Origin of the sequence: Prosthecobacter vanneervenii (assembly GCF_014203095.1) — a bacterium.
Classification (GTDB): domain Bacteria; phylum Verrucomicrobiota; class Verrucomicrobiia; order Verrucomicrobiales; family Verrucomicrobiaceae; genus Prosthecobacter; species Prosthecobacter vanneervenii.
This window is the reverse complement of sequence record NZ_JACHIG010000001.1, coordinates 1,143,905-1,259,247: the sequence shown is the minus strand read 5'-3', so window position 1 is coordinate 1,259,247 and position 115,343 is coordinate 1,143,905. Positions and strand designations below refer to the sequence as shown.

Annotated in this window: 67 protein-coding genes and 1 tRNA gene (2 of these 68 running past the window's edge); 39 read left to right on the top strand and 29 right to left on the bottom strand. The window is 61.8% G+C overall.

Annotated features, from left to right (window positions below):
* The 7 genes from HNQ65_RS04800 to HNQ65_RS04770 all read left to right on the top strand — a co-directional run.
* Positions 1-4,174: the 3' portion of a beta strand repeat-containing protein gene (locus HNQ65_RS04800; protein WP_184338330.1), read on the top strand. 1,592 nt of this gene lie to the left of the window's left edge; the window shows 4,174 of its 5,766 coding nt (coding positions 1,593-5,766); its start codon lies off the left edge, out of view; the stop codon is at positions 4,172-4,174.
* A complete protein-coding gene (gene vccA, locus HNQ65_RS04795) occupies positions 4,171-8,586 on the top strand; it encodes a Verru_Chthon cassette protein A (protein WP_184338329.1) in 4,416 nt (1,471 codons plus the stop codon). The genes HNQ65_RS04800 and vccA overlap by 4 nt, the downstream gene beginning before the upstream one ends.
* A gap of 35 nt (positions 8,587-8,621) precedes the next feature.
* A complete protein-coding gene (vccB, locus tag HNQ65_RS04790) occupies positions 8,622-9,116 on the top strand; it encodes a Verru_Chthon cassette protein B (RefSeq protein WP_184338328.1) in 495 nt (164 codons plus the stop codon).
* The gene (gene vccC, locus HNQ65_RS04785; protein ID WP_184338327.1) at positions 9,113-10,213 is read left to right on the top strand and encodes a Verru_Chthon cassette protein C; all 1,101 of its coding nucleotides are present in this window, start codon (positions 9,113-9,115) and stop codon (positions 10,211-10,213) included. The genes vccB and vccC overlap by 4 nt, the downstream gene beginning before the upstream one ends.
* Before the next feature lie 12 nt (positions 10,214-10,225).
* Complete coding sequence (vccD, locus tag HNQ65_RS04780) at positions 10,226-10,837, top strand: Verru_Chthon cassette protein D (protein ID WP_184338326.1); 612 nt, start codon at positions 10,226-10,228, stop codon at positions 10,835-10,837.
* A 90-nt stretch (positions 10,838-10,927) separates the two neighbouring features.
* A complete protein-coding gene (locus HNQ65_RS04775) occupies positions 10,928-12,202 on the top strand; it encodes a DUF1552 domain-containing protein (protein WP_184338325.1) in 1,275 nt (424 codons plus the stop codon).
* A 41-nt stretch (positions 12,203-12,243) separates the two neighbouring features.
* Positions 12,244-15,582, top strand: coding sequence for a DUF1592 domain-containing protein (locus tag HNQ65_RS04770; protein WP_184338324.1), 3,339 nt, complete (start codon positions 12,244-12,246; stop codon positions 15,580-15,582).
* Between the two features lie 188 nt (positions 15,583-15,770).
* Here HNQ65_RS04770 and HNQ65_RS04765 read toward each other — a convergent pair whose 3' ends face one another.
* Both HNQ65_RS04765 and HNQ65_RS04760 read right to left on the bottom strand, forming a co-directional pair.
* The gene (locus HNQ65_RS04765) at positions 15,771-17,150 is read right to left on the bottom strand and encodes a pectate lyase family protein (protein ID WP_184338323.1); all 1,380 of its coding nucleotides are present in this window, start codon (positions 17,148-17,150) and stop codon (positions 15,771-15,773) included.
* 158 nt (positions 17,151-17,308) lie between these two features.
* Positions 17,309-17,935: a hypothetical protein gene (locus HNQ65_RS04760; protein ID WP_184338322.1), complete on the bottom strand. Its 627-nt coding sequence runs from the start codon at positions 17,933-17,935 to the stop codon at positions 17,309-17,311.
* A gap of 195 nt (positions 17,936-18,130) precedes the next feature.
* Here HNQ65_RS04760 and HNQ65_RS04755 point away from each other — a divergent pair, with 195 nt between their 5' ends.
* On the top strand, positions 18,131-19,387 hold the full coding sequence (locus HNQ65_RS04755) for an NAD(P)/FAD-dependent oxidoreductase (RefSeq protein ID WP_184338321.1): 1,257 nt from the start codon (positions 18,131-18,133) through the stop codon (positions 19,385-19,387).
* A gap of 24 nt (positions 19,388-19,411) precedes the next feature.
* Here the strand turns inward: HNQ65_RS04755 and HNQ65_RS04750 are convergent, their stop codons facing one another.
* The 3 genes from HNQ65_RS04750 to HNQ65_RS04740 all read right to left on the bottom strand — a co-directional run bounded on the left by HNQ65_RS04750 (position 19,412) and on the right by HNQ65_RS04740 (position 22,751).
* On the bottom strand, positions 19,412-20,869 hold the full coding sequence (locus HNQ65_RS04750) for a CBM96 family carbohydrate-binding protein (RefSeq protein ID WP_184338320.1): 1,458 nt from the start codon (positions 20,867-20,869) through the stop codon (positions 19,412-19,414).
* The gene (locus HNQ65_RS04745) at positions 20,866-21,399 is read right to left on the bottom strand and encodes a sigma-70 family RNA polymerase sigma factor (protein ID WP_184338319.1); all 534 of its coding nucleotides are present in this window, start codon (positions 21,397-21,399) and stop codon (positions 20,866-20,868) included. The genes HNQ65_RS04750 and HNQ65_RS04745 overlap by 4 nt, the downstream gene beginning before the upstream one ends.
* A gap of 404 nt (positions 21,400-21,803) precedes the next feature.
* Positions 21,804-22,751, bottom strand: coding sequence for a TlpA family protein disulfide reductase (locus HNQ65_RS04740; RefSeq protein WP_184338318.1), 948 nt, complete (start codon positions 22,749-22,751; stop codon positions 21,804-21,806).
* 110 nt (positions 22,752-22,861) lie between these two features.
* Here HNQ65_RS04740 and HNQ65_RS04735 point away from each other — a divergent pair, with 110 nt between their 5' ends.
* On the top strand, positions 22,862-24,298 hold the full coding sequence (locus tag HNQ65_RS04735) for a 3-keto-disaccharide hydrolase (protein WP_184338317.1): 1,437 nt from the start codon (positions 22,862-22,864) through the stop codon (positions 24,296-24,298).
* A gap of 306 nt (positions 24,299-24,604) precedes the next feature.
* On the opposite strand, the gene HNQ65_RS04730 is transcribed toward HNQ65_RS04735, so the two are convergent.
* On the bottom strand, positions 24,605-25,147 hold the full coding sequence (locus HNQ65_RS04730; protein WP_184338316.1) for a DUF4303 domain-containing protein: 543 nt from the start codon (positions 25,145-25,147) through the stop codon (positions 24,605-24,607).
* Between the two features lie 121 nt (positions 25,148-25,268).
* Positions 25,269-27,221, bottom strand: a complete 1,953-nt coding sequence (locus HNQ65_RS04725) for a DNA topoisomerase IV subunit B (RefSeq protein WP_184338315.1) — start codon at positions 27,219-27,221, stop codon at positions 25,269-25,271.
* A 330-nt stretch (positions 27,222-27,551) separates the two neighbouring features.
* Here HNQ65_RS04725 and HNQ65_RS04720 point away from each other — a divergent pair, with 330 nt between their 5' ends.
* From HNQ65_RS04720 to HNQ65_RS04710, 3 genes are all read left to right on the top strand, one after another.
* Positions 27,552-28,211, top strand: a complete 660-nt coding sequence (locus tag HNQ65_RS04720; RefSeq protein WP_184338314.1) for a hypothetical protein — start codon at positions 27,552-27,554, stop codon at positions 28,209-28,211.
* Between the two features lie 95 nt (positions 28,212-28,306).
* Positions 28,307-29,629: a cytochrome c biogenesis protein ResB gene (locus HNQ65_RS26945; protein ID WP_184338313.1), complete on the top strand. Its 1,323-nt coding sequence runs from the start codon at positions 28,307-28,309 to the stop codon at positions 29,627-29,629.
* Positions 29,630-29,666: 37 nt separating this feature from the next.
* Positions 29,667-31,700 (top strand): cytochrome c biogenesis protein, encoded by a 2,034-nt coding sequence (locus tag HNQ65_RS04710; protein WP_184338312.1) that lies wholly within the window; start codon positions 29,667-29,669, stop codon positions 31,698-31,700.
* Positions 31,701-32,076: 376 nt separating this feature from the next.
* On the opposite strand, the gene HNQ65_RS04705 is transcribed toward HNQ65_RS04710, so the two are convergent.
* The 3 genes from HNQ65_RS04705 to HNQ65_RS04695 form a co-directional block, all read right to left on the bottom strand.
* Positions 32,077-32,667, bottom strand: coding sequence for an REP-associated tyrosine transposase (locus tag HNQ65_RS04705; RefSeq protein WP_184338311.1), 591 nt, complete (start codon positions 32,665-32,667; stop codon positions 32,077-32,079).
* A 453-nt stretch (positions 32,668-33,120) separates the two neighbouring features.
* Positions 33,121-34,371, bottom strand: a complete 1,251-nt coding sequence (locus HNQ65_RS04700; RefSeq protein WP_184338310.1) for a competence/damage-inducible protein A — start codon at positions 34,369-34,371, stop codon at positions 33,121-33,123.
* Positions 34,372-34,615: 244 nt separating this feature from the next.
* Complete coding sequence (locus tag HNQ65_RS04695) at positions 34,616-35,251, bottom strand: AAA family ATPase (protein WP_184338309.1); 636 nt, start codon at positions 35,249-35,251, stop codon at positions 34,616-34,618.
* Positions 35,252-35,357: 106 nt separating this feature from the next.
* Between HNQ65_RS04695 and HNQ65_RS04690 the strand changes: the two genes are divergently transcribed.
* The 3 genes from HNQ65_RS04690 (at position 35,358) to HNQ65_RS04680 (ending at position 62,253) form a co-directional block, all read left to right on the top strand.
* Positions 35,358-35,810, top strand: a complete 453-nt coding sequence (locus HNQ65_RS04690) for a c-type cytochrome domain-containing protein (RefSeq protein WP_184338308.1) — start codon at positions 35,358-35,360, stop codon at positions 35,808-35,810.
* Positions 35,811-35,883: 73 nt separating this feature from the next.
* Positions 35,884-37,257, top strand: coding sequence for an aspartate aminotransferase family protein (locus tag HNQ65_RS04685; protein ID WP_184338307.1), 1,374 nt, complete (start codon positions 35,884-35,886; stop codon positions 37,255-37,257).
* A 1,182-nt stretch (positions 37,258-38,439) separates the two neighbouring features.
* Positions 38,440-62,253: an autotransporter-associated beta strand repeat-containing protein gene (locus tag HNQ65_RS04680; RefSeq protein ID WP_184338306.1), complete on the top strand. Its 23,814-nt coding sequence runs from the start codon at positions 38,440-38,442 to the stop codon at positions 62,251-62,253.
* Positions 62,254-62,702: 449 nt separating this feature from the next.
* Here the strand turns inward: HNQ65_RS04680 and HNQ65_RS04675 are convergent, their stop codons facing one another.
* Positions 62,703-65,282 (bottom strand): O-antigen ligase family protein, encoded by a 2,580-nt coding sequence (locus HNQ65_RS04675; protein WP_184338305.1) that lies wholly within the window; start codon positions 65,280-65,282, stop codon positions 62,703-62,705.
* Positions 65,279-66,754, bottom strand: a complete 1,476-nt coding sequence (locus HNQ65_RS04670) for an MraY family glycosyltransferase (protein ID WP_184338304.1) — start codon at positions 66,752-66,754, stop codon at positions 65,279-65,281. Before HNQ65_RS04670 ends, HNQ65_RS04675 begins: the two co-directional genes overlap by 4 nt.
* Before the next feature lie 140 nt (positions 66,755-66,894).
* Here HNQ65_RS04670 and mnmE point away from each other — a divergent pair, with 140 nt between their 5' ends.
* Both mnmE and HNQ65_RS04660 read left to right on the top strand, forming a co-directional pair.
* On the top strand, positions 66,895-68,241 hold the full coding sequence (gene mnmE / locus HNQ65_RS04665; RefSeq protein ID WP_184338303.1) for a tRNA uridine-5-carboxymethylaminomethyl(34) synthesis GTPase MnmE: 1,347 nt from the start codon (positions 66,895-66,897) through the stop codon (positions 68,239-68,241).
* A gap of 52 nt (positions 68,242-68,293) precedes the next feature.
* Positions 68,294-69,178, top strand: a complete 885-nt coding sequence (locus tag HNQ65_RS04660; protein ID WP_221306030.1) for a TIM barrel protein — start codon at positions 68,294-68,296, stop codon at positions 69,176-69,178.
* A 171-nt stretch (positions 69,179-69,349) separates the two neighbouring features.
* Here HNQ65_RS04660 and rpmF read toward each other — a convergent pair whose 3' ends face one another.
* The 5 genes from rpmF to HNQ65_RS04635 all read right to left on the bottom strand — a co-directional run bounded on the left by rpmF (position 69,350) and on the right by HNQ65_RS04635 (position 71,953).
* On the bottom strand, positions 69,350-69,538 hold the full coding sequence (rpmF, locus tag HNQ65_RS04655; RefSeq protein ID WP_184338302.1) for a 50S ribosomal protein L32: 189 nt from the start codon (positions 69,536-69,538) through the stop codon (positions 69,350-69,352).
* Positions 69,539-69,567: 29 nt separating this feature from the next.
* Complete coding sequence (locus HNQ65_RS04650; protein WP_184338301.1) at positions 69,568-70,047, bottom strand: YceD family protein; 480 nt, start codon at positions 70,045-70,047, stop codon at positions 69,568-69,570.
* A gap of 41 nt (positions 70,048-70,088) precedes the next feature.
* Entirely contained in the window at positions 70,089-70,571 is a 483-nt protein-coding gene (gene coaD / locus HNQ65_RS04645; RefSeq protein ID WP_184338300.1) for a pantetheine-phosphate adenylyltransferase, read from the bottom strand.
* Positions 70,572-70,807: 236 nt separating this feature from the next.
* Positions 70,808-71,188, bottom strand: a complete 381-nt coding sequence (acpS, locus tag HNQ65_RS04640; protein WP_184338299.1) for a holo-ACP synthase — start codon at positions 71,186-71,188, stop codon at positions 70,808-70,810.
* A 9-nt stretch (positions 71,189-71,197) separates the two neighbouring features.
* The gene (locus tag HNQ65_RS04635) at positions 71,198-71,953 is read right to left on the bottom strand and encodes a pyridoxine 5'-phosphate synthase (RefSeq protein WP_184338298.1); all 756 of its coding nucleotides are present in this window, start codon (positions 71,951-71,953) and stop codon (positions 71,198-71,200) included.
* 163 nt (positions 71,954-72,116) lie between these two features.
* Between HNQ65_RS04635 and HNQ65_RS04630 the strand changes: the two genes are divergently transcribed.
* Together HNQ65_RS04630 and HNQ65_RS04625 are read left to right on the top strand one after the other, a co-directional pair.
* Positions 72,117-73,034 carry a hypothetical protein gene (locus tag HNQ65_RS04630; RefSeq protein WP_184338297.1) on the top strand — a complete coding sequence of 306 codons (918 nt, stop codon included), beginning with the start codon at positions 72,117-72,119 and terminating at the stop codon, positions 73,032-73,034.
* Positions 73,035-73,112: 78 nt separating this feature from the next.
* Positions 73,113-73,189 (top strand) — tRNA-Asp (locus HNQ65_RS04625).
* A 449-nt stretch (positions 73,190-73,638) separates the two neighbouring features.
* On the opposite strand, the gene HNQ65_RS04620 is transcribed toward HNQ65_RS04625, so the two are convergent.
* A complete protein-coding gene (locus tag HNQ65_RS04620; protein WP_184338296.1) occupies positions 73,639-75,492 on the bottom strand; it encodes a hypothetical protein in 1,854 nt (617 codons plus the stop codon).
* Between the two features lie 244 nt (positions 75,493-75,736).
* Here HNQ65_RS04620 and HNQ65_RS04615 point away from each other — a divergent pair, with 244 nt between their 5' ends.
* From HNQ65_RS04615 to HNQ65_RS04600, 4 genes are all read left to right on the top strand, one after another.
* Entirely contained in the window at positions 75,737-76,477 is a 741-nt protein-coding gene (locus HNQ65_RS04615; RefSeq protein WP_184338295.1) for an ABC transporter ATP-binding protein, read from the top strand.
* A 50-nt stretch (positions 76,478-76,527) separates the two neighbouring features.
* Positions 76,528-77,286, top strand: a complete 759-nt coding sequence (locus HNQ65_RS04610; protein ID WP_184338294.1) for an ABC transporter permease — start codon at positions 76,528-76,530, stop codon at positions 77,284-77,286.
* Positions 77,287-77,352: 66 nt separating this feature from the next.
* Positions 77,353-79,314 carry a GldG family protein gene (locus tag HNQ65_RS04605; RefSeq protein ID WP_184338293.1) on the top strand — a complete coding sequence of 654 codons (1,962 nt, stop codon included), beginning with the start codon at positions 77,353-77,355 and terminating at the stop codon, positions 79,312-79,314.
* Between the two features lie 44 nt (positions 79,315-79,358).
* A complete protein-coding gene (locus HNQ65_RS04600) occupies positions 79,359-80,852 on the top strand; it encodes a DUF4340 domain-containing protein (protein WP_184338292.1) in 1,494 nt (497 codons plus the stop codon).
* Positions 80,853-81,087: 235 nt separating this feature from the next.
* Here HNQ65_RS04600 and HNQ65_RS04595 read toward each other — a convergent pair whose 3' ends face one another.
* Positions 81,088-81,840, bottom strand: coding sequence for a pseudouridine synthase (locus tag HNQ65_RS04595; protein WP_184338291.1), 753 nt, complete (start codon positions 81,838-81,840; stop codon positions 81,088-81,090).
* The gene (locus HNQ65_RS04590) at positions 81,837-82,547 is read right to left on the bottom strand and encodes a M15 family metallopeptidase (protein WP_184338290.1); all 711 of its coding nucleotides are present in this window, start codon (positions 82,545-82,547) and stop codon (positions 81,837-81,839) included. Before HNQ65_RS04590 ends, HNQ65_RS04595 begins: the two co-directional genes overlap by 4 nt.
* Before the next feature lie 62 nt (positions 82,548-82,609).
* On the opposite strand from HNQ65_RS04590, the gene HNQ65_RS04585 reads away from it, so the two are divergent.
* Positions 82,610-83,773, top strand: a complete 1,164-nt coding sequence (locus HNQ65_RS04585; RefSeq protein WP_184338289.1) for a prepilin peptidase — start codon at positions 82,610-82,612, stop codon at positions 83,771-83,773.
* A gap of 615 nt (positions 83,774-84,388) precedes the next feature.
* On the top strand, positions 84,389-84,892 hold the full coding sequence (locus tag HNQ65_RS04580) for a hypothetical protein (protein ID WP_184338288.1): 504 nt from the start codon (positions 84,389-84,391) through the stop codon (positions 84,890-84,892).
* Between the two features lie 104 nt (positions 84,893-84,996).
* Here HNQ65_RS04580 and HNQ65_RS04575 read toward each other — a convergent pair whose 3' ends face one another.
* The 4 genes from HNQ65_RS04575 to HNQ65_RS04560 form a co-directional block, all read right to left on the bottom strand.
* Entirely contained in the window at positions 84,997-86,631 is a 1,635-nt protein-coding gene (locus HNQ65_RS04575) for an outer membrane protein assembly factor BamB family protein (RefSeq protein WP_184338287.1), read from the bottom strand.
* 41 nt (positions 86,632-86,672) lie between these two features.
* Positions 86,673-88,961 carry an outer membrane protein assembly factor BamB family protein gene (locus tag HNQ65_RS04570; protein WP_184338286.1) on the bottom strand — a complete coding sequence of 763 codons (2,289 nt, stop codon included), beginning with the start codon at positions 88,959-88,961 and terminating at the stop codon, positions 86,673-86,675.
* A gap of 307 nt (positions 88,962-89,268) precedes the next feature.
* Positions 89,269-89,841, bottom strand: coding sequence for a DUF4303 domain-containing protein (locus HNQ65_RS04565; RefSeq protein WP_184338285.1), 573 nt, complete (start codon positions 89,839-89,841; stop codon positions 89,269-89,271).
* Between the two features lie 66 nt (positions 89,842-89,907).
* Entirely contained in the window at positions 89,908-90,654 is a 747-nt protein-coding gene (locus HNQ65_RS04560) for a glycosyltransferase family 2 protein (RefSeq protein WP_184338284.1), read from the bottom strand.
* A 148-nt stretch (positions 90,655-90,802) separates the two neighbouring features.
* On the opposite strand from HNQ65_RS04560, the gene HNQ65_RS04555 reads away from it, so the two are divergent.
* The 9 genes from HNQ65_RS04555 (at position 90,803) to HNQ65_RS04515 (ending at position 102,613) form a co-directional block, all read left to right on the top strand.
* Positions 90,803-91,489: a PIG-L deacetylase family protein gene (locus HNQ65_RS04555; RefSeq protein ID WP_184338283.1), complete on the top strand. Its 687-nt coding sequence runs from the start codon at positions 90,803-90,805 to the stop codon at positions 91,487-91,489.
* On the top strand, positions 91,489-93,153 hold the full coding sequence (locus HNQ65_RS04550) for an ArnT family glycosyltransferase (RefSeq protein ID WP_184338282.1): 1,665 nt from the start codon (positions 91,489-91,491) through the stop codon (positions 93,151-93,153). Before HNQ65_RS04555 ends, HNQ65_RS04550 begins: the two co-directional genes overlap by 1 nt.
* 477 nt (positions 93,154-93,630) lie before the next feature.
* Positions 93,631-96,183, top strand: a complete 2,553-nt coding sequence (locus HNQ65_RS04545) for a bifunctional serine/threonine-protein kinase/formylglycine-generating enzyme family protein (RefSeq protein ID WP_184338281.1) — start codon at positions 93,631-93,633, stop codon at positions 96,181-96,183.
* 15 nt (positions 96,184-96,198) lie between these two features.
* Entirely contained in the window at positions 96,199-96,750 is a 552-nt protein-coding gene (locus tag HNQ65_RS04540) for an SMI1/KNR4 family protein (protein ID WP_184338280.1), read from the top strand.
* A 64-nt stretch (positions 96,751-96,814) separates the two neighbouring features.
* Positions 96,815-97,156, top strand: coding sequence for a hypothetical protein (locus HNQ65_RS04535; RefSeq protein WP_184338279.1), 342 nt, complete (start codon positions 96,815-96,817; stop codon positions 97,154-97,156).
* 1,204 nt (positions 97,157-98,360) lie between these two features.
* Entirely contained in the window at positions 98,361-98,708 is a 348-nt protein-coding gene (locus HNQ65_RS04530) for a helix-turn-helix domain-containing protein (RefSeq protein WP_184338278.1), read from the top strand.
* Positions 98,705-99,799, top strand: a complete 1,095-nt coding sequence (locus HNQ65_RS04525; protein ID WP_184338277.1) for a hypothetical protein — start codon at positions 98,705-98,707, stop codon at positions 99,797-99,799. Before HNQ65_RS04530 ends, HNQ65_RS04525 begins: the two co-directional genes overlap by 4 nt.
* Positions 99,796-101,841: a DUF3987 domain-containing protein gene (locus HNQ65_RS04520; protein WP_184338276.1), complete on the top strand. Its 2,046-nt coding sequence runs from the start codon at positions 99,796-99,798 to the stop codon at positions 101,839-101,841. The genes HNQ65_RS04525 and HNQ65_RS04520 overlap by 4 nt, the downstream gene beginning before the upstream one ends.
* Before the next feature lie 391 nt (positions 101,842-102,232).
* Positions 102,233-102,613: a hypothetical protein gene (locus HNQ65_RS04515; protein WP_221306029.1), complete on the top strand. Its 381-nt coding sequence runs from the start codon at positions 102,233-102,235 to the stop codon at positions 102,611-102,613.
* Between the two features lie 203 nt (positions 102,614-102,816).
* Here the strand turns inward: HNQ65_RS04515 and HNQ65_RS04510 are convergent, their stop codons facing one another.
* The 3 genes from HNQ65_RS04510 to HNQ65_RS04500 form a co-directional block, all read right to left on the bottom strand.
* A complete protein-coding gene (locus tag HNQ65_RS04510; RefSeq protein ID WP_184338274.1) occupies positions 102,817-103,749 on the bottom strand; it encodes a DUF4928 family protein in 933 nt (310 codons plus the stop codon).
* Positions 103,746-104,930, bottom strand: a complete 1,185-nt coding sequence (locus HNQ65_RS04505; protein WP_184338273.1) for a DNA cytosine methyltransferase — start codon at positions 104,928-104,930, stop codon at positions 103,746-103,748. The genes HNQ65_RS04510 and HNQ65_RS04505 overlap by 4 nt, the downstream gene beginning before the upstream one ends.
* Positions 104,931-105,064: 134 nt before the next feature.
* The gene (locus HNQ65_RS04500) at positions 105,065-106,588 is read right to left on the bottom strand and encodes an MFS transporter (RefSeq protein ID WP_184338272.1); all 1,524 of its coding nucleotides are present in this window, start codon (positions 106,586-106,588) and stop codon (positions 105,065-105,067) included.
* A gap of 305 nt (positions 106,589-106,893) precedes the next feature.
* Between HNQ65_RS04500 and HNQ65_RS04495 the strand changes: the two genes are divergently transcribed.
* The 3 genes from HNQ65_RS04495 (at position 106,894) to HNQ65_RS04485 (ending at position 110,013) form a co-directional block, all read left to right on the top strand.
* Entirely contained in the window at positions 106,894-108,972 is a 2,079-nt protein-coding gene (locus tag HNQ65_RS04495; RefSeq protein WP_184338271.1) for a penicillin-binding transpeptidase domain-containing protein, read from the top strand.
* Positions 108,973-109,015: 43 nt separating this feature from the next.
* Positions 109,016-109,441, top strand: a complete 426-nt coding sequence (locus HNQ65_RS04490; RefSeq protein ID WP_184338270.1) for a DUF6941 family protein — start codon at positions 109,016-109,018, stop codon at positions 109,439-109,441.
* A gap of 92 nt (positions 109,442-109,533) precedes the next feature.
* Positions 109,534-110,013: a hypothetical protein gene (locus tag HNQ65_RS04485; RefSeq protein ID WP_184338269.1), complete on the top strand. Its 480-nt coding sequence runs from the start codon at positions 109,534-109,536 to the stop codon at positions 110,011-110,013.
* Here HNQ65_RS04485 and HNQ65_RS04480 read toward each other — a convergent pair.
* Positions 109,979-111,799 carry an exosortase/archaeosortase family protein gene (locus tag HNQ65_RS04480; RefSeq protein WP_184338268.1) on the bottom strand — a complete coding sequence of 607 codons (1,821 nt, stop codon included), beginning with the start codon at positions 111,797-111,799 and terminating at the stop codon, positions 109,979-109,981. The two genes, HNQ65_RS04485 and HNQ65_RS04480, sit on opposite strands and share 35 nt — an antisense overlap.
* Before the next feature lie 89 nt (positions 111,800-111,888).
* Here HNQ65_RS04480 and HNQ65_RS04475 point away from each other — a divergent pair, with 89 nt between their 5' ends.
* Both HNQ65_RS04475 and glgA read left to right on the top strand, forming a co-directional pair.
* A complete protein-coding gene (locus HNQ65_RS04475) occupies positions 111,889-113,007 on the top strand; it encodes a hypothetical protein (RefSeq protein WP_184338267.1) in 1,119 nt (372 codons plus the stop codon).
* Between the two features lie 54 nt (positions 113,008-113,061).
* Positions 113,062-114,264 (top strand): glycogen synthase, encoded by a 1,203-nt coding sequence (gene glgA / locus HNQ65_RS04470; protein ID WP_184338266.1) that lies wholly within the window; start codon positions 113,062-113,064, stop codon positions 114,262-114,264.
* Positions 114,265-115,110: 846 nt separating this feature from the next.
* Here the strand turns inward: glgA and HNQ65_RS04465 are convergent.
* On the bottom strand, positions 115,111-115,343 hold the end of the coding sequence (locus tag HNQ65_RS04465; RefSeq protein WP_184338265.1) for an amidohydrolase family protein. Its footprint extends 697 nt past the window's final position; only the last 233 of its 930 coding nucleotides appear in the window; its start codon lies off the right edge, out of view — the gene reads right to left on this strand; its stop codon occupies positions 115,111-115,113.

Here is a 115,343-nt window from a genome sequence, read left to right as displayed (position 1 = left end):
CAGCAGCTTGAGCAATGGCATCGTGGGCGGTGCCGCCAGCATTTCCACCCTGACGCTGAACAACGCCGCCGCTGTCACCTGGGCGCAGGCCCTCGGCGGTGCAGGCACGAATGAGAACAACCTCGCGCTGATCAAAACCGGTGCCGGCACGCTGACTCTCTCTGGCACTTCGAACACCTTTGCGGGCAATGTGACCATCTCCGGCGGCACGCTCATCATCAAAACCAGCAGCGCCCTGGGTACAGCCAGCAAGACGGTGACGATCAGCGGCACCACTGCAGCGCCCAGCCTCAGGCTGGATGGCAGTGCAGGGGATCTCAGCCTCGCTGCCAGTCTGAGCTTCATCACCAGCAATGACGACGCCACCACTCCCGCCATTGCCAGCACTGCAGGCAACAACGTCATTGCTGGCGGCATCACCGTTGCCAGCGGCGGCTTTGGCACCGGGCAGACACGCATCTCCGTCAGTGCAGGATCGCTCACGGTGAATGGCGGCATCAAGGCGGATGCCGCTGCGGGGTCCGCACGCACCGTGATTCTCGACGGCGCTGCCAGCGGCACGGTCAACGGGCTCATCGCGGACAATGGCGGCGTGAAGCTGGGCGTGACCAAAGCTGGCACGGGTACCTGGACGCTCTCCGCCGCCAATACCTACAGCGGAGACACCATCCTCAGCGCGGGCGTGCTGAATCTCACCACCGCGCAGACTGGTGGCGGAGTCCTCAGCGTTGCGGATGGGGCCACGCTCGGGCTTTCGCTGGCGGCGGCAGGCCAGACCCTGCAGGCCTCCAGCATCACCCTTGGCTCATCCACCGGAGCCGTCTTGTCCTTGAGCCTGGGCAGCTTCAGCAATCCCACCGCGCCAGTGCTCGGCACCACCACCTTCACCACCGGCGGCCTCAGCACCATCAACATCAGTGGCACGGGGCTGAGCGTGGGAGTGTTTGACCTCATCCGTTACAGCGGCAGCATCGGCGGCTCCGGCTTTGCCGGGCTGGCGCTGGGCAGCACTCCGGCGCGCGTGACGGCTGCTCTGGTGAACAACACCGCTCTTTCCACCCTGCAGCTCAACATCACCGCCTTTGATGTGCCCAAATGGACCGGGGCCACCAGCAGCGACTGGGACATCAATGACGGCGCAGATCCCACCACCGGCAGCGGCACGGTGAACTGGAAGGAAACGACCAGCGGCAATGCCACGCGCTACCTCCAGTTTGTCTCGGTGGTGGACAGCGTGCGCTTTGATGACACGGCCACAGGCTCCACCAATGTCAACCTCACCACAACCCTCACGCCAAACTCCATCACGGTCAGCAACAACACGCTGGCCTATACCTTCAGCGGCGTGGGCAGCCTCAGCGGCAGCACCTCCATTCTCAAGCAGGGCAGTGGATCGCTGACCATCATCAACAGCGGCTTCAATGACTTCACCGGCACCACCACCATCGCCGCAGGCAGCCTGATCCTCGGAGATGGAGCCACGGCAGGCGTGGGCACCTACGGCAGCGGGGCCATCATCGACAACGGCACGCTCATCTTCAACCGCCCCGAGGACTTCAGCTTTGCCAATGTCATCAGCGGCTCAGGCAGCATCATCAAGCAGGGCGGGGGACTGGTGCTGCTCTCGGGAAACAATGCGGGCTTTACCGGCGGCATCACCATCAGCGCAGGCACGCTCAAGCTGGGCGGTGCCAGCGCCCTGGGAGACACGACTGGCGGCACTCAGGTGGCGGCGGGCGCGGCGCTGGATGTCACAGGCTTCAGCGGCATTCTCGAAAACATCCAGCTCAATGGCGGCACGCTCAAGACCACCAGCGGCACCGCCAGCAGGATCGACTCCGCGCTCGCTCTCAGCGGCGGTGGCACGGTGGATGCAGCCAGCGCCGCCACGCTGACTCTCACCGGCGGCATCAGCGGCACAGGCGGTCTGGTCAAAACAAGTGCTGGCACCCTCATCCTCACCGCAGACAGCAGCTATACTGGCGGCACGACCATCAGCGGCGGCACCTTGCAGATCGGAGCCAGCAGCGGAACGGGCACCACCGGCAGCCTGGGGAGTGGAGACATCACTCTCAATCCCACCAGCGGCAGCGCCACGCTCACCATCCTGCGCGCTGACTCCACACTGAACATCAGCGGCGTCATCAGCAGCAGCGGTGCGGGCACCAATGCCATCGTCATCGGCTCCGGCGGCACCAGCGGCATCGTGACCTTCAGCGGGGTGAACACCTTCACAGGAAATGTCACCATCACCGGCGGCGCGTTGCGCATCACCAACAGCAGCGCCCTCGGCATCGGGCCAAAGACGGTCAGCATTGGAAATGCCTCACGCCCGGCACTGCTCATCGACGGAACCAGCAGCGCCATCACGCTGGACAGCAGCATCAGCTTTGCCATCAGCAGCGATGGCAGCGTGGTCAATACCGCCTCCAATCCCGGGGCCATCGTCAGCGTCGCAGGCAACAACGTCATCAATGGCGCCATCGCCTTGGTCAACGGCGGTGGTGGCAATGGCAAGATCGTCTCCCAGTCCGGCACCTTGACGATCAATGGCGGCATCGACTCCACCGGAGCCACGGGCGTGCGCACTCTGCTCATCGGCGGGGCAGGGAATGGCATCATCAATGGCGTGATTGCCGATGCCTCCTTTGTCACCAGCCTGACCAAGGACGGCTCAGGCACCTGGACGCTGAATGCCGCCAACACCTTCAGCGGTGCCGTGGCGGTCAGCGCAGGCACGCTGAAGGTCGGCACCTTGGCTGCCGCTGCCACTGCCCAGCCTCTGGGCACTGCCACGAGCGCGGTCACTCTCGGCACCGCCACCACCTCCGGCACGCTGGAGTACACCGGGCTGACAGACGCCACCCTCGCACGAGGCATCACCGTGGGTGGTGTGGGCGGCGGCATCATCAAAAACAGCGGTGGTGCCGTGCTGACGCTCAGCGGCACGCTCACACGCGCCTCACGTCCGCTCACCCTCACGGGCGGGGAGATTCACGTGACCGGCCAGATCGCCGGTGCCTCTGCGGCGCTCAATATTGACAACGCCACCGTCGTCTTTTCGCAGACGTCCAACAACTACGCGGGCACCACCAATGTCTATAACGGCGGCGTCTTGAAAAACGGAGCCAGCGGCGTGCTGCCAGATGCCACCACGCTCACGCTGGGAGATGCCACGAGCAACAGCGCCGGCACCTATGATCTCAATGGCTACAATGAAACCATCGGCGGCCTCAGCAGCGCCGGCACCGGAGCTGCGGTCATCACCAATGGGGCCGCCTCCGGCACCTCCACGCTCACTGTCAGCAGTGCCGGAGTCTTCAATGGAGTGATCCAGGACGGCGCTGCCGCGCAGACCGCGCTGGTCAAGACCGGCACGGGCACCACGCTGACGCTCGGTGGTGCCGTCACCTACACTGGCAAGACCACCCTCAGTGGTGGCACGCTGGCCCTTGCTGGCAGCGCCAGCATCAATGCTTCCTCATGGGTTCAGGTGGACTCCGGTGCCACGCTCGATGTCTCGGGCGTCGCCGGAGGGTATTCCCAGAATGGAAGCACCGGCGTGCGCGCCATCAGCGGCACCGGCACTGTGGTTGGCTCCCTCGGGGTGGGTGGCGCCGTGACTCTCAGTGCCGGTGCCAGCTCTGATCCCACCAGCATCGCCACGGCTGGCGATGGCCTGGGCACGCTGACGGTCAATGGCGACCTCACACTCCTTGGCGGTGCCAGCACCCTGCTGCCGCGCGCGCTCTTCCAGATCGGCGCCGCCACTGGCAATACCAGCGACCCCACCGTGCCGGCAAACGTGCTCGCCTTTGGCAGCACCGCCTCCCCTAGCGTGGACCTCATCAATGTCACCGGCACGCTGCACCTGCATGCTGGTGGCGTGCTGGACATCTCCCTCAAAAACTACACACCCGTCTATGGCGATGTCTTCAATCTCCTCGACTGGAGCACGCTGGATGCCGGCGATTTCAATGTCGCCACAGACCTCGGCCTTCCGGCGCTCAGTGATACCACGCTGAGCTGGGGCACGGACCTCTTCACCACCGCAGGCGTGCTCTACATCACCGCCGCTGTGCCCGAGCCCTCGCGGGCGCTGCTTGTCCTCCTCAGCCTCACCGCGCTGGGCCTCCGCCGCCGTCGTTCCCTTTCAACCTCCGTTCTGCCATGAAATACCACGCTGTTTCATTCTCCAAGAGCCGCCAGGGCATGGCCCTGGTGGTGGTCGTGCTCATGCTCGCACTCATGCTCACCTTCATGGTCGCGGTTTTCTCCGTGTCTGACGCCGAGCTCAAAGGAGCCAGCCGCTACGCCAGCGGCCAGCAGGCGCGGCAGCTCGGAGACCTGGCGGTGGATGTGGCCATCTCGCAGCTGCGCAAAGGCACCACGCCAGCCACAGGCACCCAGGGCCGCGAGGTGTGGACTTCACAGCCGGGCATGATCCGCCAGTATCAGGCCTCGGGGGACCTCCTTGCTGCTTACAAGCTCTACTCCAGCTCCCAGATGGTCGTGCCCGGTGGCAAGGACGTGGAGAAGAAGCTCATCTCCGACGCACCTCCCGCCAACTGGCTGGATCTCAAGGCACGCTACGTCGATCTCAACCGCCCCGTGCACCGTGTGGCGGCAGACGGCACCACCTCGCTGCAGTTTCCCATCATTGATCCGCGTGCCATGACGGGGGGCACAGACACCGTGGGCGGCTTCTCCTACACCAGCAAGCTGGCAGACGGCACCACACTCTCCGGCGTGCAGACTACCGGTGGCGATTCCCAGCGCCTGCCCATGCCGGTGGAGTGGCTCTACATGCTCCAAGATGGCACGCTGGGCACGCTGGATGCGGACAACAAGTTTGTCGGTCCTGTGCCCGCCACTGCGGCCAATCCCATCGTGGGCCGCATCGCCTTCTGGGGAGACGATGAATCCACCAAGGTCAACATCAACACCGCCTCCGAGCCCACCGCCTGGGCCGTGCCCACCTTCTTCCATGAGGAAGACGCCGGCTATGCACGCTACCAGCCTGCCAATGGCGAGCTGCAGCGCTACCCCGGCCATCCTGCCACCACAGCTCTCAGCCCCATCCTTTTCCCCGGCAAGACCCTCACCAAGGAGGACAAAGACATCATCTACGGCCTGACACCCAAAATCGGCGTGGGCGGCAGCAACAGCGCCACCGTGCCCTACTCAGACTCCAATATGGCCCAGGTGCAGCTGGCCCAGTACCGCAAGGAGCGGCTTTACGACAATCTGGACGAGTACCTCTTCCAGCAGGACCGCACCTTCAACAAATACTGGCAGGACAGCGTCGGCAATGACAGCAGCAGCAACATATCGTTGCAGCGCGCCAACAGCATGCTGCAGCGCAAAGGCTTCTTCCTCACCGCCCACAGCCGTGCCCCGGAGCTGAATCTGCACGGACTGCCCAAGATCGCGCTCTGGCCCATCCATTACAAAAGCGTGCTCCAGTCTGGTGCGGACTACAGCTACAGCACCGCCTATGACCAGCTCGTGGCCTTCTGCTCCACGCTGCGCCAGCAGGGCGGCAAATCGGGTGGCCTGCGCAGATACATCTTCCAGCGTAAAAATGCCGACTCCACACAGGACATCAGCGGCATCACGGAAAACAAGGATCTGCTGAACTATCTGTACAATCTTCTGCAAAATCCGATGCCCGGCTTTGCGGCCAGCCCGGCGCAAAACTATCAGACCAAATATGGCGATGACCTGCGGCAGATCCTTGTCGAGATCTTTGACTACGTCCGCTCCACGAATCTGTACGACGGCAACATCTCTCAAAGTCTTCCCGGTGGGAACGTTACACAAAACTACCTGCTGGGCTACGCCACCGGCTCCACGCGAAATTTCAGCTTCAAGACCTTCACCGACTTCCGGCAGTCCGGAGATGCCGCCGCCGACGATCCAGACGCTAGTCCAACAGGCACCAAGGAGATGCTCGGGAATCCCGGACACGGCCAGGTCACGCCATCACAGTGGAATGCAGGCAGCAGTGTGTTTCAGGGGATCGGTCGCATCCCCACCATCACTGAAGTGGGGCTGCATTTCATCTGCGCCGCCGACAACACAGACGACCCCGACAACCCCTACGCCGAGACGTTTTCCAAAACCAACGTCCCTCTGGGCAAGCCCGGCGGCCGCACGGCTCTGGCACTGCCAGCCCCGGAGGGAAATGCCTTGCAGGCGCGCTGGTTTTCCAACTTCCCGCCCGTGCCTGTCCCCAATCCTTTCTTTGGCGAAAAAGCCGACACCAAGACCTGGCCCAAGACGGGCGGCTTCCCTTACGGTCCAGATGCCAATCATCCTGGCTATCAGCCTGCCAACTGGAATTTCCAGCTCGACAAAAGCACCGCTCTGCTGCCCGGCTTCCGCCGCATCCAGGCCCGTGTGCTGATGGAGTTCTTTGTGCCGGGCGCGGGCTACACGCTCATCGAGCCCGAGATCACCGTCGTGGTTTCCGGTCTCAGCAAATTCCTCGTCAATGGCAAGCAGCTCTTCCCCAACGACAGCGAGAGATTCTACACCGGACGCCGCGCCACCAACAATGGCAGCCAGCTCACCGGTGGCTACGGCACAGGGCTCAAAGGACTGCTGCGCGGACGCGAGGCCATTTCCCGCCCTCCCATGCCTGCGGACAACAACTGGGGCAACACTGAATGGATTATCAAACCCGGCACAGGATCTGACACCAGCACCTGCGTGCTCAACTACAACCTGCTCAGCAACTTTCTGGACATCAATGTGGGGCGTGGCGGCCTGGTCCCCATGGACATTTCAAAGGCAGATCTGACCATCCAGATCTACAGTGGGCACATCGGTCGCCTTCCCGTCTCCGGAGATACCGCTGCTACTCTGGTGCAGACTCTCAAGCCCAGCTTTCCAGCCAATACCGTGGCAGCTCCCACACTGGTGCGTCAGTTTAACAAGAATGTGGCCGTCACTGCCGACATCATTGACGCTCCTGCCTGGTGGACTTTTTACAGCCGCGGAGCCCTGGGCTTCAGCCTGAATAAAAACCAGGTCAATGCGATCAAGAATGACACGCTGAACAACTATTACAGCACGCTTGCCAAAGTCAGCGCCAACCCCCAGCGCGGCCGCATCTTTCGCGACAACCAGGATGTGCGCACAGGCAATGCAAAAACAGGTTTCAAGGCTGCACGCGGCGCTTTTTTCTTCGGCTTTGATGCAGAGGATTCCTCCCAGCGCTTCTACGCCCCGGAGAAATCCGCCTCCCTGGCACAGGCGGAGATCAATGAAGGCAGTGACGTGGTGCAGACTGTCTTGATCAAGCATGGGGACTACCGCCTGACCTCCGCCATGAGCGTGGTGGACGCCAGCCAGTGGGCGCCACACCGCTTCTACGGGCAGCGCAGGCTGGCGCACAGCTTTTCCAGCTTCGTCTCCGACCAGCTCCCGGGCTACGACTACGGCACTACATCAGACTATTCAGGCCGTCTTGTTTCTGGCGCCGACTATCCCGCCAGTCGTATTCCAGACCTGCCCTATACCAGTGATGCCAGCATCTCAGCGCAGAAGTACGGCGACTTTGACAACGGCCCCGGCCCGGCACGCGATGGCCCCTACATCAACAAGCCCGACGAGGGCAACCGCAACATCATCCCCAACAACAACGGCGTTCCTTACTTCAGTGAAGCCGGTCAGCAAACCACGCTGGACAACACCCTCTTCTCCCCCAACCGCCTCATCTCATCTCCCGTCATGCTGGGCTCACTGCCCACCGGCGTGATTTCTGGCAAACCCTGGCGTACGTTGCATTTCCGCCCGCAGCAGAACCACCCCGGCGGCCCGGCCAGGCTCGGCGGCATCGACCCGCCAGACCACCTCCTGCTGGAGTACTTCTGGATGCCCGTCGTGGAGCCCTATGCCATCAGCGAGCCCTTCTCCACTGCAGGCAAGATCAACCTCAACTACCAAATCCTGCCATTTACTAACATCCGACGTGCCAGCGGCCTGCACGCGCTCTTTGCCAGCGAGCGCATCCCTGCCGTCCCCACCAGCGATGCCGCCAGCTACAAGGTCTTTCCCAAATCCGGAGACCCGAGCACCTTCTGGTCCAGCGCCGATGGCAAGAAGTGGTATTACAAGATCGACCCCGAAAAGACGCTCGCCCAGTTTGAGTCCCGCTTCAAAACAGGGTCCGCCTTCCTCAGCCCCAGCGAGATCTGCGACATCCACCTCGTCCCCGACCAGGAAGTCAGTGACTGGACAGAGATGGAAACCTTCTGGAGCAAACGCCGCCTGACTGGAGACAACACCCGCGAGCGCCCCTATTCCCGCATCTACCCGCGCCTCACCACACGCTCAAACACCTACCGCGTGCACTACATCGCCCAGGTCATTCGCAAAGCGCGCTCCTCTCCGTCTGATGTCGTCACTCCAGCCGATAAATTTGAGAGCGAGCACCGGGGCTCCGCCGTGGTGGAGCGCTACCTCGACCCCGCGCAGGCAGACCTGCCGGACTTCACCACCGCCACCACCGGCTCAGACCTGAGCCTCGATAACTACTACCAGTTCCGCGTCATCGAAAAGCGCAAGTTTGGCAACTGATCCCTCCCCCACATTCATCCCCCCAAAAACATCCCATGAAAACCCCCAGCACCTCCCCACGCCTTGTTCCATCGCAGGGTTTCTCCCTGCCTGAAGTCACGCTCGCGCTCGGTATCGCTGCGTTCGGCATCACCACACTTCTAGGCCTGTTGCCGCATGGCCTGAACAACATCCGCAAGGCCGGAGACGTGGCCACTTCCAGCCGCATCACCCAGCAGATTCTCGGCAGGCTCGATCAATCCCAGGCCACCACCGTCAATGCGAAGCAGCGCTTCTACTTCAATGCCTATGCCATGCCGGTGGACCCCGCTGGCCGGAAGAAAGATGACATCGCCTACGTCGCTGAAGTGGCTCCCCTCGTGAGCGATCTGCGCCTGCCCGGCGTCAAAGACAGCAGTCAGAACGACGCCTTTCTCCGCAGGGTGACGGTGAAGCTCAAGCAGACACCGGCTGCCGACTACGTCTTTGATGACGCCAATCCCTCCAGCTACAAGCTGGTCTCCTACGTGGTGGCCAAAACCGGCAAATGAAAACGCGCCCTCATTCACGCAGAGGTGGCCGGGCCTTCACCCTGGTGGAGCTGCTGCTGGCCACCGTGCTGCTTTCCATGCTGCTGCTCGTCATGGTCGGCACCGTGGACACCGTGCGGCGCAGCACCACCACTGCCCGTGGCAAGACTCAGCAGTACCGCGAGGCGCGGCTGGCGTTTGATCTCATCACCAGCAGCCTCTCACGCGCCACGCTGAACACCTACTGGGACTACTACTACACCGACACCGCCTCCAACGCCGCCCCCACCAGCAGCGTCAAGCCGCCCAGCGCCTACGTGCGCCAGTCTGAGCTGCAGTTTCAGAGCGGCAAGGCCACCACGCTGATAGGAAAGAACGCCACACCAGCGACAAATCCAGGGCACGCCTTGTTCTTCCAGGCACCTCTCGGCCTCACCCAGGATCAGCGCACCCAGGGCAGTCTGCTGAACTCGCGTGGCTTTGCCATTCAATATGGAGATGATGCTGCCAACCGGCCCCCATTTCTCGCCGACTACTCCATCCCCCGGCGCTCACGCTACCGCCTCATCGAATACCGGCCGCCTGCTGAAAAGACCACCGATTCTCTCGGCAATCCCATCTACACCCATCCAGCCGACTGGTTCCGCCAGGACCTCGACAAGTCAGCGCGTGTCGTGGCTGAAAACATCATCCTCCTGGTCCTCTCACCGCAGGTGTCTGCAGACTCCGCCCGCGCCGCCGGAAAGCCTGCGCACTGGATCGCGCCCGGTTACACCTACAATTCGCTCGATCTGAACAATGCTACTCCGGACGTGGAGAATGTCACCGTCTCCAAAAGTGGAGAGGTGGTGCAGGGCACCCAGCATCTGCTGCCTCCCGTGGTCGTCGTCACTATGATCGCGCTGGATGAAGTCTCCGCCACGCGCTGGGCTGCGAGCTCGGGGGACAAGCCGGTCGATTTTCTCAATCAGGCCGGAGCCTCCTTTACCGATGCCGCCTCCTTTTCCACCGATCTCGACGCTGTGGAGGCATGGCTGAGAGCGCAGAAGCTGAATTTCGAAACCTTCACCGCCACCGTCATTTTGCGCAATGCCCGGTGGGACTCCCGCACCTTTTAATCTCCGCCGCCTATGCACACACGCCGCCACACCGCCGCCTTTACCCTCGTGGAGCTTCTCGTCGTTCTGGTCATCCTCGCCATCATCGTCGCTGTTTCCGCACCTTACATCTCGGGCATCGTCACCGCCTCACGCCTGCGCACGGCTTCAGATGCCGTTTACGCACGGCTGCTGGAGGCCCAGTCTCTGGCCACTCTTTTCAATGCAGACACCGAGCTGCGCATTTATGAGGCGGTGGATCTCATTGAGCCAGACAGCCCTCCCACACTGCGCAAGCTGCGGATCTTCACCGTCACTTCTCCGCAGGATGGTGCCGCCAGCGCCGCCGAGGTCTTTGAGCCCGCCGGTGCAGTGACCACGCTCGAAGACGGCATGGTGATCAGCAATGAGCGCACCTTGTCCTCCATCCTCGACCTCGGCTACCAGACTCATGGCAGCGACATCTATGGGCGCTACATCGCCCTGCGCTTCCATCCAGACGGCAGCACCCAGCTTCAAAATGGGAAGCCGTGGTTTCTCACGATCCAGGAAAACAAAGCCGTGCCGCCGGGGCAGAAGCTCAAAAACTTTATCACCGTGCAGATCGATCCCGCCTCCGGCAGCCTGCGCACCTTCCAGCCCTGAGGCGGTGCGTTCGCACTCCTCTGCATGCCATCCTGCATGCAGAGCAAAATGCGTTGAGAATTTCGCGGCAAAAGCGGCGTTTCCCTCGGCATGCAAAAACGCCGCCATTTTCTCCGCAGCACTGGAACACTCATCGCCCTGCCGGCGCTGGAGTCGCTCGGGTTTCGGGCCTTTGCGGCACCCAGGACCAGCACGCCGCCCAAGCGGATGGTGTTTCTCGGCTTTGGCTGGGGCGTGACGAATGAGACGTGGTTCCCCGATGTGAAGCAGACGGGCGCTGACTGGCAGCTCTCTCCCGGCCTGCAGCCGCTGGCACGCCACCAGAAGGACATCACCGTGGTGCAGGGCTGCTCCAACAAATTCAGCAATGAGGCACACTGGGGCAGCACCTTCTGGCTCACCGGGGCCAACCGCTATGCCGAGCCGGGGCAGAGCTTTCACAACAGCGTGAGCGCCGACCAGGTGGCCGCCGCACATCTGGGCGCGGACACACGCTTTGCCTCCATCCAGCTCAACTCCGCCGATGTGCCCAATTCCGGCCACGGCCCGGGGCTCTCGCTGGCGTGGGACATGCGTGGCAAGCCCCTCTCCGGGCTGGAGACGCCCGTGGCCGCCTTTCACCGCCTGTTTTCGGATGACACCACGCCGCTGAGCGAGCGCCAGGCCCAGCTGGCGCAGCAGCGCAGCGTGCTGGATGCCGTGCTGGACGATGCCAAGAGCGTGCAGAAGGGCCTGACCAAGACCGACACCGACAAGCTGGACGAGTACTTCCAAAGCATCCGTGACATCGAGGTGCGCCTGGGCAAAGACGAGCAGTGGCTCAGCGTGCCGAAGTCCAAGGCGCAGATCGCCGAGCCCAAGCCCGGGCTCGCGGGAAAGGAGGAGATCGAGATGATGTACGCGCTCATCGTGGCCGCGCTGCAGACGGACACCACGCGCGTGCTCACCTATCGCCAGCCAGTGGGTGCGCTGCTGCAGAGCCTGGGGCTCAAGGTGGCGCCGCACGACATGAGCCACTACACCACCGGCCCGCGCATGGAGGCCTCCCAAAAGCGCGATACCACGCAGAGCCAGCTTCTGGCAGGACTGATCGACAAGCTTAAAGCGGTGAAGGAAACCGACGGCAGCAGCCTCTTTGACCACACCTGCCTCGCCTACGGCAGCAACATCCGCTCCGTGCATTTCTTGGACAACTGCCCCACCGTCCTCACCGGCGGCGGCGCAGGCATCAAGCTCGGCCAGCACCTCGTCCTCTCCAAAGACACTCCGCTGGCCAACGTGTGGCTCACCCTCCTCCAAGGCATCGGCACCCAAGCCGAGCGGCATGGAGACAGCACGGGACCCATCTCCCAGCTCATGGCGTGAGGTTTTACCGCATGTTCGTTTTCACACCAGGGAATCTTGGAATGTCTGCCTTCCGTTTTTTTTCGCTCTTCTCTCTCGTTCTTTCTCTTTCCGCCTTTGCCGAAGCACCCCAGGCGCGGTTGGATGAGAAGCACCGCGCCTTTCTCAAGGACTACTGCATCGACTGCCATCGTGCTGGAAAGGAGAAGGGCAAGGTGCGGCTGGATGACATCGCCTTCACGCTGGACTCGGTGGCGCGGGCGGATCTGTGGCAGAAGGTGCTCAATCAGGTGAACTCCGGCGAGATGCCGCCGGAGGATGAAAAGCAGCCGGAGAAGCTGGCGAAAACCAACTTCCTTGAGGCGCTCTCCGACACCCTCGTGGCTGCGCGTCAGTCGCTCGGGGATGTGCATGGAAAGATCACCATGCGCCGCCTGAACCGTCGCGAATACAAGAACACCATCCGCGATCTCCTCGGCGTGGATCTGCGCGTCAACGAACTGCCTGCCGACGGCGGTGCGGGCAGCTTTGACACCGTGGGCTCGTCCCTCTTCATGTCGAGCGACCAGTTTGAGCAGTACCTCGCGCTGGGGCGTCAGGCGCTGGACGAGCACTTTGCGCGGTATGTCACGCCTGCTCCGGCTGTGCCACGCATCATGCACACCGAGGCGGAGGAAAAGAATGCCAGGATCGCGAAGGCGCTGGCAGCACGTCTGGATGACCGGCAGCGCTATGAGAAGTGGACGGCGGCCGTGGAGGTAGCGGCGCAGCGGCCGGAGAATGCGGAAATTCTGGAGAAGGTGCGCGCGGAGAAAAAGAACGACGCAGCACATCTCTACTCGCAGTGGCGGCGCATCAAAGGCGCGCCTGCACCCACGGACTTCGGCTTTGTGGACGAGGTGAATGCAGACCACGCGGGGCGTCGCGACTGGCTGCACTACGTGCCGCATCATCGCGCCTATGTGCAGCACCCGCAGACAAAGACGGGCGCGTTTCTCACCATCGAGGATGTCGCGGTCAATCCGTATCAGGCCTTCCGCATTCCGGGCGACTGGCCTGCCGGCGACTACGTGGTGCGTGTTCGCATCGCAGCCACGGGCGACACACCTGCCGCACGGCACTTTGTACAGTTTGGCTCGCAGCACGACTCGGGCGTGCGCGCGGTCATCAGCAGTCATCAGATCACGGGCATGATGGATAAGCCCCAGGTGCTGGAGATTCCGCTGAAGTTCTCTCAGGAGAACGGCCGCGGCTTTTTCTTCCAGGAGAAAGGCAGCTACGAATCGGAGAACGCGGCGCGGCAGGTCTTTGAAGAGGCCAGGAAGCGCAACGGCGTCGGGCCGGAGTTCGCGCTGTGGCTGGACTGGATCGAAGTGGAAGGCAAGGACGGCGCGCTCGCGGTTTCCGCGAAGAGTTTCAAAGAACATCGCGAAGTCGAAGAGCACGCAAACCGCATGGTAGGCGGCACTTACAACGGCTACTTCAAAGGCGGCTACGAGGCGGCGAAGAAATTTCTTGAAACGAAGCAGCCGCAGAAAGGCATCCCTGACGAGCCAGAGGCGAAGTTTCGCATCCGCAGCTTTGAGCAGCATGGCCCGAGTTTTGAGCGCTATCTCAAGGACCCGCTCACCAAGACCGGGGCTTATTTGTCGATCTACAACGTGCATCCCGAAGAAGTCATCACGCTGCCGCCTGACCAGCCCTCAGGCTGGCTCAAAACCAAGCACGAGATCGAAACTGTGCCGCCCGGCGAATACCTTCTGCGTTTCCGCATCGGTGTGGTGAAAGGCACGCCCGCCGCACGCCACTACGTGGAGCTGGGCAGCCGCATTGAAAAAGACGACTTCACTTTGTTGAAGACCTTTCAGATCACCGCCACCACCGACGCGCCGCAGACCATTGAGCTGCCCGTCAGCGTCACCGCACAGGGGCCGCGCACCTTTGTGCTGCGGGAAAAGCGCGATGTGAAGCTGGACCACGAAGTGTACGAGGCCGCACGCAAGGAAACCGGCGCAGGCCCGCCCTCCGCGCTGTGGATCGACTGGGTGGAGTGGGAGGGGCCCATGCTGCATGACACGAAGACCACTCCGGAGATCCCGCCTGTGCTTCTGGCCAATGACCAGGGCATGAGCGAGCACGATCACGCACGGGCCTGCATCGCCGCCTTTGCGCAGCGTGCCTTCCGTGGTCGTGCCCCCAGCGCAGGGTATCTGGACAAACTGTGCGCATTGTATCAGGCCCGCCGCAGGGCAGGGGACACGCAGCAGGCCGCGCTCAAGACCCCGCTGAGCGCCGTGCTGGCCTCGCCGCATTTTCTCTACCTCGTGGAGCCCGGGCAGGAGCAGAAAGCGCGCACGCTGGACGCCACCGAGCTGGCCACGCGCCTCTCCTACTTCCTCTGGAGCGCTCCGCCGGACGATGCGCTGCTGGCCCGCGCCCGCAGCGGCGATCTGTCAAAGCCCGAAGTCCTCGCGCAAGAAGTGGCACGCATGCTGGCCAGTCCGAAGGCGGATGCCTTTGTCAGCGGCTTTGTGCATCAGTGGCTCGGCATGGAGCGGCTGGACTTCTTCCAGTTCGACACCAGGCAGTTCCGCGACTTTGACGAAAGCGCCCGCGCCGCCGCTCGGCAGGAGGTGTACGAGACCTTTGCGCACCTGCTCCGAAACCACGGCAGCCTCTCCCGCCTGCTGAAGAGCGACGAGGTTTTTATCAATGGCCTGCTGGCCACCTACTACGGCATCGAAGGCGTGAGCGGTGATGCGTTTCAAAAAGTGAAGCTGCAGCCCGGATCGCCCCGCGGCGGGCTGCTCGGCATGGCGGCCATCCTGGCCATGGGCAGCAATGGAGAGCGCACCAGCCCCGTGGAGCGCGGTGCGTGGGTGCTGCGCAAGCTCCTGCACTCCCCGCCGCCGCCCGCACCGCCCAATGTGCCGCAGCTCACGCGGCTGGAGGGCAAAGTGCTCAGCACCCGCGAGCGCCTGCTGGCGCATCAGGAGGAGGCGCAGTGCCTGCAGTGCCACCGCAAGATCGACCCCATCGGCTTTGGTCTGGAAAACTTCAATGCCGCCGGCAAATGGCGCACCGAGGAGAGCCAGGAAAAGAAAGGTGTTGGCGGCAAAACCACCGTGCTCAAGACCTGGCCCATCGACCCCAGCGGCGCGTTTTACAACGGGCCATCCTTTGCAGACTACTTCCAGCTCCGCGACCTCATCGCCGCGCGCAGTGCAGACTTTGCCAAAGGCTATGCCGAGGCCCTGATCGAGTACGCGCTCGGCCGTCCCTGCGGCTTCACGGACGAGGCGCTCGTCTCACGCATCCTCTCCCGCGCCCAGGCGAAGGAGTATGACCTGGGCGAGTTCATCCGCGCGCTGGTCACCAGCCCCGAGTTTCAGCGCAAGTGAGCGTGCCCAGCTGCACCCTTAGTCGTGTGGTTGTGGAGTGAAGTGTGAGCGCAGCTACGGCTTCTAGAGAGCAGCGCGGCAACCGCATATCACCAAATGCTCGGAGTCAGCATCTTTGCGGCTCTTTTGGAGTTCTGCGGCATTTGCATGCCATCCAGCTCACACATGCTGCGGAGATGGGCGGCTGTCTACTTCCAGTGCAGTGGATCACCGGCCAGCTCGGCGAGGTACATCTCCAGATTGGTGTAGCCTTCCGCGCTCAGGGTGGTCTGGTTGCCATCTTTGGCGTTCTCCGGGTCCAGGCGGTGGCTTTTTTCCCAGGCGTCTGGCATGCCGTCGCCGTCTGTGTCCTGAGGGGCTGGCTGGGATTTGAGCACAGGCCATCCGCCCACTTGTTTGGGGCTGTCGATCTGGCGGTGGGTGCGGTCGCGGATTCCCTGCACTACGCGTTCGTCGGCGGCATCCCGCGCTTTGGATGCGCCCGCCCTGGCCAGCACGGAGTCATAGCAGGCGGTGGCGGATTCCGTCATGGGGATGTCCGCTGCGGCTACGGGAGAATCCTTCTGCACAAATTTCTCGCGTGGCACATCCGCCTTGTACTTGCCGCCGCGCGTGCCCCACTGCACGGCGCTGTAGTTGTCACGAATGTACGCTTCGTTGCCCTCAAAGAGGTTGCCGCTCATGTAGCCCACGGTGCAGTCCGGCTTTTCGGACTTGGGGGCCACGGGCAGGGTTTGGGGTTCCTTGTTGGGGCCGGGCCGCCAGTAGTTGTTCACGAGGCTGAACTGGCCGTGGCCAAGATTGCAGGGGCCGCTCCAGTTGTAGATGACGTTGTTGCGGAAATCAAAAATCGCCGTCGGGTTGAATGGCTCCGGCCCGCCGCCCAGCGTGGGGTGGCGGTCGCGGCTGCTGAAGAGCAGGTTGTGGTGCAGGCTCACGTTTCCCTGTGTCTTGCGGATGGACATGAGCATGGCATGCGGGCCCTTTTCATGCACCGAGTCATGCAGGGCTTCGCCGAGCAGGCACCACTGCAGGGTGAGGTCGGAGGCGAAGTACACATCCATCGTCCCATCCACACCCCAGGTGGCGGTCACGTGGTCCAGAATGGCGCGCTTGATTGGTTTTTTCGTTTCGCCGAGGTCGATGCAGTCTGCGGCTCCCTTGCGTTCATCTCCGAGCCGCACACGGATGAAGCGCAGCACGAGATCCGAGACATTGTAAAATTTCAGCGGTTGGTTTTTCAACGTGATTCCATCTCCAGGAGCCGTCTGCCCCGCGATGGTGAGGCCAGATTGGTTTTCAAGCCGCAACTCCTTCTGCAGTTCGATGGTGCCGCTGACGTCAAACACGATCGTGCGCGGGCCAGTCATGGTCTCCAATCCTTCACGCAGCGAGCCCTCGCCTGAGTCTGCGAGGTTTTTGACATGGTAAACATCTCCACCACGCCCGCCTTTGGCCAGTCGCCCATAACCCTCCGCTCCGGGAAAGGCGGTCAGCTCGGCAGCGCCAGCCTGGGCTGATGAGGAGATGAGCAAAATGACGGTGGAGAACAATGGAGTCAGTTTCATGCTTTGCTTCCGGAGAATGAGCGTAGCAGTGAACCCCGGGAGGGACGTTGAGTCAAGACAAGCTCAATCAACAGCATTCACGCCCGCAGCAAGGTGCCTGCTGCGCTGCTTTCAAAAAAGAGCCCGGCGTGCCGCCGCCCATCGCATGAGCGCGTGCATCAGGTGCCTGTCTGCGCGGGTGCTTCCGCAGCCTCCGCCTTCTCGATGTCCTCAAAAGACCGCCGCACTTTCTCGATCTGCCGGCGGTAGTGCTCGGCGTCTCCGTAGTCGAAGAAGAAGCGGTAGCGGCTGTGCATGGACTTCATGCGCAGCGCGTGCTTGATGGGGCACCAGTACTGCTCCGTGCGCGCGGCCACCTCCGAGGCGCAGGCCAGCACGCCGTTGGCGTAGCCGCAGTACTCGCAGTTAAACTTCTCCGCCCAGTTCAGGTAGGCCAGGTGGCGGCGGTCCAGCTTGATGTAGTCGCTGCGCTTCACCTTGGGGATGCCGTAGATGGGAAAGCAGATGGCCTGATACACCACCATGAACACATCCAGGAGGACGATGGGGATGATGCACGACCAGATGACTGGCGTGGTCAGCAGGATCATGAAGCGGGAGTCGCGGATGTAGCGGGTGAAGCGCTTGATGAGCCGCCGATGCTGCGCGCGCGCCTCCTTGGTGAAGCGCACCTTGCCCTGGCGCACCTCGTAGAAGAATTCCATCTCCTTCTTCTGCAGCTCCCGCAGGATGTCCTTTTCCAGCACCTGCATTTGCTGCAGCAGAGATTCGAGTTTTTCGTTCATGAGAAAAAGAATAGGGATGTTTCCGCCTTGGATTTACTCTCTTTTTGCGAGGATCTTGCGTGGGTGACCGGCTGCGCATGCTGGTTTCTGCGAAAAGACAGCGCAGCACGACATGAAAATATCGGATCTCAGGCTGGTCTGAGGTTGGAGTTTTTCTTGCGATCCGGACGGGGAAACACCATTCATTCCCGGATCATGAGCCAACAAACCTGGGATGTCATAGTCATTGGCGGCGGGCCTGCGGGAGCCACGGCGGCGGTCACGCTGCGGCAGGCGGGGCGCTCGGTGCTCGTGCTGGAAAAGTCCAAGTTTCCGCGCTTCCACATCGGCGAGTCCCTGCTGCCCTACAATCGCGAGATCTTTGACGACCTCGGCGTCTGGTCCAAGATCCAGTGCGCAGGCTTCATGGTGAAACGCGGCGCTCAGTTCTGGATGGGCAATGGCCGGCTGCACACGCGCCTCGATTTCTCGCGCGGCTCCTTCACCGAATTTCCCGAGTCCATCCAGGTGGAGCGCGCCAAATTTGACGACATCCTGCTGCGCCATGCGGAGTCCCTCGGCGCTGAGGTCGTGGAGCAGGCGCTGGTCACGGAGCACTGCGTCTCTCCGGATTGCGCCACGGTGAAGTACCGCACCGCCGACGGCACCGATCACGAGGCGCGCGCCGCCTTCCTCATGGATGCCAGCGGCCTGAGCAACTTCACCGCCAACCGCGAAAACCTGCGCGAGTACTATCCCGGGCACAAAAAGATCGCCATCTTTGGCCACTACAGCGGCGTGCAGATGCCGGTGGGAAATGAGAAGGGAGACATCCTCATCATCCGCCGTGAGAACTCCTGGTTCTGGATGATCCCGCTGGAGGATGACAAGACCAGCGTGGGCCTGGTGCTGGACCAGGCCGACTTCAAGGCGCTGAAGCAGGACCCGCAGCAGGTCTTTGACGATGCCGTGCTCAGCACCCCCGCCGTGCAGGACCGCATGATCAATGCAAAGGCCATCACGCAGGGCCATGTGCTCACTGATTTCTCCTACACCAACCGCAAGCTCGTCTCCCCCCGCCTCGTGCGTGTGGGAGATGCCTCCGGGTTCATCGACCCCATCTTTTCCAGCGGTGTCATGCTGGCCATGAAGAGCGCGCAGGATGGCGCGCGTGCCGTCAGTGCTGCCATCGCCTCCGGGCGTGCCATGACCTTTGCCTTGAAGCGCTACGAGTGGGGCACCCGCCGCCATGTGGGGCGCTTCTGGCAGTTCATCGAAAAATTCTACACCAAGCACTTTGCGCAGCTCTTCTTCCAGCCGAGCAACCGCTTCCGCGTGGTGTGCGCCATCAACTGCACCCTAGCCGGACGCACCCGCCCTTCCTTCGCCACCTGGTGGCGGCTGAAGTTCTTCTTCATCCTCGTGGCACTGCAAAAGCGCTTCAACCTGGCCAAGCCGATCAAGATCAGCTGAGGTCTATCCCGGAGCGCTCCCTCCTCACCGCAGCTTCACGCGCAGCATCGGCGCGGATCGCGTGCCGTTTTCCTTCGTCGCAAAGGCGTGCACGAGGCCGCTGTCCTGCGTCTCGTTCGTCTCGCGGCAGATGATAAGCGTGGCGATCTGATTGGTGTCGGCGCTGAGGAAATCGGCCAGGTCCTTGCCGCGCAGCTTGCGCGTGCCGCGGTTGATCCCTTGGGCGATCTCGAATTTACCCAGCAGCTTCACCTTCGCAGCCAGAGGCAGATTACGCTCCGGCTGCAGCGGATCATGCGCCGGGGCCTGCTGCCAGGTCAGGCCGCTCTCCTCCCACGCGTCCTGGCTTTCATCCAGCACGCCATACACGGCAAAGGTGCTGTCCGGCACAAAGCTGGCAAAGCCCAGCTCGCTGGGCTCGATGGTCAGCACCAGCTCGGCGTCCTCGATCTGGCGGCCGCTGAACTGGCTGAGGTCAAAGGCGATGTAGCCTTTGCGGTTCAGATCAGGCTTGGTGTCGCGGCTGTGCTTCACACGGAAGAAGGGGTGCGTGCCAAAGTCGTGCGGCGCTTTGTCAGAGGACTGGATGTAGCTGTCCTTGCCACGGCCAAAGGCGGTGGTGATGGCGCGCCAGCCGTCCCCGGCATCCATCACGATGGAGGGCTGCCAGCGGCTGGGCTCGGCATCATCGTCATCGCCGGCGGAGGGGTGCATCTGCTTCTGCGACCAGCCGTGGTCCACGCGCTGGCCTTTTTCGAGCTTCTTGGATTGGGCACCGGATTTGTCGTCCACCTCCACCAGGCCCTCCATGACCTGCACGAGGTACTTGCCATCCTCTCCGGCGCTGAGGCCAAACTTCGTGCCCCAGTCGATGACCTTGGCATCTTTGGTATCAATGCTGAAGCCCTTGGCCTGCGGCGGCACCTCGGCCACCAGCGTGCCACGGCGCAGCTTGCAGTTCATGCCGTCCATCACCTCCACGGTGGCAGGGGCCTCCAGCACCAGCTCCGCGCCGCTGTCAAAGCGGATGACGGCCAGGCCCTCCATGAGGTCCAGCATGCCGGGCTTGAGCCTTGCGCCCTCCACGGTGGGCAGGCTGCTGCCAGCCCACTGGCACTGCTGCGCACGCACCAGCGTGGCCACGGTGCCGTCCCGCAGCCCGGGCAGCCACACGAGGGCAAAGGTCACACAGGCCGCTGCTGCGGCCGTGATGCCGTACCGCCACCACGGCGTGCGCAGCGGGGCAGGGCGGGCTGGCTCGGCGTGCCCGGCATCGGGCGCAGGTGTGGCGCTCATGGCAGCATGCCAGGAATCATCAAAGCACAGCTCGGCGCGCTGGTGCAGGGCCTTGGCAAAAAAGGCGCGTGCTTCAGCATCGGCGCGCAGCTCGGCCTCCAGGGCGGTCACCTCGGCGGCGCTCAGCTTTTCATCGGCGTAGCGCTCGCACAGCTCCATCAGGCGAAATTCATCGGCGGGCTTCATGCTTCGGCACCTCCTTGCAGCTGGATTTCTTTTTCCACGCAGGTCATGAGGCTCATGCGGATGCGGCTCAGCGCGCGGTACACCGCGCCTGCCGTGCTGCGGATGCGCTCCGCCACGCCGTCGATCTCCAGGTCCTCGTAGTAGCGCAGGGTGATCAGCTGGCGGTGCGCGGCGGGCAGCTTGGCCACGCAGGCGCGCAGGGCCTCGCTGCGCAGGTCGCCGCTGTCGCTCAGCTTGCTCACCTCATCGTGCAGCAGCTCCAGCATGTCATCGCTCAGCGGGGTGGCCTCGCGCTTCTTCTGGCGGCGGTAGGTCAGCACCTGGTGAAAGGCCGTCTTGCGCGCCCAGGCCAGGAAATTCGTGCCGCTCTCAAACTGCTCAAAACTCCGCCACAGGATCATCTTCGTCTGCTGCAGGATGTCATCGGCATCATGCGGCACCGTCACGAGGCTGTACACATACACACCCAGCGCGCGGTCATGGCGCGTGAGCAGCTCGAGAAACTCCTGGGTGCGGTCGGGGGAGGACATGGCGTGGGCGTGAGGGCAGCGTAAAAGCCGAGTACACCTTCTACAGTCGCCTGCGGCAGGCATTTGGACAAAATATTTCCTGCTCGGCTCCTGCTCACAGCCCCAAGCTTAATCTCGACTTAAGCGCCACGACAAAAACGGCGAAAATGCCCGCTTGGAGAGCCATCGACCATCCCTTTTCATCTCCAGCAAGCTTGAGGCACACTTTCGACAAAGCGAACAAAATCAGAATTACCCACACGGGCATGCCAGAAGGCGGCGCTGCCTCTTTATTCGACATCACGGGTGGTATGCACAACAAGAGCGACAGCCCAAAGAGTATATGCCCTGCCAGATGTAGAACGGCACCTTTCATAAATTCGCAGGCTCAATGAGGCGGAGCATTCCCCAGCATTACCACCGCTTCACTGCGCCTTCACCGGCTCAATCGCCGGATCGATCTTCTTCAGCGCCACCCACAGCGCAGGGTCTTCGGGGTGGCCGTTGAAGAGCACCTTGCCATCGGGGGAGATCAGCACCATGCGGGGGATGCTCTCGATCTGCAGCTCCTTGGTAAAGGGGCGCTCTGGAGGCTCCACCAGCCAGGGCATGGGCATGCTGAGCTCATTGCGGAGGCGCTCGGCCGTGGATTCGGCGTTTTCGTCATCTTTGTTCACCGCCGCCACCACGATGCCGTGGGCGCTCAGCGTCTCGGCCTTGTGCTTCAGCGCGGGCATGAGCTGCATGCAGGGGCCGCACCAGGAGGCCCAGAAGTCCAGCAGCAGCGCCTTCTTGCCGCCCAGCACGTCATTCAGCGTGGTGGCCTCTCCACCCGAGGTGGTCAGTGGCAGCTTCAGGTCCACTTTCAGATTGGCCATCTCGTCGGCCAGGCGGTGCTTGGAGATGCTCTGCAGAAAGACCTGCCCCTGCTGTGGGTTCAGCCAAAGGGCCTCCAGGATGTGCTGCTTGAAGCCCGCCTCGTCCTGCGAGGATTCGGCCTTCATGGCCTTGATGTAGGAGATGAAGGAGCGCACCGCGTCCGCATTGGGCATGGCCGCCGCCGTGGCGGGGTCAAAGTTCTCCGCCAGGATCTCCACCTCGGGCAGGATCTTCACCAAAAAGTCCGTGTTCTGGGAGCGCAGTCCCCACACCAGCTTGGCCTCGATGATCTGCTGGCGCGGCACGCCGGACTTGTTGGCCTCCTTGGCCACCTCCAGCAGTTCCTTCTCGCTGATGCCCGCGGCAAAGAGGCGCTGGGCTTTGGCCTTGGCGGCAGTCACCGCCGCTTCAGCCTCGGCCTCGGCGCTGGGGGCTGACTGCGCACCGGCCAGGCCGCTGCTGCAGAGAAGGAGGACACAGATCGCAAATTTCATGATGCCAGAAGCGTCTCGATTTTTGTGCTCAATGTCGAGCGGAAAGTGACCTTCTGAACTCGGAGTGAAAGATGTCTGCGGGGCTGCGCGACTCCTGTAACTCATTACCCATGAAACACACACTGACCCTGTCCCTCCTTCTTGCCGCTGCCGCGCTCACGGGCTGCAAGGACCAGAACACCCCGCCTCCTGGTTTCACCGCCCTCTTCAACGGCAATGACCTCTCCGGCTGGTATGGCTGGGGCACCCAGGACCCCACCGACCTCGCGAAGATGACGCCCGAGGAACGTGCTGCGTACAAGAAGAAGTCCATCGAAGGCGGCCTCGTGGACGCCAAGGGCAATGACAAGGGCGACCACGTCAACGCCCACTGGAAAGTGGAAAAGGGCGAGCTCGTCAATGACGGCAAGGGCCTCTACCTCACCACCGACAAGGACTATGGCGACTTTGAGCTGCTGGTGGACTACAAGATGCTCCCCCTGGGAGACAGCGGCATCTACCTGCGCGGCATCCCCCAGGTGCAGATCTGGGACTACACCGAAGAGGCCAAGTTCAAGCTCGGCGCCGACAAAGGCTCTGGCGGTCTTTGGAACAACAAGAACGAAGAGGGCAAGTACCCCACCAAGCTCATGGACAAGCCCTTCGGCCAGTGGAACAGCTTCCGCATCAAGATGATCGGCGAGCGCGTGACCGTGACCTTGAACGGTGAAGTCGTGGTGAAAAACGCCGTGCTGGAAAACTTCTTTGCCAACCGCAAGGCCGGCTACCTGGCCTACGGCAAGAAAGACGCCAAGGCCGCAGACGCCCCCGCCGAGAAGGTCCCGAATGGCTTCTTCCCCGATCCCGCCTTTGCCAGAGGCCCCATCCAGCTCCAGACCCACGGCAGCGAGATCCGCTGGAAGAACGTCTATATCCGCGAGATCCCCGCTGAAGAAGCCAACAAAGAACTGGAAGCCGGCAGCGATGGCTTCAAGGAATACGTCAACGGCAAGGACCTCAGCAACTGGCAGGGTGCCGTGGACAGCTACGAAGTGGTGAACGGGGCCATCACCTGCAAGCCCGGCAAAGGCGGCGACCTCCTCATCAAGGATGAATTTGAAAACGGCACCATCCGCGTGGAGTTCAAGCTCCCCCCTGCTGGCAACAACGGCATCGCCCTCCGCACTCCCCTCGGCGGCCATTCCGCCTCTGATGGTCTGGAACTCCAGGTGATCGACAGCGACGGCTACAACGCCAAGCAGGCCGCCGCCGGCAAGAAAGGCCTGGAGCCCTACCAGTACCACGGCTCCCTCTACCACTGCGTGGGCGCCAAGCACGGCTACCTCCGCCCCGTGGGCGAGTGGAACTTCCAGGAAATCCAGGTCGATGGCCAGAAGATCAAAGTCATCCTCAATGGCACCAAGATCCTCGACGTGGACATCGCCACGCTCGACCGCAGCCAGATCCCCCACCCGCCGAAAGGTCTCGACCACACCAAGGGCTTCATCGGCTTCGCCGGCCACAGCGATCCCGTGGTGTTCCGCAGCTTCAAGGTGAAGACGAAGTAAGGCACGAGATCCCTGAGAGCTCAGTTTTCAAAACCCGCCGGATCGAGAGGTCTGGCGGGTTTTTTGTGGGAAAGTAGCGCGGGCAATCCTGCCCGCAAAGCAAGCGCTCTCCACGGGCAGGATTGCCCGTGCTACTCATCGCGTTGGTTGCAGAACATCTCCCGCGCCAACGGCGAGAAGGACTCAGCCCTGGGTTTGCCGCAAACACCACCACCCTCAAAAGGGCGCGCGCCAAAGGTGCGCGGGAGAGCGTGCTTCAATCCCAGACAAGCCTCTCACCACGATGTCACCCAATATCTTTGTACATCACAAAGGTTCCCATATGGGATCAGGCAGCCCAGACAAAATCTCGGGGTCGATGCTGGCTCTGACAAGCTGCGTAAATAGAGGGTCTGGCTCGCGAATCTCAAACAAGCCCATCACAAAATCATCAGGCAGTCTGGCGTCTGAGAAAACTCCCAGACGTGAACGTGCGCGGTGGGTAATGGCTCTGCACACTCTGGCTAAACATGCGTAATGCTCTTCAATCGTCTGGTCCCAGAAGGGGCGCTCCACGCCTTTGAGGGATTCCGTCAGAGTTGAGTAATAGGGTTGCATGGTTGCGACGGTGCTGTCGATGCAGGGCAACTGCCAATCTGCAGGCGACCACCGGAGTTCTGGCTCCATTTGAGCGGCCCGGCTTTCCGTATTCATGGCAAAGCACGGTGAGCCAAAAAGCGTGTAGTCTGTATAACACAACCACAGCGCCGCAGCATACCATCGTTCGTCCGGATGTTCACCCGCATGCCTCACGATGGCGGTTGATGCTGAATCCACCCAGACTGTTTCGATGTCATGCAGCAGGCTCATTGGGTGACGATTGGGGGCAAAGGGAATGAAAAAGAATCAGACAACATGGTGAAAGCGGACTGCTCTTGAGTCCGCTTTCACTTTCATAAAGTCTGCTCTGTCCGTTCAGCTTGTGCCCACCTCACGCCGCCTCAGCCAGCGCCTCGGTCTTCTCCGCTGTCTCCTTGAATTCCAGCTCCTGCTCGATGCGGAGATTCTCCACGATGTAGGCCTGACGCTCCGGCGTGTTTTTGCCCATGTAGAAGGAGAGCATCTCCTTCACGCTGCGGTGGTCGGAGGGCAGGGCGTTGCCGTCGGCGTCGGTTTCGTGGTCGCGGATTTTCACGGGCTCCAGACGCATGTGCGGGCCGATGAAGTGCTTGAACTCATCCGGGCTGATCTCTCCCAGACCCTTGAAGCGGGTGATCTCGGCGCTCTTGCCGCAGCGGTGGATGGCCCGCTGGCGCTCCTCGTCGCTGTAGCAGTAGTAGGTCTCCTTCTTGTTGCGCACGCGGAAGAGCGGCGTCTGCAGGATGTACAGGTGCCCCTTGCGCACCAGCTCGGGGAAGAACTGCAGGAAGTACGTGATCATCAGCAGGCGGATGTGCATGCCGTCCACGTCAGCATCGGTGGCCAGCACCACGCGGTTAAAGCGCAGCTCTTCCAGGTCCTCCTCGATCTGCAGCGCATTGGCCAGCAGATAAAACTCCTCGTTCTCATACACGATCTTGCGCGTGAGCCCGAAGCAGTTGAGCGGCTTGCCGCGTAGGCTGAAGACGGCCTGCGTCTCCACATCGCGGCTCTTGGTGATGCTGCCGGAGGCGCTGTCGCCTTCAGTGATGAAGAGGGTGCTTTCCTCGCGGCGCTTGTCCTTGGTGTCAAAGTGGATGCGGCAGTCGCGCAGCTTCTTGTTGTGCACCTTGGCCTTGCGGGCGTTTTCACGCGCGGCCTTCTGGATGCCGCTGATCTCCTTGCGCTCCTTTTCGTTGGAGTTGATCTTCTCCTGCAGCGCTTTGGCGATGTCCGCATGCTTGTGCAGGAAGTTGTCGAGCTGGGCGCTGATGACGCTGGTGACGTGCCCGCGCAGGTTGCGCCCGTTGGGCTCCATGTGGGTGGATCCCAGCTTGGTCTTGGTCTGCGACTCAAACACCGGCTCCTGCACCTTCACGCTGACGGCGGCGATGAGGCTGCCGCGCACGTCGGCGGGGTCGAACTGCTTTTTGTAAAACTCACGGCATTCCTGCACGATGGCCTCACGGAAGGCCGCCAGATGCGTGCCGCCCTGCGTGGTGTGCTGGCCGTTGACGAAGCTGTAGTACTCCTCGCCGTAGCCCGTGCCGTGGGTGAAGGCCACCTCCACGTCCTTGCCTTCCAGATGCACGATGGGGTACTGCGGCTCTTCGGTCAGCTTGGAGCGGATGAGGTCCATCAGGCCGTCCTTGGACTTGAACTTCTCCTCGCCCGCCGGGGTCTTGAGGAGCAGGGCCAAGCCGGGATTCAGCCAGGCGTAAAAGCGCAGCATCTCGCGCACAAAGTCCAGGCGGAAATGAGTGTCATCGGCAAAGCTCTCCGCATCGGCACGGAAGGCGATGCGGGTGCCGTTTGGCTCATCGCAGGGCTTGGGTTTGCCCATGTCATAGACCACGAGCCCCTTGCTGAATTCGATGGAGCGCGTCTGCTTCTCACGCACGGCCTGGATTTCGAAGAATTCGGAGAGGGCGTTCACCGCCTTGATGCCCACGCCATTGAGGCCGACGGATTTTTTGAATGCTTCGCTGTCGTACTTCGCACCCGTATTGATCTGCGCGGCGCACTCCATCAGCTTGCCAAGCGGAATGCCGCGCCCGTAGTCGCGCACGGTCACGGTCTGGTCCTCGGTGATGGTGATTTCGATGGAATTGCCAAAACCCATCACGTGTTCGTCGATGCAGTTGTCCAGCACCTCCTTCAGCAGCACGTAGATGCCGTCCTCCGGCAGCGATCCATCTCCCAGCTTGCCGATGTACATCCCCGGGCGCAGACGGATGTGCTCGCGCCAGTCGAGGGATTTGATGGAGTCTTCAGTGTAGTTGTGTGCAGGAGCTGGGGCGGCCATGGCGGAAGGGCAAAAATCGGAATTCTAATCCCTGAAATGACAGAGAGGGCGGGGGGTGTCAAGGGGGTGTACTGCTCATACGAGCAGCGAGAGGGCAGGGGAGGCCCGCTGGTGAAAGGGGAGCGGCAAAACTAAGATGATGCACGAATGAGAAAAAAGCACCGCCCAGAGGCTGCGGAGGGCAGATTCCTGAGGACGCGCAATGCCTCGCTATTGGTCATTTTCACGCCTGATGAATCTGCGCGCATTTTCGCGCCTCCTGCTGCGTATCTTCATGGCATTCACTTTGGATGCTGCTAAGCATGCCACCCCCTCATGCGTTTCACCACGATGACCAACCCCCCCCCGCTCTGCGCGCTGCTCGCGTGCAGCCTCCTCATCGCGTCCTGCAAGCCACCCCAGGACGTCGAAGCCATTTCCGAGTCCCGCGAGATCTCCAGCCACGCGCCGCAGCCTCATGCAGACATCGCCAGCGCCACGCGTTTCTTTGACGACGGCAAGGATGAAGAACCCGCACGCCGCCCGAGCTTCCGCGAGCTGCTGACCTGGACCATCCCCGCTGGCTGGAGCGAGGCCGCCACCCCGGACAACATGGGCATGCGCCTGCTGGACCTCCGCTTTGGCCCCAATCAGGAAGGCGAGTGCTACATCTCCCTCATGCCCGGCCCCGCAGGCGGCCTGGAGGCCAATGTGAACCGCTGGCGCACCCAGATGGGCCAGACGCCCTACACGGCCGAGGAGATCGAAAAGCTCCCCAAGAAACCCTTCTTCAACCGCGATGCCTCCTTTGTGGCCTTTGACGGCGACTTCAAAGGATTCGGTGCTACCGAGGCCAAGACCGGCTACCGCCTCCTCGGCCTCATCCACTCCGCCGATCAGGCCACTATCTTTGTGAAGCTCACCGGCCCCAAGGCCCTGGTGGAGCAAAACGCCGCCGCCTTCGACGCCTTCTGCCAGTCCATCAAACCGAATCTGCCCAAGCAGGAATGACGTAGCTCCCATGCCGGCCGCCGTGTGAGTCCCGCGCTCCAGTGGCCGCATTCGTCATTCTGATTCCGTCATTCGTTTCTTTTTCTCTTCCCGTCGTGTCCTCACCCTCCCAGCCTCCATCTCCTCTGGCGAAAGTCATCGCCTTCCTCTCCAGCTACGGCCTCGCCACCGCGGTGCTGCTCATGCTGCTGATCCTCACCTTCCTCGGCACGCTGGAGCAGGCGGAGCACGGACTCGTGGCCAGCCAGGCGCGCTACTTTGAGTCCGCTTTTATTGATCGCATCGACATCGGCGCATGCTGGCGCGCGCTGGCGCTGAATGCGTACAAGGACATCGGCAATGTGGAGCTGCCGCTCTACATCGTGCCCGGCGGCTACACGCTCATGGCGGTGCTGTTTGTGAACCTCCTCATCGGCGGCATCATCCGCATCCGCAAGTCTCCCAAGACCATCGGCGTCATCATCTCCCACTTCGCCATCCTCTTCATGATCGCCGCCGGCGCGGTGACGCACCACTTTGCCAAGGAGGGAAACATGACCCTGCGCGAAGGCGAGACGAAGGATGAGTTTGTCAGCTTCCACGACCGCGTCATCGAGATCGAAAAGCTGCAAAAGGACCCCAAGGCCAAACGCAGCGTGCTGGTGATCGACGAGTCCCGCTTCCGAGATGTCACCACGCCCGGCCAGGGCCGCACTTTCACACATGAGAGCCTGCCCTTTGATCTCGTGATCACCGGCTGGAAAAAGAACGCCCGCCCCAAGCGCGCCACCGAGCCCGGCCGCCGCGATGAAGTGGACGGCTACTACATCCAGGAGATCAGCAACCTCGACGAAACCGGTGCCGCCATGGCCGACGAGCAGCTCGCCAGCGCGTGCATCGCCATCGCCAAATCCAAAAGCGGCGGCCCTGTGCAGAACGGCATCCTGTGGGAAATGGCCGCCGCGCCGTGGACCGTCACCGCCGGAGAGGACAAATACCTCATCTCCCTCACGCACCGCACGTACAAACTGCCCTTTGCCGTGCGCCTGGACCATACCGAGGAGGAAAAGCACCCCGGCACCGAGCGCGCCCGCCGCTTCAGCAGCAATGTGACCAAGCTCTCCGACGGCCACGAGGAGAAGCGCCTCATCACCATGAACGAGCCTGTGCGCAGCCAGGGCTACGCCGTTTTCCAGAGCACCTTCAGCAGCGGCGAAAACGACGGCAGCGGCGGCGTGAAAAGCTCCGGCTTCATGATCGTGGAAAACCCCGCCGACCACTGGCCGCTGATCTCCTGCATCATCGTGGCCGAGGGGCTGCTGCTGCACTTTCTCATGATGCTGGCCCGCTTCATCAAGGTGAACCCCTGGTCCTTCTCGCTCGGCCTGATCGTCGTCTTCAATGCAGCCTTTGCGCTTGCCATGTGGAAGCTCCTTTAATCCAGCAAACCGCCCTCCGGCCCACGTATTTATCAGCATGAAAATCCTTCGCAATCTCCTGCTCGCGGCTGCCGCGCTCACCGGCCTGGCACCCGCCGCCGATCTGCCGCCACTGGATCTCTTCCGCGACAAGGAAGTCGTCGAGAGCTTTGCCTCCCTCCCCGTGCAGGAGTCCGGCCGCATCAAGCCCTTTGAAACTCTGGCCAGCTACCGCCTGCTGCGCTTCCGCGCCCGCCGCAGCCTCTGGCTGACCGACAGCGGAGAGATGGACGGCAAGCCGCTCACCGATCCCGCCACGCAGAAGCCCATCGTCAAAGAAGGCAACAAGCCCGTGAAACTCAGCGCCGTGGAGTGGATGCTCATGAGCTGGTTCCGCCCGGACATCGGCAAAACCGTGCCGCTTTTCAAGGTGGACAACTCCTCCGCCATCAGCGAGCTCGGCCTCACCGCCAAGGCCAAGCGCGACCAGTACAGCTTTGCGGAAGTGGAGCCTGCGCGTCAGCTCCTGATGCAGAAAATGGGCGAGTACCGTGGCATCCCCGCGCGCAAGCAGTCCCCTGAGCAGCGCATGATCGTGCAGCTCGCGGCCAACTTCCTCGACTACGAGATGATCCTCGGCCACTTCGACTTCATCCGCATTCCTTTCGGCGAAAAGCCCCAGGGCCTGCCCGCAGGCATCGCCCCGCCCATCCGCCTCTCCAAGAGCCTCAACACCTTTGTGGCCGCCATCCGCGACAACAACGGCCCGCCCATGCAGATCCCGTGGTTCCGTGACTTTGCCCGCGGTGCGCTCGGCGCCATGATGAGCGGCAATCCCGAGCAGCAGTTCCGCATCTTCCCGCCTGCGCCTGATGCCGGCAATGTCTGGGACGGCCCCGGCACCATGATCTTCACGGCCATCAATGGTGGCAAGGATGTGCCCGCCGCCGAGCTCAACTGGCTGGCGCAGTATGAGGATCTCTACCTCGCGCTGCCAGACGCCGCCAAATTCAAGACCGCCTCCAAATCCCTGCTGGAGAAAATCCAGGCCGCCGCCAAGCAGCGCGGTGAGGGCGGTTCCATCGCTCTGGAGCGCCATGCCACGCGGGCGGACTACTTCTTCTATGCGCAGTGGATCTTCCTCGTGGGCTTTGTAGCTGTGGCGCTCACGTGGGTCTCTCCCGGCTCGGGTTTTGAAAAAGGCTCACGCATTGCCGCTTGCCTGCTGCTCGGCACCGCCACCACGCTGGCCGTCACGGGCGTGGTCATCCGCTGCCTCATCATGCAGCGCCCGCCCATCACCACGCTGTATGAGACCATCCTTTTCATCGGTGCCTCCTGCGCGCTGCTCGGGCTCATCGCCGAGAGCATCACGCGCCGTGGCCTGGGCCTTCTCGTGGCTGCCATCAGCGGCACTGCGTGCATGTTCCTCTCCATCCAGTTTGAAGCCTCCGAAGCCACCGATACCCTGCAGCAGCTGCAGGCCGTGCTCATCACCAACTTCTGGCTGAGCACGCATGTGCCCATGATCAATCTCGGCTACGCCGCCTCCATGGTGGCTGCGCTGATTTCCATGATCTACTTCGTCCAGCGCCTTTTTGGCGTCTTCCGCACCGGGGCGGACGATGCACGCCTGCTCACGCGCGTGGCCTACGGCTTCATCTGCGCCGGGCTCTTCCTCTCGCTGGTGGGCACGGTGCTGGGCGGCATCTGGGCCAACTACAGCTGGGGCCGCTTCTGGGGCTGGGACCCCAAGGAAAACGGCGCGCTCATGATCGTGCTCATGAGCCTCGTCATCCTGCACGCCCGCCTCGGCGGCTACATCCGCGAGATCGGCCTGCACTGCTGCAATCTCATTCTCGGCTGCATCGTGGTCTTCTCGTGGTTCGGCGTGAATCAGCTCGGCGTGGGCCTGCACGCCTACGGCTTCACCGACGGCACCTGGCCCAAGATCTACGGCTACTGGCTCAGCCAGCTCCTCCTCCTCGGCTACGGCCTCTACCTCTCCCTGAGCGAGCGCCAGTCCAAAAAGCCCGACGCCGCCGCAGAAGCCGAAGCCGCGCCCGCTTTGAAAAAAGCGCAGGGCCATTGAGCTTCGCCGTGAGCCCATCGCTGGGCGTGCCGGTTCTTTACTGGGAGCGCCGGTTTTTAACCGGCTCTGGAAGCTCCGCCACATTCCCTCAAGCCACCTCAGGGCCACTCGCCCGGAGCCGATGAGGACATCGGCGCTCCCAGCAAAGAGCTCCGCCGTGAGCCCAGCGCTGGGCCTGCCGGTTCTTTACTGGGAGCGCCGGTTTTTAACCGGCCTCTGGGAAGCTCCGCCGCGAAGAGCGCACCGCATCTCTCCCTGCTGCATTCCCCACGCCACCTCAGGGCCTCTCGCCCGGAGCCGATGAGAACATCGGCGCTCCCAGCAAAGAGCTCCGCCGCATATCCAGCGCTGGGCCAGCATGCCGCTTCGCCTCCAATCAGCGTTCCCTTTTTCTACCCACACTGCTCCATCGCCAGTCACTCGCTTCCCCACACAGCCCCGCCTTCACCGGGTTTTGCTCGATGTATCTTGTCACGTTCGTCAAATGATCCGCATCGCGGATAAAGCGATCATGGTACTCACGCTGCCAGACTGTGCCGCTGCGTCCGAGATGGGCGTTGATCTGCTTGGCGGTCCATGTCTTCCAGGAATGCACGATTCCTCCCAGCGGCCATGCCACCTGAGTCTCAATCAAGACGTGTACATGATTCGGCATGATGCACCACGCCAGCAGCCGGTAGCGAGCCGCGTCAAAATGCAGCAGCGCATCTTCCACGATCTGCGCCAGTGAGTCTTCACGCAACCAGCAGGCACCGTGGCCTGCATCTATCCAAGCCTCGATCCTCCGTTTGGTTTCCACATCGCGAACGAGTTCAGACTCATGTGCCAGATCCTGCTGCCATTGCCGAAGCTTCTCGGCGGGCAGCGCATCAGCGAGTCGAAACGTGATCGCCTGGACGAGGCCCGGATGGTCAAAGTGAGGCAAATAATCCCGTGAATACCACTCACGATGGGCGGCCTGTGTCATGTCGTCACGAGTGGTTGCGCGTGACTGGCATTTCAACTCCCATCGTGCAGTGATCCGCAAAAAGCGTCGCCTGCTGAACTCTTTACTGGGAGCGCCGGTTTTTAACCGGCTCTGGAAGCTCCGCCGCAGAAGCCCGCACCGCATCTCTCGCCGCCACATTCCCTCACGCCGCCTCTGGACCGTTCGCCCAGAGCCGATGAGGACATCGGCGCTCCCAGCAAAGAGCTTCGCCGCGAGCCCAGCGCTGGGCCTGCCGGTTCTTTACTGGGAGCGCCGGTTTTTAACCGGCTCTGGGAAGCTCCGCCGCAGAAGCCCGCGCCGCATTCCTCCCAGCTCCTTTCCCCCACACCGCCTCAGGACCGTTCGCCCAGAACCGATGAGGACATCGGCGCTCCCAGCAAAGAGCTGCGCCACGCGTGTGACTCAAGGCCACGCCACAAATCACGCTCCCATTCAACGCACCCCAATCCCCAGCAGCCTTCTGCGCAGGAGATCGAGAGCCGCCTGGGAGGTCAGGAGTTTGAAGCGATCGCGCGATCCCGGGGAGAAGCGTTTGATAGCCCAGGTCTCGGCACCTTTCGAAGCCAGGGCGATCCACACGGTGCCCACCGGTTTCTCCGGCGTGCCACCCGTCGGTCCGGCGATGCCGGTGACAGACAGGGCATGATCGGCACCGCTGTTTTTCAGCGCGCCTTCAGCCATCGCGCGGGCCACTTCCTCGCTCACCGCTCCGTGCGTTTCGATCAGCTCCATCGGCACGCCGAGGTGCTGGTGCTTGGCTTCGTTGGCATAAGTCACCCAGCCGTGACCAAACACACGCGAGGCCCCGCTCACGTCCGTGATGCGGTTGGCGATGGTGCCGCCGGTGCAGGACTCGGCGGTGGAGAGCCACTGCCCACGCTCCGCCAGCAACTGCACCACCACTTCCTCGATGATGCGCCGGTCTTCGGAAACAATACAGTCGCCAAGCGCGCCGCGCACCACGTCCGCCGCGGCATCCACTGCGGCCTGCGGGCCTGCGAGACGCACGTCCACATCGCCATTGCGAATGCAGTAGCCGAGATCCAGGCCGGGAATGGCTTCGAGCTGCTTTTCCACCGCTTCCACGATGTCGGACTCGCCCACACCGGTGACCTTGAGATACAACACGCGGCGGGAAGCACCGTCCGGCAGCCACTGGCGCAGACGTGTCTCCACCTCGCTCTCCACCATCGGCTTCAGCTCGCGTGGTGGTCCGGGGAGGAGAAAGATGTGCGCATTCCAGCCCAGCGCTGCGCTCAGCTCGGCAGGGAAGTAGAGTCCAGGTGCGGTGCCAAAGGCATTGGGCAGCACCGAGGCACCGCGTGGCACCATGGCCTGACGCTGTGTGGCTGCGCTCACGGGTTTGCCGCGTTTGGCAAAGTAGGCCTCCAGGTGCTGCATCACACCGGCATCCAGCTCCATGTCCAGATTCAGCAGCGCGGCGGTGGACTCGCGTGTCAGGTCATCGTTCGTGGGGCCCAGCCCGCCGGACACCAGCACCACATCGGCTCGCTGCGCCGCCTCGGCGATGGCGGTGCGGATCACTGCTCCATCTGGCACGATCGTCTGCCGTGCCACCTGGACGCCCAGCGCCGCCAGCCTCTGGCCGATCCAGGCCGCGTTCGTGTTGATGGTGTCTCCCAGGAGGAGTTCGGTGCCGGTGTTGACGAGTTCGACGTTCATGCACCAGTCCTTACGCTTATGGAGGCGCTTGGATCAATGCTTCTTTCGTCGGCGGGGCAGGGGGGCTTCCGCTCTTTGCTGGGAGCGCCGTATCTTTGCTGGGAGCGCCGGTTTTTAACCGGCTCTGGGAAACTCCGCCGTAGAAGTCCGCTCTGTGTTCGCAGAAAGCCAACTTCGCTGATGAGAGCCCCCCGCCCGGAGTTGATGTGGATATCGGCGCTCCCAGCAAAGAGCTCCGCCATACCTACCTCTTCTTCTTCCTCTTCTCCTGGCACCCCAGCTCCGACACCATGCCATCCAGCACGGCGAGGCCGAAGGAGATCTTTTTAAAGAAGGAGGGATTGTGCGGCACCAGCATGAATTTCGGGTGCTGGCTCCACAGATCCCGCAGCTTGCGGTCCAGCTTTACCGCCTGCTCCAGCGACTCGTTGCGGATGGGGTTGCCGCCTTCGATGCTCATGTGCCCCACGGCGGCGCTTTCAAAGAAGATCACCGCATCATACCGCGCCAGCTCGCGCTCCAGCGTGCTGCCGATATCTTCAAAGAATCCCTCCGGACCGCTGGGCCAGTACGCTGCGCCGTCCACGGTGCCGCGATCGCACAGCAGGATCTGCTCCGGGTGCTGCGCCATCACCGCCTCCTCCAGATGGATCTGCACATGGTAGATGGCGCGCTGTGCTGCATGGATGGCTTCAGTCTGGCTCACGCGCGGGAAGCCGCCGCTGAAGACCATCGTGGCCGCTTCCGGCACCATCACCACCTCTTCTCCCATCTCGCGCCGGAAGAGATCGCCCGCCGTCGTCTTCCCGCCTCCCGGACCTCCGGTCAAAACAATGCGACAGTGGCCGTTGGAGTCGTGTTTGGATTTGCTGCGGGTCATTCGCCTAATTTCATCCGGCCAGCACGCGCGCGTCAAGCATGCGCACAACTTTGGCCAATCGCCGCATTGCATGCCTTCCGCGCTTTCGCTAGGCTCGCGTCATTCTATGATAAATCTCCCGCGTCTGGCCCTGTTCATCGCTGCAAGTCATCTCGTCGCCTGCACACACGCACCCATCCCAGCCGAAGGGCTCAGCGGGGCTGAGCGTGTGTACTTCATGTACTTCGACACCCAGGTGAAGCCCGTGCTGGAGCAGCACTGCCTGCAGTGCCACAGCGGGCGGCAGGCAGTGCCTGCGCTGAATCTTTCCAACAAAGCCGCGGCTTTCAGCAAAAATGCCGGCGGGCGTGATTACATCGTGCCAGGAAAACCTGACCGCAGCCTGCTCATCACCGCTGTGCAGCGTGGCGGCACGCACCCCAGGCTGATGCCCCGCACAGACATCAGTCTCACGGAAGATCAGATCGGCGCACTGCGCGAATGGATTGATGACGGCGCCTACTGGCCCGAGGGAAAAGAGGGGGAGCTGCGCGCTCAAAAAAGCGTCGAGAATCCCTGAGTGCACAAAAATATAGTCACTCGCCGCAAAGCGAGTAGCCGCTCCATGCGGCCTCGTCCATCATCATTTTGTCATGGGAAAAGAATACAGCATCACACCTCAGAACGTCCCGCACGTTGAAACCAAGCACCGCCGCATCTGCTCGCCGCTGCCGCATCCGGACTCCATCGCGACTCTGGAAAAACTCCGCCGCTGTGAACCTCTTTCCATGCGCGGCATGCCGCCCATCGTGTGGGACAAGGCCCAGGACATCTACATTTTCGACAAGTACGGCAACAAGTGGCTCGACTGGAGCAGCGGCGTGCTGGTGACGAATGCCGGCCATGCCGCCCCCGAGATTTGCAAGGCCATGATCGACCAGATCCAGAGCGGCCTCATTCACAATTACGTCTTCCCCAGTGAAGAACGTGCTGAAGCCGCTGAGATCATCGCCTCCGTTTCCCCTGAAGGATTGAAGAAAGTCTTCCTCCTCAGCTCCGGCAGCGAGGCCACCGAGTGCGCCATCAAGCTCAGCCGCGCCCATGGCATCAAAGTCGGCGGCAGGTCAAAGATCGGCATCATCGGCTTTACCCGCGGCTACCATGGCCGCACGCTCGCCAGCCAGCAGGCCGGCGGCATGGCTGGACTCAAGGCGTGGATCGTCAATGAAGACCCCGCCATCATGAACGCGCCCTTCCCGGACGGCTACTGGACGGAGGACACCAGCTTTGACACCTTCCTCAAGGCCATCGAAGACAAGGGATTCACTGGCGACAACATCGCGGGCGTCATCATGGAAAGCTATCAGGGAGTCGGCCCCGAATTCGCCCCCGTCGAGTACATCGAAAAACTCCGTGCCTGGTGCGACAAGTACAACGTCGTGCTCACCTTTGACGAAGTGCAGGCCGGCTTTGGCCGCACCGGCAAGTTCTGGGCCTTCGAGCACTACGGCGTCACGCCCGACCTCATCTGCTGCGGCAAGGGCATCAGCAGTGGCATGCCTCTCAGTGCCGTCATCGGCCGTGAGGCCATTATGGACCAGTTCCCCCCCGGCAGCATGACCAGCACCCACACTGGCAACCCCGTGTGCTGCGCCGCCGCCGTGGCCAACATCAAAAAGCTCCTCGACGAAGACCTGACCGGAAACGCCGCCCGCCTCGGCCCCATCCTCCTGGAGCGCTGCAAGGCCATCCAGAAGCGCCACCCGGACGTCGTTGGTCACGTCTCCAGCGCCGGACTCGTCGCCGGGCTGCAGATCACACTCCCGGGTAAAAAGGAGCCCAATCACGATCTCGCGCACCGCATCATCGAGATCTGCTACCAGCGCGGCCTGCTCCTCTTCGCCCCCGTGGGGGCATGGGGTCAGACCGTCAAGATCTGCCCACCGCTCACTGTCACCGAGGAGGCCCTCATCGAGGCCTGCGACGTGCTCGACGGCGCTGTGGACGATGCCGTGGCTGGAAAATAGGCAAACGCGGGAGAGAGAAACATCTCTGATCGCTCTCTTAAAAGGGGCCACCCAGCCGGTGGCCCCTTTTCATGAGCGCCTTTCTTCTTCGCTGTCTTTGAAATCAGGCACAGCTGAAAACGGGTCTCATCGGTGGGGGCCAGCATCCCATGCAGCATCCCATGCGGCCGGCCAGCGCTCTGGCGGAGCGGGATCTTCCGGATCGCTCACGCTTCCGCATCACCTTGCGCCCTCGAACATCCGTGAAAACGCGGCAGGCGGGGGGATCAAGATGATCTCCCTCAGCCGACTCGTGCCGCCACCTTCAAACCCATTGTTTAACATATCCTGTTATGAGACCGGTTCTCAAAAAAACGGTCCCGGTCCTGACGGCGGTGCTGTCGCATATCGACGCTTTTGTATAATGATCATAGACCTGGCTGGGGCCCGGCTGATACAAGAATAGGCTTGAGTGGTGGCGTATATTTACAGCCCTAGGAGTGGATGTATGACGATGGTGTAGCGCAGCATGCTACGCATGGATGTGATTTCGGCTTATTGGGTGTGCTGCCGACTCAAATGGAGGGAATGTTGGCTGAAAAGCCGTCTGCTGGCGCTGTGGATAGGCCATTCCATGGGTGGAAAAGATCCAAAAGTAGCGGGGGGAACCTTAGGTTTTGTTTTAAAATGATGGGGTCAAATTTGTTAATAAAGACGAAATATAAAGATACGGCGAAAGTTAAGCTGTTTCGGTGTGAATAGTGTTTGTTTTTTGTCAATAACTACCTTTGGCTAAAGCTGCATTTTTGCGCTTTCTGGGCTCCATTCACTAGGAGAATACTGCTTTTTGCCTCAATGCCGTCAATCTTTAGGTGGCTGAAGATTAGGGAAGTGGAGGGACGTCAAAATTATTTATCCAAAAGTGAAAAACTGTTGCCAAACGATTCCAAATTTCGTTAGCATGCAGGTTCCCCACTCCAGCCACCAAAAAAAGGAATTATGTCTAAGCATCTGCGTTCGCTTCGCCAGCACGTCGGCTCGTTGCCGATTCATATGCTACTGTCATGCCTGGTGGGACAGCCGATTCAGGCGGCTGCCGTGCTATCAGATGATGATAACGCCAGCTCTCTTTCTTGAGACACGGCCACGAACGATCCGAATTTTCATAATATCTCCCCCAACTGTTAGTCAAGCCAACCAGCAATGAAGAAATCCAGCCCTCTTTTTGACCGCCTGCGCCGTCACGTCACGCGTCCGGTCACACTTGTGTTGACTGTGCTGTTTCCTTTTTGGGCCGGGCAGGTCCAAGGAGCCACATTTTATTGGGATCCTGATGGCACTGCTGCCGGCAACAACGCTTCGACTGGCGCAGGCTTGGGAGGAACTGGCACCTGGAACACGACCAGTTCTTTTTGGTGGGATGGTGTTTCAACGGATGGTGCGTGGGCCAACGCCACTTCACCTACAGACACCGCTGTTTTTGCAGGTGCCGCTGGCACCGTCACGCTGGGTGCTCCCATCACCGTCGGCGGTCTGACTCTTAATGTCGGTGGTTATTCTCTCTCCGGCAGCACCCTGACGCTGACACCTTCCACCGGCCTCACCTCTCCAGTGATTGCCGTGAACAACAATGGCTTTGGAACCAACGGCACCACCATCTCGTCCACGATCGCGGGTACCTCTGGTTTCACCAAGACGGGTAACGGCACCTTGCGCCTCTCGGCTGACAACTCGGCCACCCTCTCCGGGGACGTAGCCATTAAAGGTGGTAATGTGGTCATCACCAATGCCAACCAGCTCGGCAGCCTCACTGGCAATGCCATCTCCGTCACCGGCATTGCCAATACCGGCAACCCCGGCTTTACGGGTGGCGCGCTCATCCTCCAAGGCACTGGCAATGGTGCGGGTGTCACCACCGGCAGTATCAGCCTGGGCCGCGAGGTCAGCATTTCTGGCCGTGGGCCGGGTGCGTCTAATTCCACGGGTTCCTTGGTGAGCATTGGCTACAATACGCTCGCGGGAGGCATCACCCTGGGCTCAGTTGCCACGGAAGCACGTGCCTGGGCCACGCACGGCGCCACGACGGTCAGCGGCACCGTAAACCTTGGCACCGGCAATGCCCAGCTATTCTACGGCAACGGCAACTGGATCATCTCCGGGCAGGTAACAGGGACCGAGGTTGCTAATGACCGCTTTGTCAAGACCGGCAACTTGGTCAGCACCACGATGTGGCTGCAAAATGCGAATAACAATTTTGCCCAGGCGGTGCGCATTGACAGTGGCACCGTGCGTGTGCAGACGGGCGGGGCGTTGGGGCAGAACACGGGCACCGGCCAGATCGACTTGAACAACGGCACCATCGAAATTCGAACGGATGCTGTGGCGGGTTTCGCGGGTCGCACAGCCAGGGTGCGCAATAATACCACCGGTACATTTTTCATCGATCATGACATCACCGGCAGTCTCAGCATTGGTTCCTCTCTGCAAAACCAGACGTTGGCGATGGGTGCGTTGATCCGTGACACGGGAGCGAATGCCGCAAACTTCACCATCAACGGGCGCAATGGTTACAATATCTCCTTTACCAGCGCCACACCCACAGCTGGCGATTACCGTGGCATCACAGTGACAAACAACTCCAGCGGCACTGTCACGCTCACCGGTGGCAATGTGTGGAATGCCAACGCTGGCACAGCGAGCACCTACACAGTAACAGGCGGCGGTGAAACAATTATCACGGGCGCGGTTGTTGCCAGTGGTTCGGCCAACGTGTTGACCAAGTCAGGCAGCGGAACTTTCACCCTCGGCTCTACAGCGGCCACCACCTCCACCTTTACTGGCAATGCCAATGCCAACGACGGTACTCTTGTCATCAGGAGCATCAATGCTCTCAATCCGACCTCCACGAGTGCGGGTCGTGTCGTCTTTGGCGGTGGGGCGTTGAGTTTCATCGGCGTAGAAGGCACAGGGGCGGGAGAAACATGGACAAACAAAATCGCTGACCTCAATAATGCGAACTCCTACATTCTGGCTGATCAGTCCGGCTCCGCTCCGACCGCGTTAATCCTGCCAAATAACTTTGCAGTGACCAACACTGCGGCGAAAACACTCAACCTCGGGGGCAGCGCTCCTGCATCCATAGTCAACCAAGTCAGCGGATTGATCACCAATGGGGTCAACCTGACCAACGTGCTGAAATTCGGCACTGATACATGGGAGATCGCAGCGCCTACGAACTATGGCACTTCAAGCACCATCAATCTTGCAGCCACTGGCGCGACAGCCAGCACTACCGTTACACTCGCTTCTGGCTCAACGGCGGGTTTGTTTGTCGGGCAGCCTATTTCGGGCGCAGGCATTTCGTTTGGTGCAACTATCACGCAAATTCTTGACGGGACGACCTTGATCCTGTCATCCAGCCGCGCAGCAAACACGGCTGCCGGAGCCGCTGCAATAGGAACTGCCAATGGCATCACCACCGCCCTGACCACCACGGCGGCCAGCACGGGCACCACCAATCCGGTGATTACGGTGGCCAGCACCGTGAACTTGGTTCCTGGCCAGAAGGTCACCAGCACCAACCTCCCGGCATCTCAGAACTGGTATATTCGTGACATTACCTCTGCCACCACCGTTACTCTCGTGAGCGGCACTGGGGCTAGCCTTGCGGCGGGTGCCGTGCTGAGTGGGGAAGTTATCACCCCTCAATTGAGCATCAACTTTGGTGGCAACCTCACCATCACCAACGGCATTTTCCGCGCCAACTCGGCCACCGCCACCAGCGATATCATCAACTCCACCAGCAACCTCATCTTCAACACCGACAGCGTGACCCTCATGGGCAACGCAGGCGGCACGTTCAATTACGTGGGCTTTGCCACTGGAAGCAGCACGGAAGTTCTGGGCCGCCTCGTTCCTACCGCTGGCCACGGCGTGATTTCGATCACCAACGGCACGGGAGCTGACACCCTGACCTTCCTGGACATCGGAACCCGTGGGGCGGGTGCCACGCTCGACTACCAGCCCGGCATCGGCACCATCAACTTTAACGGCACCGCCCCGGCCGGTACCAACGGCATCCAGAGTGGCTACGCCACATTCAACGGGCTGGACTGGGTCAGCAGCGGTGCTACTGTCAGCCAATACACCGGCTATACAGCTTGGTCAGGTTCCCTCGCGCCGACCAGCACTTTGAACTACTCCATCTCCGGTGCAGCCAGCACGACAGCAGTCGCCGCAACGGTCAACAGCCTGAAACTCACCGGTGGCGCAGCATTGACTTTGAATCAAAGCCTCAGCTTCTCCACCAATCCGGGCGGCATCTTGTTTGACAACTCCGCCGGCTCCGCCTCCATCACGGGTGCTTTTGCGCTCGGCACAGCGGCCCAGGAGTTGGTTGTTATCACCAATGGCTCATCGCCGGCGGTGGCACCCTCCTCGGGTGCTGCGCTCACCACGGGCAATGCCTTGAGCATTGGTTCTGCATCGTCCGGCACGACCATCAGCAGCGGCGCGGGTGCGCTCACCAAGGCGGGCACCGGCACGTTGATTCTTTTTGGCAACAACGCCTACACCGGCAACACCACCATCAATCAGGGGGCCATCCAGATGTCCGGTTCCACGGCCGCGCTCGGTGTGCTCTCCACGGCAGGCAATCAGACCGCGATCCGCCAGGGCGCTATTCTTGACATCAACGCGGCTGGTGCTTCGACTGCCCTTTACACAGGCGGCCCCAGCTACGCTCAGATCAGTATCGGTGCACTCACCGGTACAGGCCTCATCACCAATTCCGGCGCAGGTGCCAACACCCAGTCATCCATCTCCCTCGGCGGCACCGCCACGACGGGAACCACCACCTTCGGCGGCACGCTTCAGGACGGTGCGGGCAAGCTGAACGTCATCATCAACGGCACCAGCGCTCGCTCTCAGGCTATCCTTGGCGCGCAGTCTTATACGGGAGTCACTGTCATCAACACCGGCAACCTCGCCGTCACTCGTCTGGCAGATGGTGGCCTGGCCAGCGGTCTCGGCGCTTCCTCCAACGCGGCCTCCAATCTCATCTTCAACGGCGGAACGCTGACTTACACCGGTGCGGCCGCAGCCAGTGCCACTACGGGTGGCGGCATCTACCAGACCACCCAGTCCCCGTCCATCAGCACAGACCGCCTTTTCTCTCTCGCAGGCAACGCCACCATCCAGTCCTCCGGCACCTACGGCAACGAGTCCGCTGCGGCTGGCACCGGTGCCAACAACGCCAGCATCATCTGGAGCAACACAGGCGACATCGCCTTCGTCACCAACGGTGCCAAGACACTGACCCTCGGCGGCACATCCATCGGCGACAACATCTTCCGCCCCCGCATCACCAACAACACGCTGGATTCCACTGCCACCGCCTTGACCGTCAGCGGCGGTCTGTGGATTTTGAATCCTGCCGTGGCGAACACCTACACGGGCGTCACGACCATCAGCGGTGGTCAGCTTCGTGCGGTCGAAGGTGTGGGCGTTACTTCCACAAGCAATCTCACTTTGAGCGGCGGTGTTTATGAAGTGGCAGGCACCACTTTCGCCCGGACGTTGGGCACGGGTGCCGGTCAGGTGCAGCTGACGGCTGGAAACACCGGCTTTGCCGCAGGCACGACCAGCCGTCTGGTGGTGAATCTGAGCAGCGGCGCAGCCCTTACTTGGGGTTCGGGCAGTTTCAATCCTGCAACCTCTCTCGTCCTCGGTTCCTCCACCGCCCTCGGTGAAACGGAACTCACCAACGCCATCAACCTCGGCACGGCTGCGCGCACCGTCACGGTCAACAATAACGGCAACACAGGTGCCATGGTGACTGCGGGCATCCTCTCCGGCGTCATCAGTGGTGGCTCCGGCGGCACGCTGACCAAGGCAGGTGGTGGTGTCCTCATCCTTGGGAACGCCAACACCTACGTGGGCACCACCACGGTCACGTCCGGCAGCTTGGTGGTTTCCTCCATCGGAGGCGATGGTTCAGCCAGTTCTCTGGGCTCCGGCACCGGGACCTCGGGGACTTTCATTTTCAACCCCGGCGACTCTGACTTGAACCCTCTGATCTATGTTGGCTCAGGCGAAACAGCCAGCAGAAACCTCACCCTCCAGGCCAGCGCCAGTTTCACTACCAACCGAAACTTCCGCATCGACTCATCTGGTTCAGGCGCTCTCGTCTGGAACACCGGAACTTTCGCAAACACCACTCGTGGTGACACAGTCGCGCGTGTCGTCGTTCTGGACCTTCGCGGTTCGAACACCGACAACAATATGATGAACCTCGTGCTGACTGACAGCACCAATGCGACCTCCCCGAACCAGCTCTCAGTTGCCAAAAATGATGGCGGCACCTGGATTCTGAACCCGGCCTCCAGCAACACCTTCACTGGCGCTATTAGCGTCGGTGGTGGCAACTTGGGACTCACCTCCAACGGCATTGGCTCGGCCTCGGGCATCACCCTCAGCAATGCTGGCATCTTCGCCTATGGCGGCGCGCTGACGACAACGGCTCCCCTGACGCTGGCGAATAACTCAGCCGCCGTTTTTGCTGGCCGCAATGCCATAACCTTCAATGCGACCGTCACCAAGGCCGCTGGTGCCAACGACCAGACCATCAGCAACAACTTGGAAGTCGGCGCTCTGCTAACCTTCAGTGGCAACTACGTCAGCCTCGAAAACCCGACCGCAATCTCCACCCGCATTCTCAACATTCGCGGTTACGGCTCCACGGTCTGGAACGGAGTCATTGCCGACAACAGCAACGTCGCAACCTCGACCGGCACTGCTGGCTCACGCACGGCGCTGAACATCGCGATTGACCCCAATGCCAGCTTCACCCTGACGGGCTCCAGCGCAAATACCCACACTGGCGGGACGACGCTCTCAGACGGTATTCTTATCGTGGACAAGGTGGGTGCTTTTGGAGCGGCGGCCTTCGGTGGCACGGCTACCTTTGCTTTCAACGGCGGCACCCTGCGTGTTGGCCCGAACCTTGCCAACCTGACTGGTGGTAACGCCATTACAAACGCTGTCACCATTGGGGGTTCCCCACCCAAGGTGGACGGCAGCAAATCGATCGAGTTCAGCGGCGGCGTAGCGCTCGGAGCCAGCCGTACGCTGCAAAACGAAACCACCAGTGGTGCCCAGCTGATCATCTCGGGGACAGGCATCACTAACACGGCAGCCTCTACCCTGACCATCTTCGGTGCGGGCAATACCTTGATCAGTGGTGTATACAACGCAGGCACCGGGGCCAGCGGCCTCACCATGTCCGGCACAGGCACCACCACCCTGACCGCTGCCAACGTGGCCACCGGTACGCTCACCGCCAGCCGCGGCACCACCACTCTCAGCGGGGCCAGCGGTGCGTGGGGGGCTGGCAACATCGCCATCACTGCAGGTGGCACCCTGGTGATCGACAATGTCACTGGCGGCACCAACAACAATAACCGTCTCTTTGACACCGGCACCGTGACCACCACCGGTGGCACCCTCAACTTCATCGGCAACGGCACCACGGAAACCACGGGCGCTCTGACCGTGAACAGCATCGACATGGTCATTGACACCACTGGTTCTGCCGGTGCCAACACGCTGACCTTTGCCTCGGTGAACTTCGCCAACTCTGGTTCATCGTTGAACCTGGCGAAGGTCGGCAGCCTCGGCTCGAACAACAAGATTCTGTTTACTACCAGCACGGGACTCAATCTGAGCAACAACGTCGCGGCACGCGTGTTCCTCGGCGGCGCAGATTTCGCCACCTACAACGGCACCAATGGCATCGTAGCCTTCTCCGGTTACGCTGCCGGAACGGATATCAACACTGCCTTGGCCACCGATACGGTGAAGGTGACCAGCTCCTACACGGTGGATGACATCAGCGTCTCCAGAACGCTGAATGCGCTCTCCATCTCCGACACGACCGCCCGCAACATCGGTGTCCTGGGCGGAGCCGGGGATTTCACTCTCACCCTGACATCCGGCGGCATCATCGCCGATGGTAGTGGTCTCACCCACACCATCAGCGTCCCGCGCCTGAACCTCGGCGCTAATGCCTTTATTCAGACAACCACCGGCACCACGCTGGACATCACGGGTGCCATCACCTCCGCCAGCAGCGTAGCCAAAGCTCTGCCTGGCACCCTGCAGTTCTCTGCCAAGCAGTGGTACAACAGCACCACCAACGTCAACGAAGGCACTCTCATCCTGAATGCTGGCAACAACACTCTCTTCCCGGGGATTGCCGGGCTCAACATTGACAGCAACGCGACGGTCGACCTGAAAGGCAGCATCCAGTATGTGGGCAACCTCGGTTCTCCCGGGGTGCTGCCTGGCACGGGTGGCACCATCATCAGCAGCACCGGTGGAGGCCTGCTGGTGGCGGGCAGCGGAAACACCACCTGGGCCGGCACCATTAGCGGCACTGGCCTCAGCTTCGTCAGGACTGGGGGCAATACGACCACCACCCTCGAACAGGCACAGACCTACACCGGTAGCACGCTGGTGATGGGTGGTGTCCTCGCCCTGGAGAATGATGCCACTCTCCTCAATACCTCGGCCATCGATCTCAACTACGCTGCCCTGCAGCTCAACAACAACAACAGCCTTCAGACACAGAACAACAACCGCATCGGCGATACCATCCCGATCACGCTGCGCGGCGGTTCCATAACCTACACGGGTCGTCTGACTACGGCCGCCACGGAGACCTTCGGCGCTGTCACCTTGGCCCAAGGAGCCAACACCATCACCGCCAACACCGGCGGCGGCACCATCACCTCTGTGGACATCACATTTGCCAGCCTGACACGCAGTAACAACTCCACGGTCAACTTTACCGGCACCAACCTCGGTCAGCAGGGTAACAACTCCCGCATTCTGTTCACGACCCCCTTGGCCACGACCAATGGTGGAATGATCGGTGCATGGGCCATCGCCAACAGCTCAGACTACGCCGCTTACAATGCCGGCCAAGGCATCGGCGTCGTGGGCCAGGGCGGTTTCGTTGGTTATGACGGTTCCGCTGGCAGTGGCAATCTGTGGCAGATCCCGGCCGTGGCCGCCACCACCACCACCCTCGCGCCTGGTACTACCAATGCGGCCATCCTTCGCCTGGCCGGTGCGTTCACCAACGACATCGCCTTTACCAACGCTGGGGACATCCTGAACCTCGAACTCGGTGGCCTGCTGAGGAGCGATAATGCCGTCAACTCCACCATCGGCACCACAGCCATCCGCGGCGTGCTCACCAGCGGCATTGGCGAGCTCATCACCTACAACAACCAGAACACAATCACCATCAACTCGGTCATTCAGGGTGCCACCAAGCTGGTGAAGGACGGTGCTGGAACCCTCACCCTTACCGCTCCGAACACCTACAGCCTCGGCACCGTGGTCAACCGCGGTACGCTGAACATCAGCCCCACCACCGCGGGCGACGTCGTCATCCCTGGCGGCGGCTTTGTCATCAACGGCGGCGTTCAGGGCACGGGCACCACGGTCAACCTGAATACCAGCAACGCCATCGCGGCCTCCACGGATTTGACGATGAATGGCCGTGCCAGCCTCACTTTCGCTGCCAGCGTCAACCAGACTCTCAACAGCGTGACCTTGAACAACAACGGGGGTGATGCTGCTCCGACTCTGACTGTAACGGGGACCTTGACTCTTGGAAGCAGCAGTCCGGTTACCGCAACCTCGAGCAATGCCAACAGCACGGCCACCATTACCGGCGGCACTGTCGCCCTCACTTCGGCCAGTAACACCTTCAATATCGCCCCCATCGCCGTGGGTGCGCAGACTTACACCAGCATCCAGCCGACGCTTTCGATTGCTTCCATCATCACCGGCACCGGGTCTATTACCAAGACCGGAACCGGCCTGCTGCAACTGAGCGCCCAGAATGTGTTCAATGGCCTGACAGTCTCCAGCGGCGGCATCGTCGTCGGTGCCAGCAGCACGAACAGCACCGCCACCGTCGTTTCCGGTCCGCTCGGTATTGGTCCGGTGGCAATGGCTGCAGGAACCACGATGCTCACGGCGGGCAGCTTCAGCATCGGCAACGACATTTCCTTTGCCGGCAGTCCCACCTTTGACGCGACGGCGATCACCGCCTGGACGCTGACCCTCACCGGCAATCTCACGGGCGCAGGACTCAGCGGCGGTACGCCAACAATCAATGTCATCAACCCGGGCACCACCGTGGCGCTCCTTGGAAATCTGCCTGCAGCAAGCAGCTACACCAAGACCGGCCTCGGCACACTCATCTTCAATGCCACGAATTACACCGGCAATTTCAATGCGACTGCCCTTGGCAATTCGAACCTGGTCACGCTCATCCACGACGGTGACCGCACCGGCTCGGTCCAGACCCTTGCTCTAGGCAGCGTCATCTTTGATTCAGGAATCGTTCCTAGCATCACCTTGAACCGCGGCGGCTCGCTGCCATTCCCGACCGCGTCAAACAAGATTCTGGCACCGTCGAGCATCTCAAACCTGGGCCTCGGTCTCACGGTGACCACGAATTCGGGTTACGGGTTGCAGGTTTCAGACGCCATCGCCTTCACCGCCACGCCGACCTACAACGTAAGCGGAACGCAGGCATCGAATGTGACGCAGGGGCTTTACCTCACGGGTAACCTCACCGGCACGGGCTTCAACAAGACCGGCAGCGGCACCATGGTGATCGCCAATGCCACACCATCGAACAACACTTTCTCCGGCAACATCAACATCAACCAAGGCACGGTCGCCGTGAACGCCGATGCGCAGCTTGGCAACTCTGGCAACTTCATCGTGCTCAGCCCCACGACTGGCACCTCGGCTTTCCGTGCAACGGACAACATCACCACCAGCCGCGTGATCCAGCTTGCGAACACGGCGAACACACGCGCGATCGAAGTCACCAACGGCAAGACGCTTCAGCTGAACGCTGCCTTTGACCTTAACGGTGGCACAGGAGCGACTGCTTCGCTGAACAAGCAGGATCTGGGCACGCTTGTCATTAATGCCTCAAACTCTGGCTGGAGCGGTAACGTCAACATCGTTCAAGGTGCGATTCTCGTGAACAATCCGGCGCTGACCTCCCCCCTCGGCACCGGAACGATTTCCGTCTCACCGTCGGCTGGTGTCGTCGGTGCGGCGCTCCAGCTTGCCGGAGGCGTCACGGTCAATAACGCACTGAACCTGCAAGCCACCGCAAACACCCTCAGCGCAGGCATCAATTTCCAAGGCGTGCTGGACAACGTTTCCGACACGAACACTTACGCCGGCGGCATTGCGGTGCCGTTTGATTCTACAATCGGCGCTCGTGCAGGCAGTACTCTCAACATCACAGGCCTGATCACCGTCACCGGCACGCGCCGTCTGCAGTTCAACGCGGAAGGTGACATCAACGCTACCGGTGGCCAGTCAGGTGCCATGTTCGGCTTCGACAAATATGGCTCCGGCACGCTGACGATCACCACGGCATTGTTCGGTGGCACGATCACAACCGGTGGCGTGAAAGTGGAGAAGGGCACGCTTGTCTTGAGCGGCGCAGGCACGACGAACTCCAGCGGCGCGGTCAACATTGTTTACCAAGGTGCGACGATGCGCCTCGACAACAGTGGCACGAACACCAGCAACCGACTCACAGCCAGGGCGTTGACGCTGCAGGGAGGCACGTTCGATTTCATCGCCAACAACTCCACGGAAACGGCCGGTGCGTTTGTCGCCGACCAGGGCGCTAACACCATCAATAACGGCGGCACCGGCTCATCCGCGCTGACTTTCTCCACATTCGCCGGCAATGCAGGCGGCACGCTGAATGTCACCGGTACTTTTGGCACGGCGACCAACTTCTTGAAATTCACCACGGCTCCGACTCTCACTCCTGCCAACACCGGCATCTTAAACCGTGTGACGGTCAACGGCAACGAACTCGCCACCTACAGCGCCTCGCTCGGCGTGATTCCGTTCACCGGCTATGCCTCGGCGACAAACATCCTCAGCGCCACGGCCACACAAACGTTCAAGGCCACGTCCTCCACACTCAACTCTCTGACAGGCAACCAGACGCTGAATGCGCTCACCATCAATAACACGGCCGCAGTGGGCGGTCTTGGCGGTCTGAATCCCGCCACTTTGACACTGACCAGCGGCACGATCATGGCCAATGGCACCGGTGGTGCCTTCCTCAATACGCCGATTGTCTCACTCGGAGCCGAGGGGCTTGTTTACGTTCAAAGCGGCCAGTCGCTGACGGTGAACAGCGGCATGACCGGCACAGCAGGTCTGACCAAGAGTCTTCCCGGAACCCTCAACATCAATGCGCAGCAGTTCGTAAGCGGCACGACTTACATCAATTCGGGCTCGGTTGTGCTGACGAGCACCGGCATCACCAACCCGATGCTTTACAATCAGAGCCTGGCGGTGAACTTTGGCGGCACGCTCGATCTGAATGGCAACAACCAGTTTGTCGGCGGTCTCTCCAGCGCCTCGGCAGGCGGTGGCAACGGGATTTCAGGCGGCACGGTGACCAACAACGCCAGCAGCCAGGCCATCTTGACGGTCAATGGCAACACCAACTTCGCCGGTGTGATCTCCGGCAACATTTATCTCAACAAGACCGGCACGGGCGCGCTAAACCTTCAGAGCGCACAGACCTACACGGGACCGACGCTCATCACGGGAGGCACACTCACGCTCAATGACAACGGTGCGCTGCCGAACACCAGCCAGCCGATCTACATCAATTACGGCGGTCTTACGCTGGCAAACGGCAACCTGTATAACGTGAACAACAGGGTGAATGACTCGGCACCCATCACGATGGCTGGCGGCACGCTGAGCTATTCAGGTCGTCAGCAGCTCAACAGCACCGAAACCCTTGGTGCCATAACACTGACCGAAGGTTTTAACTTCATCAGTGCCGCCACTGGTGGCACCAATGTCAACTCGGCCATCCTCACCCTCGCCTCGCTGAGCAGGTCTGCGGGCTCCGCTGCCACACTGCGCTTCAACGGAAGCTCAAACTCCCTTGGGGCCATTGGCAGCACGCCGAACGTCCTCATCACCAGCGCGCCGACGCTCACAAACAACATCATTGGAGCTTGGGCCATCGTGGACCGCGAGTGGGCCAGCTATGACTCGACTTATGGCGTCGGTCAGCTCAACCAGAACGGTTTCGCCGGATACTCCGCCCTCGGCTTGCTGAGCAATCCAACTGCCACGGACAACGTCCGCTTCACTGCGGCGGGCACTACGACTTTGGTCGCGAACACAACGGTGAACACCCTCAACTTCGCATCCCAGACCGCGGCCACGGTGCTCAATCTCGGTGGCAACACTCTGACAGTGCAGGGCGGCGGCATCCTCTTTGCCCAGGCGACCGACAATGTGGATTTCTCCATCCTCAATGGCACCATCACCGGACCTTCGGGCGGCGGTGACCTCTATCTCACTCATGCCAACTATGGCGGAACGAACCGCACGGTCACTCTCAACGCTCCAATCGCGGATAATAGCGGGGCGATCCGGGTGATTTTCACCTCGGGACAGGTTGAGGCTGCTGGTGTGGGCAACACCATCATCAACTCCGTCAACACCTACACCGGCGGCACGGTCATCAACAGTGGCAACATTGTTCTCGGTGCAACCGGCCAGATGGGCACGGGCGGCCTCACGGTCAACCAGGCCATCTTCACCCAGACGGCGGGTGGCATCATCCCGAGCAGCAACACGCTTACTCTCGGCGGTGCCTCACTCGTCAATCTCGCGGGCAACAACACGCTGGCTGGAATCATTGTTAACAACCTGGGCGGCTCGGCGCCGACGGTGAACCCGACGGGTGTGCTCACCCTCACCGGAGGCATCTCCTCCACCTCCGTCAATGCCGGGAATGCCGCCGTCATCGGGACCGGCACGATTGATCTGAATGGTGCCGCAAGTTACTCGATCAATGTTGGTGCCACACTTGTAAATGGAGTGCAGGTGGCACCGTGGGGAGCTGACTTGACGATCAATTCCGCGATCCAGAACGGTGGCATCGTTAAGTCGGGCAACGGAATCCTCCAGCTCGGCAGCACGGCGAGCACCTTCACAGGTGGCGTGACCGTCAATTCCGGCGGGATCATCATCGGCGCGAGCAGCAGCCCAAGCACCTACAGCGGAATTCCCGGAACCGGCACTGTCGTGACAAACGGCCCGCTCGGCACCGGAACTTTGACCCTGGCCAACAACGTCTCGGTCGTCTCCACTGCAGCGAATGCCGTGGCCAATGCCCTCACCATTTTGGACAGCGCGAACTCGACCGGCCCCGGCAGCGGCACGGGCAGCACGATCTTTAACGGGACGAACAACATCACCTTCAATGGGGTCACAACGCTGCCCGAAACATGGAACGCCACGGTGACCGCACCCCAGATGACGGTCATCATCGCAGATGCGAGCCCGTCGGATTCCAGCGCGATCATCAACAAGTATGGCCTCGGTACTCTCAGTGTGGGCAATTTCGGGGGAACCCTCAATGCAGCGGGCGGTTTGATTTTCACCGCTGACGGAAACACCCTTGGGACAAACGAAAGCCTTTCGGTGGGTGCCAACCTCAACGTCACCAGCGATGTGTCGGTCACCGTCAACCGCTCAGGTTCAGCACCGCTTGCCCGCAACAAAAACATCCAGCAGGGCAATCTGACCAACAATGGCAGCATCCTCGCCGTGCAAAATCTGAACGGCTATGGTGTCGAGTTCACGGGCACCACGACACTCAGCGGCGCATCGCACATGTCGGTGGCCACAGCCACCGCCTCCAATGTGGTCCAGGGCCTCACTCTCAGCGGAGTGGTTTCGGATGTCGGCGGCTACACGCTCGTGAAATCCGGTGCAGGCACCCTCGCTCTGACCAACAGCGGAAATACATTTGGCGGCACAGGCGCTACCATCGACATTCTGAACGGTATCGTCGCGGTCAATTCCGACGGGGCTCTTGGCAATATCAACAACAGCATCACCCTTGATGTGGATGGAACAACGGGCGTCGGCCTCCGCGCTACCGGCACCTTCTCGACCGCTCGCAGCATCATCCTCAATGCGCTGAACAACGCCATGGAAGTCACTGCCGGGAACACGCTGACGCTCAACACGCCGTTCTCGCTCGCCGCTGGCACGGGTGTCACCTTCACCAAGAATGACAACGGCATTCTGGCCATCAACGCCAGCAACAGCACCTGGACGGGTGCGATCACGATCAATGCAGGTGCCATCCAGTTGCAGAACAGCAACGCACTTGGTTCCGGTGCGGTTACGATTTCACCTGCGGTTGGTGCCGCACTCCAGCTCGCTGGTGGTGTGACTTACTCCAATCCGATCACTTTTGGCGTCACTGGCATGACTGGCATCAACAGCGGCGGTGTGATCCAGGCGGTCAGCGGAACCAGCACTTTTGCCGGTCTCATCACCCAGACGTCTGGTAATTCGATCACCATCGGTGCCGACCCTTCGGCGACCTTGAATATCACGGGCGGCATCGCGACCGTGAACAGCACGACCTTTAACGTCGGTGCTGGCGGCACCATCAATCTTTCGACCGTCGCCTACGGCAATGGAGCAGCCACCGGAAACAACTTCATCAAGATCGGAGCTGGCAGCATGGTTGTCTCGGTTGCCAGCCCGGCAGCCAGCGCGTCGGCAATCGTTGTATCCGCAGGAACGCTGACCTTCAATGGTGCCGGCCTGATCGGCACGGGCACCACTGCGAACGCTCTCGTGGATGTGGGTGCGACTCTTACCCTCAACAACTCGGCCACGCTCACCGCCAACCGCCTCGGCGGCAGCGGACGCACGCTCCAGCTCCGCGGCGGCAATTTCAATCTTATCGGCAATGCCTCGAATACGACTGAAGCGCTTGGCGCGCCTACCTTCAGCCGTGGCTACAGTGTGGTGACCGTCACGGCCGACCCGGCCGGCCAGGCCAATCTCACTTTTGGTGCGGCGGCTAACAACGTGGCTCCGGCGCAGAATGCGACCACGGGACCTTCCGGTGCCTCCGTGCTCTTCCGTGGCAGCAGTCTCGGCTCGGCTGCCGGGGCGGGCGTTGCGACGATTGCCAACAGCACTGGTGGTTTTACCTTCAACGGCCAGACGGGTGCTGCGGGCACCGCGAACAAGGGCATCCTGCCCTGGGCACTGGTTGACACCACCGCCACGGGCAACGGCACTTCGTTTGCAACGGCAGACACGGGCACCGCAAACCTGCGTCCGCTCGCAGCTTCTGAATACAACACGGCGAACACCTTCACTGCCAGCAACAATATCAACCTGACCAGCGGCAGCACCAGCACCGGTGCGGCGACGCTGAACATCAACTCGCTGACGATGTCAGGCGGTTCCACTGCCACCATCGGATCGCTGCTCCAGTTGACCAGCAGCAGCGGCGGCATCCTGGTGACCAGTGGATCTTCCACCATCAGCGGTGGTGTCTTGAATCAGGTCAATACCTCATCTCCGTTCAACATCTGGACGCCCGGCACAGCCTCTCTCACCATCACCAGCCTTCTGACCGGTGGCAACGGCACTAGCAACGGTGCCATCAGCTTCGTCAAGGCCGGCGCTGGCACCTTGACCCTTAGCACGCCACAATCCTCGATCTCTGGTCTCACCACGGGGGTCAACAGCCTGTCGGGTCAGTTCGTGATCAACCAAGGTACCCTCGTGCTGAATGGTGGCAAAAACACCCTTCAAGCCAACAACTTCATCGCGATCAATGGTGGCACGCTCGACCTCAATGGTAACAGCCAGCAGGTTCTCGCACTCTTCACCGATGGCGCTGTCAATGGAGCGGGTGGCACGATCACGTCCAACACCGGCACTGGCAATCTGGTCATCAACCAGGACAATAACGCCCGCAACTGGGCCGGAGCCGTCACGGGCAGCGTGAACCTCACCCGTTCGGGCCAGAATACGCTGACCATCTACTCGCCGCAGACCTACACCGGCACCACGCTGCTCAACGGTGGCGCGATCACCCTGCGCGACAATGCTACTCTGGCTAACACCACCTCGATCGACATCAATTACGCGACTCTGACTGCGGACAACAACACGGGTACAATCGATCTGACCAACCGCATCAATGACGCAGCCGCCATCAATCTCCGCGGCGGCACCCTTGCCCTTCAAGGGCGTGCACTGGTGGCGTCTTCGGAGACGGTCGGCACAGTGACCTTGGCACAGAGCAACTCGTTTATCAGCTCTGTCGTGGGTGGCGGCACAGGCATCAACTCGTCCGATCTCATCATCGGCAACCTCGTGCGCACGACTGGCGGTGGCACGGTGAACTTCACTGCGGCAACCGGTGGCCAGATCGGTAGCAGCGCCCGCGTCATCCTCAACCAGATCAACGGAGTTTCCACCAGCACGGCCTTTGCCGGTCTGACCAACAATATCATCGGCGGCTGGGCAGTCATCGGCACCAGTGACTTTGCCACTTACGTCCCCGGGCTGGGCGTTGCTGCGCTGGGTACGGCAGGAGCTTTGCAGTATTCAAACACCACCTCTACGCCTACCACGATTGACGCCGCTGCGACGGCCGACAACATTAGCATTAACGTGGCGGTGACAGGCAACACCTTGACGGTGTCCAATAACAAGACGCTCAACAGCCTGCGCATCGGCAACATTGCGGCGCAGACGGTGAACATCGCTTCCGGCAGAACGCTTACCCTCAGCAGCGGCGGCCTGCTCTTCTTCAGCACGGCCAGCCAGACGATTGGCAGCGCTGTCAACCAAGGCAGCATCACCACCAGCGGCACGGAACTGTTCGTCTATGCTCAGGGAACGGGACCGCAGATCATCAACAGCGTGATCACTGGATCAAATGTGGCACTCGTGAAGAGCGGCTCCGGTCAGGTGAACATCGCCGGCACGAATACCTACGGTGGTGGCACGGTCGTCAATCAGGGCACTTTGAATGTGCTCGCCACCGGCACCATTCCGCTGGCCAGCACTCCTGCGAATGGTCTCGTGATCAACAATGCCACGGTGACATTGAATGCAGCTGGTTCGATCAACTCCGGCAACGTGGTCACACTCAATGGCGGTTCAGCATTGAACTTGTTTGGAAACAACACCGTGGCAGGTCTGGTATTCAACAACATTGGCGGCACCAGTAATCCAACGGTCACAACATACTCAACCGCATCCGCCACGGGTGCCGGTTCCACAGGGGTCCTGACGATCGGCAGCCAGGGTATTGTCTCCACATCTTCCAACGTAGGCACCATTGCTTTGATCGAGGGGCGTGTGGACTTTGGCAGCTCGCCAAACACGATCAGTGTTGGAACTATTGACGCCAACGGCACCAGCGACATCGCTCCGCTGCAACGCGCCTTCCTGCTCCGGGCCATCGTCGGCTCCTCCGGCGGCATCACCAAGAGTGGCAACGGCATCCTCCAGCTCGGTGCCCAAAACGTCTTCACCGGCAGCTTCAATGTGACCGCTGGAGGCATCCAGAACGGCGTGGCCAACGCAGGCTCGCGATTCTCCGCGCTCACCCTCGGTTCCGGCACCCGGTACGATTTGAACAATGCCAGCACGACCTGGGGTTCGCTTTCCGGCTCGGGCACGATTTTCAACTCCTCCGGAGCCCAAACGCTCACCGTGGGTTTTGACAACACCAGCACCGTGTTCTCAGGCCAGATTCAGCGCTTCAATGACGCCACGCTGAACGCGGTTGGCTTGCAGAAGATCGGCACCGGCACCCTTCGCATGACGGGGGCTCAGAGCGCCTCCACTGGATCCACCGGCACCGTTACCATCAGTGGCGGCAGATTGGTATTTGATGGCAGCGGCCAGTGGTTCACCGGCACGACAGCTCCGGCCTTTGCCGGAACGTTCACCGCCAATGAAGGCGGCACCCTCGCGCTCGACAACAGCACCACCAACATCAATAACCGTCTTGGCCTCAATGCCACAGGCACTCTCAACCTCAATGGCGGCTCGTTCTCCATCAGTGGCAGTGGCACGGCTTCCACGCCGACCACCGAGCAGATCACCGCGTTCAATATCACCAACGGTGGCGGTCGTGTCGATCTCACCGCCAACGCGAGCAACCCGCTCACACTCACGATTACCACGCTTAGCAGCCTGAACAGCCAGGGCTCGGCTGTCTTTACAGGCATTACCGGCGCGGCCAGCAGCAGCGGTGTTGCCAATTTGGTCATCACGACTCCAAACCTGAGCGGCAGTCAGGGTGGCGGTGCCAACGGCACAACCACCATGTCCATCCGCAGTGACTCGCTGGCCGATCCCACCGTCGGTGGAAACGGCGTAGGCTTCCTGGTCAAGGACAGCGTCACCAACAATTGGCGCGCGCTTGGTGTGGCCAGCAATGGTTCCGCTGCTCCTGCAGAATATCTGACCACCTCCAACACTGCGACGGCGCTTGCTTGGGGTGCCACCAACAACGTCGGCGTCTCCGGCTCGCAGTCGATCTTTGCGAACACCCCGGCCAACACGCTGACTTTCCTGGCCAATGGAACCATCCAGAGTGGTCTAAATGCCACGGCCTTTGGCAACTATGGACCCGGCGGCGGTTTGCTCACTATGAATCTTTCGAACGCCACCGCGCTCCTCGTGCAGGCTGGCTTCACAGCCAGCATCAATGTCGGCAACTTTGCCGCGACCACAGCTGGAACCACGCCCAACATCCACGTCGTCGCCGGAGCCACGTTAAACATCAACGGCGCCTTCAACATCGGCGGCACCGCAGGGCTGTTGAAATCCGACGGCGGTACGCTGAACTTGAACGGGCAGGCATATTTCACCGGCGGCAATACCACAGTGAACGATGGCACCCTGAACCTGAACTCCGGCTCTGATAATACCCTTGCCGTGGTTCCAGGGGCGACGACGCCTACGGTAAATGCCTTGAACGTCAATGGCACCACCGCCGTGGTGGACTTGAATGGCCGCAACCAGGCTGTGGGTGTGATCCAGGGGGTCAACCCACTTCCGGGAATGGCCGGCACCGTCAGGAACACCGGGGCCGCGGCCACCCTGACCTCCACCGGAGGTGGCACATTCAGTGGATCGATCACGGGCAACATTGCTTTCACCCGTGCGGGTAACAATACCACCTTGCTGACCAGCACAAACACCTACAATGGGGCCACGATCGTCCGTGGCGGTACTCTGCAGTTGCGTGATTCCGGCACGATCTCGAGCACGGCGGGCCTGACACTGAACTACGGCACGCTGAACTGGGACAACTACGGTCTCAACCCTTCGGCCACACCACCCACCCGTATCGCTGCGGCCAACCCTGTCACTCTCCAGGGTGGTACCTTCACCATCAACGGCGCAGGCTCCGTGGACACTGTGGTCACGCTTAGCTCTGTCACAGTGACCGGAGGCGGCAACACCATCAACACCTTGCCCTACATCAGCCAGGGCAGCACCGTCAGTCTTACCATCAGCAACTTGGTGCGCAACGCCAGCACCCGCAGCGGCGTGAACTTCAACGGCTTTACGACCAACAACTCCTCGGCTGGCTCCAACACGTTGGGCGGACAGGGCTTGAACACGAACAGCAATATCTTCCTCACCCAGCTCAACGGTACGGCCTTCTCCTCGGCAAACCTCGTCAACGGCATCATCGGCGGTTGGGCGGTTGCGGATGGCAGCACCTTCGCCACTTACTCGGACACCTTCGGTGTCGTCGCCATGGGCAACACCTACGGTGGCTTCTCATCGACCGCGTTCACCGGAACCGACATCAGCGCAGCCACGGTCGCCACGGGCAACTACAATGACGGCACCAGCCGAACCCTGACCACGGGCGTCAAGGCCGCGAACTCATGGCGCCTGGCTCCCGGTGCTGCCCAGACCATCACGCCTGTCTCGGGAACGTCATGGACTTTCGGCACCGGCATCATCACCAATGCCAACCAGAGCATCACGATTGGCGCGGTTGACGCGACGAACACCCTGTCGGGCACCGGAAGCGACCTGTATTTCTACATCAACCAGAACACGACCGTCATCAACGCTGCCATCACCGGCTCGTCGTCACTCATTTCCAACGGGGGTGCCACCTTGAGACTGAGCCCTCAATTTGCCTCCAACACCTACACAGGCGGCACCTTCATCAACGCGGGCACCACCAACCTGCAGGCGGCCGCAGGCTTGGTCGCCATCCCGGGAGACCTCACCATCAACAATGCCTCTGTGGTGCTGGGCAATGCGACCACCGGACAGATCGCCTCTAGCAGCAATATTAACATCAATGGCGGCGGTTCCTTGACTCTCTTCAACTACACCACCGGTGCCACGCAAACACTGGCGAGCGTCAACTTCAACAATCAGGGCGGCACCGCCAACCCGACCTTTGCCTTTGGCACTCCGACCACTTCCGCGAGCACCATCATTCTGACGGCGGCTAATGCGATCACTTCGACGAATGACAGCCTCGCCACCACGCCTGTATTCACGACTGGCGCGGGGACACTTACCAACTTGCAGCTTAGCAATGCCGCCCCTGTCATCACCACCTCGGGCCTCTCACCCAACAGTCTGAACATCCAGGTGGTCATCAGCAGCGCCGGAGGTGCCATCACAAAATCGGGTGCGGGTTCGCTGACCCTCAGTGGTGCCAACACCTTCACGAATGGCTTCAACTTGAACCAAGGCACCCTGATATTTGGCGCGGCCACCGCTGGCACTCCGCCAGCCATCACATCAGGCCCTGTCGGCACCGGCACGCTGACCATCGCTGGTGGTACCACCATCATGAGCGACGGCACGGTCCGCTCTATCGGTAACGCAACCACAATCAACGGTGATTTCACCGTCGGCGGCCTTGTTTCTGGCAACGGCGTGACGCTCACGGGGGCCATGAATCTCGGTGCGGCGATGCGCACCATCACGGTGCTCAGCCCGGCGGCAACGCTGTCCATCAACTCGGCGATCACGACCACAGTGGCATCCACCACCGGTCTTACCAAGGCGGGAGCGGGCATTCTTACGATCGGCGTCGCGCAGACTGACGCAGCTTTCGGCGGCACCGGCACCACGGCTGGCATCACCATCGCAGGCGGCATTCTGAAGAACGGCGTCGCCAACGCCATCGCCAACAGCAGCCTGATCACCATCAATGCTGGAGCCGGTTATGACCTGAACGGCTTCGGCCAGATCAGCAAACAGCTCACCGGCACGGGCTTCATCACCAATTCGGCCGCCTCGACACAGGTGCTCGTCATTGGTGGCACGGCGGCCACGGATTCCACAACGAATCTGAACAGCACTTTTGGAGGTGTCCTGACTGACAACAGTGTAGCCAATGCCTCCAGCAAATTGGCACTGACCAAATCGGGTATCGGCACCTTGACCCTCTCGGGTAACAACAACTACACAGGCAACACGCTCATCAACAACGGCACGCTGCAACTCGTGGGCAGCGGCAGCGCGACGCTCGGCGGCACAGCCGTCACGGTCGCTAGCGGCGCCACCTTGAACATTTCCGGCAACACCACGATTGGCAGCTCGACTGCTGGCAGCTTGACGGTCAACTCCGGCGCCACTCTCAGCCTTCTGGACTCGGCTGTGAATACGCTGACCCTGGCCAATGCAAGCGCGGGAACGAACCTGACTCTCAGTGTTGGCGGAGCCGCTTCGCTGCTGCTGGATGTCAATGCGGCCGGAAACACCACGGACCTCATTTCCGTGGGGCAGAAGCTCAACCTGAACTCCGGCGGCGCGACGGTGGGCCTCAACACCATCTCCGGTACCACGCTTGCCAACGGGACCTACAACTTGGTCACGTTCCTGGCCGGCTCGACATCCGCAGGAAGCTTCACCTTCGGCGCAGGCACCGGCAGCTTCACCTTTGGTGCTGGCGGCAACGTCGTCCAGATCGGCGGTGGCCGTAGCTACAACTTGACATGGAGCGGCGGCACCAGCACCGGACGCGCTGCCACCAGTGGCAACTTTGACGTCAGCGGCACGGGCACGACGGCCCTGCAGCTGAGTGTTATCTCCAATGCCACACCGACGGCAGCCTATTGGAGTGGTGCGCGCGGTGACGGAAGCTGGAGCACCATCCTCAATCCGAGCAACCAGACCAACTGGCTCAACGGCCCTGCCGGCACTGATCCGCTTCAGCTGCCAGGCTCGATCTCGACCGTTTACTTGACGGCAAACAGTGCCACCAACCTCAGCACCACACTGGACGGCAGCTTCTCCATCGCTGGCTTGGTCTTCACTGGCACCGGCACGGCCAATACCGCCGGCTCGACCATCGCGTCGGGTGCCGGGACAAACACACTGACCATCAATGCCTCCGGCATCACCGTCCAATCTGGCTCTGGTAACAATACGATTTCTGCGAGTGTCATCCTGGGGGCCAGCCAGACCTGGACGAACAATTCAAGCTCCAGCACTCTGACGGTTTCCGGTACGGTTAGTGGCAGCTCTAATCTCACGGTTGATGGTGCTGGCAGCACCACGATCAGCGGTGCCATCAACACAGGCACTGGTGGTGTCACGAAGAACGGAACGGGAACTCTCAACTTCACCGCTGTCAACACCTACACGGGTGCCACTGCGGTCAATTCTGGCATCCTCAACATCCAGAGTGCTGCCGCGCTCGGTTCGGCTGACGGCACGGCGGGCACCGGCACCACGGTGGCAAGCGGAGCCACCTTGCAGATCCAGGGCGGCATCACAGTTGGAAACGAGGCCACTACGATCAGTGGTCCGGGCGCTTCGGGTCAGAATGCTGCCATCGTCAACGTCGGCGGAATCAACAACTACGGTGGTCTGATTACCCTCGCCGCAGACTCCAGCATCTCCGCAGATGCCGGCACGCTGAACCTCACCAACACTGGCGCCATCACCGGATCAGGCTTCAACCTTACCCTGACAGGCTCTGGCAGTGGTTCCGTTGGCAGTGCCATTGCTACAGGCAGCGGTGGTTTGACGGTCAGCGGCGGCAGCACCTGGACACTGACAGGCACGAACACCTACACCGGAAACACCAGTGTGACGGGCGGCTCCACCTTGCAGCTTGGCAATGGTGGCAGCGCCGGTTCTTTGAGCGCCAGCAGCGCGATCAGCGTCGCAGCAAGTTCCACCTTTGTGGTCAATCAAAGCGGCACGGTCACCCAGGGCACGAACTTCAGCAGCAGTGCCATCACGGGAGCTGGTAACTTCACCAAGACCGGTTCCGGCACCACGATCCTCAATGCCGATAACACCTACACGGGTGCAACGACTGTCAGCGCGGGTACTCTCCAGGTTGGTGATGGAACCAGTGGTTCGATCAACAGCTCCGTGGGAGGCGTTTCCGTCGCCTCAGGCGCCACTCTCTCCGGCAGCGGCACCATCGCAGGCTCCACCATCATCGGCAGCGGCGCCTTCCTTGCCCCTGGAAACGGTGCTCCCGCCACCAGCAACCAGACGCTCACCTTCACCGCCGCCAGCACCTCCCTCACTGTTGCCAATGGCGGTCAGATCCAGCTCGGCCTGACCACCGCCGACTCGGTGGACAGCGGCTTCGTCGCATGGTTCAATGCCAACGGCGGCACCGCTGCCGACTATGTGGCCAGCCTCAATGGCGGCACCGGCACCATCGCCAACACCACCTGGAACAACGGCCACGATGGCAGCCACGACTTCATCTCCGCTTCCGGCACCATCCTGCTGGGCTCTTCCGCCGGCACAGACGCCCGCATCTACGTCTCTGCCAACAACCTCACCGGAGCCACCTACGGCAGCATCTTCAACCTCATCGACTGGTCCACCGCCAGCATCAAGGATGGCACCGCGCTCTCCGCCATGGGCTCCGGCAGCTTCAGTGTCACAGACAACCTCGTCCTCGACTCCATCGGCGCCGGTCTTACCTGGGACACCAGCCTCTTCAACAACTACGGCATTCTCGTTGTCGTGCCTGAGCCTGCCCGCATGATTCTCCTCATGTTCGGTCTGCTCGGCATCGCCATCCGCCGCCGTCGTCGTCGCAGCAGCATCTGATCTCCCGCGCAGCGAAGTCACTTCAGTTTCATTGGCACGGATTGGCGGAGAGGGATCGTCTCGATCCCTCACGCTCCCTCAAAGCACTGAATTCTCGTGGCTCCACAAAGCCGAACCTCCCGCATTATCCAGCGCCATCGCTCATCCACGATTCCGCGACAGATGGGGGCAAGATGATCCCCATCCGTCTCTGCGGCAAAGCTTCCGGCGCAGAGGGATCGTCCCGATCCCTAACGCTCCCGCACCGTCAAGCGCTCTCACGACTTCACAAAGCCGAACCTCCCGCATTATCCAGCGCCATCGCTCATCCACGATTCCGCGACAGATGGGGGACAAGATGATCCCCCTCCATCGCTGCGGCAAAGCCTCTGGCACAGAGGGATAGTCCCAATCCCTCACGCTTGCGCAACGCCCTGAATTGCGGAGAGCGATCGTCCCGATCCTGCGTGCTAGCGTTTCTGCATGGCCTCGCGCAGGTTTTCCCAGGCGCGGCGGTAGTCCTGCTTGGTCACATACAGGGCCCCGAGCTCCTGGCGCAAGTAGAGCGGGGCATTGGGTTGGGGCACCACTCGCTTCAGTGTGCGGATGGCTCCGTCCGTGTCTCCGTGGGCCTTTTGAGCCTGAAAGAGGTCGGTCGCGCGCCGGATGTCTGTCGGGTCATAGACCAGCGCACGCTCCAGGCTTGGGATGTCCATGTTCGCGTTGGAGCTGGCTCGCGGCACCGGGGTCAGGTAGGGCAGGGTGGTCTGGCAGGCGCGCTGAAACTCTGCATTCCTGGCATAATGCTCTGCCAGGATGCGCCAGCCGTCATCTCTCCACGCCGCGTTGCTTTCCAGCGCGGAGATCAGCGCCTTCTGGTCCCCTAGCTGATACCAGAGGGTGAAAAGATTTTCACGCTGCACCGGGTTGAGCAGCTTCAGGCCTTGCTGTGCGCCTTTCTCGCCGGGGGCATGTTCATTGAGCAGGCTCTGCAGGCAGGATTGGAATTCCGCCTTGTCCTGCACCGTGCGCAGAAATTCAAATTTCAGGTCCGACTTGGTGGCCAGGGACCACAGCGGCCCGCGCAGCACCGGATAGTGGTAGGAGTAGCCCAGCATCTGCCGGTAGTAGCCAAACTCTCCCGGCCCCATGTCCGGTGCACGGTTTAAAAACTCCCGCCAGCCCACCACCGCCAGCTGCGGATCATAGCCCAGCCAGAACACCCCCTCGGTATAGCACAGCATGGCATAGAGGGGCTCCAGGGCGCGGGAGCGGGAGAAGTCTTCCAGCGCCTTCTCCTTCGGCTGGCCCAGCTTCAGGCGCAGGCAGGCGCGCTCGTAGTAGTAGCGAAAATCCATCGGGGCCTTTTCGATCGCCTGGTCCATCAGCGGCAGCGCTCCGGCCGGAGAGCCGGAATCAGCCAGCTTGATCGCACGGTTGCGCAGGGCTTCTGCAGCGCTTTTTCCTGGCAGGAAAGGGTGCCCCAGGGCCACAGCCATCCATGCTGCTCCCAGCGGCAGCAGCAGCACGCCACACACGCGGAAGGCCGTGCGCTCCACCGGGCCTGCGGCTTCCTGCAGCCGGCGCGGGCGGATGGCTATCCCAGCCAGCAGCGCCATGACGAGGGCAAAAGCGTAGCCGTGATTGGGCACATCGCCCATCCCGTGCACCGCGCCCAGTCCAAAGACAATGGCCGCCGCATTCCTCAGCCTGCGGTCCTGCATGCCGGACTTGCGCTTCTTCTTTTTGCCAAACCACGGGCCGGTCGAAATCGCGATCCAGAACACCAGCAGCGCCCCGGGCAGCAGAGTCAGCAGGCCACCTTCCGTCAGCAGCCAGAGCATGTCGCTCTCCGGGTGCAAATATCGGAACCGTGTCGCCGGCAGGTGGGCATACTGCGGAAATACAGCGTCAAAATTCCCCATCCCCACTCCGATCCAGGGGGAATGCAGCGTCATCCTTAGAGACTCCGCATACACCGAGCCCCGGCCATGATCCGACGTGAAATCCTCCAGCCCCCGCGTGGAAAGGCGTTTGGACAGATTCCCCCCTGACATGACCAGAAGAGCCGCGATAATGAAAACCAGCGAGGTGGACACCGCCATCTTTTGGAAGAAGCCCCGCCGCATGGCGATCGTGCCCAACCACGTCGTCAAGCCCAGAAACACCAGGACCAGACCTGCCCGGGAGCTGTTCACATAGAGGCAGGCCGTCGGCGGCACCATCCCCAGCAGCGCAGGCATCCACAGCAGGGATTTGCGTTTGTGCGCGTCATAGGCGGAAGCCGCGCACAGCACGCAGGTCATCGCCGCCAGCGTGCTGGTGTGGTTGCGGTTGGCAAAGGGCCCGAAAGGCTCCCCCCACTCCTGCACATTCCGCGGCCACCACGGCACCGGCAGCCAGCCCATGCCATCCACGATGGACATCAGGCACAGCCCTGCGCCGCCAAAGGTCAGCGTCAGCATCATCGCTCGGCGCTGTACCTCGGAAAAGCCACGCGTCAGGCACCAGCCCAGCCACAGGCAGCAGGCGGCAAATAGGAACCACGCCTCCAGCGCCACACCGGCCTGCGGGGTCAGTGTTTTGGAGAGCTGCATACCCCAGTCCTGCACCATTGTGGCCCTCCAGGCATCCACGGGAAACCACGACTGCGGCAGGAAAACCAGCAGCGGAGCCAGCAGCGCGCACAGCAGCCCGGCCAGTGCCAGGCTGGGGAGGCGGCGCTTTGGCGCGAAGAGGATCATCACCACGGCCGCCATGAGCGTGATCAGGCCCTTGGCCCACGCTTCCTTGCCCCCACCGGCCAGACAGGCCAGGATGGGCACTGACGCAAACACATACCCCTTCCACGCCGGGCCCTCCACCTCGTAGCTGCGGTCGGAGCTGCTGGCGGAATCTTCCTCGGCGTCCGTTTCGTTGGCCGCGACAGGCTCGGGCATGGTCTCGTCCGCCACCAGCAGGGGGCTGCCAGCGGGCCCTGGTGCATCCTCTCCCACGAGCACAGGATGCCGTTTCACTGCTTCTGCTGGCGGGTCGGTTGCTTCTTTCATGCCGTGAGTGCGGTCGGGGGGAGAGGGGCTTCGGGTGTGGTGATGACCTCTGCACCTGAAGGCAGGAGCTGCCATTTTTCACGGCAGCGTTCCAGCGCAGGCAGCAGCACATCCAGGCGCAGATGCCATTCATTCAGGTCGGTATGGTCGTCGGTGCGGTGCACCGTGAATTTCGTCCCCCCGCTCAGGGACAGCAGCTCTGGCACGCTGTCCGCGCGTGCATGCAGGCTCAGTCCCATGCGCTTGAGCCCGTGTTTGAACAAAGTGTCAAAGCTCTGAAAATCATCACAGCGTTCCACTTCAAAATCCAGCACCCGGCCATACGCACGGAAAAACTCCCGCTGCCTCCGCCGCTCCATGGTGCGCACGAACTGCGCACGGAAGTTTGACCAGCTGCGCACGTATCCCAGGTACTTCGCCGCCCCCAGCGCCAGCAGAAACAAAAACGCGCCCACGATCGGCAGCGCCATCCCCTTCGTCATGAGGATGCTCATCCCCACGAGGCTCAGCACCACGCACACCGCATACATGGTGGCCAGCGCACCGCCTTTGGTGTAGCCCAGCAGGATCAGCCGGTGGTGGATGTGCTCCGCATCCGCATTGAAGATGGACACCCCGCGCACCGCCCGGCGCATGATGGCAAAGAAAGTGTCCAGGATCGGCACTCCCAGCGCCACAATGATCACCAGCAGCGCGCCGATGATCGACCCCTTGTTCGACGTGAAGAGGGACACCGAAGCGATGAAAAAGCCGATGAAGTACGCCCCGCCGTCTCCCAGGAAAATCTTGGCCGGAGGCAGATTGAAAATCAGGAAACCTCCCAGCGCACCCGCCATGGCCAGAGACACCACCAGCACATCCGGCTGCCCGCTGTAGTACCCCAGAAAGGCCAGCGTCAGGCACAGGAACAGGCCAAAACCACCCGCCAGCCCGTCCATGCCGTCGATCAGGTTCACAATGTTCGGGATGCTCACCAGCCACAGCAGCGTCAGCGGCAGGCTCCACCAGCCCAGATTGACAGCGCCTTCGCCAAAGGGATTGCTCAGGATGTCGATGGACACCCCCAGCGAGTAGAGGATCAGCGCCGTCCCGATCTGCCCCACCAGCTTCACCCTGGCGCCCAGGGGCTTCAGGTCATCCACAAACCCTACGCTGAAAATCAGCGCATTGCAGATCGCCACCGGCAGCCAGCGCGTCCAGCCCAGCCCGCCGATGTAGCCCGCCACCAGGCATGCCAGACCCACCGCCAGGAAAATCGGCGCGCCGCCCAGCCGTGGGATCGGCTTTGCATGCATCTTACGCCGTGTGTCCGGCTCATCCAGCCCGATCCGTCCGCCGCGCCAGATGATCCACCACACGCCCAGTGCCGAAACCACCAGCGCCCCCGCAAAGTAGCAGAGCATTTCCGTCATAGACACACTCCGTGGCACAAACGGTCCCATGGGAGTGTATTGGATGGCTGGCTCAAGCATACGCGGAGGGGGGCGATCAGGTTAGAAAATCATCGAGCATAAGCGTTTGCTTTTCGTGGAGCAAGACTTCTACGCCGAAGAACTCTTTTGTTGCATCTTCTGCGATCACCTCTTGAACTTCAGGCCGCGTTTCCCATCCCATGCTTCAAGACACCATCGCCGCCATCTCCACCTCGCTCGGCGAGGCCGCCATCAGCGTGGTGCGTGTCTCCGGCCCTCAGGCGCTGGACATGGCCCGGCGTGTGCTGAGGCTCCCCGCTCAGGTCGCACCGCGCCAGGCCTGCCTCGTCTCTGTGCTGGATGCCACAGGCGGCGTGCTCGACCACGGGCTCGCGCTCTATTTCAAAGGACCGGCCAGCTACACCGGGGAGGACGTCATCGAATTCCACGGGCACGGCGGCGTGCTCGTGACTCAGCGCGTGCTGGAGCGCTGGCTGGCCTGCGGAGCCCGCGCGGCGGAGCCGGGGGAGTTCACCCAGCGCGCCTTCTTGAACGGCAAGATGGATCTCACCCAGGCAGAGGCCGTCATGGACGTCATCCACGCCCAGAGCACGCTGGCCCTGCGTGCTGCCAATGAGCAGCTCGGCGGTGCCATCGGCCGCGCCGCCACGGCAATGCAGCAGCAGATCATCCCCGTGCTGGCCCACATTGAAGCCTTCATTGATTTCCCGGAAGAAGACATCTCTCCCGAGACCGGTGCCGACCTGCTCCGCCGCATCGACTCCGTGCTGGCCAGCGCACGCCAGCTCATCGCCACCTCCGCGCAGGGCCGCATCCTGCGCCACGGCGCACGCACCGTCATCTCCGGCGCACCCAATGTTGGAAAAAGCAGCCTGCTCAATCTCCTTCTAGGCTTTGAGCGTGCCATCGTCAGCCCCACCGCTGGCACTACCCGGGACACCATCGAGGAAATCATCCAGGTCCACGGCATTCCCCTCCGCCTGGTGGACACCGCCGGCCTGCGCGAGGCCGGAGACGACATCGAGCGTGTGGGCATCCAGCGCACCGAACGCGAGCTGGAGCGTGCCGACCTCGTCATTGAGGTGGTGGACGCCAGCCAGCCTCCGCCCGCTAGCCAGAGGCTCACGCTCTCTCCCGAGCTGGCCCGCCGCCGCATCCTCATCCTGAACAAGAGCGATCTCGGCCTCCACCCCGACTGGAGCAGCGAGCGCGCCGCCATCCCGCTCTCCTGCCTCGATGGCACCGGCGTCGAAGCGCTTCGGGACGCCATTCGTGCCGTCATCGCCACCGCCGGACCGCTCGCAGCAGATCACCCCATCGCCATCAATGCGCGCCATCAGGCCGCCTTTGAGCGCTGCGCCGAGCGCCTGCTCGCCGCCAAGGCCGCGCTGGAGCACCAGGAAGCCCCCGAATTCATCGCCCTGGAGATTCGCGAAGCCATGCAGGCGCTGGGAGACGTCATCGGCCAGGTGGATGTGGAGCGCATCCTCGACGTCATCTTTTCCACCTTCTGCATAGGAAAGTAGCGCGCCCGACGTTTTCCTCCTTCATTCCAACCTTAAACTTGAAACTTTGTCGATGAACCGCCGCCACTTTCTCACCACAGCACTTGCCGCCACCGCCGCCTCACGTGCGGGTGCCGTTTCCATCGACAAAGCTGCGGCAGACCCCGCCTACGTCATCAAAAACCACGGCATCAAGCACACCGTCATGGGCTGGTGCTTCAAGCCCATGGACACCGTCGTCCTGGCCAAGCACTGCAAGGACATCGGCCTCGTCGGCATGGAAGGCATCGACAAGAAATACTACCCAGACGTGAAGGCTCTCGGGCTGGACATCTCCCTCGTCTCAGGCCACGGCTTCGGCAACGGCCCCTGCAATCCCAAGTTCCGCGATGAAGTCATCGCCAAGCTCACCGAAGGCATCGACCTGGCCGCTGACGTCGGCTGCAAAAAAGTCATCACCTTCACCGGCATGAAGTTCGACGGCATGGACCGCGAAAAAGCCATCAAGGACTGCCTCGACACCTGGAAGGTCGTCCTCCCGCATGCGGAAAAGAAAGGCATCACCCTCGTGCTGGAGCATCTCAACTCCCGCGACAGCTCCCACCCCATGAAGGGCCACCCCGGCTACTTTGGCGATGATGTGGATTTTTGCGTCGATCTCATCAAGCAGATTGGCAGCCCCAACTTCAAGCTGCTCTTCGACATCTACCACGTCAGCATCATGAACGGAGACGTCATCCGCCGCCTCCGCATTCACAAGGACTACATCGGCCACATCCACACTGCAGGAAATCCCGGCCGCTGTGAGCTCGACGAGCACCAGGAGATCAATTACCCCGCCGTCATGCAGGCCCTGCTGGAGATCGGCTACCACGACTTCGTGGCCCACGAGTTCATTCCCACCTGGAGCGATCCCATCCTCGCCCTCCGCCACGCGGCGATGGTGTGTGATGTGTAGCTAAGGTGATGCAGGCACTCCTGCCTGCAAATCGAGCGTCCCCTTGGCACACTTTCCCAGGGGGCGCACGCTTAACTCATCTGCGTCCCGGGTTGGTGCGGAATTCGGATAACGAAAAAACCCCGCCAGGACGATACCCGGCGGGGTTGAAAATTCGAAACAGAGAGGGGATTAGCTTTCGCCAGCCACCTTGCTGATCACCTGACGGCCGCGGTAGTAGCCGCAGGAGGGGCAGGCCACGTGTCCCGGCACGGAGGTGCCGCACTCAGGGCAGCTCTTGAGGGTGGGCGCCTTCCAGCGGTTTGCGCCTTGACGCATGCGTTGGCGGCTCTTGGATTGTCTGCGCTTGGGATTGGCCATGTGAGTATGGGGGTGGGGTCTGTTCTAGTCTAGTTAAGCTTGTTCAATGCTTCCCACACACCCGGACCCGCGTTCTGAGGTTCATCGGGTGCTGTTTCGGGCACTTGCTGAAACCTGCCTTCGGCGGGACACTGACGAGGATGGACATTGCCAGCATCGCAGCGTGGGTAGCTCGGAAGGGTTAGCAGGATATCTTCACGAATCGTATCCGTCAAGTTGATCGTGGAGTCCTTTGCAATCTCCAGCTCCGACGCGTAGTGCGGCAGCTCCACCCGGTGCTCAAACCGCTCCAGGCAGGCCCCGCATTCCAGGCTGAAGGTAGCCTCCACCTGTCCTGTGATCAGCAGGTCGCTCCCGTCCCGCTCCAGGTGCAGCTCATACTTCAGCGGGGAAACCGCCTGAATGCTGTCCTTGGGGTCCAGGGCAAAGAAAGACGCTTTCTCCTGGCCGGAGATGTCCTTGCCGTCTGAGGGCAGGCTGCGCAGATCGATGGAAAAAGGATGGTGCATGACAATGAAAACGTCTGGGAAAAGGGCGCGGGGAGGAAAAATCAGTCCAGGTTAAACTTGGAGCGCAGCGCCGTCACCACATTCGGCGGCACAAACTGCTCGATGTGCCCGCCCAGGCGGCAGATCTCCTTCACCAGCCGGCTGCTGATGTAGGTGTACTCCTCCCGGGGCATGAGGAAGAGCGTCTCCAGATTCGGCTCCAGTTTGCGATTCATCAGCGCCAGCTGGAATTCAAACTCAAAGTCAGACACGGCGCGCAGACCGCGCACCAGCGCGCAGGCCTTGTGCTCACGCGCAAAATTCACCAGCAGCCCCTCAAAGGGCATCACCTCGATCCCTGGAATCTCCGCCGCCGCATTGCGGATCAGCTCCACACGCTCGTCCACGGTAAAGAGACTCTGCTTCGCATTATCCCGCGCCACGGCGATGATCAGCTTGTCAAAGATGCCCGCAGCACGCTGCAGCACATCCAGATGGCCGTTGGTGATGGGGTCAAAGCTGCCCGGATAAATCGCGCGTCGCATGTGGGGAGGTAAGGGGAGGGGGAGCAGTGTAGTGGCGAAGGAGGGGCTAGGAAAGGAATATTGCGGGAGAGAAGAAGGCAGGGGAATGACGAATGAGTAAATCCAAATGACGAATCAATGTCCAAGAACGAATGACGATGTCAGCCATGAGAGCCTTCCAAGAGGGGAGCGCTGCCTGCTCCGCGTTTCGGATTTTGGCATTCGTCCTTATTGAGTCATTCGGACTTACTCATTCGTCATTCCGCCTTCTCCATCAGCACCTGCGCCATCGCCAGGTCCTTCGTATGCGTCAGGCTCACCAGGCAGCCCGCCTGTCCGGCGTGTTGTTTCGCAGCGCCGTGCAGTACGATGCCGGGCTTGCCGCTGGCCTCCCGTACCACCTCGATGTCAGTCCAGTTCACCCCTTCCGCCCAGATGCCCGTGCCCAGCGCCTTCGCTACAGCCTCCTTCGCGGCAAAGCGGGCGGCGTAGTGCATGGCGGGCTCGGCACAGGCGTCACAGTAGGCGATTTCTCCTGCGGTAAAGGTACGCTCTTTGAAGCGCTGCCCATGCCGCTCCAGCATCTCGCGGATGCGGGACACTTCCACGAGATCGATGCCGATGCCGGTGACCTTCATAAGGGTAAATCAGCTCTTGTAGGAGGCCATTACCGCCAGCATCTCGCGCACCGCGCCATGCAGGCCGATGAAGACGGAGCGGGACACGATGTGGTGGCCGATGTTCAGCTCCGCCAGATGAGGCACCGCCCACAGGTCGGGCAGGTTTTGCGTGCTGAGTCCATGTCCTGCATTGATCTGCAGGCCCAGCGCGTGGCCCAGCTCTGCGGCGGCGCACAGGCGCTCCACCTCGGCGGCGCGTGCGGCGCCAAAGTGGTTGGCAAAGGTGCCCGTGTGCAGCTCGATCATTGCCGCGCCGATCTCCGCGCTGGCGCGCACCTGGTCCAGATCGGGGTCGATGAACATGCTCACGCGCGTGCCGTTGTCGCTCAGCGCCTTCACGGTGCTGCGCAGCGCCTCGCGCTGGCCCGCCACATCCAGACCACCCTCGGTCGTCACTTCCTCACGGTTTTCCGGCACCATGCACACAAAGTCCGGGCGCACCTGCAGCGCGATGTTCAGAATCTCCTGCGTGTTTCCCATCTCCAGGTTCAGCTTGGTGCGGATGCTCTTGCGCAACAGGTGTACGTCCGCATCCTGGATGTGGCGGCGGTCCGCCCGCAGATGCACGGTGATCGAGTGCGCCCCGGCCTCCTCCGCCACCTGGGCGGCCGCCAGCACGTAGGGCTCGGCATTGGGAGACTCCAGCATGGCACGGTAGCGCGCCTGGCGCAGGGTCACGACATGGTCAATATTGACTCCAAGAAGCAGGTTGGTTGGGGGCATTGGTGCTATTTAGCGCAGCCCCCGGCACCCGCAAGCCTCGGGTCAACACGTGTTTTGACGCAAAAAGAGCGGAAAAATGTAACTGCGCGCCCAAGAAATTGATGTACTCAATCGGTGGATCATCTATTAGCACGTGATCCTATGATTGTTTAGCCACACCCTCATGAAATCCCTCTTCTTCACCATCCTGATTCTCGGCGGAGCCTTCGCGGCCTATGACTACTTTGGAGCCCCTCCGGGCAAGAAAGTCATCTTCAAAAGCCTCAATGTCCCGGAAAGCAAAGGCCCCAAACTCGTGCTGGCCAATCCCAAATTTGACGACATGCCGGTGGAGAAAGCAGCCGTGCCGGAGACCGCCAAACCCAGCGTAGAGATGACCAAGCCTGCACAGAGTGCTCCTGCGCCCGCACCTGCCGCTGTCACCAAGCCTGCCTCTGATCCCCGCTTTCAGCCCATCGAGGCCCTGACCAGCAACTGGATGAAAATCCCCGCCTCTGCCTTCCCGCGCGAGGTGAAGCTGCTGCAGGACGCCATGTTCAAGATGAGCGTCGGTGGCAGCAAGGTGGCCGCAGGCGGAAAGGCCGTGGCCATCGGCGCAGACAATGGTGTGCTGACCCTGGCCCCCACCGCCACCTCTCCCGCACGTGCTCAGGTCCCCATCGACGGCACCGACCTCAAGGCCCAGCTCAATGAGTCCTATGAAAAGTGGAAGGTCGTTCGCGGCGAAGAGCTCAAAAAACTCGCCGCCAGCAAAGCACAGGCTCAGTCCGCCCCTGTAGCGGCCAATGCCGCAGGCATGGTGGATACTGATGGCAAGCCCCTGCGCGACTCCACCAGCGCCTACCCGCTGCTCGTCAATGCCATGAAGAGCGGCCAGGTCACTGAGATCAAGCCCGAGAACATCCTCCGCTGGTATGACCCGCAGCCTGCTCAGGTGCAGGGCAAGCAAGGCTGGGCTGTGAGGTTTGAGTGCAACGTGAAGACCATCTTCGGACTGCAGCCCGTTGAAGCTCAGGCCTTGGTGCTCGGTGGCAGAGTCATCGGCTGGTACTACACCGGCTCGGGTGAAGAAGTGCCGTGAAGTTTTTTTCGAACAAGTGAAGTTTCCATTTGCGAGTGAGAATGGAGCGCTTAGTATCGCGGCCCCCGAAACGGTAATGGAGCGGTAGTTCAGTTGGTTAGAACGCCAGCCTGTCACGTTGGAGGTCGCGGGTTCGAGCCCCGTCCGCTCCGCCATTTAGGGTTAAAATCAGGCCGCCTTGCACAACCTGCAGGCGGCCTTTTTCATGCCTTCGTTCAGCGTGTGATGGTGCGCTCACATGGACGACTATGATAAGCCGTTTGAGCGCACCCATCGGCCCAACGGCTACAGGAATTTGAAAAAATAATTCGCGTGCCCCAGCCGCTGAGGAGCGCGGACTTTAGTCCGCAGCAAGTCCTCATCCAAAGCCCCGCCATGTTGTCCTCCCCGCACCACAAACACGAGCGCTACGGCGGAGAGGGATCGTCCCTATCCCTCACGCTCCCGCAAAGACCAGCGTTTGCGCGTCTCCTCAGAGCCGAGCCTGCCGTTTCATCCAGCGCTCTCGCACATCCACAAACACACGCCCTGTGCGGGGATCAAGATAATCCCCTCCGTCTTTGGGGCGAAGCCTCTGGCGACGCTGTCTCGCCGCCCTCCGTTCTTACGGAGTGGCTTCGCTGTTCACCACGCTTTCGTAGCAGCGCTGTTCTTCGGGCAGCATGCGGGCCTGGGGCTTGATGTCTTTGATGACGCCCATGGCTTCGTTGTGAAAGCCGCCGCTGTTGGCGATGGCTGCAAACACGGCGCGCTGGCCTTCGGTGAGCGGGTTGAGGTCGATGTACTGCAGGTTTTGCACCGCCTGCTGCTTGTCGCGCAGCCTCCATTGGGCCAGGGCCACGATGAGCTTGCGCTGGTTGTCAGTGGGCTGGATTTTGAGCAGGGCGGAGGCGTTGCGCAGCGAGAGCTCGATGTTGCGCCCCGCCAGCACATTCACGTAGAGCTGCGTCTCGGCAAAGCTGGAGTTGTCCGGCCAGCGGGCATTGGCATCCTGACAGGCTTGAATGAGCGCTTCCGTGTCACGGTTGGCCGTGCAGGAATTGATCAGGCCCACAAAAGCGTCGCGCTCGATGACTGGCGGCGCGGAGGCCCGGCGCACGGCCTTGATGGCCTGCCGGTAGGCTTCTTCGGCGATGTCAAAGTGGCCCCGGTCCTCGCCATACTTCGCCAGTTGCAGCAGGGCAGGGTAGCGGCCGTTCATCTGGGCGGCGTCCTTGGCGGCGATCAGCTTGCTGCGCAGTTCCTCGGAGGGACGTTTCAGGATGTAGGCCAGGTGGGCTCGAAACATCGCCATGGTGGCCGGGTCCAGCACATTGGCCACCTTGGGGTCTTCCACCAGACGCTCCACATCGCTGTAGCGCTGCAGCATGGTCAGGGCGTTGAGGTAGTTTTCCAGCAGGCCTTGGTGTGTCTTGGCCTCGTCCTCCGGCAGCACTGTCAGCACCTGGCGGAATTCACCTTCCTCGACCAGCCAGCGGATGAAAGGCACGAGCTGGTCGCGCTTCTTGTTCTGGTACCTGACCGTGGCGGCCATCACGATCTCCTTTTTGCGCCGGGGATTGAGCAGCACCTCGCGCTTCAGCGCCGTCACATAGTGGCGTTCATCTCCCTTCGGGTGTTTTTTCAGGCGTTCGATCAGCCGTTCGGTGTCTTCCGGTGTCAGGGTGGGCAGGCTGTTGATGAATTCCAGCGTCTGCAGGCCCAGCGCATCGTCCTGTGCCGCCAGCTTCCAGAGCGTCTCCATGCCCTGGCCGGATTCGGTGGGATTGGTGGAGGTCACCTGCAGCTTGGCCAGGCGGAGCGCCCCTTCTTTGTCATCCGGATGGCTGTCCGTGTAGCTGTGCATCGCTGCGATCAGGGGCTTGTTCTGGTCGCTGCCGCCCCAGACCTCCTCTGCCAGCTTCATGAGGCTGTCGCTGGATTTCTGCTCGCGCATGATCTTGTCCAGCGCCAGGGCCGCGTCCTTGGGCTTGCCCAGGTTCATGAGGCACTTCACATGCAGCTGCTCGTCATTGGGGGTCAGCGACCCCATGTTTTTGAGCTTGTCATAGAAATAGAGCGCGGTGTCGCGCTTCATCATGGTGAAGTACTCAAAATTAAGCCGTATCGCGTCCTCGCTCTCCGGGGCGTTGGTGTAGGCCTCCTGGGCCTTCATCACCGCGTTCACCACCTGGCCGTTTTCCGCCATCTGCCGGGCCTCCTTCACCATGCTCTGCGCCCGCATGTCCTTGTACTTTTTCCGCATCGGGCGTGCAAAGAGCACCCCCACCGCCAGAAGGGCCAGACAGACGGTGATCGCCACCCCCGCCGCCACGTAGCGCGCCAGCGGCGACTGCCGGTCCCGATGGGCCACAGTCGGGGGTACCAGCCACTCCCAGGCCGTGATGAAGGGACGCCACAGCACAAAGGGTTTCTGGCTGGGATCCTTCGTGGGATCGATGTTTTGATTCCAAAGCATGAATTTTCGAGTCTGGGGGCGCAGATTGTAGGTGTTCCAGATGCGGCGTCACGTTGAAAATTTTTCCCGGGCAGGATTGTCACTTCCGCTTTTCTCCTCTGGCATCAGCCTGCCAAAATTATGTTGAAAAGATCGAGGTACCTCCTAAAACAGCCCACCGCGATTGAACGTCCGGAAGGTGCGAACAACCAGAAGCGCGCCTCCGTGCCGCTTCTAAGCCCCCCAACCAACTGCCCTCGACGTTATGATCCAAGTCAAGAACCTCATCAAAGTGTTCGGCACCAAAGTGGCTGTCGATGATGTCTCCTTCTCCGTGGAAAAAGGCGAAGTCCTAGGCTTCCTGGGGCCCAACGGCGCCGGCAAGTCCACCACCATGCGCATGGTCACCGGCTACTTCCGCCCCACCAGCGGCAGCGTGAAGCTCTGCGGTGTGGACATGGTCGAAGAGCCCGAGCTGGCCAAGCAGCGCCTCGGCTACCTCCCGGAAAACGCCCCCCTGTATTCGGACATGACCGTGGCCAGCTTCCTCGGCTTCTGCGCCGAGCTGCGCGGCATCCACGGCGCGGCACGCACCAAGGCCATCGACCGCGTGCTGGACCTGTGCTTCCTCGACAGCGTGCGCAATCAGAGCGTGGACACCCTTTCCAAAGGCTACCGCCACCGAACCTGCTTCGCCCAGAGCATCATCCACGACCCTGATGTGCTCATCCTCGACGAGCCCACCGACGGCCTGGACCCCAACCAGAAGCACGAAGTGCGCGGCATGATCAAGCGCATGGGCCAGGACAAGGCCATCATCTTCTCCACCCACATCCTGGAGGAAGTGGAGGCCGCCTGCTCCCGAGCCATCATCATTGATCGCGGCAAGATCGTCGCAGACGGTACTCCGGAAAGCCTCAAGAAGCTGGTGCCCGGCGCCGCCTCGCTGGACGAAGTCTTCCGCAAGATCACCAAGCCGGACACCGCGCAGAAAAAAGCCGCCTGATCCTGATTCTTCGAGAAACCCTTTCATCCGATTTCCCCCCAACCATCAACATGAGCAACCGAGATATCCAAAACACACTGGCCGTCTTCAAGCGGGAGTTCCTTGGCTACTTCAACTCTCCCGTCTTCTACGTCATTGTCGTCATCTTCCTGCTGGCTGCCAATGGCTTCACCTTCTTCTTCTCCCGCATCCTGGACTACGATGATGTGTCCCTGGCCACGCGCTTCTTTGTCTGGCACCCGTGGATCTACACCGTGCTGGCTCCCGCCGTGGGCATGCGCCTCTGGTCGGAAGAGCACCGCCTGGGCACCATCGAGCTGCTCATGACCATGCCCGTCTCTCCGTGGCAGGCCATTTTGGGCAAGTTCTTTGCCGCCGCTGGCGTCTGGCTCATCGGCCTGGGGCTCACGCTTCCCATCGTCATCACCATGTCGGTGCTGGGAGATCCGGACAACGGCCCCGTCATCAGCGGTTATGTGGCCAGCTACCTCTACGCCATGGCCTGCCTGGCCCTGACCTCCGCCGTCAGCGCCTTCACCCGCAGCCAGGTCGTCTGCTTCATCATCAGCGTCTCCCTCTGCCTCTTCATCGCCCTCATCGGAGATCCCAGCCTGACCCACACCGTGGTCAATGCCATGCCCTCCGGCCTGGAGTCCATCGTGCGCTTCATCTGCTACTTCAGCTTCATGGACCACTTCTTTGAGATGACCAAGGGCATCTTCGTCCTGCGGGACGTCCTCTACTTCGTCTCCGTCATTGTGGTGGCGCTGCTGGTGACAGATTTCGGCCTTCGCTCCAAGCGCGCGTGATGCACCTCTGAAGAACACACCCACTCAGCCTCTTCATATTCACCAACCCTTTTCTCTGACACAAACATGAGTGCTTCCAACAAGACTGCTACCGCGGGCATCACCGCACTGCTGGTCGTTGCCATCATCATCGCCCTCAATTTCCTCGTCGGCGGCGTCGGCTTTGGCAATCTCCGCCTCGACCTGACCGAGGACGGTCTCTACACCCTCTCCAAGGGCACCAAGAACATCATCGGCCACATCAGCGCCGATGAGCCGGTGACGATCAAGTTCTACGCAACCAATGACGACCGCGTCATGCCCAACCTGCTCAAGCCGCACGCCCGCTCCATCGAGGACCTGCTGCTGGAGTATGAAAAGCAGAGCGGCGGCAACATCACCCTCGAGGTCATCCACCCCAATCCGGACACTGACGAGGAAGAAAAAGCCAAGGACGACGAGATCCGTGGCATGCAGGTGAACCAGCAGGGAGACCAGATCTATCTCGGCCTCTCCGTGCAGTGCCTGGACCGCAAGGAAGTGCTGCCCTTCCTCAATCCGGAAGACGCCACCGCCTTTGAGTATGATGTCTCCCGCGCCATCGCCAAGGTCATCAAGCCCAAGAAGACCATCATCGGCCTCATGAGCCCCATGCCTGTCGGCGGCGTGCCTTCCATGCCCTTCCAGCAGCAGCGCGGCCCCGAGGCCTGGGCCATCATCCAGCAGCTCAAGGCGGACTATGAAGTGCGCGATGTCTCCATGACCACGGACAAGGTGGACTCCGACATCACCGTCCTTCTCATTATCCATCCGGCTACTTTCACGCAAAAGACCCAGTATGCCATCGACCAGTACCTCCTGGGCGGCGGCCACATCATCGCCTTTGTGGACCCCCACTGCCTCCTGGCCCAGGCCCTCAGCAGCCAGCCAAACCCCATGACCGGCCAGCCCGGCAACATGATCAACACCTCCTCCGACATGCCCGAGCTCTTCAAGGCCTGGGGGCTCACCTACCAAAAGGACATGGTCGTGGCTGACATGAACTACCGCGGCGTCTTCAATGGCCGCCCCAACCCCACCGCCCTGCAAATCCCCGCCAAGTCCATCAACCAGGACGAACGCGTCACCTCCGGCCTGCAGTCCTTCACCCTCATCAATGCAGGCTCCCTCGGCATTGAGGCCAAGGAAGGCCTCAATGTGGCCACGCTCGTCTCTTCCTCCGAGGTCTCCGACCTCATCGACACCGAGGCGGCTGAAAAGCTCCGCCGCGAGCCCATGGTCAACTTTACCCCCAGTGGCAAGAAGAAGATCCTCGGCGTGCACATCACCGGCAAGTTCAAGTCCGCCTTCCCCAATGGCAAGCCTGCCGACCCCATGCCCAAGGCTGAGAGCGGCGGTGCCCAGCAGGATGCTTCCGCGCCCGCCGCTGCCGGTGCCGCACCTGCTGCTCCAGCCGCAGCCAAGAAGGACGACGGCTCACTCAAAGAGTCCAAGACCAGCGAAAGCAATGTCATCGTCTTCACCGACGCTGACATGCTCTACGACGCCTTCTGCCTGCGCCAGGGAGACCTGGGCGTCGGTGCCATCACCAGCGGCGGCAACCTGCCCATGGTGCTCAATGCCGTCGAACTCTTCGCCGGTGGTGGAGACCTCATCCAGGTCCGCAACCGCAAGGCCCCCGTGCGCCCCTTCACTCTCTTCAAGGAAATGCGCGAGTCCGTGGAGGAGAAATACCGCCCGCAGCTCGTGAAGCTGGAAAAAGAGCGCCAGGACCTCGCTGAAAAGCTCAGCAAGGCACGCCCGCAGCTCGACCTCAAGAAAGGCACCCTCATCGTGGACCAGGGCACCATGAACAACATCAAGGAAATGGAAACCAACTCCAAGAAGATCGACAAGCAGGTCCGCGAGATCCGCAAGGAGATGAACAAGGAGGACGAGTTTACCAAGACCCTGATCAAGATCGGCAACGTCTTCATGGTGCCGCTCATCGTCGGCGTCGTGGGCCTCATCCTCGCCATGCAGCGCCGCGTCCGCACCGCCGCCGCCTGATCCTTCACCACCCCACGCATTTCATTCTCATCTGCTCATACGCCATGAAGAAGATCATCATCCTCCTGAGCGCTCTCGTCCTCATCCTGGGCTTTGCCTGGTTCAAGGGCAATGAGCGCAACTCCCGCCTGAACCGCAACCTGACCACCGTCAAGCTGCGCGAGCTTCTCTTCCCCACCTTTGATGTCAACGGCATCAAAAAAGTGCGCATCAAGGAGGAGAAGTCTGAAGTCACCCTCGTGGTGCAAAACGACACCTGGGTCGTGCAGGAGCGCAGCGGCTATCCCCTCGACAAGGAAAAGCTGCAGACCGCTCTGCTCAGCCTCAAGTATGAAAAGATCAAGGCCGGCCGCCGCATCGGCAAGGACTCCTGGGGCAAGATCAACCTCAACACCCCGGACGCCGGCTACGGCATCGGCACCGTTGTTGAGATGTATGATGACAAGGACCAGCTCAAGTACTCCCTCGTGCTCGGCGGCAAGGTCACCAGCTCCGGCGGCAGCTCCAACGACCAGATGAACATGTTTGGCGGCGGTGCCAACAGCAACCGCTTTGTCCGTGTCGTCGGCGAGGACACCATCTGGGAAATCGGCGAGCAGCTTCCTGACCTCGTCACCAAGCCTGACTCCTGGCTGGCCAAGGGCTTCTTCGACGTGCAGGGACTCCAGTCCGTGGAGGTCACGCTGCCCAAAGCTGAAGACTCCTGGAAAGCCACCCGTGCCGAGGAAAACGGCGACTTCACCCTCGCGGACGCCAAGCCCGGCGAGAAGCTCGATCCCGGCAAGGCCACGCTCGGCACGCTGCTCTCCGGTGCCGCCTTTATCGATGTGCTGCCCAAGGACAAGGCGGCTGCCGCCATGAAGGGGGCCACCAAGGCCCGGCTCCTCACCTTCAAGGGCTTCACCTATGACTTGGAGCTCGCCAAGCAGCCCGCCCCGGCTGGTGGCGGTGCGGACAAGTACTACGTCACCGTGAATGTCAGCGCCAGCTTCCCCAAGGTGCGCCCTGCTGAAAAGAACGAGAAGCCCGAGGAGAAAAAGGCCAGTGACGAGGCCTTCGCCGCCGAGATCAAGACCCTCGAAGAAAAGCTGGCCAACGAGAAGAGGCTCGCAGGCTGGGTTTTCGAAGTGGGCGAGTACACCGTCAGCACCCTCATGAAAAAGCGCTCTGAAATCCTCGCGGCCCCGTCGGATAAAAAGGACGATCCCGCCTCGAGTGGTGGCAAGCCAGCCGGCCTGCCTGACGTGAAAAAGATGGTCCCAGGCTTCCTGCCCGGCACCACCTCCTCCACACCCACCACCGTGACCACGCCACCGGTCTCCGTCACCACCCCGCCCACGCAGCTGCCCCAGGCCCCCAAGGTCGAGCTCAAGCCCGCCCCCGCTCCGGACGCCGTCCCGGGTGCGAAGCCCACCGAGCCCGCCAAGCCTGCCGCCGAGCCCGCCAAGGCTCCGGAACCGGCCAAGCCCGCTGAACCCGCCAAACCGGCTGCCGAGCCCGCCAAGCCCGCCAAGCCCGCCGCCGAACCTGCCAAGTAAGCCGACCGCTGTTTGCGATCTTCCCCCCTCACGGAGTGGTGCCCTGCATCACTCCGTTTTTTTATGTCAACGTGCGACGAAAGTCCGCGCCACAAAACTCCGGCGGAGAGGGATCGTCCCGATCCTTCACGCTCTCGCCAAGACCAGCGTTCTCGCATTGCCACACACACCGTGGGTTCACGTCCGGTGCCACCGCATCCTCCAACACCTCCGCACGCCGAAACAACACCTCTTTTCAGCAGCTGGCGATCTCAAACTCCTCCGGCAGCGGAGCCTCCCATGCTGAAGGAAAGCCTTCCACATTCAGTTCCAGCCTGGATGAATGCAGCGCCTGCCGGGGCAAAATCAGCCGCTGCTCCAGCGCCTCCGTCCACCCCGTCTCGATAAACTCCAGGTAGCAGCGGTCATCGCGGCCATACAGCTTGTCTCCCACGATGGGCAGGCCCAGGTGATGCAGATGCACGCGGATCTGGTGCATGCGTCCCGTTTCCGGCCGTGCCTCGATCAGCGCATGTTTCTCGCCCCTGCGCTCAAAACGCCGCAGCGTGCGGAAAGCGGTGAGGCAGGGCGTTCCTGCGGGGTGTACCCTCTGCTTCACCCAGATGTCGCTCGGCTGCACATCGCGCGCATTCAGGATGGGCGCGTCCAGCGTCAGCTCCTCCCACTCCGGCCAGCCGTGCACCAGCGCGGTGTAGGTCTTGTGGATGCGGCGCTCCTGCATGGCCATGCCAAACAGCCTCGCCAGCTCGTGGTTCTTCGCGATCAGCACCACGCCGCTCGTCTCGCGGTCCAGCCGGTTGATGATGGAAACCTGCCCGCCATTCGCGATCTCGTAGGAGAGCAGATCGCACACGCGGTGCCAGAGCGTGGGCGGCCCGTTGGGATCTCCGGGGTGGATCTGCAAAGGCGCAGGCTTGTTAACCACGATGTAGCCGTCCGCCTCGTCGAGGACGGTGAAGGTGGCGTTGTTCCGGATGCTCGCGGTCACGGGGCAGGGGTCATGAGGGGAAGGCCCAGCTTCTGTGCAAACACCACGGGCTGCGGATCGGTGATGTAGTCGGCGTCGTCAAAATGCCACCACTCCGACTCCAGCTGGGTAAAGCCCGCCTCCTTCATCGCCGCATTCAGGATCTGCAGATTTTGCCGCACCAGCGGATCGCTGCCCTGGTAGTGGATGCCTGCGTGGGCAAAGTCCTGGTCAAAGCCCGTGGGCATGCGCTGCAGCCGCCCTTTCGCATCCACCAGCGTCAGATCCACGGCGATCCCGCCGCAGTGCCGGCTCCAGCCGGAGTTGGGGGAAAGGTACATGCCTGTGCTGCCGGCGGCCTTGTGCAGCACCTCCTGCGCCTCGGGCGGGCGGTAGGCGTCCCAGATGCAGAGGCCGTAGCCCTGCGCCCGCAGCAGCTCCTGCGCTTTTTTGAGCTTTGCCGCCGTCTCCGTGCGCAGCAGGCAGGGCATGCGTGCGGGGTAGATGGGCCGCGCGGTCACGTTGTCGGCCGTGCCGTACTTCATGTCGATCACGATGCCGGGCACCGCCTGGCGCACATCCACCAGGCTGCGCTTCTGCGCCTGCTTCATCACCTGGGCGGAGGGGTTCAGGCCGCTGCCGGGCCGTGACTGGGTGCAGGCCAGGCCCATGAAGGCGGGGGCCAGAAGGAGGATGAGACGCAGTCGCTGCCGGGAATCTGAAGTCATGCCGAGTTTTTGCTTCCGTATTCACGCACGGCAGGCCAAGTTTGCAAACACAGCCACTTTTCATGCGCTTTCAAATCCTCAACACCCTGCTGCACTGCCTGGCCTTTTACATGGGGGCGGGCATCGGCTCCTTCCTCAATGTGGTCATCTACCGCCTGCCGCTGGGCATCTCGGTGAACAATCCGCGCCGCAGCTTCTGCCCCTCCTGCAAATACAAGATCCCCATGTGGCAGAACATCCCGCTGCTGAGCTGGCTGCTGCTGCGCGGCCAGTGCGCCAACTGCGGCGGCAAGATCTCCATCCGCTACTTCCTCGTGGAGCTGCTCACCGGCGTGATGTTTTACCTCGTCTTTCTCAAGGTCACTGCCGAGTACTCCGTCGGGGGAAATCCCTGGCCCTACCTCCAGGCCTGGGGGCCGCAGGTGCTCTGCCTCTGGCTCTTCATGAGCCTGCTCATCTCCGGTACCTTCATCGACATCGACCACTTCATTCTCCCGCACACCATCACCATCGGCGGTGCGGTGGCCGGCGTGCTCTGCGCCTGGGGCGTGCCTGCCCTGGTGGCGGAGACCGAGCACACGCGCGGGCTGCTCATCTCCCTGGCCAGCGCCGGGCTCGGCTTTGGCGGCCTCTGGGCTGTGGTGGAGCTGGGAAAGCTGGCCTTTGGCCGCAAGAAGTACGTCTTTGTCAAAGAAGAGAGCTGGGAGGTCACCCAGCCCGATGAAAACGAGCCCCCCGTCGTCGTCTTTGCCGAGCACCGCTACGACTGGCAGGACCTCTTCATGCGCGCCTCCGACCGCATGGTCATCTCCTGCACCAGCCTGCAGGTGAATGACCGCAGCTTTGGCGCGGTGACCGCCGAGCTGTGGATGGAAAAGCTCAAGGTGCGCGAAGGCACCGAACTGCACGAGATCCCGCTGGAGGGCGTCTCCAAGCTCAAGGCCATGGCCACCCAGGTGGTCATTCCCCGCGAAGCCATGGGCTTTGGCGATGTGCTCTTTCTCATGATGATCGGGGCCTTCACCGGCTGGCAGGCCGTGCTCTTCACCATTCTGGCCGCCTCCGTCATCGGCACCGTCTTTGCTGTGATCCACCGCATCACCGGCAAAGCCGAATGGGGTGCCAAGATCCCCTTCGGTCCCTACCTCGCCCTCGGCGCCGCCATCTGGGTCTTCTACGGCCCGCAGTTCGTGGACTGGTACTTCAGCAAGGTGATGTGGCGCTGAGGCAGTTGATACCCTGATCTGCTAAGATCGGGTCTGACAGCCCGGCATAAGCCGGAAGGGGCTCTTGATCCGCGCCCATTGGGTGTGTTTGTGGAATGAAGTGGCGCGGGAGAGTGGGGCGTGATGGTCTAGCCATTCGCCAAACTCTTTCCGTTTGAGCGGACTCTCGTGGCGAGAAATTCATGGGCTCCGACGGCGGCTGGCTGGGGACAGCCAGCCCTACCTGCGCTGGGCATGCGCGCGCCCGGCGCGAGGTAGGGAGGCTTGTCCTCAAGCCTCCGCCGGGTGTCTCCACGTATCCTTTTCGGAAATCTGTTTTGCCATAGGCTATAACGCGAAGGCGCTGGTCTTTGCGTGCACGTGAGGGATCGGGACGACCCCACTCCGCCAGAGGCTTCGCCCCAGCGTCGGAGGGGGATCATCTTGATCCCCGCACAGGGCGCTTGTTTATGGAGTGGCGAGGTGGCGGCCTGTGAAAGGTTGGCTTCTACCTCTGCACGAACTCGTTTTCAATGATTGCGCCTTCAAACATCAATCATCCTTTCTCAGGGAAGGCGCTTTTGATGATCAAGCAGCGAGTGGAATTGTCTGACACCTCGCGTAGTCTTTTGCGATATGTGTGCTGATAAGGCAAAAGACGCATGGATTGCTGAGCACTTGTGCGACTCTTACTCCTGGTATCCTGAAAGGATCGGCAGGAAGCATCTTCTTTTTGCGCGGCCAGCAAGTGAGACATTGCTGGGCATGGCCGTGGACCCGGCACCTCGGCTCCCGAACTGGACCTGCCTGCCAGGTAAGACTCCCTCCCAAAGTTTTTTTGAGCATCTCCGCCCCTGCATCTCGCAGGATGCCAGTTACGCCTATTTCACCTTTCCGGATGGCGCGTGGATTGAGCTTCACGGTCACCATCCGTTGACTCCCGAAATGTGGTCTCCGTTGTTGCTGCGCTTTTTTCAAGAGATCCCGGTGGAACAAGGCGGGCCGCAGATGCTGGCTGTTTTGATCCGCAATAAACGCGGTGCCATCATCTTCAGCGTCTTTGACGAATTTGAAATCGCCTTCTACGGACCTGACGACTTGTGGACTGAAATCGAGGCTGCGTTGTACAGGTCTCTGTGAAGTCTGTGGTTCATGCTTCCGGATCCTGGGTTCATCCTTCATCATGAAAAAAGGCGGACCGTTTCCGGCCCGCCTTTGGGGATGAACTTTCTCTGACCTTCCGCTTACTTCGCCTCGGGCGTCTTGGCGCCTTCTTTGAAGCAGTAGAGGTGGGTGTGGGTGGTCACGTAGAGGGCGCCGTTGGCGGCCACGACGGAGCTGAGCAGAGGGGAGGGGAACTCGATGGTGCCGAGTTCCTTGAGCTCCTTGCCTTCAGCGAGGATGAAGAGCTCGCCTTCTTCGTTGCCGATCCACACTTTGCCGTCAGCCACCAGCGGGCTGGCCCAGATGTGGCCTTTGGTGTCGAACTTCCAGTATTCCTTGCCGGTCTTGGCGTCGAGGCAGAACACGCGGCCGGTGTAGTCAGCCGCATAGACGAGGCCGTCTTTCACCGCAGGGGTGGAGATGGTGCGCTCGATGCCTTTGAAGGTCCAGAGGGCCTTGCCGGTGAGATCGCCTTTGCCCTTGGGGTCGATGCAGCTCAGGCAGCCGACGCCTTCGCCGTGCTCGGGGTCCTGGCCGATGTTCACATACACCAGTCCATCAGCGATGGTGGGGGTGGCGATGATCTCGCTGGGGCCGTCGTATTCGACGTACTTGATGGGCTCGCCAGCGGAGTTCTTGCGATACTCGGGCGGGTTGGCGTCATAGCGCCAGTTTTCGTTCAGGATGTCCAGGCCTTCAGCGTCCTTGTGGGTTTCCGGGGCCATGGAGTACACCCAGCCGTCGCCAGCAGCGAAGACGATCTGCTTCTTGCCGTCCACGTCCACGGAGTTGGGGGAGGACCAGGAGCAGTGCAGCACGCGCTCGGAGGCCACGTGGTCCATTTCGCCGAGGAGGGTGCCGTTCTCAGCGTCCAGCATGATGAAGCTGGGGGAGTTCGGGGCGGGGATGTTGGTGTGGGTCCAGTCCACGCCGTTGCAGGTGGGGACGAAGACCTTGCCATCGATCACCAGCGGGTAGCCGGCGGTGGCGTTGTGCTGGAAGACGCCGAGTTCTTTGTACATGTCATACACCCAGAGGATGTCGGCATCGGTGTCGCCAGGGGTGAGGGGGGCGGTGGGCTTGCCGTCTTTGTCCAGAGGGGCCATGAAGGCGCCTTCGTCCTGCATGCCCTGGTTGCCGTTGGACATGCCTTTGACGTCCAGGCAGACGATCTGGCAGCGGTTGCTGGGCACGTAGGCCTTGTCACCGACGACGGTGGGGCTGGCGCAGATGCCGAGGTATTCCCAGTCATTCACCTTGCCGCTGCCCATCTTGGGGGAGACGAGCTGCCATTTGAACTGGCCGGTGTACTCGTCAAAGACCATCATGATGCCGCGGTCGCCCACGCTCTTGGGGTCGCGGGGCGACTCATTGTTGGTGCCCACAAAGACCTGGCCGTTGGCGATCATCGGCGTGCCGTAGGTCTGGGAGCCCAGCTTGGCCACCCAGAGGCAGTTCTTGGTGGTGCTCATGTCGATGTCCTCGGCGCCGGGGGCCTTGTTGGCGTCCTGGGCGTTGGGGCGGAGGCGTCCGGCTTCCTTTGGCGCGGCCTTGGGACCGTATTTCTTGCCGGGGTTGAAGTCGGTGGGCAGTCCTTTTTCGTCAGACACCATGTTGCGGGTGTTGCCGCCACCCCACTGGGTGTAGTCGGCGGCGTTCAGGGCTGCTGTGGCAGCCAGAGCCGCAGCGAGGATGGGTGTGAGTTTCGTTCTCATGTATGACGTTGAAATCAGTTGGGTTTAGAAAGGGCGGCAGATCAGTTCGGGGTGACGCTCAGGTTGTCCAGATAGACGCGCTTCTGGTTCATCGGGGTCAGGGCGAAAATGCCAGGGGAGCCGTTCTTGTGGGCGCGGGGCACCTTCACTTCGATGGTCCAGGCGGCAGGCTCGGGCTGGGCTTTGTCCCAGATCTTGGCCATGATGACACCGCTGCCGTCCTTGGCCACGTCCACCTTGGTCTTCAGGGTGTACCAGGTGTTGGCCACGACCTTGAAGGGCACTTCCTGCTTGAGGCGCTCGGGGTTGGAGCTGACCTCCAGCTTGCCTGCATTGCCACGGACGCAGATAAGGTAGCGCTGGTTGATGAGGCCGATGTCGGACTTGGAGCGGGCGCTGCCGTCCGTCATCACGTCTGCCTGCATGGTGTAGTTGGTGAGGTTGGACGGGGCCAGGAACACCGTGCCACGCTGGAAGAGCAGGCGGTCAAAGGTCTTGGCGAAGACCTTGTTGCCAGGAGCGCCGACGACTTCGCGGACGTCGAATTTGAAGCGTGCGCCGATCCAGGGAAGGGGAGGATAGGCAAACATGATCTTCTCCGTGGGCTGCTCGTCCTTGAGCTCGTAGCCGTCAAAGTTTTCCACCAGCGGCAGGTTGCGCAGGGCGCGGCCGCGGATGGTACCAAAGGTGCCGTCCGGAGCGGTGGCCTTGAAGGCACCGGCGCTGGACTTGGCGTCAGGAGCCACCACGAGCTCGCCTGCGTCGTTGAATTTGCCGTCCATCGTGGCTTTCACCTTGGCGGTCGGGGGGATGAAGCTTTCCCACTTCACGCCTTTGACGTCCGGATTCACCAGGAAGCCGTTGGCGTCCACGCTGCGCACGCGGAAGGACTGCTTGTGGCCGGTCATGATCACGGTTTCAGCAGGGATGATCTGCAACGCCACGGCCTTGCCGGCCTTGGGCATTTCCACTTTGGGAGCGGCGTCCGTCTTGATGCCCTTGTTCGGGATCGGGAAGGCGTAGAAGGCTTCTGTGGTGGTCACATAGAGGGTGCCATCACATACGGTGGGTGCGCCTAGGCACTGGATGTTTTCGCCGAGCTTGATCTCCTGCACCACTTCACCGGACTTCTCGCCGGGCTTTACCACCACCAGCTTGCCGTCCAGCAGGGGGCAGTAGAGCAGGCCGTCCACGTAGAGGGGGGATGAGTGCAGATTGGCATTGCTGAGCTTAAGCTTCCAGAGGTCGGTGCCGGTGTTGGCGTCGATGGCGTAGAGCTCGGCACCGTCGGTGAGCTGATAGATCACATCGCCCACGAGAACGGGGGAGCTGCTGGTGGCGCCGATGGGGTTGCGCCAGACTTCAGCGCTGGGCTCCAGCGTGGTGGCTTCGAGAGCGGGCGGCACCGGGGCGGTGAGCTTCTCGGGGAGCTTGATGCAGACCATGCGGCCCTTCTCGGAGTTATCCACGTTCTCATCTCCGTGGATGGCGATGAGGTTGCCCTTGTGCAGGACCACGGAGGGGTTCACGCCGTTTTTGCAGATGGGCATCTTCCAGTAGGGCTTGCCGTTGTGCGTGTTCACGCAGACGATGTGGCCGCAGCCGGTGGTGAAGTAGGCCACGCGCTTGCCGTCGCGAGTTTCCAGCACGGGGGTGGAGAAGGAGCTGTCCACGGGCGGGCTCACGCCGGGGAGGGTCCACCAGGCCAGCTCGCCGGTCTTTTTGTCAAAGCCGTAAACGCGGTCGGCGGCAGGGCCGTCGGCACCCCAGTTGGAGAAGATGAAGTGGATGATGACGAACTCGCCCTCGATCACCGGGCTGCCCACGCGGGAGTTCGGGAAGGTCATGCGGCCAAAGTCTTCCATCAGCGGAATCTCGAAGACCTTGGTGCCGTCCAGCTCATAGCAGAGAAAATTGCCCGCATTGCTGGTCAGGTAGATGCGCTTGGTCTCAGGATCGACGGTGGGGGCACCGATGGAGTAGCGGTTGTAGATGGAGTCGCTGAGGTAGTCGGGGATCTCATGCTGCCAGAGGATCTTGCCGGTCTTGGCGTCCAGGCAGGTCAGCAGCTCAATGAGGTCGGAGGTTTCACCTTTGTAGCCCCAGAGGATGACCTTGCCATCCACCACCACGGGCGTGCCACGGCTGCGGATGGGGGCTGTCCAGGCGGGCTTGTCGGCCAGCTTTCCGGCCTTGGTGTAGTGCTCCAGGCTCACGCCGTTTTGGAGCGGGCCGCGCCAGTTGGTCCAGTCATTCGCCTGGGAGATTCCGGTCAGGGCCAGCGTGGCGGCCAGCAGGCGGCCATAGGAGGGGCGGGGTCGGTGGTGCATGGAGTGGGGAAGAGGATGGTCAATGAAACATCGTGAGCACGCGCCGCGCTTCAATGCGATTTTGAGAGCTTTCGCAAGGGAGGCAGAGCATGCGCTGTTGGGGGGATAAGGCGAACGCCGCAGGGCTGCGGCATCTTGCACACCTACGCCCGCAAACTCCCGGGCGAGTGTAGAATAATATTTGCTAACATGGGCAAATAAAAGGGGGCTACGAAGGTGAAACCACACTGCCTAGGGCCGGTGGGCTGCTCAAATGTCCGTGCTGCATGACATGGCCTGCGGGGAATACGCCACGCGAGTTCCGGCCTCAGTCTTCTGCGGCGCAATTCCAGTGCAGATACTTTGAAGCCACCTCGGGCGGATTCAGGGTCGTGACCCATTGATTCACCAGTGTATGGGGTAGGTCTCCTGTGAGGATGAGAGTCAGGCTGTCCCGAGGTACGGCTGCGCCAAAAAAGCCCTCGGCCTCGGCGCGCTTAAAGCCGTTCAGGATGGCTGGCCAGAGCAATTCAAGATCTCCGTCGAAATCATCCGCTTCCAGCATTTGCTCAAAGTTGGTGCTGAGGAGTTCGTTCACCTGCTGAAAGGCTTCTTGGTCCACAGTGGGAAAGAAGCCCCAGTCACCATAGGACCAGCGCATGCCGCTGCGCGTGCTGGTGCAGCCATATTTGGGATCCACCGTGGTCTGGTAGCGCTGCACGGTGGCTGTCAGAGCCTCCTCAGTATTGGCGACGGGGTAGAGGAACTGCAGGCCGTCGTCTGTGAACAGCCCAAAGACATAGACCTTCTGACCGCCGGTGGCGGAGATGAGGGTGGTGAAAGCCGTTTTAATGCTGTGGTAAACAAGCTCCTCAAGATGGGCAGGCTGAATGCGCTTCATGTCGGGCAAGAGATGAGGGGCGGGATGTGCCTGAGAAAAGAAGTTCCAGGAGGGCGGCCCCTCAGCTCAAAGCTCCGTAGCCTTGGAGGGGCTGAGCGGAGCCGCCGGGAAGGTGCCGGACTGTTTCTGCCAGCGGCGCATCAGTTTGATGAACTTGATGGTGTCCTGCACGGGGCGGATCTTGGTCTTCTCAGCCCCGTAGATGGTGCTCACGGGCACGCTCTGGATGGTGAATCCGGCGCGGCTGGCCAGCAGGAGCATCTCGGTTTCAAAGTCAAAGTGGTCGCTGCTGCCCATGATGTACGTCACGAGGGAGGAGCGCACCAGGCGGAAGCCGCACTGGGTGTCCGGGATGCCGACGCCGCAGGCATTGCTGATGATGCGGGACATCAGGCTGTTCACAAAGCGGCGCACAAGGGGCATGCCCTTGACGTTTTCAAAGCGGTTTCCCAGCACCACATGGGCGGCTCCAGCGCGGGCCACGGCGGTGAAGCGGGCGATCTCCTCCGGCGCATGCTGGCCGTCGCCGTCCAGGAGCATGATGTAGTCGTAGCCGCGCTCGGCCAGGGTCTTCATGCCGGTCTTCATGGCGGCGCCCTTGCCCTGGTTCACCGTGTGTACGATGACCTCGGCCCCGGCCTGGCGGGCCAGTTCGGCGGTGTTGTCCGGGGAGCCGTCGTCCACCACCAGCGTCAGGTCCACCTGGGGAAGAGTGCGCGTGACCACATCGGCGATGGCGGCGGCTTCACGGTAGGCCGGAATGAGCGCGGCGATCTTGCACGGTGGGTTGGTGGTCGGGCTGGCGGCCTGCATGGAAATAAAGGGCTGGCAATCTTCCACGGTTTCCGGCAGGCTGTCCAACTCGAAAATCTGCCGACCAACAATTCATCTGGCGCGTGGAACGAAGCCGGTTTAGGGAAGGCCCTTTTCCGCCTTTCTCCCTTTGCCCGAATCTCCTAAAATGCCTGCCTCCACCACGCTTACTGCCCAGGATCGCGTGCTGGTTTTTGCCCCTCATCCGGACGATGAGGCCCTGGGCTGCGGGGGGCTCATTCAGCATGCGGTGGCCGCCGGGGCACAGGTGCGGGTGATCTTCCAAACGGACGGGGACAACAACCCCTGGCCGCAGCGCTACGTGGAGCAGCGCTGGAGCATCGATGACGACTGCCGCAGGCGCTGGGGTGCCCGGCGCAGGCAGGAGGCGCTGCGCTCCGTGCAGACGCTGGGCCTGCGGGCAGAGGACGCCATTTTCTACGGCCTGCCGGATCAGGGCCTGACACGCCTCTGGATGCAGCAGGATGCGCGCACGCTGGACCTGCATGTGGCGGATCTGCAAAACTTCCGCCCCACCCTGCTGGTGGTGCCCTCCCAGGATGACAACCACCCCGACCATGGCGGCTCCTACGAGCTGGTGCAGGAGGCGCGGAAACGTGCCGGCCTGACTGCCGTGCGGCAGTGGGATTACCTGATCCACCGCCGCTGGTTCTGCCCGGAGGCCTCCGGCCTGACCCTGAACCTGACCCTCCAGCAAAAAGCCCGCAAGCTGGCGGCCATCGAGTGCCACGAGACGCAGCTCTACCTCAGCAGCACCCGCTTCTGCGCCTACGCGCGCGATGAAGAGATTTTCATTCCCAACCCATACGCCTGATGAACCTACGCGCCCAGTTCTTCACCCTCATCGCCCTCTGCTCCGTCCTTTTCTGGCTGCGGCTGGGGCATCTGCCGCTGATCGACCCGGACGAGCCCTTCTACGCCGAGACGACCAAAGAAATGGTGGAGCGCAATGAGTGGCTGACGCCCACGATCTTTGGCGAGCGGCAGTTTGAAAAGCCCATCTTCTTCTACTGGCAGTCCATGCTGGCGTGGAAGATCTTTGGCGGTGGCAACTTTGCCGCCCGCGCTCCCTCCGCCGCAGCGGCCACGCTGCTGGTGCTGCTGACGTGGTGGTTCGGCCGCCGGATGTTCTCCGCACGGGCGGGCTTCTGTGCCGCCGTGGTGCTGGCTTCTGGCGTGGAGTACTGCGTGATGTCCCGCCTCATGCTCACCGACATCTGTCTGGCCCTGTGCATCAGCGCCTCCGTCTTCTGCCTGTGGCTGGCCATTAATGAGGAGGACAAGCGGGACAAGTGGCTGATCCTGCACTTTGTGGCCTCCGCCTTTGCCATGCTGACCAAGGGCCCCGTGGGCATCCTGGTGCCCACCCTGGGCTCCATCTGCTACCTGTGGCTGACCAAGACGCGCTCCCCCTGGCGTGGCAAGGGGCTGGTGCTGGGCCTGCTGGCCTGGGTGGTCATCGCCGTGCCATGGTATGCCACCATGTTTGCCAAATACGGCATGGAGTACTGGCACCGCTTCTTTGTGCATGAAAACTGGGAGCGCCTGACCAGCGCCGAGCACAAGCACAGCAACCACTGGTGGTACTACATCATGATCCTGGTGGCCGGCAGCCTGCCGTGGATCCCGCTGCTCATCTCCGCCATCGTGCGCACCGTCAAGGAGACCAAGACCGACCGCCGCATCCTCTTCCTGGTGTGCTGGTTTGTGCCGAATCTGATCTTCTTCACCATCTGCAACAGCAAGCTGCCCACCTACACCTTCTTCCTGTTTGTGACGCTGGCGCTCATCTGCGGCCATCTGCTGGACCAGTGGATCGGCGGCGGCTTCCGCACCAAAGGGGAGCGCATCCTGGCCTCCTCCCTCTCCGTGCTGCAGGTGGTGCTGGTGCTGCTGGCGGCTAGCATCATCACCCTGATGCTGCCGAAGGACAGCAACCTCTTCATCAAGGATCTCACGCCGCTGATCTTTGTGCTGGTGGCCTTCATCGCCGTGCCGATGTTCTTCATGCTCAAGCAGCGCTTTGTCGCTTGGGCGGCCAGCACCGTGGGTGTCACCGTGGTGATCATCCTCATGATGCAGTATGGCGTGGACGACAAGGTGCGCCTCTACTCCTCCACCGAAGGCATCGCCGCCGAGGCCATGAAGCAGCGCCTGCCCGGGGAGCCCATCATCACCTCCAGCTTCATCGCCCGTGCGGTGACGTACTACACCGGCAGCATGCCGCAGGGGGTCATCTTCTTCCCCTCCACCGCCGAGCAGGTGCAGCCCTACTTCACCCCGCACCCGCCGCTGCACATGCTGCGCGGAGCCGCCGGGGCCAAGGAGTTTGCCAGCAAGTACCCCAGCGTGCTCTGCGTCTTCCTGAACCGCGACGTGAGGCACTGCGAAGCAGATCAATCCCCCCTCAAAGGCCGCATGGAAACCCTGGCCACCATGGGCGAGCGCGTGCTGCTGCGCATCAAGACGGCGCCGTGAGGCGGCGGGCGCGAGCCTGAGTCGTCCTCGATCATTGCGTGCCGCAAGCCTGCGCGGTTTGCGATGGTTTGCCGTGGTTGGCCGGAAACGGCCCGTGCATTCGCAGCTCAGATCTTCCTCTTTTTCCTACTCACTCCTCCTCCCTTTCCGAGAGGAAGAGGAGGAGTAGGAGGAAGAGAAGGATGACCGGCTATCAATGCGAGTGGGTTTCTAGCAGGCACAGGGCTCCGAAGGCGGAGGGCTGGGGACAGCCCTCCCTACCTTCTCGCGCTGGGCGCTCGCAGGCCCGGCGCAGGTAGGGCGGCTGGTCCTCCAGCCGCCGTGGTCTGTGGCGGTGAGAAGATCCAGATCATTCGCAGCTCAGATCTTCCTCTTTCTTCTACTCACTCCTCCTCCCTTTCCGAGAGGACGAGGAAGATTCTTGTCCCCTTGACCTCCGTCTCCCACTGCGGTGTAATCAGGCACTCCAGCTAGCCCATGCAGCCCAAGCCACGCACAGCGCCTGATATCCGAGATCACGAGACGCTTCGCATCATCGGGCGCGGGGCTTTTGGGGAGGTGTGGATGGCGCGCAGCGTCACCGGCATGCTGCGTGCGGTGAAGGTGGTGTGGCGGGAGGACTATGACCGGCCGGACTCCTTTGAGCGCGAGTTTGAGGCCATCAAGCGCTTTGAGCCCATCTCCCGCCGGCACGAGGCGCTGGTGCCCATCCTGCAGGTGGGCCGCAATGACCAGGAGGGCTTTTATTACTATGTGATGGAGCTGGCCGATGACCTGGAAAAGGGCCGCGACATCCAGGCCGATTCCTACCAGCCGCACACCCTGGGCCTGCAGATGAAGCGGGACAAATGCGTGCGCGCCGAGCAGTGCATCCAGTTTGGCGTCACGATCGCCGAGGGGCTGGACTACCTGCACCGCAGCAAGCTCATCCACCGCGACGTCAAACCCTCCAACCTCATCTTCATCGACGGCGTGTGCCGTCTGGCGGACATCGGGTTGGTGGCCCTGCTGGGGCAGCGCAGCTTTGTGGGCACGGAGGGCTTTGTGGCTCCGGAGGGGCCGGGCACGGCGGCGTCTGACATCTTCTCTCTCGGCATGGTGCTGTATGAGGCCAGCACGGGCAAGGACCGGCTGGATTTCCCGGATCTGCCCTCGTGCACGGAGACGGGCTCCGCGCTGGAGTCCTGGCGCAGGCTGCAGGATGTGGTGTGCACCGCCTGCGCGCCGCAGGCCCGGGGCCGCTTTATCAGCGCACGGGAGATGGCGCTGGCGCTGCGCGGCCAGCCGCTGCCGTCTTCCCGCCGGGTGCTGTGGACGTGGGCGGCCATCGGCTCGGTGGCGCTGCTGCTGGCGGTGGGCTTTGGCATGTGGCTGGCGCAGAACCGCCGCGCCCGCACGCTGGTGGCCATGAGCAATACGGTGCCGCATCTCAAGATCATCACCCAGCCCGCCGGGGCAACCGTCTTTGCCGGGGAGGACCAGCTCGGCGTCACCCCGCTGGAGCTCAACCCTGCCGAGGGCGTGCCCGTCATCTACCAGCTCCGCCTGCCGGGTTACAAGCAGGTGGAGATCGAGCACCGCGCCTCGGATGAAAAGTCGGCCGTCTTTGACCTGAAGCTGGAGCCCTCCCGCCTGCCGCAGAAGGGGGAGCGCTGGCTCAACAGCCTCGGCATGGTCTTCAAGCCCGGCGCGGGCGGCCACATCAGCGCCGAGCCCGTGGAGATGAAGTATTTCAAGCGATTCCTCGAAGCCACCGGCCGCTCCTTTGAGGGCAAGGTGGTGCGCTATCAGCGCGGCAAGGACCAGGAGAGCGCGTATCTCGTCGTGGTGCCGGATGGCGATGCCGAGGCCTTCCGCTACTGGCTCACAGATCGCGACCGCAGCGAGGCCTACCTGAGCCAGGAGCACCACTACGAGGTGGAGCCCTTCTACTTTGTGGAAAGCGGCCAGCCCTCTCCCGATGACATGCCCGATGCCAAGGACACGGACCGGGGCGACCAGGCCGAGGACAAAAACTGGCGCGCCTTTCACCTGCGTGTGGAGCGCCAGACCTACGGCAGCGTCATCGTGCAGAGCCAGCCGGAAAAGGTGCGCGTGTATCAGCATGATGAGTTTCTGGGCGAGACACCGCTGGAGCTGCCGCGCGTGCGCACCGGGCCGGTGGAGTTTGAGCTGCGGGAGGAGGGCTTTGCCGATGTGGTGCTGGAGGGCGAGGTGCGGGAAGGGGAGCAGTCAGAGCTCTTTGCCGACATGCAGACGCGCAAGGCCGTGACCTTTGGCCGCCAGTGGAAGGCCAACAGCCTGGGCATGAACCTGGTGCCGCTGGGAGACGTGATGTTTTCCGCCTGGGAGACCCGCCACCGCGACTACATGGAGTACTGCAAGGCCACCCAGGCCCGCCGCCCCATGCGGCTGGACGCCGGCAACAAAGGCGGCGCAGGCACCGTGCCCGTGGTGGGCGTGGACCGCACCGAGGCGCGCGCCTTCTGCGCCTGGCTGACCGAGCGCGAGCGCAATGCCGGACTCATCGGCCCCAAGGACCTCTACCGCCTGCCCACCGACGAGGAATGGAGCCGCGCCGTGGGCCTGCCGCTGGAGCGCGGCACCACCCCCGAGGAGCGCAACAGCCGCATCCGTGGCATCTACCCCTGGGGCTTTGACTGGCCGCCGCCCGAAGACGTGGAAAACCTGGCCGACATGAACGCTGCGCGCAAAGCCAGCCTGGAAAACACCATCCCCGGCTACGAGGATAAATTCCCCTTCCTGGCCCCTGTGGCCGCCCTGCGTGCCAATGAGCGCGGCATCTACGGCCTGGGCGGCAACGTCTCCGAATGGGTGGACACCGACTACGCCCCCACGCCCCCCGCCAAGCCGGACGAGCCCGCCCGCCCCGTGCTGGGCACCACCCGTGGCGGCAACTGGCGCTCTTCCACCCAGGAAGAGCTCCTCTCCTCCGCCCGCACCCCCGTCCCCTCCGACGCCCGCCGCAACACCCTCGGCTTCCGCGTGGTGCTGGCGCATGGGAAGTAGAGGGGGGCGGAATCAATGACGACTATTTCTGAAATCATCGCACAAGTTGGGCAAGAGCACGGCTGTGTTATAGAGCCTCCTTCTGGTCTGCCGTCGCTGCCTCAGGGCTTGCTACTACCGCCTGATCTTCATGAATTTTACTCGCTGTGTGGCGGGATGGATCTGTTTCCAGAGGAAGACTGGGGCTGGCGCATTGTTGCTCCTTCAGAATTTCTGCGGGCGGATCATGTCATCTTGGAGGGGGCCTATCAGGACCACCCGGAGGATTTTGACGGCACAGTATCTGAGGGGTTATACGTCATCGCCGTGAGAGGATGTGGTCCCGATTACATTAGCATAGACACTCACCCAGCGAGGCTTGGACGCTGTTTTGACAGCTATAGTGGTGACCACGCCACAGGGAGCAGCCGGGTCGTTGCATTAAACTTTACTGAAATGCTGCAAAAACTTTTTGAGAATCGGCAAGGTGTCTCTTTCTGGGACAATGCGTTCTATGGCTACTTTGGGTGGCCTGATGAGAGGCTGAAACTCCAAGCTAGACCTTCTCTCAAGGTGGATTTGCCCTGATAGGAACCTGTAGTGATCACGCTGCTATAGAAACCTGATTCTCCGGCGGCCAGCCCCACTTTTCATGAGCGTTCGCTATCTGTTAAAAATTGAAACTGACAATGTGCCTTCTCTGGAAGGGGCAATAGGCATGCTGTCGATGGCACCGCATGATCAACCCTGGACTTTCTGGATTGATGGAGGCCAGCTTTGTGCCGGAGAGTCGGGCATCGGGCATCTGCTGATGAAAATCGAAGGGAAAAGAGACCGCATGGCCGTGGTGGTGGATGATCTGGATCATGCCATCAGCCTGTGGGTTTTGTACGAGTATGACCAGCAGTGCAATCTGGAGTTTTCTCCAGAGGATCTGAACCGGCTGGCCGCCAGCAAAGCGGTGCTTTGCGTCTCATGCTGGCAGGCTGCATAGAGCAACACCCGCGGCTTCCGCGTGGTGCTGGCGCATGGGAAGTGAGTCTTTGGAGCACGGGCCTCCGAGCCCGCAGCACTCCGCAGGAGCAATGCCACGCTATTTGGAGTGCGGTCGCGGAGGGAGGAACGACCGCAGCTACCGCTTTCCGGAGGCGGGACGGCTGTCGCATACCACAAGATACCCTCAGGCAGCATCTCTGCGTCTCCCGCGAGGTTAATGGCATCCGCGTGCCAATCAGCCCCCGCAGACCACGAGACGCCCGAAAGCGGTAGCTCCGATGCAGGCCTGCGCCTCGCATCTGCGCGACCGCACTCCAAATAGCGCCGCAGCACGCGCAGTGAATTTGGAGTGCGGTCGCGGAGGGAGGGACGACCGCAGCTACCGCTTTCCGCAGGCGGGACGGCTGGCTGATACCACAAGATACCCTCAGGCAGCATCTCTCCGTCTCCCGCGAGGTTTATGGCACCCGCGTGCCAATCAGCCCCCGCAGACCACGAGACGCCCGAAAGCGGTAGCTCCGATGCAGGCTTGCGCCTCGCATCTGCGCGACCGCACTCCAAATAGCGCCGCAGCACGCGCAGTGAATTTGGAGTGCGGTCGCGGAGGGAGGCACGACCGCAGCTACCGCTTTCCGGAGGCGGGACGGCTGTCGCATACCATAAGATACCCTCAGGCAGCATCTCTGCGTCTCCCGCGAGGTTTATGGCATCCGCGTGCCAATCAGCCCCCGCAGACCACGAGACGCCCGAAAGCGGTAGCTCCGATGCAGGCCTGCGCCTCGCATCTGCGCGACCGCATTGATTGATTCGCTGCGCTCACCCTACGGGCTCCTTTCAGTCGTCTGTCTCCGCTTCGCTTCGGTTCCAAATGCGCCCTTGCGCTTTCCAGTCCTGTCATGAAAAATCACTTTATACCACGAATGCATTTGACTTTCCTCAAAGTGATCCCAACCGGCCTTGTGTTCCTGATGCTGCTGGTGTGGAGAACACGGCCGCCGAAGGGATGACAGCGGAGCGGCAGTGAAGAACTCGGCGACGCAACCGATGGATGCAGGCGGCACCGGACCCGTACAGGCCCGCCCCGCCTGCCAGGAGAGTCCGTGAAACACACACGCACCACGCCGCGCCTCCGTGCGCACAAAGTGCTGTATTATACCATTAGATACCAAAACAAAGCATCAAATAAAAGTCATATGAAACCAATGGAAGACAACACTACCACAGGCAGCGCCAGCCCCGGTGCCGCCCACACATCCGCAGCACGGCCTCCCGAAAAGCTGCTCACTGCACAGAGGCTGGCGCGCATCCTGGGCCTCTCCCGCCGGGAGGTGGAAAAATGGACGCGTAAAAAGATCCTGCCCACGGTCAAGGTGGGCCGCTGCCGACGCTATGAGCCTGCCAGGGTGCTCGTGGCGCTGGAGCAGTATGAAAAGGTGGTGGCCGCCGACCGGGAGGAGAGCCTGGTGCTGGCTTACAGGCGTCATGGCTACAGCTCTGTTTTTGGGGCTCTGATGTGCTTCCGCTGGTACTGTGGGGAGGACCGCTCATGAAGACGGTGCTCGAGCGCGCCAGCGCCTATCTCTCCCGCATGCCGGTGTCCGTCTCCGGGCAGGGCGGGCACACCGCCGCCTTCAGCGCCGCCGTGGCGCTGGTGCGCGGCTTTGACCTCCCGGAGCAGGAGGCGCTGCCTCTGCTCTGCCGCTGGAATGAGGGCTGCCGGCCGCCCTGGCGGGAAAACGTGCTGCGCCAAAAGCTGCGCAGCGCCGCCACCACTGCCACCCGCCCGGCGGGTTACCTGCTGGAGGCACCACCGCCCTCCCGAAACGGGAAATCTTTCTCCTTCTCTTCCTCCCGGTCTGCAAATCGTGGGCCGCAGGGCGGGCAGGGGACACAGGGGGCCGAAAGATCGCATACAGCCTGCTCTTCCTCCTTGAGCAGCGCCTCACCCCAAAGCCACACGCCGCCTCCGGCCGCCCCACCGGCGGAGGATCGCGCCTGGTTGCGGGCGTCTTGGCCGGAGTTTCATCCGCTTTCGCGTGAAGACATCCTGGCGGTGTCAAAGCTGCGCGGCCTGCTGCCCGATGCGGTGGACCTCGCGCACAGGCACGGCTTTCTGCGCATCGCGCAGGTGCAGGATCAGCGCTGCCTCGTCATCACCGAGGGGACCTTTGCGCAGGTGCGCCGCCTGGATGGCGGGGCGCTGCACAATGCCGCCGGGGACCGCATCAAAGCGCGGAATCTGAGCGGATCTCAGGGGGCCTTCATCGGTCAGGGCTGGCTGGGGGACACGACGCACGTGCTACTGGTGGAGGGCGCGGTGGGCCTGATCGAGGGGCTGGCTGCGATGCTGCTGGTGGACACGCCGCACGCCTGGAGCGTGCTGGCCGCCACCAGCGCCAGCTCCCGCTTTGCGCGGGATCCGGGGCTCATGCAGCGCCTGCACGGGCGGCAGGTGCATGTGGTGCCGGACAACGATGCCTCGGGCCGCGATGCCGCCGCCTCCTGGCTGGCCGACCTGCAGGCCGCAGGCGTCTGCGCCACCGCGCACATGCTGCCCGCCCCCTGCAAAGACCTCGGAGATGTCTTCCATCTCCCCAAAACCGAACGCACCCAGATCCTCAACAACCTCTTCCTGCCATGAAATCACGCCCATCCTCACCCAGAACATTCAAGACCAACGATGCCATGAAATACCAGAACTACACACCTGATACCACCAAAGACCTCTTTTCCATAAAGCCCGCACCTGCACCTGCAGCGGCGGCTTCGGCTGCATCCGCTGCTTCATCCCCGGCTGTGCCGGATGAGACAGCGGCCTCCGCCTCCAGTGCGGCACCGCCTCCGGCCCACACGCCGGAGACTGCGCCCGTCACCCACTCGGCCGACACCGCCGCGCTGATGGCCCTGCCCGCCTTCCGCCCCTCCGCCGACTGGTCCCACCTGCGCGCCCGCCCTGCCGCCGCGCCCCATGCTGATGGAGAAACTTCCGCAACTTCTCCAACTTCTCCAACTTCTCCGGGGGGATGTACGCATACACAGACTGTCGGTGGAGAAACTTCTCCAACTTCTCCAATTTCTCCGCAGGGGTGTACACACGCAGTGCAGGTAGGGCGGCTGGTCCCCCAGCCGCCGCTGCCCAGCGCAGGATGCACGCCCTCGGTAGAAAGCCCGGTGCAGGTCACCAGCGGAGAAACTTCTCCAATTTCTCCAACTTCTCCGCAGGGGTATGCACACGCAGCGCAGGTAGGGCGGCTGGTCCCCCAGCCGCCGCTGCCCAGCGCAGGATGTACGCCCTCGGTAGAAAGCCCGGTGCAGGTCACCAGCGGAGAAACTTCTCCAACTTCTCCAACTTCTCCAACTTCTCCGCAGGGGTATGCACACCCGCCGCCAGCCAGCGACGAGCCCTCCCTCATTCCCACGGATGGAAAAATGCGCGAGCATCCCATCCCAGAGGATTCCATCCTGGCAGACTATCGAGATTTTGTGCGCCAGGTGTCAGAGCTGCCAGATGGCCTCATCATCGCACCAGTGCTGGCACTGTGCGGCAGGCTGCTCACGCCACACGTCACGCTGGACTTTGGCGGCACCAAGCCGCTGACGATCTACAACTTCGTCACCACACCTTCTGGCCTGCGCAAGAGCACCACCTTTGCTCCGGCGGAAAAGATCGCGCGCAAGATCCTGATGGACTGCGATCTCCTCTACGGCAATGCCAGTGACTCTGCGCTGTTTGACAGCTTTGAGGTGCAGCCGCACCGGTTGCAGTTTGAGGATGAGGGAAACACCATCCTGCGCACCTGGGAGACCAGCTCACATGGGCGCGAAGTTTCAGCAAGATACCTGAAACTCTACGATGGCGCACCGTGGTCACAGAACTACCTGCGCGAGCGCAAGCTGCACGATGAAGGCAGCGCCGAGCGCAGCATCTCGCAGGCCACGCTGAGCCTGTGCATTGGCAGCACCTTTGGGGTGGCACGGCTGGACCAGCTGGAGGCTGGCAGCGGCCTGCGGCGGCGCTTTGGCTTCTACCTCTCCAGCCACCGGGAGCGCTATCTCGACTGGCCGGAAACCCTCAACGGCCCCGAGATCGCCCACCTGGCGGGCCTGTTTGAGGAGCTGACCCACCTCAAGGGCGTGGTCGGCCGGCAGAGCTTTACGCCGGAGGCCTGGGAGTACTGGCGCGGCCTGCAGCAGCGCAACCGCAGGCGCTGCGAGAGCATACCAGGATATACCGATAAAGAGGAGAGTCTGCTATCCAGCCTGAATGAGAGCCCCGCCCGCTGTCTCAAGCTGGCCGTCATCTTCCAGGCCTGCCGGTGGGCCAGGGACAACCGTGTGGACCCCTACACCATCACCGCAGACGTGCTGGCGTTGGCAGAGGCACACCAAAATGCCTGCCTCGACTCGCTGGTGGAGCTGGAGGCCACCAGCGGCCGCTGTGAGGTGGAGGACACCGCCGAGTGGCTGCTGGCGCAGATCAGCGGAGACCACCCAGGGCAGAGGAGCGCTGACATCGTCCGCAGCGATCTCACCCGCCGCTACGCCCTTCATGGCGGCCGCCGTGGCGCCCTCACCGCCTCCCGCCTCTACGGCGAGATCCTTCCCCGTCTCATCGAGAAAGGCCAGTGCTGCATCCGCTCCAAAGTGGGCAAGCGCATCACCTACACCTTCACCTGGGACTGATGCCAGGCCCGCACGCACCGCAGGTCGCGGTGCGTGTGCATACCCCTGCGGAGAAGTTGGAGAAATTGGAGAAGTTTCTCCGATAGCCCACGCCAAGGTGTGCATACCCCTGCGGAGAAATTGGAGAAGTTGGAGAAGTTTCTCCGATAGCCCATGCCTCGATGTGCATACCCCTGCGGAGAAATTGGAGAAGATGGAGAAGTTTCTCTGGAAAGGGGGGACGGTGTGGTTGCCTCTCGAAGCAGCAATCGGGCTCCAGAGCGTGGTGCTGTCTCGCGTGCGGTACCGCGAATGATGGTGGGGGAATTGTTTTTACGTTAAATAGGCCTGTGGCCGGTGCCTTCTGCTTGACGTTTTTTGAGGTGCTCGGTACAAACAGCGGCCTATGCTTTTGAAATTCATTCCCCTGTTTTCTCTCGCCGCCCTTACGCTTTGCCTCTGCCAGTGCGCCGTGCCTGCGGGCAAGGATGGCAGCGCCTCCGCGCCCTCTGGCTCCTCCTCTGGAGATGGTACGATCAAGCCCGGCATGACGAAGGCCCAGGTCATCGAGCTCTGGGGAGAGCCAGACGAGAAAAAGACCATCGCCAGCGGCGAGCTCTGGCGCTGGGCCCAGCAGGGCTGGAAGCGCCATGTGCCCGTGTATGGCACCTGGGCCAAGGTCGAGGAGCACGTCGTGCGCTTCGGAGCTGACGGCAAGGTCGTGGGCGCAGGCACGGAAGACTACGGCAATGCCTTCCAGGAAGGCTGGCGCCGCTCCTACGGTCCCCGCTGAGCAGGAAGCACCCGTTGTGGGTAGGGAGGGCTGTCCCCAGCCCTCCGCACGGGGGATGGAGGGGGAGAAGGTGGCACGTGAAAGCGGAGTCTCCCCCCCCTCAATGATCCGCAATCGCCACGGGCTTGTAGCCGCCCTTGGACTTGAACCAGAGGAACATGCCGAGGTAGCAGACGAGCATGAAGCTGGGGAGGATGGCGTTTTTACAAGCGAATGCGCAAAACTGGATCGGTTTCACATTCTGCAACGATCTCGTTGTAGCGGGTTAAAATGCTGACAAGGGTGGTCTTGCATTCAACGGCCTTGAACAGGCTGCGTTCATAGACGTTTGCCGTGAGAAATTGGGCGGCATCAATCACGTCAATACGGTCTTTCCATTCGGTGTTTTTGAGCAGGTATGCTGCTCCTTCAACTCCGTCAGCAAGCGTTACGATCAGCGGCTTTAGTCCCGTTCTGAGATTGGCGGCTGCCTTCCTAATCAGTGCTTCTGAAGGGTGCGTTGTTACATGGATTGCCACTTCATTGACTTGAAAATCAGCGGCTCTGTCTGTGGAGTGGTCTGCGACAGAAAACCCGTGGTGTGAGACGGCTCCCTGTCCCAAGACGATGTCCAGCTTGGCTCCAACCATATGCTGAAGCATGGCTCCGACAAAGTTCGCCCCGCCTGAATTCTTCTGAATCTCCATCGCCTGAACAAAAATGTCGGCAAGATTGGCGGCGACTGACTTGCTGGTGTCAAAATTGAACTTGGGGCCTTCGCTGGCCAGGTATAACTTTACCTTCTCGATCCACCAGTTCATGGCTATGTCCAAGTCAATATCTCTCAGCTTTGCATGCAGCTCGTTGAGTGTTTTGACATAACTTTCCATCAATCCAAGGCTGCCTCGGCTTGTTCTACCACCTTCTTCAGCCAGGACTTTTGTGATGCCGTAGTCGGCAAGTATATTTTGTACGGCTGCCTTCCCAAGGCCAGCAACCTGTCCACCCTCTTCTGTTCGCAGAGATTCAGGGGCGATGGGAAGGCCTCTTTCTTGCGCTGTTTTGGTGATAACCAAGCCGACGCATAATCCACCTTTGTTCAGGAATTTGCGCTGGCCTGATGCGAGCTGCTCCAATGTGCTGACAAGTTCACTCATGCTTTCGATTTCGTTATCCGTCGTCCTGCGGCAGTGTAATGGACTTGTTTTCTGGCTGATGGCAAAGGCATTGGGGTATGCATCATTTCGTCCAGCAACGGATTGAGGTAATTGCTGGCAATCCACTGCACGGCTGGAACGCAGACGGCATCCCCAAAGCCGAAAAGCGCCTGATTGAGCGGGACATTTATCTTGTAGCCATTAGCACCCATGAGGCGTGCGCACTCAAGAGGTGTGAGAAGCCTTACCCGATACTGACCTTTTCCTGCACAGAATAAAATTTGACGGCCGCTTCCGCCGCGAGGCGTTCTAAGGCAGCCTGCTATGCCATCGGTGCGAAGTTCACCCATGGATCGCCCATTTCGCACACGTCTGAAGACTGTGCCATATGAAAGCTTTGAGCCAGCAATCATACGCTTTGCCTCCGCGAGATGCTTGTCGCTCATCTGATTCAGAAGGTATTCGCAGCGCTCCTTTGACCACCATAATTCCGAGTTGAGGGGCACATCCTCGATAATATCTGCCAGATGGTTGTTTGCTGGTGGAAGTGATGGCAAGCTTCGAACTGACCAGCCGATGTCAGGGTTCATAAAAATGAAGTCAGCTAGGGCAGGAGGACGTACATCACTTTGCAGCAGTGCTAAGGAGGCTTCCTGGACTCTTGTGGCTTTTGCTTTGCTGCCAACAACAAACAGACGTACGCGACTCTGTGGCACGAACCTCACTGCGTCCAGAATGAAAGCATCAACTGCGTATCCCAAATCATTTAAGGCCAGCAGCGCATCGCGGAAGTCATTGCCATTGTTTGACGTCAAGAATCCTGCAACATTCTCCAAAAGCACCAGGGGTGGGCGACGTTTACCCATGCCCTTGATTGATGCAATAAAGCCCCAAAAAGCCGAGGAGTTGCTTCCAGCAAGACCGTGTCTGGCTCCTGCCAATGACAGATCGTTACAGGGAAACGAGGCGGTTGCCAATTCAATGTCCGGAATGTCTTTGCTGTCGATTTTATGCACATCCTCAAGCACAAATTCGCAATCTTTGTTGCTGAAGTTGTGTTCGTACATTTCCTGCTTCTTTTCATCAAGATCATTCGCCCAGACTGTGGTCCAGCCTTCCCTGTCCAGCCCCATCCTCATGAGCCCTATTCCGGCAAAAAATTCAGCAACGCGTTTCGGCATGCGGCGATCCTGATGCAGGATGCGGCATGTGACAACATCTGATCTTGAATGCCGCTATGAAGAAGCCCGCTAGACTTGTCCCGTGGGTTGCATGACAGATTGATGGTGAATGGAGATTGGGCGCGCAACCCCCATCAATGATCCGCGATCGCCACGGGCTTGTAGCCGCCTCTGGCCTTGAACCAGAGGAACATGCCGAGGTAGCACACCAGCATGAAGCTGGGGAGGATGGCGATGGTGGTGAAGACGCTGCGTTTGCTGGCGGCCTGCACGGTTTCCAGCTCCTGGCGCTGGGGGTCGCTCAGGGCTTTGATCTTCTCCTGATTGAGCGTGGGGGCGCTGCCAAAGATGCCTGCTTTGGGCTCTCCTTTGATCTGCGCGTAGAGCGCGGTGTGGGCCGGGGCGGAGAGGCGGTGGTCCATGTCGTGGTCCTGCTTGTGGCCGATGTAGGGGCCGCCCAGCACGCCCAGGAAGAGCACGCCCACGGCGGAGACGCCATTGAGAGTCAGCGCGCCGCCTTTGGGAAACTGCTCGGCAGTCAGGCCCAGGGTGGTGCTCCACAGGAAGGTCTTGCCCAGCGCATAGACGGTGGCTGCGGCCAGGATGACCCAGCCGACGGAATTGGAGAGAAACACCAGCCCGGTGATGGCGATGGCCGCGCTGATGACGAGCAGCCCGATGGGCGAGAACCGATGCACGATGGGGCCTGCGTAGAAGCGCATCACGGTCATGAGCACGGACACATACACAAACACCCAGGTGCCAAAGTTCGGGATGTCAGGCCCGCTGAGCTTCAGCAGCTCGGGCATCCAGCCGTCGGTGCCCAGCTCGGTGGTGGCCAGCGGCCCGATGGTGATGAGCACGATGATGAAGAGCCAGTTTCCCAGCGCCCCGGTGTACACGCCAGCGGCCACACCCAGCGCCACGCCTGCGGCCACGGAGGCCAGCAGGGAGGCCTCATACCCCAGCAGCTGCACCACGGCGCAGTAGGTGAAGGTGCCGATGATGAAGAAGCCCACCGCGCCCACTTCCTTGAGCATGTCCCGGTAGCTCACGCCGGCGGCCACGCGCTCATTCACCGGGAAGCTGCGCGGCAGGATGAGCAGGGTGTAGAGCACCACGGGGATGAAGCACAGCGCAAAGCGGAACTGCCACACGGCGGAGAAGAAGAGCTTGGTATCTGGCAGCAGCGCGCAGAAGAGCGCACCCAGCGCCATGCCTGCGGGCCATCCGGCGTGCAGGATGTTCAGCCATTTGGATTTGTTGTGGCTGAAGGCGGTGGCCACCACCGGATTGATGAAGGACTCCACCGTGCCATTGGCCACGGCCACGAGCAGGGAGCTGAGGTAAAAGCTGTAAAAGCCCGAGGCTTTGAGTGTGAGCACCAGAGACACCACATGGCAGGCGGCGGCAAACAGCGCCACCAGCTTGTAGCCCACGCGGTCGATGATCAGGCTGAAGAAGATGATGCTCAGCGCAAAGGGCCACATGCCCGCGCCATTGATCAGGGACTTCTCGGACTCGGAGAGGTTAAAGCTGCTCTGCAGCTCGCCGATGGTGGCGGCGCGCACGCCAAAGACAAACGAGGTGGCGACCAGGGCGATGAAGCAGGCCCAGAAGAGTTTCATGTCGGCCTTGCCGGTGGGGGTGTCAGTCATGGTGTGGTGCGGTGGTTGTCTTTGAGAATCTTCCTCCTCCTCTTCCTCCTGCTCCTCCTCGATTAAAGCGCGGGCTTCAGCAGAGGTGGGAAGCGAGGTGAAAAGGGCTGGGGCAGGTGAAAGCGCGCAGATTCCAGCAAAAGCGGCGCGAATGCGCAATTTCTTTCTCAGACTGACGCGTAAGAACTTGTGGCTGCATCTTGCCTCCACCCCCGACCTCCGGCTTGACGCCATGGGCGCGGGGCCGCATGTTCGGGCACGCCTTTTGGCCTTTTCGTGCCTGCGGCGGTCTGCCATCTCCCCCCATGCTTTTTTCGTATGATCTGACCCCGTCGCGCACGCTCAGCCGGTCTCTGGCGGCGGGTTACTGTCTGCTGGCGCTGGCACCGCAGGTGCTGGCCCAGGCCCCGATGGCGCTCAAGGCGCAGCCCGTGATTTCCGAAGAGGACGAGGCCAAGAAGGTCAAACCCGCCGCAGTGGAAAAGCAGGACCTCCAGGCCTCCTGGCGCACCGAGACCCAGGCGCGCGCCCTCACCCTCAGCGTGCCCGCCCCGCGCGGCCAGATCGTGGACCGCCACGGCATCCCGCTGGCGCAGAACCGGGCGGCCAACTACCTCGCGCTCGTCATGCCGTATCTGGACAAAGCCAGCGATGCCGAGATCACCGCCTTTGCCCGCAGCACCATCGCCAAGGTGAACCAGGCCCTGGGCAAGAGCTGGTCCCTGCTGGATGACAAGGTGCTCATGCACTACAAGCACCGCCGCTGGCTGCCGCTCGTCTTCTCCGTGGAGGAGGGGCTGAATGTGGAGATCACCCCGGACATGGAGGAAAAGCTGAAGCCCCTCCTGGGCAGCACGCTGGTGCTGCAGCCCGCCTACCTGCGCCATTACCCCCAGGGCGGCACGGCCTGCCACATCATCGGCTACACCGGCAAGACCCGCCCGCTGCCCACCGGCCCCATCGTGGATGGCGACCCCGTGTTTGAGGAAATGGAAGGCCGCGAGGGCATCGAGAGCGCCTTTGACAGCGACCTCAAAGGCCAGGCCGGCATTGTGAACGTGCTCTTCAGCCCCGATGGCAAGCGCCTCTCTGAAGACGTGCGCCGCGTGCCCAGCCCGGGGCACAACGTGGTGCTCTCCATCGACTACAACTTCCAGAAATACGCCGAAAACGCCCTCAAAAAGCACACCACCGGCGGGGCCATGGTCATCATGGACGTGGCCAATGGCGACATCCTGGCCATGGCGTCCAATCCCGGCTTTGACCTCAATGAATTCGTGCCCGGCATCCGCCAGAAACGCTACGACGAGCTGACCAAGGACCCCCACCTGCCGCTCTACCCGCGCTCCTTCCGTGGCGAATACCCGCCCGCCTCCACCTTCAAGATCGTCACCGCCCTGGGCGCGCTGGACAGCGGCAAGGTGGACGCCAAGACGCAGTATGACTGCCCCAACGCCATGGAGATCGGCGACCGCGTGTTCAAGAACTGGAACAAGGAAGGGGAGGGCAGCATGAACGTGGTCAGCGCCATCAAGCGCTCGTGCAACACCTGGTTCTACCGCGCCGCGCTGGAGGCCGGGGCCGACTACATCACCAACATGGCGCTGCGCCTGGGCTTTGGCGAGCGCACCGGCATCCCGCTCAAGGCGGAGGGGGAGGGCTTTGTGCCCACCAACAGCTACCTGCTCCAGCATCGCGGCCACAAGATGCTCCCGGGGGATCTGGCCAATGTGGCCATCGGCCAGGGCATGGTGCTGGCCACGCCGCTGCAGGTCTGCCAGTGCATGGCGGGCCTGGGGGACGGCACCCGCATTCCGCAGCCACGCCTCGTCCTGCAGGTGCAGGACATGGCAGACCGCGTGGTGCAGGCCTACGAGCCCAAGGACCGCAAGCGCATCGACCTCAATCCCGACCAGCGCCAGACCGTGATCAGCGGCATGGTGGCCGTGGTGAATGGCGGCGGCGGCACCGGCCACGCCGCAGCCATCAAGCAGGCGGAGATCGCGGGCAAGACGGGCACCGCGCAGTGGCGCATCAACAAGGATCAAAACCTCGCGTGGTTCACCGGCTTCCTCCCGGCGGGCAAGCCCATGTTTGCCTTTGCCGTCGTCTATGAGGGCGAGCCCGGAGAGGACATCAGCGGTGGCAAAAAAGCCGCGCCGATCGTGAGCGAGGTCTTCACCAACATCTTTGAAAAAGCCCCGGCAGACGACCCCATGCTGAAGGCGGTGAAAGATGTGCCCAAGGCCCAGATGGTGGATGAGTCCACCGGCCCGTCCAAAGACGATCAGGAGGTGCGCACCGCGCGCCCTGCCACCCAGGCAGCCCCGCCTCCGCAGCAGAAGGGCATCGGCGGCTTCTTCCGCCGTCTCTTTGGCCGCTGATCCCTCCCGCTCCCACGCCATTTCTCACTCCCTCCCGCTCCACATGACCATCCAGCTCGCCGCTGTCTGTGACTTTGCTGACGACTATCAGGGCAAGCTCTGCGTCATCGGAGCCTTTGACACGCTGTGCTCACCCTCATTCCCCGTCGTGCATCCGCAGTGCTCCATCGCCCTGCGCTTCGTCTTCACCGCCGATGATGTGGGCAAGCACGAGTTCGTCATCCGCTGCGTGGACCCTGAAGGCAAGGAGTGCCTGCCGCCCGTGCCGGTGCAGATGGAGGTGGCGTTTCCTTCCGCCTTCATCCCCTTTGTGTCGCGGAATGTCGTTTACTCCCTCCAGCGGCTCAAATTCGACCGCCAGGGCCTCTACCGCTGGCTGGTGCAGCACGGGGAGGACACCGTGGCCAGCATCCCGCTGCGCGTCACGCTCTACGATGAGCGCCGCTCCGCCACCGGCCCCGCAGGCTAGGGCAGGGGAGTTTGCCGTACTGTCGCCAGCCCGGCGGCGGTTTCAGGTCGTAATCTCAAAGTGCCTTTTCTCCCTTCACCCACCCCACCCGCATGATCACGCCCACGCCGCAGACCCACACCGCCAAAGGCACCCCCGCAGGCTGGCCCGTGCGCCAGCTCTCCGTGTTTCTGCACAACCGCGTCGGCGCGCTCATGTCCCTCGTCAAGCTGCTCACGGAGCACCGCATCGAGGTGCTGGGCCTCTCCTTGCAGGACAGCACGGAGCTGGCGCTGGTGCGCCTCATCCCCAGCGATCCCGAGACCACTGAGCTGCTCTTCATTGAAAAGGGCATCCCGCATGTGGTCTTCCCCGTCACCGTGGTGGAGCTCAAGCAGACGGACCACTCCCTCGTGCACGCGCTCTCCGCCCTGCTCAGCGCGGAGGTGAACATCGACTTCTCCTACCCCCTCTTTGTCCGCCCTGCCGGGAACCCCTTGTTTGTCCTCCACCTCGACTCCCCGGAGGTGGGTGCCGAGGTGCTCAATAGCGCCGGATTCAAGGTGCTGACGCAGGAGGATTTGAGCCGCTGAGCTGCTGCCACTGCTCGCGGGTCAGCATGAAGGTGGGGGCCAGCTTGGAGATGAAGGCGCGCCCGTCCTCCATGGCGGTCAGCTCCTGGATGGGGTCCTCCTGCCCCACGGTCTGCTCTGGCAGCGGCACAAAGATGGAGGCCATGGCCCAGCGGTGCTGGATGTTGCGGAAGACGGCGTCGTAGTAGGAGAGGAAGACGTGCTCGTAGTGGTCGGCGCAGGTGACGCCATCGGAGCCGATGTACCAGTAGAAATTCAGGGCGCGGGTGCGCACGCGCAGGCCGGGCTTGGGCTCCACATCACGGAAGATGCGCATCATCATCATGTTGATCGTGCGGCCGTCCTCCATGACCAGCGGGATCTGCATGCGGTCCGTCACGGTCCAGCCTTGGTTGGGCAGGCAGACCTCCGGGCGGTGCAGGCTGCGCTTTTCAAAGCCGCTGAGGATCACCGTGGCCATGATCTGCCGGCCCGTGGCTGCGGCATACACATTGCGCGCCAGTTTCACCCCCTCGTCCAGCAGGTTCTTTTCCTCCGGCGTCATGTCATACTCGCGGCCCTGGTAGTCTCCCAGAGAGAGCGGGAGCAGGGGCCCGCGCGGGGTCTCATCCCGCAGGCGCACGCCCGGTGCCGCCACATGAAAGCCCACATCCGTGCAGGCGCACACAGCCAGCGTGGCCAGCGGCAGCACCACGGCTGCCGCCAGATGCCGCAGCGTGCGCTCCGGTGCCAGGATGGTGCTCCACGTGCCGCCAGCGCCCGCAGGCGTGCCATGGCGGCGCAGGTTGGACTTCATCTCCCGGCCCTCAAACAGCCAGCACAGCATGAACATCCCGGCCAGCGCCACGCCAAACACCGCAAACCCGGCAAAGGTATGGAAAAAGGACATCTCCTGGTGGTCTTCAAAATGCCGCCCCACGGCAAACTCCTGGCCAAAGCTCAGCGTGCCCCACACCAGCAGCAGCAGGCGCACCACATTCCCCGCCACCGCCAGCGGCACGGAGCACAGAAAGAGGATGAACCGGGAGCGCGGCCGCCGCAGCGCCAGGTAGCCCAGCAGCGCGGAGATCATCATGAGCGCAAAGAGGGAATTGATCCCGCTGCACTTGGCATCCACATCCAGGCTGAAGGCATCTCCCACATGCGTGCCACGTGCCGCATCGGGCGCAGACTGCAGGGCCGAGCCCTCATTCAGCGCCGGGGTGCCCAGCACGCGCAGCACCCGGGCTGCCATGGAGGCCGTAAAGGGGCGCAGCGGGGAGGCCACGGAGTCCTCCAGCGGCTGCATCGGCCAGGTGAAAAACAGGAACAGCCACGCAAAGAAGAGCGTGCGCATCCACTGGCGCCCCGCCACCAGCAGGATGCCGCCCGCCAGCACCAGCTGCACCGCCAGAAAGCCCGGGTAGCCCGTCGTGGCCTTGTAGCCGATCCAGTAGGAAAACAGGCCCGCCGCCAGCACCGGCAGCCCCAGCCAGGTGCCCTGCCACGGCAGCCGCCGCAGCTCATCGCGCCGCAGCCACACCAGCCAGCCCACCAGAAACGGCACCAGCAGGCAGAACTGCCAGTCCGCGCGCTTGCTCACCCAGCGGGCCCAGCCGATCAGGATGCTCTCCCGCTGGTCGTAGTCCCACTGCTGATAGGGCCACACCAGAAAGAGCACCACCAGCAGCGCTGGCAGGCCCCACACCGCCACCCGGCGCAGCATCTGCGGCTGCATCAGCGGAGAGGGGCGGCCTTCTGCCGCAGCGGGGTTCATTTCAGGTGTGCAGGTGGATTCTGTTGCCATGACATGGGTTGACGGAGCAAGGCTGCCCCTGTTTGTTAGTTCTGGCAACATTCATCGCGCAACGCCAACGTCGCACATCCTTCTTCTTCATGTCAGAACCGCTTTCCCCCACGCCCTCCAAGACCGTCGATGATGTGGAAGACGAAGACTCCCAGGAGGCGCTGCTTTTTGCCCGCTGCAGCACCCCGGCGGAGGGTGCCGCGAAAACCGCCGCGCCAGCCGAGAGCCCTAAGCGCTCTCAGTCCCGCGAGTCCTCCAGTTCCTCCAGCCAGCGCCGCTCCCAATTCACCGGGCGGCAGCTTCTCATCACGGCTCTCATCTCCCTCGTCACCTCCGTCTGCATCGGCGTCGTGCTTCTGATTATCGGGGTGGGGCTCAGCAAGGGCCGTGCCGCCAAGACCGGCAGTACTTCAACCACCGCCGCACCTGCTGCGGCTGCCTCCACCGGCTCAGAGAAGACTCTGCAGGAGACGCTGGCCAAAGCCAACGAGCAGATCGCCTCCCTGCAAAAGCAGGTGGACGTCATGCGCCGGGAGCAGCTGCTCACCCAGCAGAACACCCGGCAGTCGCTGGAAAACATCTCCGCCACGCTGAAAAACCCCCAGCTCGTGCCTGCCGCCCCCGCCACCACCACGGGAGTGCCCGGTGTCTCGCGCATGGCCGATGCCAAGCTCGAAGTCTCCCCCACCCAGGAGGAATTCATCCAGCTCAAGGAGCGCAACCGCCTCACCCAATACGCGGACGAAGCCATCGCCAACGGCGAGCGCCGCCCTCTGGAACTGCTGGTGGAGTACATGCGCGACCCCCAGCTCCCTCATTTGCACGATGCCGCCAAGGCTGAATTCATGCGCGCCTTGCGTGCCATCCAGATCCTCCAGCGCGAGGACCCCCGCTACCGCCTCCCCGTGGCGGAGCTCTTCAAAGGAGACGCCAGCATCCGCGACGAGGCGGACATCTCCCCCGAGGCCCTGCTCAAGCTCCTGGCAGACCACAAGCAGCCCTGGGAGGTTCGCCTGCGTGTGTGCTTCCTCCTCATCAGCAGCCCGCTGCCGCAGACCAACGCCGCCCTTATCAAGGCCATCAAGGAAGACCCCTCCCTCGATGTGGCCAAGCACGCCCAGCTGGCCCTGGAGCAGCGAATCAAAATACGCTTCCGCTTCTTCGACATTCCCGCGATCGAGGAATGGTTCCAGTCGCAGGAAAAATAACCCTCTTCACGCCCTCGGACCGCATCTGGGCGCACGCCTCCACCTTCTCCCCTCATGAAAGCTCTTTTCCTCACCAACGAATACCCGCCCCACATCTACGGCGGCGCCGGTGTTCACGTCGAATACCTCACCAAGGAGCTGGCCAAGCTCATGGACGTGGACGTCCGCTGCTTTGGCGACCAGGACAGTCATGAGGGCAGCCTCAAGGTCAAAGGCTACGGACTCGACACCACCGGCTGGGACAGCCCTCTCAATCTGAAATCCGTCTTTGGCGCAGTGCAGCGCTGCCTGGACTTCAACACCAGCGGCATCGATGCCAGCCTCGTGCACCTGCACACCTGGTATGCGCACTTTGGCGGCATCCTGGCCAAGCTGAACTACGGCGTGCCCATGGTGCTGACCGTGCACTCCCTGGAGCCCCTGCGCCCCTGGAAGCGCGAGCAGCTCGGCCACGGCTACGACTTCACCGTCTGGCTGGAAAACACCGCGCTGAAAATGGCCGATGCCATCATCGCCGTCTCTGAAGGCACCAAGGCCGACCTGCTGCAGCATTTCGATCTCGACCCGCACAAGATCCACGTCATCTACAACGGCATCGACCTCGCCGAATACCGCCGCACCGAAGCTCCCGACGTGCTGCGCAAGCACGGTGTGGACCCCGACAAGCCCTACGTCCTCTTCGTCGGTCGCATTGCCCGGCAGAAGGGCATCGTGCATCTCGTGCGCGCCATCCAGCATCTGGACCCCGGCTTCCAGGTCGTGCTCTGCGCAGGCGCTCCTGACACCCCCGAGATCAAGGCCGAGATGGAGGCCGCCGTGGCCGAGGCCAGCAAGTCACGCCCCGGCGTCATCTGGGTGCAGAGCATGCTGCCTGTGCAGGAAAAGATCGTCATGTACTCGCATGCCGAAGTCTTCTGCTGCCCGTCCATTTACGAGCCCTTTGGCATCATCAATCTGGAAGCCATGGCCTGCGAGACCGCCGTGGTGGCCAGCGCCGTGGGCGGCATCAAGGAAGTCGTGGTCGATGGAGAGACCGGCATCCTCGTGCCGCTGGAGCAGCAGACCGAGAGCCCTTTTGAAGCGCTGCATCCCGACAAGTTCGCCAAGGATCTCGCCGCTGGAATCAACAAACTCATGGCCGATCCCGCCCTCCGCCACCGCATGGCCCAAGCCGGACGCCAGCGCGCCGAAGACCACTTCAGCTGGAAGAGCATCGCCCGCAAGACCCACGCGCTGTACAAGACGCTGGCGGGGTGAGGCGCACAGCTCCGCGAAGCCGCAGCGCTATTTGGCGTGCGGTCGCGGAGGGAGGCACAGCTCGTCCTTCCTAGCTCGGAGAGCGAAGGGGGAAACGCAGCTACCGCTTTGATTCGTTCGGCTCCGCAGGCCGCCTTCGCGCTTTCGCAGCAGGATATGGAGTGCGGTCGCGGAGGGAGGAACGACCGCAGCTACCGCTTTCCGTGGGCGAGATGGCTGGCTGATATCACAAGATACCCACAGGCAGCCTCTCTGCGGTTCTCGTGAGGTCCAAGGCACTCGCGTGCCGACGATCCCACGCCCACCGCGAGACGCTCGAAAGCGGTAGCTCCGATGCAGGCTTGCGCCGTGCATCTGCGCGACCGCATTGATTGATTCGCTGCGCTCACCCTACGGGCTCCTTTCAGTCGTCTGTCTCCGCTTCGGTTCCAAGTTCGTCTTTGCGCTTTCGCAGCAGGATATGGAGTGCGGTCGCGGAGGGAGGAACGACCGCAGCTGCCGCTTTCCGGAGGCGGGACGGCTGGCTGATACCACAAGATACCCACAGGCAGCCTCTCTGCGGCTCTCGTGAGGTCCAGGGCATTCGCGTGCCGATGATCCCACGCCCACCGCGAGACGCTCGAAAGCGGTAGCTCCGATGCAGGCATGCGCCTCGCATCTGCGCGACCGCATTGATTGATTCGCTGCGCTCACCCTACGGGCTCCTTTCAGTCGTCTGTCTCCGCTTCGCTTCGGCTCGCTGCGCTCACCCCTTCGGGGCAGCCTGCGGCTGTCTATTTGACTTCGTCTATCTCCACTTCGTTCCGGTTCCGCTTCGCTACGGTTCCAAATAGGCCAGCATGCCGCTCACCCCAGCCGGAAGAGCTTGCGTGAGTTCTCAAACAGGATCTTGCGCTCCACGGCTTTGCTGGGGGCCAGCTTGCGGATGGCGGCGAGTGTTTGCGCGCCCTGGCAGCCGGGGCCGCGGCCCAGGTGGTCGGCGCAGTCGCTGCCATAAAGTATTTTGTCCTGGTGGCGCTCAAAGAACTTGGTGGTGTGCTCTTCATCACGCGTCAGCGCCAGCAGGCCGCTGCCGGCGG

Excerpts from the sequence above, each read along its gene's own strand:
- HNQ65_RS04710 (WP_184338312.1), top strand. The coding sequence starts at position 29,667 with ATGAAAATCCTTCGCAATCTCCTGCTCGCGGCTGCCGCGCTCACCGGC.
- vccA (WP_184338329.1), top strand. The coding sequence starts at position 4,171 with ATGAAATACCACGCTGTTTCATTCTCCAAGAGCCGCCAGGGCATGGCC.
- HNQ65_RS04490 (WP_184338270.1), top strand. The coding sequence starts at position 109,016 with ATGACCATCCAGCTCGCCGCTGTCTGTGACTTTGCTGACGACTATCAG.
- HNQ65_RS04670 (WP_184338304.1), bottom strand. The coding sequence starts at position 66,754 with ATGCTTGAGCCAGCCATCCAATACACTCCCATGGGACCGTTTGTGCCA.
- HNQ65_RS04585 (WP_184338289.1), top strand. The coding sequence starts at position 82,610 with ATGCGCTTTCAAATCCTCAACACCCTGCTGCACTGCCTGGCCTTTTAC.
- HNQ65_RS04660 (WP_221306030.1), top strand. The coding sequence starts at position 68,294 with ATGAACCGCCGCCACTTTCTCACCACAGCACTTGCCGCCACCGCCGCC.
- HNQ65_RS04530 (WP_184338278.1), top strand. The coding sequence starts at position 98,361 with ATGGAAGACAACACTACCACAGGCAGCGCCAGCCCCGGTGCCGCCCAC.
- rpmF (WP_184338302.1), bottom strand. The coding sequence starts at position 69,538 with ATGGCCAATCCCAAGCGCAGACAATCCAAGAGCCGCCAACGCATGCGT.
- HNQ65_RS04485 (WP_184338269.1), top strand. The coding sequence starts at position 109,534 with ATGATCACGCCCACGCCGCAGACCCACACCGCCAAAGGCACCCCCGCA.
- HNQ65_RS04560 (WP_184338284.1), bottom strand. The coding sequence starts at position 90,654 with ATGCAGGCCGCCAGCCCGACCACCAACCCACCGTGCAAGATCGCCGCG.
- HNQ65_RS04615 (WP_184338295.1), top strand. The coding sequence starts at position 75,737 with ATGATCCAAGTCAAGAACCTCATCAAAGTGTTCGGCACCAAAGTGGCT.
- HNQ65_RS04545 (WP_184338281.1), top strand. The coding sequence starts at position 93,631 with ATGCAGCCCAAGCCACGCACAGCGCCTGATATCCGAGATCACGAGACG.
- HNQ65_RS04550 (WP_184338282.1), top strand. The coding sequence starts at position 91,489 with ATGAACCTACGCGCCCAGTTCTTCACCCTCATCGCCCTCTGCTCCGTC.
- HNQ65_RS04540 (WP_184338280.1), top strand. The coding sequence starts at position 96,199 with ATGACGACTATTTCTGAAATCATCGCACAAGTTGGGCAAGAGCACGGC.
- HNQ65_RS04535 (WP_184338279.1), top strand. The coding sequence starts at position 96,815 with ATGAGCGTTCGCTATCTGTTAAAAATTGAAACTGACAATGTGCCTTCT.
- HNQ65_RS04770 (WP_184338324.1), top strand. The coding sequence starts at position 12,244 with ATGTCTGCCTTCCGTTTTTTTTCGCTCTTCTCTCTCGTTCTTTCTCTT.
- HNQ65_RS04520 (WP_184338276.1), top strand. The coding sequence starts at position 99,796 with ATGAAATCACGCCCATCCTCACCCAGAACATTCAAGACCAACGATGCC.
- HNQ65_RS04525 (WP_184338277.1), top strand. The coding sequence starts at position 98,705 with ATGAAGACGGTGCTCGAGCGCGCCAGCGCCTATCTCTCCCGCATGCCG.
- HNQ65_RS04575 (WP_184338287.1), bottom strand. The coding sequence starts at position 86,631 with ATGAGAACGAAACTCACACCCATCCTCGCTGCGGCTCTGGCTGCCACA.
- HNQ65_RS04570 (WP_184338286.1), bottom strand. The coding sequence starts at position 88,961 with ATGCACCACCGACCCCGCCCCTCCTATGGCCGCCTGCTGGCCGCCACG.
- vccB (WP_184338328.1), top strand. The coding sequence starts at position 8,622 with ATGAAAACCCCCAGCACCTCCCCACGCCTTGTTCCATCGCAGGGTTTC.
- HNQ65_RS04675 (WP_184338305.1), bottom strand. The coding sequence starts at position 65,282 with ATGAAAGAAGCAACCGACCCGCCAGCAGAAGCAGTGAAACGGCATCCT.
- HNQ65_RS04705 (WP_184338311.1), bottom strand. The coding sequence starts at position 32,667 with ATGACACAGGCCGCCCATCGTGAGTGGTATTCACGGGATTATTTGCCT.
- HNQ65_RS04500 (WP_184338272.1), bottom strand. The coding sequence starts at position 106,588 with ATGACTGACACCCCCACCGGCAAGGCCGACATGAAACTCTTCTGGGCC.
- HNQ65_RS04760 (WP_184338322.1), bottom strand. The coding sequence starts at position 17,935 with ATGAACGAAAAACTCGAATCTCTGCTGCAGCAAATGCAGGTGCTGGAA.
- HNQ65_RS04590 (WP_184338290.1), bottom strand. The coding sequence starts at position 82,547 with ATGACTTCAGATTCCCGGCAGCGACTGCGTCTCATCCTCCTTCTGGCC.
- HNQ65_RS04690 (WP_184338308.1), top strand. The coding sequence starts at position 35,358 with ATGATAAATCTCCCGCGTCTGGCCCTGTTCATCGCTGCAAGTCATCTC.
- HNQ65_RS04700 (WP_184338310.1), bottom strand. The coding sequence starts at position 34,371 with ATGAACGTCGAACTCGTCAACACCGGCACCGAACTCCTCCTGGGAGAC.
- HNQ65_RS04740 (WP_184338318.1), bottom strand. The coding sequence starts at position 22,751 with ATGAAATTTGCGATCTGTGTCCTCCTTCTCTGCAGCAGCGGCCTGGCC.
- HNQ65_RS04730 (WP_184338316.1), bottom strand. The coding sequence starts at position 25,147 with ATGAGCCTGCTGCATGACATCGAAACAGTCTGGGTGGATTCAGCATCA.
- HNQ65_RS04480 (WP_184338268.1), bottom strand. The coding sequence starts at position 111,799 with ATGGCAACAGAATCCACCTGCACACCTGAAATGAACCCCGCTGCGGCA.
- HNQ65_RS04775 (WP_184338325.1), top strand. The coding sequence starts at position 10,928 with ATGCAAAAACGCCGCCATTTTCTCCGCAGCACTGGAACACTCATCGCC.
- HNQ65_RS04495 (WP_184338271.1), top strand. The coding sequence starts at position 106,894 with ATGCTTTTTTCGTATGATCTGACCCCGTCGCGCACGCTCAGCCGGTCT.
- HNQ65_RS04475 (WP_184338267.1), top strand. The coding sequence starts at position 111,889 with ATGTCAGAACCGCTTTCCCCCACGCCCTCCAAGACCGTCGATGATGTG.
- HNQ65_RS04505 (WP_184338273.1), bottom strand. The coding sequence starts at position 104,930 with ATGCCGAAACGCGTTGCTGAATTTTTTGCCGGAATAGGGCTCATGAGG.
- HNQ65_RS04610 (WP_184338294.1), top strand. The coding sequence starts at position 76,528 with ATGAGCAACCGAGATATCCAAAACACACTGGCCGTCTTCAAGCGGGAG.
- HNQ65_RS04745 (WP_184338319.1), bottom strand. The coding sequence starts at position 21,399 with ATGTCCTCCCCCGACCGCACCCAGGAGTTTCTCGAGCTGCTCACGCGC.
- HNQ65_RS04725 (WP_184338315.1), bottom strand. The coding sequence starts at position 27,221 with ATGGCCGCCCCAGCTCCTGCACACAACTACACTGAAGACTCCATCAAA.
- glgA (WP_184338266.1), top strand. The coding sequence starts at position 113,062 with ATGAAAGCTCTTTTCCTCACCAACGAATACCCGCCCCACATCTACGGC.
- HNQ65_RS04580 (WP_184338288.1), top strand. The coding sequence starts at position 84,389 with ATGTGTGCTGATAAGGCAAAAGACGCATGGATTGCTGAGCACTTGTGC.
- HNQ65_RS04720 (WP_184338314.1), top strand. The coding sequence starts at position 27,552 with ATGACCAACCCCCCCCCGCTCTGCGCGCTGCTCGCGTGCAGCCTCCTC.
- vccD (WP_184338326.1), top strand. The coding sequence starts at position 10,226 with ATGCACACACGCCGCCACACCGCCGCCTTTACCCTCGTGGAGCTTCTC.
- HNQ65_RS04565 (WP_184338285.1), bottom strand. The coding sequence starts at position 89,841 with ATGAAGCGCATTCAGCCTGCCCATCTTGAGGAGCTTGTTTACCACAGC.
- HNQ65_RS04635 (WP_184338298.1), bottom strand. The coding sequence starts at position 71,953 with ATGCCCCCAACCAACCTGCTTCTTGGAGTCAATATTGACCATGTCGTG.
- mnmE (WP_184338303.1), top strand. The coding sequence starts at position 66,895 with ATGCTTCAAGACACCATCGCCGCCATCTCCACCTCGCTCGGCGAGGCC.
- HNQ65_RS04605 (WP_184338293.1), top strand. The coding sequence starts at position 77,353 with ATGAGTGCTTCCAACAAGACTGCTACCGCGGGCATCACCGCACTGCTG.
- HNQ65_RS04695 (WP_184338309.1), bottom strand. The coding sequence starts at position 35,251 with ATGACCCGCAGCAAATCCAAACACGACTCCAACGGCCACTGTCGCATT.
- HNQ65_RS04750 (WP_184338320.1), bottom strand. The coding sequence starts at position 20,869 with ATGAAGCCCGCCGATGAATTTCGCCTGATGGAGCTGTGCGAGCGCTAC.
- vccC (WP_184338327.1), top strand. The coding sequence starts at position 9,113 with ATGAAAACGCGCCCTCATTCACGCAGAGGTGGCCGGGCCTTCACCCTG.
- HNQ65_RS04620 (WP_184338296.1), bottom strand. The coding sequence starts at position 75,492 with ATGCTTTGGAATCAAAACATCGATCCCACGAAGGATCCCAGCCAGAAA.
- HNQ65_RS04680 (WP_184338306.1), top strand. The coding sequence starts at position 38,440 with ATGAAGAAATCCAGCCCTCTTTTTGACCGCCTGCGCCGTCACGTCACG.
- HNQ65_RS04600 (WP_184338292.1), top strand. The coding sequence starts at position 79,359 with ATGAAGAAGATCATCATCCTCCTGAGCGCTCTCGTCCTCATCCTGGGC.
- HNQ65_RS04685 (WP_184338307.1), top strand. The coding sequence starts at position 35,884 with ATGGGAAAAGAATACAGCATCACACCTCAGAACGTCCCGCACGTTGAA.
- HNQ65_RS04765 (WP_184338323.1), bottom strand. The coding sequence starts at position 17,150 with ATGAAACTGACTCCATTGTTCTCCACCGTCATTTTGCTCATCTCCTCA.
- HNQ65_RS04650 (WP_184338301.1), bottom strand. The coding sequence starts at position 70,047 with ATGCACCATCCTTTTTCCATCGATCTGCGCAGCCTGCCCTCAGACGGC.
- HNQ65_RS04630 (WP_184338297.1), top strand. The coding sequence starts at position 72,117 with ATGAAATCCCTCTTCTTCACCATCCTGATTCTCGGCGGAGCCTTCGCG.
- coaD (WP_184338300.1), bottom strand. The coding sequence starts at position 70,571 with ATGCGACGCGCGATTTATCCGGGCAGCTTTGACCCCATCACCAACGGC.
- HNQ65_RS04735 (WP_184338317.1), top strand. The coding sequence starts at position 22,862 with ATGAAACACACACTGACCCTGTCCCTCCTTCTTGCCGCTGCCGCGCTC.
- HNQ65_RS04510 (WP_184338274.1), bottom strand. The coding sequence starts at position 103,749 with ATGAGTGAACTTGTCAGCACATTGGAGCAGCTCGCATCAGGCCAGCGC.
- HNQ65_RS04755 (WP_184338321.1), top strand. The coding sequence starts at position 18,131 with ATGAGCCAACAAACCTGGGATGTCATAGTCATTGGCGGCGGGCCTGCG.
- acpS (WP_184338299.1), bottom strand. The coding sequence starts at position 71,188 with ATGAAGGTCACCGGCATCGGCATCGATCTCGTGGAAGTGTCCCGCATC.
- HNQ65_RS04555 (WP_184338283.1), top strand. The coding sequence starts at position 90,803 with ATGCCTGCCTCCACCACGCTTACTGCCCAGGATCGCGTGCTGGTTTTT.